The following is a 104,451-nucleotide window of genomic DNA, read 5'->3' as shown; positions in this document are numbered from 1 at the left end:
GCGCATGGTGTGTTTGTGGGGCGTGAGTGAGGCGTTTCCGAAACGTCAGTGGCTCCGGGAAAAGTGGTGTCCACACCGCGGGAGCGGCCGAAGAACACTCCCGCACGACACGCAGGGGGAACTCGAGCATGCGTACTTCCCGGATTCGTAGCGCCACTTTGGCCGCTGTCACTGCCGCGCTGGCGCTGGGCCTGACCGCCTGCGGCGGCGTGGACGGTGGCTCGAAGGCGGCGGGCGGCGACAGCGCCGCCGGTACCGCGCAGAGCCGGTCGGCCTCAGGCGGAGACGTCAAGGGTGGCGGGGAGCAGGCAACCGGCGGTGGCAGCACCACGGAAGACGTGCGCTTGACGGCCGCCTCGGGCGGGACGGACCAGGCCGCGAGCAAGAGTCAGACAGCCGGAGCCCAGCAGTGCCGCGGTGACGAGATGCTGGTCACCGCGGTGCACCGGTTCGCCGGGCAGCAGGGCGACCATCTGCTGGTCACCGCGTCGAATGAGGGCGCCAAGCCGTGCTGGGTCACCTCCTACCCGGCCGTGAAGCTCGGCGGCGATGTCGGCGTGGCCGCATTGCCGCACTCGAAGAAGGACAAGCCGGGCGGGACCAAGCACCTCACGCTCCAGCCCGGAGGCAAGGCATACAGCGCGGTGAACCTCTTCGACTACGGCTCGGGGCACCACACGGAGCAGTCCTTCGCCCTCGCGCTGCGCGGGGCGGACGGTCACGAGGGCCCCTTCTACTCTGTCGACGTCAAGGGCGAGAAGCCGCAGTTCAGTTGGAACGAGGCCGACGTGCTGAACTGGAGCACCGAGAAGCCGTACGACTTCTGAGGCCCCGCCGGTCACCGGCCTGACCGGCTGCAGGAGGCAGCTGAGTGAGTGCCGGGGTGGCTCGCTTGTTCCGGAGCCGACATCGAACGGGACTGGGTGCAGCGCACCGGATGCTGGCCGCGGGCGTATCGGGTAAAAAAACCTCTGACCAACGCCCCGCTTCTGACCACGCTGTGGGGCGTTGGCGTGGGCTGGCCTCAGCCCTCCCGGTGGTTCTTCGGCGCGCCGACGCAGAACAACTGATCTACGAAGGCCTCCCTGCCTTCCTTGCCGAAAACGAACTCCGTTGCCTGGCCGACGAGCTTGTTCACCGGGAGTGTGTAGGTCTCGTCCAGCTCGATGCACTTGGCTGGGCGCTGGTCGGCGGATGCCAGGCCGGCGCTTCCGAGAACCGCCGTCGCCGTGAAGGCTGTTACCGCCAGGACAGTGCGTACGCGCATGCGTTCCTCCAGTTCACAGGACTGATCATCCTTATGAACGTCGGCAGGGCAGCTCGGTTACGCCTGGGAGCTTTGCATCAGCTCAACAACGTCCTGCACGACTGGACTGATGAGGACTGCCTGCGCATCCTGACCACGATCCTGCCGCGTGGCCACCCGGGCACGTCTGCTGGTGATCGACGCGATCCTGCCCGACCACGGACCCCGCACCTCGCCCTGGACGCGGTCATGCTGATGACCCTCAAGGAACGGGAACGCACCACCGCCGAATTCGAGGACCTGCTCACCTCAGCCGGCTCCCGTCTGTTTCTTGCAGGGTGGCCGGGAGTGGTCTTGATCTTGGGTGTGGGGGAGTGGATGGATGGCGGGGCAGCCGGGGTGAGCTTCGCGACCGCGGGAGGGCCGATGAGTTGAGGAGTGGCCGTGGCGGTGCAGGGTGTGGACGTGCTCGTGGTCGGTGCTGGGGCGGTGGGCCGTTCGATCGCGTTCGCGCTGGCTTCGGCGGAGCCGGCCGTGCGGGTGGCGCTGGCCGGCGCGAGCGGCGGTGTCGCGGCATCGACTGCCGCGGGTGCGATGCTCGGCGCTCTCGGTGAGGTCACCGACCAGACTGCGCGGACCCGGCACGGGCGGCTGCGCACCGAGCTCGCGGTCACGGCAGCCCGAACGTGGCCGGCCTGGCGGGAGCGAGTACGCGCCCACGCGGGCACGGGCACCGGTGTCCCGCGGCCGGACGGGTACGGCACCGGGACATTCGTCGTCTTGAACGCGGTCTCTTCTCCTTTGGACGACGCCTCGTTCACCGCGATCGCCCAGGCGGCGGCCGAGCACGGGCGGGGGTGCCAGGAAACCAGCCCGTCAGACATTCCCGGCTACCATCCGCTGGACAACGACCGTGCCCTGCGCGCCTGGTACCTGCCCGAGGAAGGCTTCCTCGACGCCCGGGCCTGGCTGGCCACCCTGGACGCCGCCCTGGCCACCCTGCCGAACGTGATCCGCACACCAGCCGGCACCCTCACCACCCTGCCCGCCCACGGCTACCTCCTCGACACCCCCGCCGGCACCTTCCGGGCCCCGCGCGCGGTGGTGGCGGCCGGCGCCTGGACCACCCCGCTCCTCGAAGCCCTGGACCCGGACCTGCCGGTCGTGCCGGTCCTCTCCGCGGCCGGCACCGCACTCACCGCCGCCGGGCACCAGCCGCTCCCCACGGTGATCCGCACTCCTAACCGGGCCTACGCCTGCGGCCTGCACACCGTGCCGCAAGCAGACGGATCCCGCTACATCGGCGCCAGCGCCCGACCCTGCCTGACCCCCACGTCCCACCCCACGGCCGGCGCCCTGCGTTTCCTCCTCGACACCGCCCTCAGCCAGCTCGACCACCACCTGACCACCGCCGCCATCACACGGACTCACCACGGCAACCGGCCCATCGCCCTGGACGGGCACCCCGTCATCGGCCCCACCCCCAAAGACGGCCTGTGGGTGGCCTCGGGCACCCACCGCGACGGCCTCCACGCTTCCCCCCTCATCGCCACCACCGTGACTGAAGCCCTCCTGGCCCCCACCGGCACCGCCGCCCCGCTGCCCGGGCCACTCGCGGCGTTCGCTCCCAGCCGCCCGCTGATCGCGGACCTCACTACCAAAGAGGCGGCCGCCGAAGCCGCCGCGCACCATGCGGCCCTCGCTGCCGAAGCTCAGATGCGCCCTCCACTGACCGGGGCCTGGCCCCGGATGCTGACTGATTCCTACAGGGGCCTGATGGACCGCGCGTATGCGGGCATGCCCGACGGGTACGTCCCGCCGCCGGACCTTGCCCCACTGGCCTACGAGGAGAGCGGGCCAGCCCTCGCGGAACTGGCTGCCGTATATCTAGACCGTCACAGCGCCCACTTCGCTTAAGTGGGGTGTGGCGCTGTGTCCTGGGCTGCTGTGTGCTCAGCCGGGTACGCCGTGCGGTACGGCTGGTGGGGTGTCCGGTGTGGTGAGGGCGTAGGTGATGCCGGTGTCGGGCTCGGTGTGGTAGCCGGCGTGGAAGGCGGCCTGGTAGGCGTCGTCTCCGAGGAGGCGGCGGGCCTGGGTCTCGCATGCGGTGCGGGCGGCGAGGAGGTCGGGCGAGCCCAGCTGGGGGATGCCGAGGGTCTGCCAGATGTGTTCGGCGATGCCCAGGAGCCGGGCGGCCCGTTCGGCGTGCCCGGAGGCGATGGCCACGGAGGCGAGCACGTCGACGGCCATGGCGGTGCCGAGGCTGTCGTGTAGGCGGTGTTTGCCCTCGAGGGCGGTGCGGGCGTGGACTGCGGCCTCCTCGGTCCGCCCCAGTCCCAGCGCGGCGAGCGCGCACGTGTACTCGCCCCAGGCACGGGCCCAGGTCTCATCGCGCTGGACGCAGACCACGCGCATTTCCTCGGCGACGGCGGCGGCCTCGATGTACTGCCCGAGGCGGATGTGGACGAAGGCCTGAGCGGCCAGTGCCGCAAGCCACCCCCCGAGATATCGCGTGTCGACGGGCCGGAGATCCAGCACCGCATCGAGTACCTCGGCCGCCCGCGGTAGCTGACCCCTCAGCGCGAGACTGCCGCCCTCCAGATAGATGGCGGCGATCGGTGGGGTCTCGTCGGCTTCGTCGGCCATGGCCGCCCGAAAGACGCCGCCCAGGTGAAGGCTGGTCTCCGTGTCACCCTGGGCGATGGCGGCGAGACCGCAGGCCCACATCGCGCTGGCGCGAGCCGGCCCGGGGGTCGGGTCCAGGGCCAAGGCCCGGTCAAGGTAGTGCCGGCCCTCTCGGGCGAAGCCGCAGGCGAACCAGAAGAACCACAAGGCCCCGCCCATATCCAGCGCGGCGTGTCCGTCTCCCTCGGTGAGGCAGAAGTCGAGGGCGGCGCGGAGGTTGGCGTGCTCGGCGGTGATCCGTTCGTACCAGGCGATCTGCTCCGGCCCGATCCAGGCGGCGTCCGCCCGGTGGGCCAGGGTCCGGTAGTAGTCCCGATGCCGGTGGCGCAGCGCTTCTTCCTCGCCCAGGCGGCGCAGCCAGCCGGTGCCGTATTCGCGCAAGGTGTCCAGCATCCGGTAGCGCTCTCCGCCGCCGGTGGGCTGCCAGGTCAGGATCGACGTGTCGACCAGCGCGGCCAGCAGGTCGGTGATGCGCTCGGTGGCCAGGAACGCGTCCGCGCACACCAGTCGGGCCGACTCGGCGTCGAAGGAACCGGCGAATACCGAAAGGCGTGCCCACAGCAGGCGTTCGGCCGGGCTGCAGAGCTGATGGCTCCAGCCGATCGCGGTCCGCAGGGCCTGATGCCAGGGCGGCCTGACCTCGCCCACTGCCTCGTCGGTCTCCCCCAGAACGGCGAACCGGTCTTCCAGCCGCACCGTCAACTCCCGCACCGACAGCTCGCCCAGGCGTGCCGCGGCCAGCTCGATGGCCAGCGGCAGGCCGTCCAGGCGCCGACTCAGGGCGACCAGCTCCGCCCGGTCCGCGTCGGTGGCCTTGAAGCCGGGGGCGTGCTCGGCGGCGCGCTCGGCCAGCAGCACCACCGCATCCGCCTGCGCTGCCGCGGGATCGTCGGTCTCCGGGATCGGCAGCGGCTCGACCGTGAGCACCTCCTCGCCGGGGACGTTCAGGGTGCGGCGGCTGGTGGCCAGGATGCGCAGGCCCGGCGCGGCCCGCGCCAGCGCCTGGACGGTCAGGGCACAGGTGTCGGTCAGATGCTCGCAGGTGTCCAGCACCAGCAGCAGTTCCCGGTCCGCCAGATAGTCGGCCAGTACATCGATCATCGGACGGGCAGTCTGGTCGACCAGCGGCAGCGCCTCGGCGATGATGTGCGGCAGCAGCCCACCCTGGCGCAGCGGCGACAACTCCACCAGCCACGCCCCGTCCGCGAACCGCGGCTGCAGCCGGCCCGCCACCTGCCGGGCCAGCCGGGTCTTGCCCACGCCGCCCACCCCGGTCACCGTCACCAGCCGCGCCCGCCCGCACAGCCGAGCCACCTGCGCCAGCTCAGCCTGTCGCCCGACCAGGCGGCTCGTCTCCTGCGGCAGGTTCCCCAGCCGCCGCTCCTCTGCCACCTGGTCCGCCATGCTGGACGACCCCGATCCTGACTGTGCCTTGTCCATGCGCAGGGTCCCGTTAGTAGCAGAACGCCGTGCCCGCTCGCACGACTTCGGGCACCTTGGCCACGGCCTCTCGCTTACCGTGAGAGAGTGCAGCGCGCCTCTGCTCCACAAGGGCTAGAACCATCTGCAAGACGACGTCACACCGCTGCCCAGTCCAATCCGAGTTCGGCGAGTTGGGTGTCCAGCAGCATTTTTTCTGATCAGGGTTCGGTGTTGTGGCCTGGGCTGATCAGTTTGGCGAGCGGGTGCGAGCCCGGTTGTGGGGTCGGCTCAGTGGCGGACAGTCGTGGAGTGCCTGACCTTGGAGGGGGGCTGACCTGTGGGTTCGGCAGGTAGCGCGCGGGGTGATCAGGTCGTGTCGTCTTCGCCTGTCGAGGGCCATGTTCAGTGATCACTGGTATGGCGCTCAGCCCTTACCCCCGAATGGCCGTGTCTGCAGCGCCCGCTGCAGGGCAGCTGTTGTCTTGCACCTGTCGGTTGAACGGTAGAGACGGACTCGCTCGGGACTCACGCGCCGTGCACCACGGGCACGCCCCACCGGGGCAGCGGGTTGGGGCCTGCTGCCCGGCCCGAGCCGGTCTCACTGCCGCCTGCCCGGTTAACGTCCTGATCGACGCCCACCGCGAGGCCGAGGCAGGAATTGACACAAAGGTCGAAGAGCTGCCTAGTAATAGTTCATATATGGGGCTAGTAGCTCTGGGAAGTTACCTATTACGTGTCGTGACTGAGTGCCGGGCGTCGACGTTAAGCCGGGCCAGGGCATTTGGGCGATCACCTTTATGGCTGCCGCTCCGGACTGGCCAGGGCCGGTGCCCTCTTCTTGTGAGCTGATGAAAGAGGTGCTCGGTGCAGACACGCTCCGGTCCACAGTCTTCCGAGATCGATCGCCGCCTGGCCCGTGACCCCCTCGCGATCGTGGGACTGGCCGGCAAATTTCCCAAGGCGAGTGACGTCCGTGAGTTCTGGGACAACATTGTGGCTGCCCGGGACTGTTCGGACGTGGTGCCCGAGAGCTGGTGGAGTACCGAGCACTATTACGATCCCAATCCCTTCACCGAGGACAAGACCTACTGTCGGCGGGGTGGTTTTCTCACCCCGGAGATCTTCGACCCGCGGGAGTTCGGCATGCCGCCGAACACCGTGGACTCCACGGGGCTCGTACAACTGCTGAGCCTGGTGGTGGCCAAGGAAACGTTGCACGATGCCGGATGTGGCCGGGGGGACTGGTACGACCCGGCTCGTACCGGCGTGGTGCTGGGGGTGTGCGGGACCAACTCCACCCTGATCCCGCTGGCGGCCCGCCTTCTGGTGCCGCAGGTCGCGGAGACCATGGTCGCGCTCGGCGTGCCGGAGGAGAAGGCCCGGCAGGTTCTGCAGACGCGTCTGGCGGCTCTGCCCGGGTGGACGGAGGATTCCTTCCCCGGCATTCTCGGCAACGTGGTCTCCGGGCGGGTCGCCAACCGGTTGAACCTGGGCGCGGCGAACCACACCGTGGACGCGGCCTGCGCCAGTTCCCTGACCGCACTGCGCTCCGCGGCCGATGAGTTGCTCAGCCGTCGCGCGGATCTGATGCTGACCGGCGGGTGCGACGCGGACAACTCGATCGTGTCGTTCATGTGCTTCAGCAAGACCCCGGCGCTGTCCTTCACCAGCCAGGTCCGTCCTTTCGACGCGGAGGCCGACGGCACGCTGGTGGGTGAGGGCATCGGGATGCTGGCTCTGAAGCGCCTGGAGGACGCAACGCAGCACGGCGACCGCATCTATGCCGTGCTCCGGGGACTGGGCAGCTCCAGTGACGGACGCGCCCAGAGCATCTACGCGCCCTGCGGGAACGGCCAGCTGACAGCACTGCGGCGCGCGTACGAGGACGCCGACTGTGCGCCGCAGTCGGTCGAGCTGATCGAAGCACACGGCACCGGCACTCCGACGGGGGACCAGGTCGAGCTGTCCTCCCTCAACACGCTTCTCGCAACCCCGGACGAGCACCATTACGCGGCGGTCGGCAGCGTGAAATCGCAGATCGGCCATGCCAAGGCAGCCGCCGGGGTGGCCGGGCTGATCAAGACGACCCTCGCGCTGCACCACAAGGTGCTTCCGCCCACCATCAACGTCGACAGCCCCAGTCCCGAATCGCTGCGCGAGGACAGTGCCCTCTATGTGAACACCGCGGCTCGCCCGTGGGTGCGCGATGCCTCCCGTCCGGTGCGCAGGGCCGGGGTGTCCGCCTTCGGCTTCGGCGGCGTCAACTACCACGCGGTCCTGGAAGAGGCCCCGCCCGGTGCCGGGCAGCAGGAATACGCACTGCACCGCACCCCGCGAGCCTGTCTGTGGCATGCGGCGGACGCCCAAGAGCTGCAGCAGATGCTGGAACGGCGGGACCCACCCAGCACCGATCCGGCACCTGAGGCGTCCGCGCGTATCGGGTTCGTGGCCACCGACGAGCAGCAGTACGAGGAACTGCTCGCCTTGGCGGTCGAGAAGCTCCGCAGCGATTTGGGGAAGGAGAGCTGGAGCCACCCGCGCGGTGTCCACTACCGCAGGGCCGGACTGCCGGCCGATACCAGGGCGGGGGCGCTGTTCGCCGGGCAGGGCAGCCAGTACGTGGAGATGGGGCTGCACGCCGCCATGGGCCTGCCGCCCGTCCGTGCCGCCTTCGACACTGCCAACGCGCTCTTCCCTTCCGCGGACAGCCTGGCGCGGGCGGTGTTCCCCCCACTGGGTACCGGAGACCCACAGGCACACTCCGCCCGGCTCCGCCGCACCTCCTACGCCCAGTCGGCGATCGGCGCCCTGTCCATGGGCCAGTACCGCTACCTCCGGGAGCTGGGATTCGCACCGCACGGTCTGCTCGGCCACAGCTTCGGTGAGCTGACCGCGCTGTGGGCGGCCGGCGTGTTGGACGATGAATCCTTCACCGCTCTGGCCCGCGCCCGGGGCCAGGCCATGGAGCAGCCGCCCGGAGAAGGCACCGATCCCGGGGCGATGGCCGCGGTACGCGGGCCGGCCGACGCCCTGACCGAAGCGCTGCGCGAGCACCCGGACCTGGCGCTGTGCAACCGTAACGCCCCGGACGACCACACGGTCGGCGGGCCCACTGCGGCAGTGCGGCGGTTCGTGGAGTGGTGCGCGGACCGCGACCTGACCGTACGGGAACTGCCGGTCGCTGCCGCGTTCCACACCGCACACGTGGGGCACGCGGCCGAGGCATTCGGAGCGGCCTGCGCCGAAGTGGATTTCGGGCCCCCGGACCTTCCGGTGCACGCCAACACCACCGGGGCGGCCTACGGCCAGGACGCGGCGCACAACCGTCGCACGCTGGTGCAGCAGCTGCAGCAGCCCGTGGACTTCGCGGCCGGCGTGGAGGCGATGTACGCGGACGGAATCCGGGTCTTCGTCGAGTTCGGCCCCGGGCGCACCCTGACCGGCCTGGTGGAGCGGATCCTGGGGGACCGTGACGGGCAGTTGATCTCCTGCGATGCGGGACCGGGGAAGGACAGCTGCGCGGCGCTGAAGGACGCGGCGGTGCGCCTGGCCGTACTGGGCCTGCCCCTCTCCGGCATCGACCGCTATGACGCGCCGCCCCGCGCACAGCGCCCCGCGCCGTCCACCGTCGCACGGGCCTTGGAGGGGCCGCTCTTCGCGGTGGAGAAGCTCCGCCCGATCTACGAGAAGCGTCTCGCCGAAGCCGCTGCCGAAGCCCGGCAAGAGCAGCTGCTTTCGCCCCAGCCGGGCCTGCTGCCCGCGCCTGCCGCCGCGGTCCATGACCAGGAGGCGGACCCGCTCACCCGCGCCGCCGCCGAGCATCTGGCCGCACACACCCGGTATCTGGACGGCCAGCTCCGCACGGCCGAGCAGCTGACCGGCCTCCTGCGCGAGGGCACGTCAGGGGGCCGGGTGGAGGATTCACTGGCCGCGGCGGTCCATGCCGTCACCGAACACAGCTTGGCTCTGGGCGAGGCGCACACCAAGGCTGGCCAGGTCGTCACCGACCTGCTCCGGATGCCCGGCGACGCACAGCCGCTCCCGCCCTACGATGCCCTCGACGGCGACACGCCCGCTGACCAGGACGGCCGGCTGCCCGTCATCCCGCACCAGGCCGGCCACGCGCCGGCCGCGCCTCCCACCGAGAACAACGATCAGCCAGCCCCGCCTGTCGGCACATCGGCGCTGGCGGAACTATGGGCCACCGGCGGCGCGACAGAACCGCAGGCCACGATGGACGTGGGTGCCGTGGACCCCGACGAACTGGAACGGGTCTTCCGCGCCGTGGTCGCCGAGAAGACGGGCTACGACATCGACATGATCGAGCCCGACATGTACATCCAGGAGGACCTGGGCATCGACTCGCTGAAGCAGGTGGAGATCGGCGCGGAGATGTGGCGCCGCTACCCCGTGATCGGCCGCAGCGAGATGTACCGCTTCAGCGAAGCCAAGACAGTCCGCGAGCTGACCAAGCTGCTCGAGGACGTCATCACCGGCCCCGCCAAGCCCCAATTGCAGCCCGGCCGCCAGGACGCGCACGCCGGCCACGTCTATGTCGGGCTACGAGAACTGCCCGCCATCGATGCCTGCACCGCGGCCTACGGCGAAAAGCCCCACGCCCTGATCATCGACGACGGGGGCGAACTGGCGACCGTACTGTCCCAGTCCCTGGCCTCCCAGGGCTGGCAGACCTGCCGAGTCCTCCTGCCCGCCGGTGGCCCCAGCGATCAGGAGGACCAGGCCGCTGACAACGGCGAGCAGGAACCGGGCCTGTGGTGCCTTGAAGACTGGGAGGAGGAGACGCTCGACGCGTGCCTACGCGGCATCCAGGCCAACAGCCCACGCATCGACCTGTGTGTCCTGCCCGTCAGCCGTTCCGCACCGGGCGACGCGAACCGGGCCGTCGAGCGGCTGCGGCACGCCGTACTGATGGCCAAGCATGTTCGCCCCGCCCTGGAGGACGCGGCCCAAGCCGGTACGCGGGCAGGGCTGGTGGCGGTCACCCAGCTCGACGGGGCCTTGGGCTACGCGGGTGCGGGCGGTGACACCACCGCGGCGCTCGCCGGCGGACTGGGCGGGCTGGTCAAGAGCTTCGCCCTGGAAGCCACCACCGTGTTCTGCCGGGCCCTCGACTTCGCCCCAGAGATGCCCGACCAGGAGGTCGCCGACGCCTTCACCACGGAGATCGCCGACCTCGCCACCGATGTACGCGAAGTCGCACTGCACGGCACCGTCCGCCGCACTCCCCACCTCTCCGCGACTCCCTCGTCCCTGCTTCCCGCTCCCCGTCAGCCCGCGGAGCTCACCGAGCAGGACGTGGTTGTCGTCACCGGTGGCGCGGCGGGCATCACCGCGTGGTGCGTGGAGGAGCTGGCACGCACCTATCCGTGCCGCTACCTTCTCCTCGGGCGTACTCCGCTGGAGGACGAACCCGCCTGGGCCGCCCACCTGGACAGCGAGGAAGCCCTGCGCCGGGCCCTGGAGGACCAGGCCGGAGAAGCAGGTGAGGACCCCACTGCGGAGGCGGCACGGTCGCGCATCGAAAAGCGCACCCGGCAGCTGGTCCATCAGCGCGGCATCCGCTCCACTCTGGAGGCGTTGCGCGCCCACGGTGCTCAGGCCGAATACCTGTCGGCCGACGTACGGGACGCGGCGGCGGTGGCCACCGCCCTGGCTCCGTACGCCGACTGCATCACCGGCGTCCTGCACGGCGCGGGCATCCTCCGGGACCGGTCGCTGAACGAGGCGACACCGGAATCGATTGCCGCGGTGGTGGACACCAAACTGGCAGGGTTGTCCAACGTACTCAACGCGCTGCACCCTGACCGGCTCCGCCACCTGCTGCTCTTCTCCTCCGTGGCGGGCATCTGGGGCAATGTGCGGCAAACCGACTACGCACTGGCCAACGAGAGCCTGAACCGCTTCGGCTGCGCCTTCCAGGCAGCACACCCCGACTGCCGCGTCATGCCCATCGCCTGGGGCCCCTGGAGCGGCGGAATGGCCGCCGCTGTGCAGCAGGTGTTCACGGACGCCGGTGTACCGGTGCTCTCCCGCGAGGAAGGCTGCGCCCACCTCCTCACAGAGCTGGCTAACCGGGACGGGGGCGGGTCGGCCGTTGCCGTCATCGGCCCGACCGCACCGCTGTACCACCGCATCGAACGACTGCCGGACCAGGGACTCACCGCGCACCGCATGCTGACCGGGCTGGAAGATGAGCCGGTCCTCCGGGACCACTGCTTCTTCGAGCACGCCCCGACCCTGCCGATGACAGCCGCCATCGGCTGGGCCCTGCACACCATCGAACGTGCCCATGGAGGCGGCCGCCCCGTGGTCGAAGCCCGCGACTTCCGCATCACGCACGGCATCACATTCCCCGGCGGCCACGAGGAGCGCTTCCGCGTCCGGCTGGCCCCTGAGCCCACCACGGGCGGTACGCCCGGCACCGGGTCGGTGCGGTTGATCGTCCACGACACCGGGCAACGACAGAAGCAGCGCTTCGAAGGCTGCTTCCGGCAGGCGGAGCAAGCCCCCGAAGCGCCACGGACGGACGTACCGCCGCCCCCATACACACTCGACGAGGCGCTGCATCCCGGCTACACCGACGGCAGGCTGTTCCACGGACCCTCCCTGGCCGGCCTGCGAAACGTCCTGCAGGACCAGGACAACCGGCTGGTCATCGCCGCACGCATGCCCGACCCCGGGCTGGCCAACGGCGCCTACGCGGGACAGCTGTACAGCCCGGCCCTGGCAGACCTGCTCCTGCAGGTCGCCTTGCTGGCACTGTTGAAGCGCACCGAGACCCGCGACATCCCCCTTCCGGTGAGCATCGAGCGTCTGGAACTGTTTTCTCCGCTGCCCGACGACGGTGAGTTCGTCATCACTGTCGATGTGCAGGACGACGACGTCGCCACGCCGTTCTTCACCCGGTGCACGCTTACCGCCTCCTCACCCGAGGGACGCATTCACCAGCGCTGGACCGGCGTGCACATGCTCTGGATCAGCCCGACCTATCTCGCCAACGGCATCGCCGGCCAGGCCAACGTGGTCGATTCCATCCAGGGATGAGCGAGGAGACGATCGTGGAAGAACTCGCCTTCGAGGGCGTACCCCTCGCGGTGTCGCCGACCGTTCCCGGACCCGTTCCCAGGCCCGTGCCTACCGGTTCACCCGACGCCACGGCAGTGGGCCGGAGGTTGGCCGAGCGCGTCCAGCAGGCACACTCGGCAGTACTCGATGCACACCAGACGATCGCCGCGTGGCAGCTCGCTCGCACCTCAAGGCCCGATCCACCGCGACCGGCCGTACAGGGTGCTGCTCCCAGCACAGTTCCCCGCGCATGGATGCCCGAGGGACCGCCCACAGACAGCCCCCTTGTGGTCCTGCGCAGCGCAACCGCCGCAATGCGCGCAACGAACGTGCCCCCTGAAGATTCCACTGTGATCACCCTGACGTGGCACGGCGAAGCGCAGCCCGAGCCTGTCCCGCTACACACCGACACCTTCGGCGCTACATGGCGGGTGAGTGACGGCGAACACACGCTTGCCGAGCTGACTCTCCACCAGGCCGGGTATGCCGAGCAATGGCCGCAGCGTGCGGTACTCCGCTTCCCGCCCGATCCCCGCCCGCTGGCCCGCACGAGCGTGCACGCGCTCACCGCCACCGACCTGGAGGTTCTGGGAGGAGGCGGCTTCGCCGCGGTCTTCGGTTCCGGATTCCGACAGGACGATCTCCCGTCGTCGGCACTGCCTGCCCGCTGGCCTGCCAGACTGCTGGACGACGTTACCGTCATCGACCCACGCGGCGGCCAGTACACACGGGGACGGCTGTGCGGAACCGCGTACCTGTCCGCTTCACACTCCTCCGCCACGGAAGGCCGCGAGCAAGCGTGGCCGGAGCTCATTGCAGCGGTGCTGGAAGCCCTCCGGGTCTACGCCTTCCATCAAGGCTTCCACCTCTGCGTTCGCGGCGCCCGCGCCGTACCATTGCCCGGCCACCCGGCCCTCGTAGAAGTACTCCATGCGGCAACACTGCGCGAGGCCCCCCTGCATCTGGACGTGAGCGTGTGCGAAGCGGGACTGTTCCCGCAACCACATCTGATCGCCGACTGCCTGATCACCGCTGACGGTCGCCCCGTGGCGCGCCTCCGCGACTTGGGTGTCGCTCTGCAAGCGGACCCGGAGACCATCGCCCCCCGACAGCGCATCCGCATGTGTGCCCCGCGGGAACAAGCGCTGGTCGACGAACTGGACACTGCGATGATGGCCGAAGGGAACCCGTCGAAACTCGACCTGACTCCTGGCAAGCAGGCCACCGCACAGGTCCGCCCACGCCTGCCGCGAGGTGACCTGCGCATGATGGACCGTGCGGCACGAGGCGACCTCACCCCGAATGAGTACCGGATCGGGGCCAGTGGAGTCGGCGAATATGACGTACCCGAAGACCCCTGGTTCATCCGTGAGAACAACGGCTGCGTGCCACAACTGGCTTTGATGGAAGTGGCATTGCAGCCAGCTGGCCTTCTCAGCGGCCTGTCAGGCGTGAAGGGCGAATATCCCGATCAAAACCTTTACTGCCGCAACCTGGAGGGACGGTTCCGACTGCTACGTCAGACTGAACTGCCTGCCACCACCGTCGAACAGCACGTCACGCTGCGCTCGCACACCCCTTTGCCCGGTGGAATCCTGCACCGTTACGACATCGAACTGCACACCGGCGGCAGCCCCTTCTACACGGGCGAGGCCGTGCACGGCTTTTTCACGTCGGCACTGATGGCCCAGCAGCAGGGACTCGACGGCGGCAAGTACGTACCGCCCTGGCTGGACCGCCAGAACCCGACACCACCCGACGTGCGTCGCCTCGATCTGAGCGAGGACACTCGGCTGGGCAGCGGCCGTCTGGCCTTGCTGGAGGAGGTGACGATCGTCCCCGGCGGGGGCGAGCACGGTGCCGGGTACCTGCTGTGCAGCAAGCCGGTACGGAACGACGACTGGTTCTTCGAGCACCACTTCCTCCACGACCCCGTGATGCCGGGGTCGGCCGGTGTGCAGATGCTTTACCAGGCCGCGAGTGCCTACGCACTGCACACCGGACTGCTGGATCACGTGCCGGATCCCCGCTTCTCCATCGCCGTCGGCGAGGAGCTGCTCTGGTCCTACCGCGGGCAGATCCTCCGCGAACACCAGCGGGTGCGCGGAGAGGTGCACATCCGCGACGTCAGGCAGGACGGGCAGCGCGTGCTGATCCTCGCCGACGGCAGCGTCTGGCGCGATGACCTGCGCATCTACCAGGTGGACAACATCGCGATCGATGTCCGGCCCGCCCAGCCGCCTGCCGTACAGTCCGTCCGGCCCTCGTTCGTCCCGGAGGGGGGCCGATGACCGGGGCAGCGGTGCGGCACGACCCGGACGGCGTGTACGAGGTGCTGGCCGATCTGGACCGGCCCTGTTACATCGTCAACAGGGGCGGCCGGGTGGGCACAACCCACCACGCCCCCGCACCGGGAAGCGGCGTCACTCTCCTCGCATACGCCGCGCCGCAGCCCCCCGACGGCCTCGGTAGCGCGGCATTCCGCCGCCATCACGGCATTCGGTACGCCTACATGGCCGGGGCGATGGCCGGCGGCATCTCATCGACGGGACTGGTCACCGCGCTGGCCCGGGCCGGGTACCTGGCCTCCTTCGGCGCCGCGGGGCTTCCGCCGGCCCGCATCGACGAGGCGTTGGGCGAGCTGGAGCGCACGCTGGGTGCCGCCGGCGTGCCGTACGCATGCAACCTCATCCACAGTCCGATGGCGCCCGCGCAGGAACGGCAGTGCGTAGAGGCGTGCCTGCGCCACAAGGTGCGCTGTGTTGAGGCATCCGCCTTCGTTCAGCTCACCCCTGACCTGGTGCGCTACCGCGTGGCTGGCCTGCGCCCAGGCCCGCCAGGTGCCGGGCCGCGGATCGAGAACCGGGTCGTCGCCAAGGTCTCCCGCACGGAGACCGCCGAGCTCTTTCTGCGCCCGGCCCCCGAAGCCCTTGTGGCCGACCTCGTGGCCCGCGGCCTAGTCACCGCGGTACAAGGTGAACTGGCCCGTACGGTGCCGATGGCCGACGACATCACACTGGAGGCGGACTCCGGCGGGCACACCGACCGTCGGCCTCTGGCCGTGCTGCTGCCCGCCGTGATCAAACTGCGGGACCGCCTCGCCCGAAAGTCGCCACACCCCATGCCCGCACGCATCGGAGCCGCCGGCGGCATCGGCACCCCCGAGGCCGTCATCGCCGCCCTCACCCTCGGCGCCTCCTACGTCGTCACCGGTTCAATCAACCAGTCAGCTGTGGAGGCCGGGACTTCCTCTGGCGTCAAGGAGCTGCTGGCCGAGGCCGGGCTGGCCGACTGCACCATGGCCCCGGCGGCGGACCTGTTCGAGCAGGGCGTCACCGTCCAGGTACTGGGCCGCGGCTCCCTCTTTGCCGGACATGCTGCTCGCCTGTACCGCCTCTACCGTGACCACGACAGCCTGGAGGCCCTGCCTCCGGAGGAGCGCCGGATGCTGGAAACCCGGATCCTGCGCCGACCAATGGAGACGGTCTGGAAAGACACCGCCCAGCATCTTTCCCACCACCACCCGGACTGGCTCCAGCGCGCGAAGAGGGACCCCAAACACCGTATGGCGATGGTCTTCCGCTGGTACCTGGCCATGGCCTCCCGCTGGGCCACCACCGGCGAGCACGACCGGCGCAACGACTGGCAGATCTGGTGCGGACCGGCCATGGGCGCCTTCAACACCTGGACAGCAGGCAGTACCCTCGCCGACCCCACACAGCGACACGTCACCACCATCGCCGACCACCTCCAGCGCGGCGCGGCCTTCCACGCCCGCATCACCCAACTACGCCTAGCAGGGGTACGCCTGCCGGCATCCTGCACCCACTACCGACTGCCCCTGACCGACTCGGCTCCCCCGCGCCTCGCAGTTGATCTCCCGCAGATGGCGACCGCCCGCCTTCCGTGACAGCAGAACGACCGCCCCCGCCCCGAAAAGCCGATCGCTCTCTCCCTATGCGGTGGGCCTCAGATAGCCCCGCACCCTGAAGGTGGACCTTGAACCGGAAACGCATGATGCTCACCGTCGCCCTCACCGGAAGACTGTGCCAAGCAATTACAGGAGCGTTCCTGCACACCGTTCTGCTGTTCTACCGCGCAAAGCTGCATGCGTTGAGCCGACAGCGCCCACCGAGGAAGCCCGACAGCGATTCGGCGTGCGAGACAGCCGCTTCCGCGCCAGCGCCGACACACTCCAGGCCCGCGCCGCAAAAGAACTACTGAACCTCGTCGACGGCGCCGCCTACCTACCCGAACGCGAGCGGGAAGCCGAGATCGACACCGCACTCGATGACCTCCTGGCCGCCCACCACGGCTACAGCAACTTCCACACCGAGCCCGCCCCAGCACGAGCGCTAGTCGCCTTGATCGGCCAGTACGGGAACGTGCCGGAAGCGGTGGGAGGAAAATACGCCGACGCCCCCCAAGTCAGCGGCTTGGCCGGCCCCCGCCTGTCAGCGACGTCGGCCTCCTCCACCAGCTCTCCGCCGAACGCACCCAACTCCACCGACCCTGGTAACTGGCATTCGCAGTCCGCGGTACTGCCCGACCAGCGCTACGCCCACTTCATGCCCACTCAACGCCGAGCTGCCACAGCGCCGCCCGTTGGTCGGGGGCCAGCCGGTCCCTTCTCGATTTGGTGTTCGAAATCCATACGCCGAGCTTGTGCTCGATGACCTGTCCGTCCTCGGTGATCCGTTCAATGTGCCCGCGTGGTACCGGTCGGTCCGCACCTTCCCTCTCTACCCATTGGGCGAGGGCGGTGAGGCCGCGTTGGAATGCCTGCTGCGCCTTGCTTGGGCCCTTCGTCGCACGCGTTGCTGTCGGGGTGGGTGCCGGCGCCTGGGTGGGCTGTACGCCCAGTCTGGTCAGCCGCTCCTGCTGTTCGGTGGTCAGCTGTGCCCAGGTGCTCGGCTGTTTTTGCCGCTGGAGCCATTTGCCGAGGTCGTCGCCGTCGAAGGTGACGCCGGGCTGGATTTCGGCGAGGACGTCGGCTCCGTCGGCGTCGACGAGGTCGGCGAGCACGCGGTAGTGCCGTTGCCAGTCCAGCGGCCATGGGCAGTTCCAGTCGAGGTCGATCGCGGCCAACTGCTGCGCCCGCACGCGAGCCCGCTCCGGGTCCTTTCCGAGACCGCCCTTCCTGCGCAGGTTCGCCATGTGCTGGCCGACCGGGACTATCGCCTCGTCTACGCCCCACATCGCGTCCTGCCGCGGGGCGAGGTGTCCGGTGGCCCGGCGGTAGGAGCGGAGCGCGGCGAGCTTGTTCTCCCAGGCTTCCTCGCCGGGTTCCCACACCATGCCGGCTTCCGGTGCGTCGAGCAGGGTCTTGCGCCGTTCTTCCAGTTCTCCGGCGCGCAGGGCTTTGCGCTGCTGGTGGACCCACCTGCCGAGGGGGAAGTCTTTGGTGACGCCGACCGTTGTCTCGGTGTCGTAGGGGACGGCGTAGAGGCCGGTGATGTGGTTCTCTGCTCGCCAGCGGAGGAGGGCTTGGTAGCCCTCCAGCCATACCAGGGACTCGGGCCGGTAGCCGGGTGCGCAGGAACGCCGCGATGGTCGCCGCGTCCCTGGGAGAGGAGAAGTGCAGCAGCGCCGCTTCGGCAGCGGCCTGGGTGTCGTCCTGTTCTTGGTCTTCGCCGTCACCCTCGCCGCTGGCCCCGATGATCCGCCCGTCCTCGTCGCGCCGGATGTGGACCTTGCGCTGTCCGCTGGTGAGGGCGCGGGAGGCGAGCTGCTCGACGAGGCGTTCGTCGTGGCTGCGGAGGCCCTGGAGGACGGCTACGAGGGGGCGGAAGCTGGCGGAGGCGACCATGTCGGTCGGGTCCTCGCCGGGCTCGAGGAAGACCGGCACGATGATCCGCGCGACCTTCGTGCTGCCGTCCTTGTTGAGCCGGAGTGCGCGGCCGATGTTCTGCACGATCTCGACCTGGGAGCCGCGGGTGTCGGCGAAGCAGACGGCCTCCACTCCGCGGTCGCCGGTGATGTCCATTATCTAGAGGTGGGGAGAGCGTGAGGGATGTTTGTTCTGGTCGTGCGGAGAGTGCGCCTGACAGAGAGCGGCGAGCAGAGGCCACGCAGTCTGACGGGTCCTCGCGGGGCAGGTATGAATTTGTTCGCGCATATCTGAGCCGAGCGGAAATCAAGTACCCGCTATACGGGGTCGTGGATACAGGCGGACAGTATCTGGGTTAAATTCCTCCAGGCCGACGATGCTGTCCGCGTGGTGGAGAGATACTTGCAGTCCTTCGATCCGCTTAAGGGGAGTGATGTCGGTGATGTCAGGTAGCGATGCGCGACAGTTGACGGAAAGTCTCTTCAGGTTGGGAAATATGTCAGGGACCAGTTGCAATTGCGCATCTGCATCGAGGGGTGACAACTGTAGATATGTCACGTTGGGCATGGGGCTGGCTTGCGCGAGATCATACTCAGAGATATAGAGATCCGTCAGGTGTGATAGCGAGGAGATTTCTCGCCACTCTGCAGGGTTCGGTCCCGCGTTGATCACCAATGTTTTCAGGAATTGCCACTTGGAGATGCCCCGCAGGGGCGTGTCGATCCAGCGAGCCAGGCGCAATGCATTCAAGTCCAGCGGTGCGGGCAGATCTTCCAGGCTGCTCCACGGTAGGCGGGTATAGAGGGCAAGGTCCGTGAGTTCTGACAGTGAAGCCAGAGCGTCGAAGGAGGCTCCGCTTGGAAACTGCAGGAGGCCCAAGTCTGACAGTGGCACCCCTGCAAGGTCATCAATGTGCGTGAGCTGGCTGCACTCGGATAGAATGAGTGCTTTCAAGGCGGGGAGTCGGCGGATGAATTTCAAGTCTGCTAGTGCTTGGCCGGAATAGATATTCAGTGTTTGGGTGTGTTCGGGTGAGAGATGCTCGATTATTTCTTCTGCGGGGAAAGCCTCTCGGAAGGTGACGGTTGTGATAGGTGCGAGCAAGGGCAGGGCGTTGCGCTGATCCTCGTTTTGTACAACCAGATTTGGGTGGTTGCTGAAGGGGAGCAGGATGTCGCGTGCATATGGGACAGCATCGAAGTTCTTCCAGCCCTCGATGAGCTCGTAGGGTGTTGACTCAGACGTCAGTGACTGAGCAAAGCGGCTGAGGAAGGCGTAAGCATGGTCGCCGCCGATGGTGGCGGCAGTCTCAATGACGGGGCCTAATTCGTCGTGTTCCAGGCCCTGGGGGCCCGGCAGTAGATCCAGGATGCCTGGACCGAGTGCGGCAAGTGTCGTCGCCTCTTCCGAGGAGCGGGGAGGCATCAGGACACGCGCACGCTCTTCGACCAGGTGGCGAGTGGCGGGCTCGATTTCGGTGGCGTACTGCAGACTGGCGGCCGCCAGGAGGTGGAGTCTGCCCCTGTGTTCGCCCTCGGCATCACCGCGTTCGACGAGGCGGCGGAGTAGATCAGTGCTCTCGGCTGGGCGGGCGTGGGCGACGGCCATGCGTAGGACGTCCTCCCACTGGTCGTCGTGTGCGTTGTTGACCAGCAGCGGAAAGTCGTGCGCTTCGATGGCGGCTTTGGCTCCGAGGTAGTCCTGGAAAGTCCGGTGGACGAAGTCGATGGTGTCCATGGTGGGCTGGCGCAGGAGCCCGCTGCGGCCGACCAGGTGCGTCAGGACCTGGTCGGCTGTGCCCTGCTCGGCCACGGCCTGCATGGCCGGCAGCGCGTCGTCGACCAGGGCCATCGCCGTGGCCCGTTCCATCTCGGTCTGGCGGTTGCGGATGAGCCAGTAGGCCAGACGCTGCAGTAGCTGGACGCTCTGGTGTTCGGTGAGCTGAATGCCTTCCGGGACATCGATGCTGCGCTCCAGGTCGCGGCGCACCAGCAGCATCGACAGTGCTGCCTCATACAACTCCATGCGGCTGTGAGGCAGATGACCGCGGCGGTCCCGGTGCAGAGCGCAGATCAATGCACACATCAGGGGAGTGCTGGACAACTGCGCTAGGTCACGCTGAGCACGCACTGTGACCTGGAGCGTTGCTTCGAGATCATGCAGTTGTGAGCGTTCGGCGTCGGTTGCCGCATTGTGTCGGGCTGCGGTGTGCCACCGGTGAACGAAGACTCCAATGTCGGCGGCACTCATGGGCCGTACTGACAGTTCGGTGAAGTGCGACGAAGTCAGCCAGCCTTCTGGTACAGCGGACGGACGCGTGGTGACCACGAACCGTGCGTCCCTGTAGGCCGCCAAGAGCCGCTCGAGCCAGTCCCGCGTGGCGCTCCGGTGCTCCTGAGGAACCTCGTCGATGCCGTCAACCAGGACGAGTGCCTCCCCCCTGGCGAGTACGGCATCGGCCCAGCCTTCAGGTTGTGAGGCGGCCAGAGGGGTGCTGACCGCAGACAGGAAATCGTGTGGCTCCGGAAGGGGTCCACGCCTCACCAGCGTCCGCAGCGGCAGGATGAACGGAATCCGTCCCCGCCAGTCCGCAAGTTCCTCCGGCAGTTCATCGCGCGCCGTGGCGACAGCCAGCCACTGCAGCAGTGTTGTCTTTCCGCTGCCGGCGAGCCCTCGCAGAAGAACGCGTCGGCAGCTGGCCAACGCGTGCTCGGCACGCTTCACCACGACGGATGGCCGGTCCGATTCCTCGCTGCCTGCAGGCCAGTCTTCCGGCCGCTCCGCCAGTTCCAAGCTCAAGTACGCCGCATCCAGCGGCCAGCGCGCACGTTCCGGCCGGCTCAGGTCCAGCCCTACGACGGTCAGTTGGGAATGCCGTTCCGTCACGTAGCTGAGGTACCGCTCCTCGAACGAAGGCTGCACTCTGGGCCGCACCGACCTGCGGGTGACTCTCCTCGGATAGCCCTGGTGCACCTGCGGTACGCGGGCGCCGGCGTGGCGTAAGGCCAGCAATGGCTCCACATCCGTGCCCAGCGCCTTCGCCAGGGCCACCAGCGTGGCCTCGGAGGGCACCACTTGGCCGTTCAGCGCCTGGCTGACCGTTGTCCGCCCCAGCCCGGTCCGCTGCTGCAACCCACCCATCTGCAGGCCCCGCTGCGCCCTGAGGGTACGCAGCCGTAGCGCGAGTTCCGCCAGCGGATCCTCGTACACGTCCCCCATGTCCTGCTTCTCCGTCTCCCAGGCGACCGTCTTCGTTCATCTTTGTTCGTCCTGAACCCCGGTGAACACCAGAACCGCGAAATTCGCCGAAGTCCCCGTCGTCGGTTGTCCTGGGAAGAAGGCATGAACACCTCATCCATTCACCTGATCCTCCTGGCGCTGCTTCTGGCCATCGTCGGTCTCTTCTGCACGCTCGTAGGAGCAGCGGCCGGTCTGCTCGCTCGCATCGACGGAGCTACCTATGCCACCGCCCTGTTGCGCGGTGCCGTGGCCTTCGCGGGCAGTGCCTCCCTGTCCCTGGCGCTGCTGACCTTCGTCCTCGCGGTGCTGTGAACCGAGGATGCTTTGTCCCACTTCTGTCGACGAGAGCATGGCGCCGCCCGTGGCGGGCGCTGTCCTCGGCGCTGGAGCCCGGCCAGCGTCAGGGCGTCGACTACAGGACGGACGTTATCTAGAGGTGGGGTGGTTGGTGTGGTGTGTTTGGCGAGTTCCTCACCTGGTCGTGTGGCAGCTGCCCGGAACGGGCACCGGCCCTCGGCGGGGTTTGGTCTGTTTGGTGGGTGGAGCAAAGCTATGTAGCTGAGCGTTCGATCTCCCCGGTGACCGGTGTGGAGCGGTGGGTGGTGGCCGACGCGCGCACCTACGACCTGCATGTAGAGGCGTGTGCGTTCTTGGCGGGGTTGCGCAGCAAGGGCCGCTCACCGAACACGGAACGGGGCTACGCAGGCCGTCTCGCCCTCTATCTGAACTACTGCACCCAGCGCCGTATCGAGTGGTCGCGTCCGAGTTTCATGGCGCTGTCCGGGCTGCAGCAGTGGCTGGTCACCACGCCGCTGCCCACCCGCAGCCGCCGCTCCCCGACCACGGCTGCACCCCGCTACCGCTCGCAGGGCACGGCGAACGCGGTGATGACGGCGGTCACGGACTTCCTGCGCTTCGGCGCGCTCCACGGCTGGGTCCCGGCCCAGACGGCCGGCTTGCTGTCGGAGCCGAAGTTCCTGCGGTTCTTGCCGGCCGGTTACGACGCGGGCGAGCGCGGCCAGTGGCGCCAGGTCCAGGTATCGGCTTTTCGTTTCCAGGTCAGCGAGCCCGGCTACGAGGCCCTGTCCCCGGAGCAGATCCGCTGCATGATCGCGGATACGCCCCGGGCACGGGACCGTTTTCTCATCGCGCTGCTCGCCGCGACCGGCCTGCGGATCGGGGAGGCCCTGGGCTTGCGCCAGGAGGATCTGCACTTCCTGGCCTCGTCACGCTCGCTGGGCTGCCCGGTGGAGGGCCCGCACCTTCATGTGCGGCGGCGCACCGACAACCCGAACCGGGCCCTGGCCAAGTCCAGACACTCCCGCTGCCTCCCCGTCACCCCCGATATCGTCGCCTTCTACACCGACTACCAGCACGAACGGACCCCGGTGGCCCAGGCGGCCGAGACAGGCATGGTGTTCGTGAACCTCTTCCGACCCCCGCTGGGGCGAGCCATGACCTACCCGAATGCCAAGAGCGTCTTCGACCGTCTGGCCCGCCGCGCCGGGCACCCGACTCGCCCGCACATGCTGCGCCACTCCGCGGCCACCCACTGGCTGCGTGAGGGAGTGGACCGGGACGTAGTGCAAAAGCTGCTGGGGCACGCCTCGCCGCTGTCCATGGACCGCTACCGCCACGTCGATGAGTCCGAGACCCGGGCGGCTGTCGACCGGGCCCAGGCATGGCGGGAGGACCGGTGAGCACGGCTGGTGCGCCTGCCGCCACACTTTCCGCACCGACGAAGGCCACGAAGAAGTCGTGGGAGACGTGGCTGCGTGCCCACATCGATCCCGCGTGGCGGCCAGGGGAGTGGGACAGCGCCAGATGGCTGTTCACAGGAGACCTCGACAACCCGCGCACCTCGTCCTCCCGGTGCCGCACCCGCCGCTGCGACATGATCGTGCGCGCTCAAGAGACGTTCTGTACCTACTGCTCGGACCAACGCAGAAAGAGCGGCCTGCCGCGGGAAGAGTTCGCCGCCACGTTCACCCCCGCCCGTTCCAGATCCCTGCCTCTGGCGGTCGTCGGGCCGTGCACGCTCACCAGGGACGGCGTGCGGTGCGTACGCCCTCAGGTATCGCGAGGCATGTGCGCCGCCCACCACGGATCATGGAAGTACCACCAGTCCAGAGGCACGATCGAGCGGTGGCTTCGCAGCCGGGCAACACCGTTCACCGAAAACCCGGACTGCATGGTGACCCACTGCTCCGGCTGGGCGATGAACTCCAGTGGACTGTGCAACTTCCACTGGCGCGCCTGGAGAGCGGAATGCCGCTCCAGCACCAACCCCATGCCTGCCGCCCAGTGGGCACCGCACCAGCCCCTGTATCTGCTGGCGCACCAGTTCCACCTCGCCCCATTGCCCCAGCTGCTGCGCTGGGAAGCGCTGTACGCCGTGCAGCAGATGGACCAGTGGGTACGGGCCCTGGAACCTCACTGGATCCGCGGCGTGATCAGCCACCTCACCACCGCCGACACCCTTCTGGACGCCACCAATGCGGCCCGGCTCACCAAGCCGCACCAGGCTGCCGTCCGTACATTGGAGAACCTGCAGTCCGCCGCCCGCGCCGGATACAGCGAGTTCTCCGGGATCACCCTCATCGACCAGGACGTCATCGATCTGCGCGTCCTCGGGCTGCGCCACAGCGCATCTGGCAAGCGCCGGCATCTGCCCGGCCGCGTCGATCTCCGCACAGTCCGCCAGCCCTGGCTGCGCCAGGCGCTGCGTCATTGGGTGACCACCGCCCGACCAACCACGGAAGACTTCAAGCGCACTTTCCACGCAACGACCATCGCTTCCACGGCACTCGCCCAGCGCGCCGACGCTGGCGACGATCCCGCCGCCCTGACGTTCGCCGATGCCACCTTGGCCGTCGACGCTTTCCGCGGCGCACGCAAACGAGACGGCACCCCCTACTCTTCCTCCTTCCGACGCAGCCTGCTGGGGATGTTCTTCCAGCTCATCGCCTACGGCCGCCGCTGCGGCACCCTCGACGACCTGGCCGGCACCTTCACCCGCGTACCCGTCGAGCACGTCATCTCCGTGGAAGAACCCAACGAGGACTTCATCGGCAAGGCCATCCCCGAATCCGTCATCCGGCAACTGGACGCCCACCTCGACACCCTGGGCACCGGAAACACCTACGGCTGCCGCGACATCGTCCCAGACGCCCGGCACCTGCTGTACCGCACGATGTACATCGTCCTGCGCGACACCGGGCGCCGCCCGCTCGAGATCGTCTCCCTGGCCCGTGACTGCCTGGAGACCCACAACGGCCAGCCCACCCTGATCTGGGACAACCACAAGAGGAAACGCCACCGCAGACGTCTGCCGATCACAACCTCCACCGCCGACGCCATCCGAACCTGGCAAGCCTGCCGCGACCAGCTGCACCTTCCCGCCAAGGGAGACCGATACCTCTTTCCCTCTCTCACCGCCCTGAGCGACGCCCCCTACATCTCCAGCACCTACCTCAGCGACGCCCTCAGGCTCTGGGCAGACGCCCTGCCCCCGCTCCACGCCGAGGGCACCGACTCCAAAGGAGAACGCCTGCTCCTCGACCGGTCCCTGATCTACCCCTACGCTTTCCGCCACTCCTACGCCCAGCGCCACGCAGACGCCGGCAGCCCCGTCGACGTGCTGCGCGAGCTGATGGACCACAAATCCATCGCCATGACCCAGCGCTACTACACCGTCTCCCTCAAACGGAAGAGCGAAGCCGTGGCCAAACTCAGCGCACACGTCCTCGACCAGCACGGCCACCCCAGCCCCAGCTCGATCACGGCCTACGAGATGCGCTCCGTCGCCGTTCCCTACGGCGGTTGCACCGAGCCGTCAAACGTCAAAGCCGGCGGCCAGGCCTGCCCCATCCGCTTCCAATGCGCCGGCTGCGGCTTCTACCGCCCCGACCCCTCCTACCTGCCCGCCATCGAGCACCACATCAACGAACTACGAGCAGACCGCGAAACCGCACTCGCCATAGGCGCAACCGAGTTCGTCACCACCGCCCTCACCGCGCAAATCACTGCCTACCAGCGCGTCATCGACCGCATGAACACACACCTGGCATCCCTCCCCGCCTCCGAACGCGCCCAGATCGAAGAAGCCAGCACCGTGCTGCGCAAAGCACGAGCAGGTGACAACCACACGCTCCTACCCCTCACCACTGCCCGACCGAAAGAACCGCGATGAATCCCCGCGGCAACCCCGCCCCCCTCGCCGAAGCCAGACGTCGCCACAGCCTCGACAAACGAGCCCGTGTCCTCACCGTCCTCGCCACACTCGAGAAACAGGGAAAGCCGCTCACCTTCGCCGCAGTCGCCCGCGCCGCCCGAGTTTCCACCTGGCTCACCTATGCCTCCGGTGTACGCGAGCACATCGAGGCAGCCCAACTACGCCAAGCCCACAGCACTCCGCCATCTGCCACGGCAAGCCCGCCCTCCCAACTCAGCCTGCGCACCGAACTCGAAATCGCCCGGCAAGAAATCAAAGAACTCCGCGACGAACGCGACCGGCTCCAGGCAGCCCTGCGCCACCAACTCGGCCAGCAACTCGATGCCATCCACGCCCCCGACACAGCAACCAGAGCAGACCAGCTGAACGCCCTGAACCAGGACTTCACCCGCCGGCTGGAGGAAGCCGCCTCGGAGAACGCCACGTTCCGCGCCCGCATCACCGCCCTCGAAGAAGACCTGATTGCTGCCCGCACCAGCCTGCGCCGAATGATCCGCGCCGAGAACACGGCCCGCTGAACGACATACCATCCACGGCGGTCATGCCCACTCCACGCCGAGTTTCCGTAGCGCGTCGAGCTGCTCGGGGGCGAGCTTGTCCCGCCTGGACTTGGTGTTGGAGACCCATACGCCCAGCTTCACGACCACCGGATCGGCCTCGCCCTCAACCACGACCTTTTCGGCGTGGCCCCTTGGTACCGGCCGGTGCGCACCTTCCCGCTCGACCCACTGCGCGAGGGCTGCCAGGCCACGCTGGAAGGCCTGCTGGGCCTTGCTGGGCCCCTTCGTCGCACGCGCAGCGGACGGGGCGGGAGACGGCGCCTGGTCAGGTTGCACGCCCAGCGTGGTCAGCCGCTCCTGCTGTTCGGTAGACAGCTGCGCCCAGGTACCCGGCTCTCGCATCCGCACGAGCCAGCGCCCGAGGTCGTCACCGTCGAAGGTGACGCCGGGTGGGATGTCGGGCAGGTGGCCGTCGGGCTCGTCGGCGGCGAGGTTGGCGAGGACGCGGTAGTGGCGTTGCCAATCCAGGGGCCAGGGGCAGTTCCAGTCGGAGTCGACCTCCGCCAGCTGCCTCGCTCGCTCCGCGGCCCGCTCGGGGTCTTTCCCGAGGCCGCCCTTGCGACGGAGGTTGGCCAGGTGCTGCCCGATGGGCATCATCGCCTCATCCTCGTCCCAGAGGGTGTCCTGGCGTGGGGCGAGGTGTCCGGTGGCCCGCCGGTAGGACCGCAACGCCGCGAGCTTGTTCTCCCACGTCTCGTCACCCGGTTCCCACACCATTCCGGCTTCGTCGAGCAGCTCTTTGCGGTGGGGGTCGAGTTCGCCGGCGCGGAGCGCTTTGCGCTGCTGGTGCACCCAGCGGCCCAGGGGAAAGCTCACCGTCGCGCCCGCGGTGGTCTCGGTGTCGTAGGGCACCGCATACAGACCGGTGATGCCGCGCTCGGCGCGCCAGCGGATCAGGGCCTGGTAGCCCTCCAGCCACACCAGGGACTGGGGCCGGATGACGCGGCAGCGGGTCAGCGCCGCGACGTCGGCCGCGTCCCGAGGGCGGGCGAAGTTCACCACCAGCGAGGTGACACGGTCCACCTCCCGCTGCGCCTCATCGCCCACCTCCTCCTGGCCGCCACCCTCCGATCCCGCCGGAGCCTGCTGGGGACGGACGTGGAGGCGCCGGCGTTCCGCGCTGCGGGTCAGGGCGCGGGAGGCGAGCTGCTCGACCATGCGCTCGGAGTGCGAGCGCAGCGCTTGGAGGATGTCGACCAGGGGCTGGTAGCTGGCGGAGGCAACCATGTCCTTGGGGTCCTCACCGGGGGCGAGGAAGATGGGGATGATGATCCGCGCGGTCTTCACGGTGCCGTCCGGGTTGGGCCGCAGGGCGCGGCCGATGTTCTGGACGACGTCGACCTGGGAGCTGCGGGAGCCGACGATGCACACCGCCTCCACCCCGCGCAGCCCGGTGATGTCGACCCCGACACCCAGGGCCCGTACCGAGGCGAGGAACGCCCGGTGCACCCGCCGGTTGTGGGCGTTGACACCGTCTGCGAACTGGCGGATGACCTCACGCCGGTGGGCGATGGGATGGTCCCCACACAGCCAGTCGGCCCATACCCGGTCCGGGGGCACGTGGCGGCTCTCCTCCAGCTCATACAGCTCCGCGTCGAGGGAGGAGGCGGGGAGCTCCTCTGCGTGAGCAAGGGCGGCCGCGGAGGCCTCAGCCGCGTACAGTTCGGCGGCCGTCGCCGGCATCTGCTCAGCGAACGCGCGGGCCTCCTCCACCCGCTGGTGGAACACCATGGTGGTGTGCAGATTCAGCTGCGCCGCGTGCTCCAGCAGTGCGGCCTGGAGCAGTCCCAGGCGCCGGCCGCGCAGCGCATCCTCGGACAACCCCAGGATGGGTGTCGCGTCTCCGGCCTGATGCGGGAGGTCGAGCCGCTGGCCAGCGATCCCTCACTTCGAAGCTGCTTGCTCTGCCGCTGTGTTGACCTGCGATGACTACTTGTCGCTAAGCCATGACCGTAAATTGTCAGAGCTGTGAGCAGCCGTCCCTCAACTTCATTGAGAATTCCGCAAGTTCACTGAGAACGTCTATGAGCAGGGTATGGAGCGGGACCCGACCCGATGGGGCGTGTGTTGTGGTTGGGGTGAGTGGGGCGATGTTTCGTCATGGTGTCGAACTCGGCGGCATGATCTGCGCTGAGCGTCGCCCGGACGTCCGAACGAGATGGTCAGTGGAGTCGCGACGGTCACGTCCCTGATGGCTGACGTGAACCGGGCTGCTGAGAGCGTAGGCGCGCCGGCGGTCCAGACCGGCAAGCTCCGCCTGCTGCCTTTTGATCCGTTCGACGACGGCCTCTTCCTCCGGAGGGCCCAGGGGCCTCCTGGGGCGTCGTGTGGCCCCAACGTACCGGCCGCGCGGTGTCGCTGTTCGCGAGGCAGGTATGAGGAAAACACATCAGCTATGCGTTCACTGCATGAGTGGGGTAGGGTTTTCCGCATGGGGATGCCGTTGGCGGAGCAGGTACGGGTTACCGTGGCGGCCTTGATGCACGCCACGGGGGAGTCGCAGGCCCAGGTGGCCGGGGTGCTGGGGGTGACGCAAGGCCAGGTAAGCCGGCGTCAGTCCGGCGCGGCCGCGTGGAGCCTTGGCGACTGTGAGGCTCTTGCCCGGCACTGGCGCATCGGTGTGCTGGACTTCCTCGCCGGGCCCACCCGGGCCTGCGAGGCCCTGGCGGAAGAACGAAACGGCCCGGCCGTGGTGGCGGGCGAACGCCCGGGAGGGGCGCGGTGATGGTCCGCTACGACGCGATCGACGCGCTGGTGGCAGGCGCCCGCCAGGAAGCCGAACTGCCCCCGGCCGACCGGCGACGCCAGCTGCGGGAAGCGCTCGGCCTGTCCCGGGCGCAGGTGGCCCGCGCGCTGGGGGTGGGCCCCTCCACGGTGGGGGGCTGGGAAAACGGCCGCGACCCCAGCGGCGAGGTCCGTGACAAGTACGCCTACTTCCTGAACTCCGCCCGGGAGAAGCTGGCGACCCTGGAGGCCACCTCACCGGGCAGCCCCCAGGCCGAGGACGACCAGCCCGCTGCCTCCGCGTCGTCCGGGCCCGAACCCGGCCCGGACGACGCGGAGGTGGAGATCCTGCACGCCGCGCGGCCGTGCGTGCTGTGTGGACAGCCGGCCCGCCACCAGGTCGCCGGGTTCCCCCAGCACCTCGACCCCGCCGCGTGCACCGCCGCAGCAGCCGCCTCAGCGCGGGCCCCGGAACCCGCCCGCGCCCCCGAGGCCGAGCGCGGGCAGGTCCGGCTCCGCCCCGGCCGCCAGGTGCAGGCCGGACCGGAGCCCGACCTGATCGGCGACGCCGTCGCCACCGCCCTGTCCCAGCACGGCGGGGACACCGAGGCGGCCACCGCGGCACTGATCAAACGCGCCATCCCGGACGCGATGCACCTGCTGGACGTCGCCCGCAAGGGCGGCCGCTACGACGTCGTGGCCCACCCCTGGCTCCCCGACATTTTGCGCAAGCCCTCCGCACGCGGCTCCGACCAGATCTGGGAGGCCCGCCCCAAGTGGGCCCGCCCCGCCCTGCCCGCCGGACTCCACCAGGTCACCAACCTCGACATCAACGGCGCCTATCTCTCCGCCCTCAAGACCCATCTGCCGATCGGGCAGTTGGAGCACTCCACCGGCGACGTCCACGACCGTCGCCGCGCCGGCGTCCACCTGATCACCCCGCCGGTGTGGGAGCACGAGGACGTGCTGCCCAACCCGCTGGGCAGCCGCGAGGAGCCGGGCCCGCTGTGGGTGACCGAACCGACCCTGCGCCTGCTGCTGCGCCTGTCCGGCCCCAAGTACCAGCTGTGCGACCGGCCGCAGATCATCGAGTCCTTCACCTCCGGCGCGACCGAGAACCTGCTGGAGAAGTTCCGCCTCACCCTCAAGGAAGCCCGTGACCAGGCCCTCGCCGAGGAGGACGAGGTCACGCTGGAGTACGTGAAGGCCATGTACGCCAAGTTCGTCTCCACCATGGGGGAGTCCAACTACAACCGCGAGCTGTACCGCCCCGACTGGATGCACCTGATCCGCTCCCAGGCCTTCGCCAACCTCTGGCTGAAGGCCCACAAGGCGCACGAGGCCGGACTGGAGGTGGTCAGCGTCCAGGGCACCGACGAACTCCACGTCATCGGCGACTGGCGCCGTGTCTTCACCGAGGGCCGCGCGGTGACCGAGGTTAAGGTCAAGGACGTCTACTCCCTCGGCCAGGCTTCCGCCGACCCGGCCGCCGCCGGCGACGCCAGCGACTGAAAGGAGGCCCTGCGCGCATGCCCCAGCGCACCATCGAGTTCGGCAAGTACGGTGCCGCCGGCATCAAGGGCCACCTGGCCGTGGCACGGCAACTGGACGCCCTGGTCGATTACGTCACCACCCCCGTCACCGCCCCCCGCGGCCTGCACGCCCGGCTGCGCTACCTCACCCGCACCCCTCACGCCCGCGCCGCCGCGCGCGCGGCGGGCCTGACCGTCACCGACCGCACCCTGAAGGCCTGGCTCGGCGGCGCGCGCCGCCCCTCACGCCGCAATCTGGGCCGGATCGAGGACGCCTACCGCACGGTCCGCCGCCACAACGTCGCCCGCTATCTCCTGGCCCGCCTCAACCGCTCAGGCCGCGGGACCCGCGTGGAGATCCACCCGCTCAACCAGTCCGGCGTCGACCGCCCCTACCAGCGGGTCGTGGAGTTCCGCACCCTCAACGTCCGCCGCTGGGACCGGATCGTCGACGCCTGGGCGGCGGCCGACGACCGTGCCCTGGACGACGCCTGGATCCAGCAGATCGTCGACCTCGGCTCCCAGTGGGGACAGTACGAGTACGTCACCAACGTCGGCTTCGCCGCCTAGCCTCCTGTGGGATCTCAAGTCCGGCTTCACAATCTCAGCTGCGACTGCTTATCAGTCACCATATGAAGCGATAGTGAGACTCGATGTTCGGCGTAGGTGCCGTTTCGGATGACGGCATCCGGCACTTACCCACCGCCACTCCAACATCGAGAGCGATCCCAAAACCCGTGCCCGTCTTGTTGAGAGGAAAGGGTCGTGCAGTCGCCTCCAGTGGGACCCTAAGCCTAGGGAGGGCGGCGAATGACTGAGATCGGATTGTACTACCCACATCCGGAGATTCGGGACGAGTCCTGGCTGCGACTTGCTCTGCTGTATTGGTCAAAGATCGGCCGCATCGTGCCCCGGGGATTTCGTCCCCGTAATACCCGGGGCATCGCGGAGCTCGTTGATCAGGGCTTGCTTCTGGATCTAGAGCCTCCGGACGGCACGGATATCAAGGTCTTCTTCACTCAGCTACTCAGAGAGCGCTACGCAGAGTTCATGGACCGGTACAGGTTACCGGACGAGATTCTGGCTCATGGGCGAGTCGTAGTGGATCTCGAGATGGGCAACGGCGAGTATCCACCCCACATGTCCGTACCTGATGAACTCAGCCACCTGGGGTGGTTGCATTTCTCTCGCCTCGGGGGTGGGTTAACAGAGCAACTTCTTAGTGCCGGCCTCGCGGTTGCGACCAACGATGTCAATCATTACCCGTGGCTCGGAATTCACCCTAAAGTGGCTTCCGTGTACCAGTGCGCGCTAGCCGATGAGCTGGCCCGGCGTAACGGCATGCAGACGATCACTGATCGTTCAGAGGAGCATGCCGTACTGAATGGCTGGACGGTTCAGGTGCTGGCAAAGGTGCTCCTTGAGGAGGGCGGCGATGGGCTCCATGCGCCTGATGCGGGCAGTGTCACGGAGGCGTTTGCTCTGACCGTGCTGCAGACGATTGTTCCAGCCGGCATTGAACGACTGCCACTGAAACGCTTACTCAAGGTTCGAGAAGAGTTGCTGGGCGAACTCCTGACGTTCCGGGAGTTCGTCAATTCGCTGTCCGAGTATCTCGCAGATGCGGCGGCGACCGAGGATGATCGGGTACGTGCAGCCAAGCTTGAGGTTCTTGTCGAGGGACAGGTCGAGCCGAGACTGCGGGAGCTGGAGAGGGCCGTGCGTCGCGCAAAGCTGGAACCTGTCCGAGCCGTGCTGAGCTTGAAGGAATTGGCTCCGCCTGCCGCGCTTGTAGCGGGCGCGACGCTGCTCGATGCTCCGCCAGCAGTGGCCGCTACAGGGGCTCTGGCGTTCTGCCTGCTCGGCTCGGTGTGGGAAAGCCGCCTGCGGACAGCTGAGCTGCGGGGGGCATCCCCCGTGGGGTATCTGCTGGGCATCCGGCAAGGGCTGTCACCGGGCATCGTCTCCAGAACCGCCCAGGCACTCTTCCGTCGCCAGTGATCACAATTCCGGCATGCCCCAAACGACGCGGGCATGCCGAAAGGCGACAGACGACGTGCTCTTGACACGATGGATACAGCACGAGGATGAGACTCGTCCTAGCTGTCCCGTCTACACAGCGGTCCAGTCGCACACCCCAGTTTGCGGTCGAGCCGTCGTTGGGTTCGCAGCGGCTTGGAGTGGGGTGCGGGTGCGAACATTCGGACACGTTCGTGAGACTCGGCGGCCGGGCACGGTGTGAGACAACGCGTGAACCTGCAGGTCATGGAGCTGCTCCCGGATGTGAGTCACGAGGCCTTACACCTTCTGCAGGCATGCCGTTCGCCCGTCCCTGCCCCTTTCTCAACGGCCGTGGCTCTTGCCCGTGAGACAGAGAAGCCACGTGAGACGAACGACGACCTTGTGCACGAACCCTTCCGCTCGCCTACGCACCATCCCGCTGCCATGCCGGTTCCGCGGTCGCGAAGAGGAATCCGGAGTACGCGCGAGATACTCCTGAAGTTTCCAGTGCCGGAACTGGTAGGCGTCGCCGCACGCCGCAACAGTTTAGCTGGGGCGGGAGATCAGTCATGTTCAACACAAGCGGCCCGTTCCGCCCCTCGGAGCCCCGCCGGCGGGGAGGTCACGTGCGGGCGCATGACGCAGCGGAAAGGGGCCGGCCCGGGGGGGGCATGAGGGCCGGTGATCAAAAGGCTACAGTGACGTCGTTGGGCGGCCCCAGCGCAGAGATCATTTACGCTGCATGCCGCTTAGCGACTCATTCCCGCGTTTCCGAAATGCTCCTCGGCCTGTTCCGCAGCCTCTTGTACTGCGATGCTTACTTTCCGCGTCACGTTGGCAGCCGAGGTAGTGTGAGATGGATCCTGATCTTGGAGCATTATGGACCGCAGCCGGAGTGGTCTCCGGCTTCCAGGTCACCGGATTCGCTTTACGGATCAATAGAGAGATCGATGTTAGCGGCAAGGGTGACATCACATGGCTGCCTCCCGCAGACATCCTCAACTTGCTATCGATCGCCGTAACGATGCTCGGGGTTTTCATTGCCCCCGTTCTTAGCGTCGGCAGCGCAACCGTCCCAGTTAAGGCGTTTGGCCTTTCTGTCCTCTTGCTTGCGGGATATCCATTCGCACTCGCAGGCCACTACGACATGTTCAACCCACGAACGCATCGCTCATGGATGTATTGTCCGAGGCAGGAGCGGATCGCTCTGGCCGTCGTTGGCGTCTCGGCAGTCGCCTATACCGCTCTTGCGATGCTCCGCTAGGGAACCCGGACAGCGAATGAGAATCTGCCGCTCCACCCGGTAGCCATATGAAGCCGACAACTCACCTGAGGCTACGCAACTGCCTTCCAGAACTCACACCGTCAAGCCGTAGTCCGGATAATCATCGCTCATCGTCTTGAAGGCGGCGTCGGGCCGGTGCAGTAGCCGCGTTGCGGCTTCGGCGGCCACCTGCTCGTCGTCGGCTAGGCCACGGATCGCCTCGGTGCGTGCCTTGGGAGGGACCCCGTCTGTCACCGCTGGCCGCTGCTCGGCTGCTGGCACCAAGCTCGAAAGCTCCCGCAGCCCGCTTTAGCCCGGACAGCCGCCGTGGTGCCTCTGCGGCATCGTGCGGATAGCCGTGCGCGCCCGAACGGGGCAGCGCTCCTGGCGCAGACGGGCTCTAGGCGCTCCCGTCGGGGCCGAGGACGTCGGTCACGAACATCGAAGGACCGGTGTAGCGGGGGGTGCCCCAGGTATCGGTGAAGAAGCTTCCGCTGAGCAGCACCACTTCCTCGCGGGCTCGGGTGAGGGCGACATAGAAGTTGCGTCGGGCGATGCGTAGCTCCGCCTCGCTGATCCCGTACCGGCCCCAGTAGGGCACGTGCTTGTTGATCAAGCCGGGGAGGGTGACGACGTCGAATTCGCGGCCCTTCGCGCTGTGGTAGGTGGTGAGCGTAATACGCCCGGGCGCGCGTCCTCCGGCGAGTTCGGCCATGGTCAGTCCGCCGGTGCAGACGGTGCGGCATGTGTCGATGGCGGTGTGGTCCCGTTCGTCCGAGCTGGCTTGTGCAAGGTCTTCCAGGTCTAGGGCTGTGCACAGGTCGTCAAGGAAGGTGCCGACCGGTTCGTTGGGGGCGGGCCGGGGTGCGGTGTCCAACAGGGCGGCGAGCTGACGGGCCAGGCGGCGCGGGGTGTCCTCCTCGATGGCGAGTCCGGCGTCGATGCGCCGCCGGTGCCATGCGGCGGCCAGGGTCATGAGGGTCTTCGCCTCCGTGGCCCCGGCCAGGTTGGCCGAGGTGCCCGGCAGCGGTCCGGAAAGGCGGCGACCGGTGCAGTCGGAGATGAAGTCCGCCATGGGCGCGGTGGGGATCTTGCGGGCCTTCTCGGCGTCGTACGGCAGGCCCGCCTGTTCGAGTGCGGCTTTGAGGTGTTTAAGCAATGGCCCCTTGCCGGGGTAGAGCACGGCGATCTCTTCGGGGCGGGTGCCGTGGCTGATGCGATCTTGAGCGATCGCCACGGCACGGGCGGCGTGCGCGTCGAGGTCGAGACCGTCGGCGATCGTTTCGGTGGTGATGCGCCCCAGGTCTTCCTTCTCCGGGGCCGCTCGGTAGTCGCGAGGGGTGCCCAGTACGCGGAGGCCGGCTTCGATCAGACGGGTACCGCTGCGGAAGTTCACGCTCAGCATGCGCGTGGTGAAGTCGGTGCGGTCTTCGAGTTCCTCCAGCAGGCGGGTGTCGGCGCCGAGGAACCCGTACATCGTCTGGTCGGGATCACCGACTGCCGTCACCTGCACCCCGGCATCCAGCAAGGTCAGGACGATGGCGTGCAGAACCGGGCCCAGGTCCTGGTATTCGTCGACGACTAGGTGGGGAAAGCGGGCGGCCAGCATGCGCCGGACGTCGGCGCTGGCGCGCAGGACTGCCAGCGCCCGTTCGGTCATGGCGTCGTAGTCGAGGGCCTGGTGGGTGTCGAGGAGCGCCTGGAAACGGGCGATCGTCTCCCGGTAGCGCGGGTCGAAGGAGCTCGGGTCCTGTCCGGCGGCCAGCTGGCGGCGCTGCTTGTTCAGGGCGGTGACCTCGCTGTCGGTGAGCTGGCCCAGACGGGAGGCGAGGGCGGCCTGGCCCCACCAGTCGCGCAGCTGTTTGTCGTCGCTGACCGTCACCTGCTCGGGGAAGGCGACGTCGGTGAAGCGGGCATAGGGGCGCAGGATGTACCGCAGGCAGAAGCTGTGAATGGTGCTGCTGACCACGCGCCGGCCGCCGGGCATGCCCAGGCGCCGCAGCCGCGTGCTGATCTCGGCTGCGGCGGTGTCGGTGAAGGTGATGGCGGCCACCGACCGGTGACGGGAGGTGGTGGCCAGCAGGTAGCCGACGCGGGCGACCAGGGTGCGGGTCTTGCCCGCGCCCGGCCCGGCCCGCAGCACCAGGTTGCCCTGGTGCCAGGCCGCGTTGCGCTGTTCGGGAGCGAGGTCGGCGAATTCCGTGGCCAGCGCGGGGGGCAGTCGGACCTCAGCGGCAGGATGGAGCGGGTGCATCACAGTTCCCCAGGAGGTGGGCAGGCGGCAGCGGTTAGGCCCCGACGGGTGCGTCGGCCGACTGTGGGCCGTCAGGTTCCAGCTTGGCGACCAACGGACGGTCCAGACAGAGCTGGCACAGCTGGTTGATGAGGGCGAGCAGCGCTCCGCAGCGGCCCAGTTGCAGCAGATCGCTCTCTGACAGGGGCGCATCGGACGGGCTCCCCGCCAGGCGGCGGATCCGCGCGGGCAGATCCTCGACGGCTTCGACGTGGGCGGCCAGGCGTTGCGCATACCTGCCCTTGCTGACCTCCTCCTTCTCGATGCGGGAGAGCACGGCCAAGCGCTGATCGGCCGTAGTGGTCCCGAGCGCACCCTTCACCGCGTCGGCGAAGTTGCTCCGGGCCACCGCGCCGGGGACGAGCTCATCGAAGGCGCTCTGCATCTCGCCCCGGAGTAGCGGGGCGAGATCGACTTCGAGGGTGTGCTCCCCGACGAAGACGCGATGCTGGGCAGCAGTGCTCACCAACGACGGCCGCCCCGCTCGCGGACTGCCGTCCTCCGGCAGCGGCAGCCCGCGCATGCTCTCCAGCGTGCGACGGAACGCCGTGGCCGGGTGGGGCGCAAGCACGTCCAGCACGTCGGCGGCTCTGGTCAGGCCGCCCTCGCGCAGGTGAGGGAAGCGCTGCAGGTCCAGGTCGGTCTGGTCGCCATCGGTGAGGATCCAGAACAATCTGTTCAGCCCTTCCGGACCGAGCAGCCGTGCGTAGGGGCCGAACGCGGTGCCCTCGACACTGGCCACCACGATGCCGTGGGCGTCCAGCTCGAGCCCGGCAGCCTTGGCCAGCGCCGGCACCAGATACGCCTCGGCGATGCCCTCGACCAGGATGATCCCCCGGGCGAAAAGGATCTCTGCCCGGCTGACATTGAGGTAGCGCTCCAGGTCCTTGCGTTCCCGCTCCTCCAGCAGCGCCGGTGGAACGGCCCGGGCCTGCACGGCCCCGTCCTCCTCATACATCAGCACCAGGCTGGTCAACGGGGTGACCGCGGCGATGTGCGGGCTGTGCGTGGTGAGCATCAACCGGTCCAGATGGCGCAGCAGGTGGAAGAACAGGTGTCGCTGCAAGGTGGGGTGCAGGTGGGCCTCGGGCTCTTCCACCGCCAGCAGGGTGTCCTCGCCTTCCGGCGTCCGGCGCCGCAGCTCGAGGCGTTCCAGCAGCAGCGCGAGGTAGAGCACGTTCGCCATGCCGGTGGAGGAACGGTCGACGCTGCGGGTGCGGGCCGCGTCGATGTACAGCTGCACGCTGCGCAGCAGGTCCTCCTCACGGCCGGCGAAGTCCAGCGACGGGGTGATGCCCAGGCGGGGGCCGGCGAGTGCGGTGATGCGGCGGGCGAGCGCGTCGGTCAGGTGCTGGACATTGGTGTCGTGCGCGAGTCGGGCGCGGGCCTGCTTCATGGCCTTGAGCGTGGCGTCGAGGTTGTCCTGGGTCGGCGGCAGCTCCCGCAGAAGCCGGGTCAGCGGGCTGCGGTCGGACCGGGCGAGGTCCTTTTCGGTGTCCCGTAGTGCGGGCAGTACGGAGAAGGCGGCATAGCGCTTGACGTCCCGCATGCTGTTGCCGGGGTCGGTGCTTCCGAAGATGGTCCACTCGTAGTCCGCCGCGGTCAGGGCGCGTGCCCCAGCCTGCGTGCCCTCATCCGGCTGGTCGCCGGACGCGGGCACGGCGTCCGCATCGTCGGCGCCGGCCGCCTCCAGCGCGCGCTTGCGAGGCCGGAAGAGATAGGTCAGGCGGGCGGTGAGCGGATCGAGGCTGACGACGGCACCGTCCAGCACGCTGCGCGCGTCCAGGTCCTCGTCGAAGCCCGATAGATCGATCTCCACGCTGACCTCGACGCCCTCGGCCAGAGTGGGGCCGTGGTCATGGATGTCATCGGCGCCAAGGACGCGGTGCCGGTCCAGCAGATCCGGGTCGAGGATCAGGCGCAGCGCTTGCAGGAGGTTGCTCTTGCCGATTCCGTTCTCCCCGACGATGACGGCGGGAGAAGGAAACGGGTCGATCGTCAGGTCCTTGAAGTTGCGGTAGTTGCGCACCCGGACACGGCTGAGCTGCATGACACTCCTGGCGGTTCATCTCGCACTGCCCTCCCGCGACGACCGTCAGGCATCGGCACTGCCGGAACAACCGGGAGAAAGGGGAGTATCTTATATTCCTGTTACAGGAGTTACGGCAGAAAATCAGCCAATTGATGCTGTCATAGTGGCCGACACGCCGCGGTGAGCTGCCGGGTTTCCTGCCCCATTCCCGGGTCGCGGGGGCCATCGGTGCACGCCGCCCGGGGCGCAGCTGGCCGGCGTGCCTCACACGAAGATCCGTGTCCGGACCGAGCACCTAGCGGACCAGTGTCGTGTGTTCACTCGCCACTTCGATCCTCCGGCGAACGTTCTCCTCCGCCGGCCTGTGCGTCTTCGTCCTCCGGCGCGCCCCCGGCGCTGTCCGCAACCACCAGTGGCGTGGTGGTGTCGGGTTCGGGGCGGCCGATCCACATCCGGTCCAGCAGCTCCAGGGTGATGCGTTCCTCCCTCAGGTAGATGGCCTCCTGGGCGGCGCTGCAGACCAGGTAGGACAGGGCACCTAGGTAGCCCCGGGTGCGTTCCCACAGTTCCTCGGCCAGGCGGGTCAGATCGTCGGGCTGATGCTGGAAGAGGCGGAGGTTGCCGTCATAGGTTTTGACGATGGTGCGCCAGAGGTCCTTCGGGGAGCGCGCCGGGCGCGGGAAGGGACGGGTGCGGACCACGGGGGCGTAACTGGCGGGCGGGTGGCGCACACCGCCGGCGGTGGAGGGTTGGAGGCCGCGGACGGCGGCGTCCAGAAGCCGGGCGGAACCCTCGCCGCAGTAGACGATGAACACCCCGGTCTCGTTGCGGATGTAGCGCAGGAAGTCAAACGCCTGCTCGGCGTCGCCGCCGAGGGCAAGGCTCTCCACGCCGTCGATGAGGAGCACCTTGGTCTGGGCGCGGCGCAGTTGGGTGCACACGGTGCGGGTCAGGTGGGCGGGGTTGCCGGGCGGGTCGCCGATGAAGGAGGAGATGGCCTGGGCCCAGGGGCGGGTGCCGCCGGTGCCGATCGGGGGCACGTTGATGGCGACGACGGGGATGCGGTTGGTGTCCTTGGGCAGGACGGTGTTGATGCCGCGTTCCATGGCCTGCGCCGCGTAGAACATTGTGCGGCTCTTTCCCGTCCCCGACAGGCCGTCGATGGCCATGCCCAGGCGGCCTTCGGTGCGGGGCCCGCCGGTCCACATCAGTTGCCGCAGCCGGGCCTGGGTGAGCAGGATGGCCGGGGTCTCCACGGTGGCCATGGTCGCGTGGTAGCGCAGCCGGGGGTCGCTGGGGGACAGGCGCGTGCCCATCGGCGGGCAGGTGGCGAGGTCGGGGGGTGCGGGTGGGTGGGTCACCTCGTAGCGCCAGCCGTCCTTGGCGGTCAGCCAGGACGGCCGGGGCAGTTCGGGCCGCTCGGCCGCAGAGTCGGCAAGGTCAGGGTCGGGTGCCTGTTCCTTCATCGCGCACCCCCTTGACTGTGAGGCGGATGCTTTCTCCCGGTGCCCGGTGGGGTGGATGGGGAAATCCGGCAACGGCGGCGTGCGCGGCACCGCAGCCACTGCGGCGGGCTAGGCAGTGGTGCGGGAGGTGAGGGTGGGGAAGAACACCTCGGCGGCGTCCCCAGCGGTGGGCAGGGGCTGCACGGCCGCAGCCCACTCCGCCTCCTCGCCGCCGTCGCTGCCGGCCGCGGGGGGCGACGACGGCGGCGCGGTGAGCGGGCCGGCGAACAGGTCCTCCCCGGCCGCGGCGGTGACCGGCAGCGCCCGCACCTCGGCCGGGTCCACCGGCGGCTGCCCCTTATACGGATCGACCGGCTCCGGCCCCGGCAGGCGTGGCGCGGGGGCGAGCCCTGCGGGGTATTCGGGCTGGGCGGTCAGCGGCCCCTGCTCGGCGCGGTTGAGGATCTCATTGGTGCGGCGGGCGCTCTCCTCCTCCTGCGCGCTGCCCCCTGTCTCCTCGCGCAGCTCCGCCCGGGCTTGGTCCCACTGGTACTCCGTCCAGTCGCCGTGGATGCGGTCGCGGAAGATGAAGTCGGCCGGCACCCAGGCGCGGGGGTCGTCCTTCTCTAGATACGGGTCGCGCAGCCAGACGCGCTCGGGACGGTAGGGATTGTGGTGCACCGGCCACTTGCCGCGGTGCTGGCCGCGCAGCGGGGAGGGAACCCCGCGGTACTCCCTCAGCTCTTCGGCCTCGTAGTGCCGGTTGTTCAGCTCGATGCCCTGGTGGGTGACGGTGCGCCACTGGCAGGGAAGCAGGTTCAGCCGGTCGACGTCGCTCAGCTGGATCGGCAGGTAGCCCTCGCTGGGCACGAAGCCGGCGTACATCTGGTTGGGGGTCAGCGGCGGGTGGGCGGGGAAGAGGGGGTCGCGCAGCTCGTCGTGCGGGCGCTGCTGCCAGCCCACCGCGATCCACTGCTGCAGCAGGTCGTTGATCTCCGGCAGGGTCCACAGCGGCTGTCCGTCGCCGCCCCGCCGCAGGCGGCCGTCGGGCTCGCGGACGGTGTGGCCGTGCACGTGCTGGCAGAACAGCGTCTTCATCGACTTGATGCTGCGTTCGACCAGGCCCTTGTCCGTGGCCGTGCCCTTGCGGGCCGGGCGCGGGCTGATGCCCAGATAGGAGCAGGCGGCGGTGAAGGCATTGGCGCTGAAGACCAGGGCGTTGTCCGCCACGATCAGACTCGGCATGATCAGCGGGCGGGCGGCGGTGCCGGCCAGCTGCGGATCGGCCGCAAGGAGCGTGGCGTGGGGCAGGTCGGAGTGCTCCAGGCGGGCCCGGGCGGGCCAGTGCGCGCGCACCGGCTTGGGCTCCAGGGCCTGGGCCAGTAGCAAGGTGGCGTCCACCGCCTTGACCGCCCGGCCCTTCGACCGGGCGTTGCGCCTGCCGCGGCGGCCGGGCTTGCGGCCCTTGGTGCTGCGGCGGCGGCCGGGGGTCTTGGGCCGGATGAGGGCGGCCAGGATGGAGCGGGTGGCCACGTCCACCATCACCAAGAACTCCGCCGCGGTGGGCCGGCCGTCATCCCCCAGCACGGTGATGTCCAGGCCGCTGGCGTCGATCTGCACCACCGCGCCCGGGGCCAGGGCGACGGTGCGGGTGTAGGGCGGCCGGGGCCGCCCGGCCGCGTCCAGCGGGGAGCCCCGCGGCGCCCGCAGCGGCACAAGCCTGACGCCCATCTTGGCCAGCAGCCGGTAGAACGTCGGCCGGGAGGGATTCAGCTCCCGGGCCTCCCGCTTGTAGCGGCGGACCAGTTCCGCGGTGAGCCGGCGGCGCAGCACGGTGCCGTCCGCGGCGGGCGGCAGCCGCCGGGGCGCCAGCAGCTCGGACAGGACCTTCACCACCCGCACGTCCACCCGCCCGTAGCGGGCCCCGATCCGGATGCGGCGCTGATCGACCAGACCCCACACCCCGCGGCGCTTCCAGCGCAGCCGGTGGCGCTCCACGGTCTTGGCCGACACCGGCCGCCCCCACGCCGCGCTCAGCTCCGCCGCCTTGGCCTGGTAGCGCTCCACCAGGGTGTGGCGGGCGGGGTCGTAGGCCGCGCGCGGCGGGGCGTACTCGGGGGTCTCGGGCAGCCGGCCGGTGTGGACCTCGATGATGTGCCGCTCCCAGTCGTGTGCCTTCTTCGCGACCTCCGGGGCGACCGCCTCCAGCAGATCCAGCGGCGGCACCGTGGCGGCGGGCAGCGCGTCCCGGTCGGGCAGCGGGGTGAAGCCGTCCTTCACCAGCGCGTCCATCAGCACCAGAACCGGGCAGCCTCCTCCGCTCTCGGGGCTCAGCCGTAGGCTCGCCCCGCTCAGGGCGGTGACCGTCCAGCGCCTGTTCTGCCAGGTGATCAGGTCTCCCAGGGCGAGCACCCCGCGGTGGGGGCACGCCTCCTGCGGCCGGGCGGCGGCGGTGCTCATGGCTGCTCCGGGGCGGCGGTGACGGTCATGTCCGGGCCCACCTGCACACTCCAGTCGATGAGCAGCCGCTGACGCCACACCAGGTGGTAGGCGGGCTGCAGGGCGAGGGTGTCCAGCAGGCCGCCGGCGAGGATCGCCTCGCGCAGCGGGCGGGGGCGGCGGCAGGCGGCCCGCAGCGCGGCGTCGACGGCCGGATCGTAGAACCAGCGTGGCTTGCGCCACCGGGCGATCCAGCGCAGATTGAGCAGGGCCAAGCCCGTGGGAACCGTAGGGGAGTGCACCCGCCAGCCCGCGGCGGCAGCGGCCTCCTCCAGCACGGCGTGCTTGTGCTCCCACAGGGCGGCGCTGCAGCCGGCCGGCGGCAGCGCCACCACCAGGTACTCCCCGCCGTCGGCGCGGGCGAGGAAGTCCGGGACCAGCACGCGCCGCCGCCCAGATTGCCGCCAGGTCAGCTCCAGCGCACTGCCGGTGAACCACACGACGTGCGGGTCGAAGTCCAGCACCAGGGCCACATCCAGCCGCCCCAGCGAGACGCACTCGACCAACTCCCCGGTGGTGGCCGCCGCCCAGCGGGTGGGAATGGCGCGCCGCCGCGGGTGCCGCTCCGGCAGCGCCCGCGCCTTCACCTCCTCCAGCGGCACCTCCCGCATCTGCTCGACGGGCAGATGCTGCTCGACCTCATCGAGGTCACGGAAGCCCACGGTCACCGGCAACGCCATGCCCGGCCCCCTTCCGGGAGTTGCGCGGGCAGCAGGACGGCGGCACACGCCGCCGCAGACCACGTGAGGGGCTCCCGTACGCGTCCCTCGCGCCCGCGACACCTACCGCCAGCCTCACCCCGCCAGCCAAAAAGTCCACCCCTGCGCGCGCCCGTCGCCCCATCGGGCGACACCGGCCTTGTGACCGGGCCCTACCGGTGACACGCTTCCCCACCCGCGCCCTAACCGCAGCGCAGCGCGCGCACCGAACACCCCAGCCGCCAGGGCAGACACGACAGCTCCTGCAGCGGCTGCAAGGCCACCGCCCCGCGGTGCGGCTCCCGCAGCGCCTGCCGCCGCACCGCCGCGGCACCCGGCCCACCCCCCACCCCGCAAGACCCCGCCCCGACGGGCAGGGGGTAGTGCTCGCCCAGCCACCGCAACAGCGGAGCCCGCCATGCCGGACACCGCAGCCGCCAGGCCCCAGCCAGTTCCTCGGCCCCCTCCAGCCACCACTGGCCATCGACCGCCTCCGCACCCCCGCCCATCCGCCACCGCTCCCAGACCAGCATGTGATCGGCCAACGCCTGCGCCTCAGGCAGCAGCACCAGCGGCGCCACCCGCACATCATTGGCCCGCAACCCCACCAGCTGCGCACGCCACTCCCACGCGGGCACGCCCCCCGCCCGCTTCGTCCACCAGTACACGCCCACCTGCAGTGCATCGGCCAGCAGCACCCGCGCCAGCAATCCCCAGCGCCGCTCCCGCCGCCAGCGGCGCTTCTCGGCGGTGAGCACCTCCGGCAGCCCGGCCAGCGACAGGAAGGGCCGCTGGGGGAAGTGGGTGCTGTCCAGCCAGCGCCGATGGCGTACGCACACCTGCCAGGGATCCGGGGCGGCCAGCCACACCTCCTCCCCGATGTTGTGCCGGGCCAGGCACAGACCGCAGGCCCGCACCCGGAACCCCTGGGGCCGCCAGGGCCATGCCCAGCGCGGTACTCCGTCCGCCCGCAGCAACTCCGGCGCCCCCACGCGCGCCAGCGGCACATTGACACTCGGCAGCACCCGGCGCAGGACCTCCACCGGCCGGTCCGTCAGCACGGCCAGCCGGTCCACGGCCGCCTCATTGAGGTACAGCTCCGCCTCGCGCGGCGCCACAACCCCCGTCCCCGCGCCCAACTTGGCCAGCAGCTCGCCAACCTCCCACCCGTCGAACGCCGCCAGCCGGTGCACGAACGAGCCGGTGGACTCCCCGAGCACCGGGCGGGCCTGCAGCCCCAACCCCTCCACCTCAGCGGCCACCTGCCGGGCCGCGCCGGTCCGCCGCGCCATCGCCGCCTCCTCCACGCCCCTCTCCCACCCTCCTTCGCCTACGGCCCGCCGCCGTCAAGGGCCCGTCACCCGAAAGGGTGAAAGGCGTAGTGGCAGTGGCGCACGGCCCACGGCCGTCACCAGGCTGGGACACGGCGCACCCGACGCCGGCCCCGCGTACGAGCCACCGGGAGCGTGTCAGGTGAGCGTAATGGTCAAGCCCCCGGCCAAGAAGCCCTGGCCGCACCAGCGCCGGGCCATCGACGCCCTCACCCGCACCCTGCGCTACATGCCCCGCGCCACCGCGGTCTCCGCCTCCGCCTCCGGCAAGACCCTCATCGCCCAGCAGTGCGCCGACAACCTCGCCCCCCAAGGACGCGTCCTGGTGCTGGTGCCCTACCTGGAGCTGATCACCCAGACCGCCGACGCCTGGCGCGAGACCGGCCGCGCCGGCCAGTTCCTGGGCGTGTGCTGCCACCGCGACCGCAGCAGCCCGCTGCTGGGCCACATGCCGATGACCACCAAAGCACCCGTGCTCGCCGACCAGATCGCCCGCGCCCACGGCCCCGTCACGGTCTTCGCCACCTATCAGTCACTACAAGTGATCATCAAGGCCCACCGCGACCACCGACTGCCCGCCTGGGACCTGGCCATTGCCGACGAGGCCCACCACACCGCCGGCGCCCTCACCAAGGACTGGGCCGCCATCCACGACGACACCAAAGTCCCCGCCCACCGCCGCATCTACCTCACCGCCACCCCCCGCACCGGTGACGAACCAGAAGACCCGCCAAACCCCGAAGCCCCCACCGCCCCCCTGGCGTCGATGAACGACATCGACATTTTCGGCCCCACCGTCTTCACCCTGACCCTGACCGACGCGATCGCCGAGGGAATACTCGCCGACTTCCGCCTGGTGTTCCCCGAAATCGGCGACGAGGAACTGCGCACGGCCCTGACCACCCACCCCCACACCACCCCCGAGTACGACGGACCGCGCGTGGCCGCCGCACAGATCGCCCTGCTGCGCACCATGGCCCGCTACGACCTGCGCCAGGTGCTGTGCTTCTTCAACCACATCAACACCGCTCGCATGTTCGCCGAGACCCTTAACGCCACCGCCGCAGTGCTGCCCGACTTCGACCCCGACACCCTGTGGGCCCAGGCCGTCTACTCCGGCCAGGGCCGGCACCAACGCGCCGCCATCCTGGCCCACTTCGGGCGTCGCCCCGACGCCTCCGAGCCCATCGAGCGCCGCGTGCTGACCAACGTCCGCGTCATCAGCGAAGGCTTCGACCTACCCGGCATCGACGGCCTCGCGTTCATCGAACCCAAGTACAGCACCGTCGAAGTCGTCCAGGCCGTCGGCCGCGGCCTGCGCCAGCCCCCCGGAAGCGGCAAGATCGTCACCGTGATCATGCCCGTCTACCTCGCCCCCAGGAAGTCCGCCGAGGAGAGCGTGAAGGACTCCGACTTCTACCTGCTGTGGAAAATCCTCACCGGCCTGCGCACCTACGACCAGCACCCCCTCTCCCCCTGGTCCACCCGCCACGGCAGGGGCCTGGAAGGCCCCATGCCCCCGGCCCCCGGCCCCGAACGCGCCGACGAGATCGCCCCGCTGCTCCAGCTGCGCGCCCTGGAGCCCGACCTCGGCACCTGGATGTGCGGCATGTCCTCCGCCGTGCGCTACCTCGACACCCACGGCGACCTCGACATCCCCGCGGACTACATCGACCCCGAGGGCTTCCCCCTGGGCCGCTGGCTGGCCTACCAATGCGACCTGAAGACCGCCGGCAACCTGGCCCCCGCCCGCCTGACCGCCATGAACAAGCTCGGCGTCATCTGGCGGCACACGGGCGACAGCACCGAGCACCAGCTCGACGTCGCCCGCGCCTACTTCGCCCGCAACGGCCACCTCACCCCCGCCCGTGAGGAGACCCTGGAGGGCTCCCCCGTGGGCGAGTGGCTGTGCACCGAGCGCACCCGGAACAGGCACGGCCGCGAACCCACCGCACTCAGCCGCGCCTTAAGCGAGATCACCCCCCACTGGAACCCACCCTGGCCCACCGAGTGGCAGCGCATGTACGCCCTGGCCCACGCCGCTGCCCGTGCCGACCGGCTGGACATCCCCGTTGATTTCCCCGGCGACGACTGCGACCCGGCCATCCGGTGGATCGATCGCCAGGTCGACTGCTATCTCGCCCTGCTGCCGGGGCAGCAGCAACTGCTGGCCGACCTGCCGCTGTCACATCCCCTCGCCCTCCTGCTCCAAGAGCACCACCATCGGTGGGACACGGCCTTCTGCCGCGGCCTGCGCGCCGCCCGGCACTACCGCAAGCACCACGGCCACCTGCGTGTGCCTGCCCAGCACATAGAGAAATTCCGCGGCGAACGCGTCCACCTGGGCACATGGATCACCCGGTTGAGCGCCCGCATCTCCTCCCTGACACTGGAAGAAATAAACGCCCTGGAGCACCTGGGCATCGAGTGGGACCCGGCCCTGCGACGCATCACCTCCTCCGTGCCGCAATCGCACTCACCCCAGGGCTGGTCCCTGGCCAACAGCCGACTGAACTGGCCGCTCACCGGCGGATGAACGCCACCGCGGCAGGCCGGCGCGACCGCACCACCGCCCCTTTCGGCAACGAGCACCCCGCGCGCCCGGCCGCCGCCCGATCTCACTCCGCGGCCGGGGAACCAACGTTGCTGCGGGTGGCGGCGGACGCCCGGTCATCGTCACCGGCCAGCGAGTAGAACACCGATAGGCCCTCCTTGCCGCGCCGGACCTCCCCCCTCTCCACAAGCTTCTGCAACGCCATGCGCACCGTCTCCACCTTGGCCCGGCGCTCCGGGTGCGTCTGCGCGAGAGCTGCCGTGACCTCCCTGGCCGAACACGTTGCTTCCGCTGCTGAAGGTAACTGCGGGCCAGCTCGCCCAGCGTGGCGGCTGCCATGCCGCCCCCGGCCGTCCCTCGCCGTTCTGCCGCGGCTTTGCCCGCAGCCGCCCGGGGCACAGCCGGGGCCGGTCCCGGTGTCGTCTCCTGGTCTGCCGGTGCCGTCGCGGCTGCGGGCGTGCTGCCTTCGAGAGCTTGCCGCAGGCCCATCAGCAGTGTCTGGTCCTCCCGCAGCGCAGCCAGTTGCTCCTGCAGGGTGGCGATCTCAGCCTCGATGCGTTGCTGCTCCTTGGCGTTGTGGTCGAGGTCCTCCGACAGCCGGGTGGCGTACCGGCCCTTCAGACCAGTGGTCTCCTGCGAACTTTCGGACATAATGGCCTCTCCCCGGATCCCAGTGGTCTGGGACGGATGGCAGACACCACTCTCCCGGCATGGCCCCGACGCGTGTCCAGCCCCGAAGCCAACACCGCACTCGCGGCCGCGGCCCTCTCGCCGCCTCGCCGCGAATCGGGTGGCCAAGGCGCCCCAGCACGCTCTGCCAAAGCAGAGACCGGCGTGCCGAAAGGTTCCGGCGGTCCAAGACGGCGCACCACGGGTGGGCAGGCAAGCCGAGACACCTTAGGCCGCCACACGCACCGGCCCGGGAGACCGCCGCGGGACCCTGACGCACGCAGTCAGGGCCGAACGCACCTGCCTCCTGTGCAGGTACGCGGGACCGACGCACACAGTGCGCCAGGCGCTACACACGGGCGGGCACACCGGCCAGGCCGTCGTCACCGTCTTCGTCGCGTCGCTTGCGGTCCCGACGGTCATCAAGGCTGTCGAGCTGCTCGCGCAGCGCCTCGGCGAGGCTGCTGGCGGTCTCCGCTCCTGCGGAGGCCCCGGGCAGCCCTTCGATGCGCAAGCCGGTGGTCGTCTGGGCCACCGAGTAGCCCAGCTCTTGAAGGATGCCGGTGAGGGCGTGGTGCAGGTAGACCCGCGCGGCGCGGTGCAGGAGCCCTGCCCGCCCATCGGCCAGCCCCTCGACTTGTTCACGTGCTGCGGCGCTGCGGGCGGTGGTGGAGACGAACCATTCGAGGCAGGCTGCCTTGGTGCCCGTGGAGGAGACCAGGATGCCGGTGGCTTGGGTGCGGTCGTCGGTGTCGGCGACGGGCAGCCCCATGCCGTTAAACAGCGTCTCCAGTTCCGTGGCGATCTGATTGCCGTCGTGCCGGTGGTCATGGTGTGCGCCCATGAGATGAAGCTAGACGCGCGTGGAGGAAGAGTCGCCTGGTTGAGCGAAGCGCGCTGTGCTGGGATCGGAGCCGACCAGCCCGCGGCCTGGCCGTGCCTTGGACTGAACGGACGGCACCGATGAGCGATCGGGTCCACGTCCGGCAAGCCGTAAAGTCAACGACCCACGGGCCGGTGCTCGATGGCTGACCTGCTCTCTCCGCGACGCAGGCGGCGCCCAGAAGTTCACTCGCGTCCCGCTGCGTGCCGGATCGTTCGTCAGGTGATGGAGCGACGTGGACCTGGAGCCCGGACGGCGGGGAGGCCTCGGGGCCGCTGTCTTGGCCCAAGACATCGCCGGGCAGGCGACGGTAATGGTGGAGGTTGGCCAGGTGATCGGAGTCCGTGTCGGCGGCGGCGACCAGGGCGGCCAACAGCTCGGCGCGGTTGATGGGTTCGCCTGCTACGGCGGCGGCGCGGACCAGAAGGTTCAGCCGGCGGTCGATGCCGACGGGCCATTCCGTGCATGGCGACGCTGCTGCGAGACTCTCAGCCGGTCGCTTCTCCCGCGCCTGCTCCGCAGACGGTGCAGGTGGCAGGGCGGCTGGCTGTACCCCACGACAGTCTTCGCAGCCGGTACTTACAGAGGTTGTGGGGGATGGAGCGCGTATGCGATGCCGGTGTCGAGGTCGGTTTCGTAACCGGTGTGGAAGGCGGCCTTGTAGGCGCGGTCGCCGAGGGCGTTGTGGGCCTGGTGCTCGCAGGATCGGCGGGCGGTGACGAATTCCGGGATGCCGGCCTGGGGCAGGCCGATGGTGTGCCAGAGGTGCTGGGCCAGCCCGAGCAGCCAGGCGGCACGCTCGCTCTGCCGGTGGGCGCCGGTGGCCACCGCGAGTACGTCCAGGGCCAGGGCGCAGCCCAGGCTGTCGTGCAGCCGTCGCTTGACCTCCAGGGCCGCCCGTGCGTAGTGCAGCGCGGCCTCGGGCCGGTGGCAGGCCAGTTCGGCGTGTGCGCGCATGACGTCGCCGTAGGCACGCATCCATTGCTCGCCGTGCCGTCCGCACTCGGTGCGCATTTCCTCCAGCATGGCGATGGCCTCCTGGGGACGGCCATCGACGGTGAGCGCAATGCCTGCCAGTACCCGGGCCAGCAGCCTGGCGAGGGGGAGCGGCCCGAGGAGCTCACCGTCCTGTGGTGAGGTGAGGGCGAGCAGATGTCCCGACAGGGAGAACACCCGCGGCCGGTCGCCGAGCATGGTCGCCGCAACCAGCAAGCACGCCCGGGCGGTGGTGGCCGCGCCGTTGTCACCGAGCCGTTCGGCCTCGGCGACGCACTGGCCGGCCCAGGCCGCACCGGTCGCGGCGTCGCCCTGGCACAAGAGGACCATGCTGCAGACCCAGAGGGCCTTGTCGCGGGCGGGGCTGGGATCGGTGCCGAGGGCAAGGGCCCGTTCCAGGTAGTGCTGTCCTTCCTTGAGGTGTCCGCAGGGGTACCAGAAGAACCACAGCGCCCCGGCCAGGTCCAGCGCGGTGAGCCCGTCCTGCTGGGCCAGGGTGTATTCCAGCGCGGTACGGAAGTTGGCGTGCTCACTGTTCGCCCGGTCATACCAGGCGTACTGGTCCGGCCCGATCCAGAGGGCGTCGCCTCGGCGGGCCAGTGCCAGGTAGAAGTACTGGTGGCGCCGGCGCAGCCGGTCCTCCTCGCCCAGCCGGCGCAGCCAGGCCGCACCGTACTCGCGGATGGTGTCGAGCATGCGGTAGCGGTCTTTGCCCGCGGTCGGCACCCAGGTCAGGATCGATTTTTCCGCCAGAGCGCTCAGCAGGCCGGGGATGTCCTCGTACGGAAGGTGCACACCGGCGCAGACCCGGCCGGCCGCCCCGGAGTCGAAGCTGCCGGCGAAGACGGACAGCCGGGCCCACAACAGCCGCTCGGCCGGGGTGCACAGTTCGTGGCTCCAGCCGATGGCGGTACGCAGCGCCTGGTGCCATGGGGGTGTGGGTGCCTCGCTGCTCAGGGGGATCCCCACGCTCGGCCGCAGCCCAGCGGGAGAGAGCAACCGCGTAATGGGGGGAGGTTCGGCGTCGGCTGTGGCGTCCTCGGGGGCGCCGAGTACGGCGAACCGGTCGTCCAGCTTCTCGGTCAACTCCCTTACGGACAGCTCGTGCAGTCGGGCCGCGGCCAGCTCCAGCGCGAGCGGCAGTCCCTCGAGGCGTCGGCACAGCCTCAGTACGTCGGCCCTGTTGGCGCCGGTGATCTCAAAGCCCGGTACGGCCTGGGCGGCCCGCTCGGCCAGCAGCACCACTGCGTCCGCCCCGGCCGTCGCGCAGTCGTCGATGGCCGGCACCGGCAGCGGGTCGATCACCACCAGCTGTTCGTCCGCCATGCCCAGCGGACGGCGGCTGGTGACGAGTATCCGCAGCCCGGGGGCAGCCGCCAATAGGGTCTGGGCGGCCACCGCGCAGGCGTCGACGAGGTGCTCGCAGGTGTCCAGGACGAGCAGCAGCTCCCGGCCGGCCAGGTAATCGCCCACTACCTCGATCATCGGGCGGGTGATCTCGTTGGCCACGGACAGCGCCTGGCCGATCGCATGCGGCAGCAGCATGCCTTCCTGAAGGGGCGACAACTCCACCCACCAGGCCCCGTCGCGAAAGTATGGCCGCAGCCCGGCCGCGGCCGCCTGCGCCAGCCGGGTCTTGCCGACCCCGCCGACCCCGGTAAGGGTCACCAACCGTGCCCCCACGTCGCCCTCGTACAGACGTTGGATCTCCGCCAGTTCCGCCTGGCGCCCGACCAGACGCGTCCTGAATACGGGGAGGCTTCCGGGGAGATTTGCGGGCTGGTGCTCCGGCGGGTCGCCGGGTGTGTTCCTCGCCCGCCGTTCGTCACCGGTCACGATCGTCCGTCTTTCGTCGTCCTTTCGGTGCCCTGCAGGGCACACCGCAGGACCCGTCTTCGGCAGCCTCTCGGTTCCGCCCACTCGGCGTCACCGGCATGGGGGAAATGAGCGTTGGTGACGTTTGCGGACCGCGACGGATCGGTAGGTGGACGGGGAGGATTGCGTGGGTGAGCCGGAGTGAGTGGCTGAGGGCGTAGGCGATGTCGTAGCCGGCGTGGAAGGCGGCTTGGTAGGCATCGTCGTCGATAATGCCACCGCCAAAACGCCGTCACGGTGCCCGGGGTGAGGGACACATGAGGGGACAGTCGAGTGGTCAGGGGGCGCGCCGATGGCGCGGGAAGCCCGTCCCTTCTGACCTGAAGCGAAACATTGCTACAGCAGCTGGGTCGGACTCATTGACCTGCTCGATCCAAAAGCCATGCAGTTCCCGCAGTTCCACCGCCAGGTTTATGGGCAGGAGCGAGAGCCTCACGACGTCTGACAGAGCGAACCGCTTCCGCATGGGCAGCGGTCGCCGAGGGCATCACTCCATTTCCCGGCCCCGCGCTCAGTTCGGCATGGTTCCGGTGCGCTCGTCTGGATGCCGCTCTGGCCTCTACCCCGGCGAGCGGGCCGGGGGTCTGCACGATCGCGTTCGCACGTTGCCGTCGGCTATCAACGACCGTGGCGGCCCGGTAATCGCCTGACAGTGCCCGTCTCCCGGGATAGGGCTGATGTCTCTCATAGCGTGCATAGGTGTCCGTAGACTGCGGGTGAAGGCGACTTCTCCGAGGTGGCCGTTGCTGGGTCCTGCCCGGCCGCAGGGCCGTGCCAGGCTCTCTGATGCGGGGGCGGGTGGAGAGGTGAGGGGTTTGGCCGGGCTGCAGCGGGTCGATGAGCTGAAGGTGCGCATCACCTATCACGGGTGGTGCATTCAGGAGTCCGACGAGGCTTTGGTGCCGGTGCCGTTTCCCGATGAGGCCGCAGAGGGCGGGTTTTTGACGCCGTTTGCTGGGCGGCTCGACTTCTACAGCGCGGGCCATACCCACACCGCTGCCGTGAGCGTCGAGCACTGGGACGCCGAACCGGTGCCCGATGCCCGCACGGTCTGGGAGGAGCGGGGCGAGGCGGAGCTCGTTTCCGGCTCGGGAGCGGTAGCGGTGTGGTCCGACGGCCGGGACCATGAACTGTCCCTGCTCGCGCCGGGTACGTGGAAGGTCCGGGCCTACTGCGCCGGACGGGCGGAGGTGGCACGCGTCTGCGAGGAGGACGGCGTGGCGGACGGCGTGGAGACCTATCTCCTTCAGCTCTGGCCCGCCGCGGCCTAAAGCGCGCTCGACGGGCCGGCCGCCGCATCGGCCGGCCCGTCCGGTCACGAACTGATGGCGACGATGAAGCCATCCTCGGTGCCGTCGAGCATCCGGTTCTTGCCGTAGAAGCCCTTGAGCAGGTCACCGCCGGCCTTGTTGTCGGCCTTCGGGATGGCTTTCACCGAAAAGTTGAACTTCTTCGCCTCCGGGTCGTACTCGGATTGCGCGGCACCTTGGTAGGTCGAGGCAAAGGGATACTCATCGCATTCCTTCCCCGCTTTGGCGTAGTCGCCGTAGAACCGCTTGCATTGCGCGACAGCCCGCCTACGGTTGGTATCCGCGCGATTGGTGTCCTCATACAGACGGTTCAGCGGCTTGGCCGGGACTCGGCCGGGCACGTCCTTGGCCGACATGTAGGGCTCGGTCTTCTCGGGATGAGTGAACGCCGTCTGGATGTGCTGGGCCACCGCCCGCTCGGCCGCGCCCGCTTTAGCGCTGTAGTGCAGCGTCGCCACCACCGCGAACGCGGCGGCACCCCGTTTGTCAGGCTTGCCGCCACCGGTCGAGTTCCGCAGGTACTTGGCGGCATCCCACCGCGGGGGAAGCAGGAACAGGTCCCCGCTGGTGTCGCCTTTGACGCCGGTCGGGAACTTCAACGAGATGGACGGCTGGTACACCGATTCCACCAGGTCCGTGGAGCCCTTGGCGCCCTGGCCCGGCGCGACGGTCATGGTCTGCTGGAATGAGCTGTTCGCCTTGACCGCGTCCCAGCTGCGCATCCCCGGCACGCTGCCGCTGAAGGTGTGCTTCGCCTTCTTGGGGTACATCAGCGGGACGGTCACTTTCGGAGAGATCATCAGCGCACTGGTCTTGGTGCTGCCCGTCTTTGCCATGGAGGTGAAGTAGTGGGTGAAGCGCACCTCCCGGCTGTCCAGCGCGGTCGTGCCGACCACCAGCACGACGAATTGGCTCTCGCCCACCGGTCGCCCGTTCTTCGTCCAGATCTGGTGGAAGAGCGCTCCGGAGCACACGGCGAACCTGGACTTGATGTAGAACTTCTTGTCCGTGCCCAGCCCCTTTTGGCACTCCGCCGCCGTCATCGTCCGGGCCGGCTCCGGATACGTCACCGCCTTGGCCTGAAGATCACCTGGAACAGCGACTGCCGACCGCTCCGTGGCGACGGGTCCGTGCGCCCGTACCGGGCCCACCGTCTCTGCCGGCAATTGCCCCTCGACGCTGGGCGCAAGGCCGGGCTGCTGTGCGAACTCCTGCCGGACGGAACCTTTCTGCAGTTGCGCCAGGGAGGGCACCTTCGTCCCCACGGGGAGCACGCGCGATTCAACCTGGATGCCCGCCGGGGTGTTGCTGGTGGCGCCTGCCTGCGCCATGGCCGGGACGGCCGAGGACAGCAAAGCTGCCATGGCGCACAAGACGACGCTTCTTCTCGCCAGCCGGCTCAGTCCGGCGGCACTGTCTCTGCCCATGAAAATCCCCGTTTTGGTCACTGTCGTAGCGCTAGTCGCTCAGACACCATTCAGCTAAGACGTCACCATGCGTATCGTCGAGACAAGATCAACCGTGTGACCAGATGTCTGAGGAATGTTGGCCAATAGTCGGCCGATTTCCCATGATCTGCTGCGGAGTGACGGCTGTGAAAGCCCTTGCGCCAAGCAGCCGGGCGACGCCAGGGCACCGCCTTGCCCCCTGGAGTCGCAAGTGCCCTGTCGAACGCCCTTGGGGCAGTAGGGCTGCCGGGCTGCGCCCGGCGGCGAGAGAGGAGGCGGTATCGGGATGCGCGGGAATGGAAACGGAGACGCCGCCCTGTGCTGCCGCAGAGCTCCGTCCCGCTCGCGGGCATTGATGAGGAGGACCGCCAGGTCGTGCGGTATCCCGGCCGGAGATCGGGACCCGGCACCGCCCCAGAGGGGGCCGGTTACGCGAAATGCGTTGCTGCAGCAGGGAGCTGCCAGCACAGCTCGTCACTGTCGACGTCGTAGCCCCAGGTTTTCAGCAGACGGAGACGCAGGAGACGGTCGAGGAGATCGTCCAGGTGACTGCTGGAGAGGCCGCACATGCGCGTGAGGTGTGCCGGCTCGGCGCTGCCGGAGCCTGCTGTGGTGTGGGAGGCGAGTGCCAGCGCGGCCAGCCGCAGGGCGGGCGGTGCGTCGTGCGCGGGGGACAGGTGGGCGGAGTACAGGGCCCAGTGCGCGGCACGCGCCCGTGCCGCACGGCCGTGGACCTGGGCCAGGACGGCGGCGTCCAGCAGCTGCGCCGTAACGCCACCGAGGGCTGTGCGGGAGGCGGGGGAGGGGCAGGACAGCCAGTCGGCGTGGGTGAGCTCTTGCCAGGGAACCGCGTGGCCGGCCAGGCGCATGCCGCGCAGCAGGCCGCCGGGGAGGTGCACCTGGCCACGGTGGTTGGCACGCAGGGCGCACTGCACGGCCAGGAGCCGGGCGGTGGGAGAGCAGAAGCGGGGGAGGGCGGCACCAAGGTAGGTGAGCATCTCGCGCACCCGTACGTGTGCCTGCTCCTGCCGTCGAGAAGGGCCGGAGTGAACAGGACTCTTGGCGAGCGGTAGGGAAGAGGCGGCGGGCAGCGTGTCGGGGACGACGGCTGCCCGCTCGGTGGCGGCCGCGCAGGCAGCGCAGACGTCGGCCAGCCGCCACCGGCGGCCGCCGTGGTCACGGGTGAGCACGAGCAGGACGGCGCCGGCGCAGCCGCGGTGGCGGGCATGCCAGCGGCAGCCGCGAGCATGGCACTGGCAGGTCCGCAGGTATGCCGGCAGGACGCTTGCGCGGGCGTGCCGGGCCAGGTGGGCCAGCGCCACAGCGCGCGCTGCGCCAGCCGGCACGGGATGGGGGAGCGGAGTGCACTGAGGGCAGGCCAGTGCGGGACCGCCGGGTCGTGGTTGCAATTCCACGGTCCAGGCGCGGGGTGTCGCGGCGTGCGGGGTGGAGAGCCTCATCGGGCTCGGCGTCCTCCTGTCCGGGCGGTCACGGTCATGCGCCTCCACGGCAATAGGCGCGGGGTGGAGGTCGGCCGCACCGTAGTGCAGAACACTGCACCGCCGCTGAGTCGTCGATGCCGGCGACGGCCACGACGGGATAGTGCAGAGGTCTGCACTGACAGGACAGGGTTCTGCACCGTCGGATGGTTGGGTGACGATCTTCCCGCCCGATCCCAACCTCACCGCCCTGCGCGTCGCACTCGCACGGCTGAGGGACGAGCGGGGCTGGACCTTCGATGAACTTGCCGAGCGCAGCGGCCTGTCCCGCCGCACCCTCATCGACCTCGAACACGGCCGCACCACCGGATCCGTCACCACCTGGCACGCCCTCGCCCACACCTTCAACGTCCCCATCGACCAGCTCCTGGGCAGCCTGTGCGAAGGCCACACTCCACCCATCCCGCCCGAGGCGTAAAAGCGCGACGCAAGCCCGCCTGGCGCCATGCACGTACCACCCGAAATGGCGACCCAGCACCGAACATCCACACAGTCGCTCGCACATCCGTCCCGTCGGTTAGGCCACCCGCAGGACCCACGGCGCACCGCGCCATGCGGGCGGCGTGCCGCCTGGCACCGTCCCGGCCATGCACCCCCATCCCGCCAGCCGCCACTGGGACGGCAGCCCCCGCCACACCCAGCCCCGCCGCTCCCTCCGCGTCGCCCCGACCAGCCCCAGCCGCCTGCTGCGCGCCGGGCAGAGCGGCCGCTGTCGCGCGTGCGGCAATCGCCTGGAGTGGTATCCGCGTAGCGATGACCGTCACCGGCCCATCGCCCTGCACCCGGCCGAAGCCCCCACCGCCGCCGTGCCCGCCTCCTGCCACTGGCACCTAAGCTGCGGCACCGCCTACCGCCACGGCGACGGATCCGCCTGGTGCCGTCTCCCGCACGCCGTGCTCTGCCCCCACCGCACCACCACCCGCCTGACCCCGCACGTGGAAGATCTCCGCCGCCAACTGGCCCTGCGCACCCGCCGTCTCCTGGACACCGGCGCCTTCACCCCCCGCCCCGCCGCGGCGCCGACCGCACCCGCGGCGCCCTGCCGTCCCACCCGGCCCATCCTCCAGCTCCTGAGCATCCGTTACCTCGCCGCACACCCTGTCGATGCCATCCGTTGCGTGGCCCAGACCCGCCACCGCCACCGCTGTCCTCACCCTGTCCTTGCCCCCGCCTTCCCCGGTACCTGGCGTCTGCTGCCCACCGGCCCGGCCCACGGCCAGCTGATGCTGCCCGACCAGGCCATGGCCGTCTACGACCTGGGCCACCTGCCCTATGACGAACAGCTGCGCTGGCGTGCCCAGCGCTGCCCCACCCACGCCACCAGCCCCGGCGCCGCGGATCTGGCCCTGCCCGAGTGGGAAGTCTTCGACCCGCTCACCCACCACCAGCACCTCCACCAGCGCCTGCCCACCACCCGCCGCCGCGCCGGCCGCTCGTGACCTCCCGGTGCGTTGCTGAAATCGACTTTCCGCCCGCCCTGCTGGCCCACGCCGTGGCCAGCAGATTCCCACTCACCCGCTGGAACGCCACCGTGCTGAGCCCTACCGATGAACAGACCGCCGCGGCCGACGCCTTCCGCGCCGGGGACCACCTCGTCCTCCAGGCCGGTGCCGGCACCGGCAAAACCACCACCCTCGCTCTCCTCGCCAAGGCCACACCGCGCCGCGGCCGCTACCTCGCCTACAACCGTGCCATCGCCCGCGAAGCCGCCACCCGCTTTCCGAAGTCGGTGGTGTGCAAGACCGCGCACGCCATGGCCTACGCCGCCCTCGGCCACCGTTTTTCCCGCCGGCTGGGCGGCCCCCGCCAGTCCAGCTGGCGCACCGGCCAGGCCCTGGGCATCACCAAACCGCTCCGCTTGGGCGACCGGGAGATCAGCACTCGCACCCTGTCCAACACCACCCTGCGCACCGTCACCCGCTTCTGCCACTCCGCCGATGACCGCCTCCGTCCTCACCACGTGCCCCGCCTGCGCGGCCTGGAAGACGACGACCACTACACCGAGTTCGCCCAGGCGATCGTGCCGTTCGCCTGCCGGGCCTGGAGCGACCTGCAGCACTCCGAGGACGGTGTGGTCCGCTTTGACCACGACCATTACCTGAAGATGTGGGCTCTCACCCACCCGAAGACCACCGCCGACTACCTGCTGCTGGATGAGGCGCAGGACACCAACCCGGTGGTGGAGCAGATCTTTACCGCCCAGCGCGACCACGCCCAGCTGGTGATGGTCGGCGACTCCGCCCAGGCCATCTACCACTGGCGCGGCGCCCGCGATGTGATGACCGGGTTCGCCGGCACCGCCCTGGCCCTCTCCCGCTCCTTCCGCTTCGGCCCCCGCCTGGCGGCCGAGGCGAATCGGTGGCTGGCCGTTGCCGACGCCCCGATTCGCCTGACCGGCGACGAGGCGGTGCCCACCGAGGTGGGGCCAGTCGATCGGCCGGATGCGGTGCTGTGCCGCACCAACATCGGTGCCATGGCCACCGTCATGGATCTTCTGGCCGCCGGCCACCGCGTCGGTCTTGTCGGGGGAGGGGAGAGCCTGCGTGCCCTGGCCGTGGCCGCCCGCGACCTCAAAGAGGGCCGCCGCACCGGCCATCCGGAGCTGGTGCTGTTTACCTGCTGGGGCGAGGTGCAGGACTACGCCGCCCACGACCCCGCCGGCCGCGACCTCCAGCCCCTGGTCGACTTGGTCGACACGCACGGCACTGACGCCCTGCTGACCGCCATCGCCTGCATCCTGCCCGAGGAGCAGGCGGAGGTGACCGTCTCCACCGCCCACAAGGCCAAGGGCCGCGAATGGCCCTGTGTGCGCATCGCCGACGACTTCACCCCGCCCGAGGACATCGAGGAAACCGACGAGACCGGCCAGCCGGTGCCCGGCCCTATCGACGACGGCGAAGCCCGCCTGGCCTACGTCGCCGTCACCCGCGCCCGCCACCATCTGGACCTGGGCGGCCTGGCCTGGATCAACGATCACCCCGACGGCAGCCAGACCTGAGCCATGTGGCGCGCTCCCGCCGACGCGGACAGACGGCTCGCCCGTTCGTCTGTGTCCACCCCTACGGTGCCGGCGTGAACCGCACCGTCGCGTCCGCACAGCCCCCTGCGATCCGCTTCAGGGCCTTGGCCTCGGTGCGGTCGGCGGTGAGCTGCCAGCGGAGTTTGGTGGCGACCCAGCCGGTGGCGTAGCGGCATGTGGCGTCCGCGGCCGGGGGCACCCATCCGGCGGGGTCCTGATCGCCCTTGGTGCGATTGGGGCCGAGGCTGACGGCGACGAGACTGCGCGAAGCATCCAGGTCGTTGGCATAGGCCTCACGCCGCTGTGCAGTCCACCTTCGGGCGCCGGAGTCCCAGGCTTCGGCGAGGGGGGCGACATGATCGATGTCGAGCTTGCGGGCGTCGGTGACGGTCTTGTCGTCGTAGTAGGAGCGCCAGAAGCCGCCGGTCAGCTTGCAGTCCTCGCCCTGGCGGGGCTTCTTGACCGCCTCGGCAAGGAGGACTTCCTTACGGGTGTCGCAGCCGTCGTGATCGGCGACGATCCACAGCTTGAACTTCTCCCGCTCATACCCTGTACGGGACTCACCGGCGACCTCCAACCGACCGACCCCCTCCGCCAACGACAGCTTGCCGACGTTCTTGCCGTCCGGAGAGGGCGGGCTCGACGCAGCCGACTGCGGTGCGTCTTCGTGTGACGGGCTGGGCGTACAGGCCGCGGCGGACATCAGTACAGCGGTGCAGGCGAGGGCGGACGGTTGCGACGCGCGGCGCATGAGGACCTCGGATCAGGTGAGGTAAGACGGTCTGCATAGGGTTACCCATTTCGCTGAAGCCGCTGAACCCGCAAAGCAACTCCGCCTTCTCAGCAGTCCCCGCCGTTGTCCCTGCATCCGCACATGCCTGGCCCCGAAAAATCGGGCGGTGTGAGACCTCACCGATGGGATGCAGGTGCATGCGGTGCTCTCTCTGCTGCCGGTAAGGCCAGACGCGAGGTGAACGAAACGGTCGTTGGGCGATGCGGCAGGCCCATCGTCAACTGCAGCCTGCAAACGTGTGTGTGCTGACCGGCACTCCTACAACGGAGGTCTCGCGGAACCATGCAGGCGACGCCGCGCTCCCGCGCGAGACGCCCCGAAACGGGCTGTCGTGTGCCTGATCGCTTCCGGCTAAGGTCGTGGCGTCCCGTCTCCTGCTGCGCGAGGTAGTGCAATGTCAACGCCGTCCCCGGATCCGGCTGTGTCACATTTCGGCCGTGGCGGCATGCGCCGGTTCTCCTTCACCACCGCGACAGAGCTTCAGCTGCCGGAGCCGGCGCGTGTACTGCTGGAGCAGAGTGGGGCGCCGTTGCAGGTGGCTCCCTATTTCACAGCGGCCGACCCTTCCGACGCGCTGACGCTGGGGGTGTTCGCCGGCCACCAGGGGCTGCCGCGCCCCTCCGCCGGGCAGAGCGCCTGGCTGCGGCTGGGCACCGACAAACTGGCTCAGCTATGCGTAGACGCCAGCGGCTGCGTGCGGGCCGTGGCCTTGCACCCCGCGGGGGAGGACATGTTCGTCAATTCGGACGTAGCCGCGTTCAATGCCTGCCTGACGTCACTGGACCGCTGGCTGCCGGTGATCGCCGCCTCCTCCGGACTGCAAGACGCCGCGGAGGCATTTCGCCAGCTGAACGCGGACCTGCGCCACACGGACGAGGACGCATTTGCAGAGCGGGAGAGCTGGTGGAGCCGGGTCCTGGACGATGTCCGGCACACACTCAACTTCCCCTTCTCCGCCGCCGTGGAGTACGTCGATGACCACGGCGCCAAACAGATCATCACCGAGGCAACCGGCCCGGGGCGCGCCCACCCGGAGGAACTCCTCCGGCAGTGCCTCTCAGACGCCGACGTTGCACCGAGCCAGGTGCGGCGGGTGTACTGCGAGCTGGAGCCGTGCATGATGCCCGGCCACTACTGCGCGGTGTGGATGCAAAAGGTATTCCCTCAGGCGCAGTTCACGCACAGTTTCGACTACGGCGAAAGCGCCGATTCCCGCGAGGCGGGCCTGAAAGACCTGATCACTCATGCCGCCCAGCAGGCGCGCCGCCGATGAGCGCTCCAGCATGGGAACGGCCGGCCGCGGGGCGCGAACCGGCCGGGGCCGCATTACTGGCCTGGCTGGCGGATTCGTCCGCGCCCCGCCTGTGCCTGGTCACAGGCAGCCCGCGGTGCGGGAAGTCCTCGCTGCTGGCGTGGCTGGTGACCCACGGCACGCGCCCCGGCACCCCGCAGGCACGCCGCGTACACGCTTTCGTGCCGCTTGACGGCGCGAGTGTGCGAGGAGCCGTGTGGACACTGGCCGATCAGCTTCAGACCGTCGCCCGCGCCCCCGGGGAACTGCTACAGGTGCTGGCGGCCGATGCCCGACCCACCACGATCGTCCTCGCCGACCTGCACACCGCAGCCGATGCACCGAGGGTGGCCGAACTGGTGCTTGCCCTGCTGCGCCTGCCGCACGTTCGGCTGGTGGTTGAAGCGCGCAGTGGCGGCCCGACTGCCGATCTGCTCAAGGCCGCCGGAACAGCAGTCATGGATCTCGACCAGGCACAGTGGACCGACCCCGACCGGCACGCCGCCTGGCGTGCCGCACACCCGGCCGACTCTCCCGGCCCGCCACCACCGGCATCTGCCCCTGCCCTGCCGTTGGGTGATCCGACCGCAGTCTGCACCGCCGACCCGATGCAGGTGACCCGCGGGTTCGAGAACAGCGAAGAACCGCATGGCGGGCTGCGTGCAGCCTGGCTACGGGCCGGGCAGTCGCTGTGCCGTGATCAAGATCCCGCCATGCGAGCCCTGGTACTGCTGACGGCGCTGGGCCATGACGCCGATCCCCGCCTGGAGGCGGAGCTGACCGAGAAAGCCGAACCCACCCGGTGGGGGGTGCTCTGGCACCGGGCACGAGGGGATACGAAGCCGCCGTGGCCCGGCCCTGCCCTAGCCCTGGCCACAGGACGCGGCGCGTTACAGGACAATCTCGTTGTGGCCGACCATCAAGGCACCATGCGCACCGTGGCAACGGGCGACGCAGCACCTACCGGACGACTGTCTATGCCCGTGACCGGCGCCGTGGCGATCACGAACCTTCAAGACGGCACAGTGCTGGCACTGAATGGGCAGGGGCGCGTCCACGCCCAGCGAAGCAGCGCCGCCCGCCGTCCCCTGGGACTCAAGGCCCTGAACGAGGGACCGACCGCGGAGGAGCAACTCACCGCGGCCCTCAGGGCCCACACCGCAGACGTCCCAGCTTCGGCGCTTACGGCAGCCGGGACGATCGCGGCGACCGGGAATGCCGCAGGAAGAGTCCACGTCTTCGCCCAGGACGCTCCCGACGCGCCCCCGGGCACCGCCCGCCTGCACGAAGGACCGGTCACCGCCCTGACCGCGCTGGAGCTGCCAGCCTCCGGCAGCGGGCAGCCCATCGCTCTGCTGTACAGCGGTGGCATGGATGGCCTCGTACGGGTCTGGGGCCCAACCGCCGAACCGCTCGACCTCCCGCTCGTAGCCCGCCCTTGCCCGGTCACTGCTCTGGACTCGGCATACACCACAACCGGCCCCACCCTGGCAGTCGCCTGGGCAGATGGGCTCGTGGAATACCACAGCCCAGAAACCGGTGAACTCCGAACTCTCCGCCCCGGCCCGCCCGTCAACGCGCTCACGGTCTCTCCCACCGGTCACCTCGTGATCGGCACCGACGAGACGCTGACCTGCCTGCGCCCTCGGTGAGTTGGAGATCTCTGCCCTCGTGCCGAGACCGGTTGACGAAGATCAGTTTCGTGGCAAAAGTTGAGGAGGTTGCCGTCTGGGGGGGAATGACGCGTGGGTAAGAAGCTGCCCGACGAACTGGTCGAGGTGCTCGACCTCGTCGGCGTCAAATGGCCCAACATCGACGAGGACGAAGTACGGGACTGCGCCAAGGACTACCGCCACCTGGCCAAGGGCATCCGCGACGTCATCGAAGAGGGCAACCACGCCTGTTCCCACATCGTCGGTGGCCGCAGCAAGGGCAAGACGGTCCAGGCCATCGACCGCCGCTGGGGCAAGCTCACCACCAAGGATTTCACCACCTTCGCCAACGCCCTGGACGATCTCGGAGACGCGCTCGATGACTGCGCCGGCTTCATCGAAGGCTGCAAGATCGCGTGTATTACCGAACTCGGCACTACTGCCGCGACCGCGACTGCCGGTGCCGTCGGCATGTTCTTCACTGCCGGCCTCAGTGGCTTGCTCAGTGCCGCAGCCATCGGGGCATGCCGCCTCGCCCTGCACGAGGCCATCGACTACGCCATCGGCGAGATCACATCCATCGTCACGGAGAAGATCGAAACAAAGATCCTTGGGAAGATCGAGGACGTCTTCACCGACCGTCTCAGCGCCCACGACGACCAGGACCTCGCGAACTACGCCTCCGGCACCGGCGACATGGCGCAGGACCTGGTGATCGAGTTCGACGACTTCGACAAGGCCCAAGGCGGTTACGACGAAACCCGACGCAATTTCGACAAAAAGAAGGGAGCCCACAAGACTGGCGGTGCCAAGCGTCGAAGCTCCGTCAAGAAGGACAGCCGCTTCCACAAGCTCGCCACCGTCATGGACAAGGCCGAGGACGCCGTCGACAAGAAAGCCGACGAGACCGTCCACGTTCTGGAAAAACACGGTGGCAAGATTGGCGCCAGCAAGAAAGAACACAAGAAGACCGACGAAAAAACTAAACACGACCTCGACAGCTGCAAGAACGTCCGCACCTACCTGCTCAGCACCGACGGCACCGTCGAACGCCTCGACGCAGACGGTCAACTCCACCACCTCGACAAGACCGACAAGGCCCGCCTGGACGGCATCCTTGACGACGGCAAAGCTTGGCGCCCCCAGACCCGCCGCGACCAAGCCGACACGGCCGTCTCCAACGCCCACACCGGAAAGGTCCACTCCACCAAGGTCGACCCCTACACCGACGAACTAGGTCAAGCCACCCAGCTCGCCCGCTACGCCCGCAACGACTACAGCGGAAACAACTATGCCGCAGGCCGCTACATCGACCCTGACGGCAAAGGCGAAAGTGTCCTTGTCGGCTACAGCGAAAAAAGCATGCACTCCGAACGCTCCATCGGCTACCCGATCCTGCACAACAAGAAACAGTCAGGCCTCACAGAAGTCTTCACCGAACGCCAGCCATGCCAGCTCAAACCCAGCTGCGACCGATGGCTCGACCATCGCTTCCCTCAGGCCAAGACGGTTCACCACACCAACTCCTACGACCAGACCGTCCCACGCCACCGCCGTGACATAGAACACCAGAAATATATGGACGAGCTTCGCAGTGCACACGACCGCTAAGATCGGTCTCCCCCCTGCCGCGCAACACAGAGGTCGACGCATGAGCTTCGCTGTCACACCGGACGAACTACTGGGCACATTCGGCCTGTCGGGCGTCGTGTATTTCCCCCGCTACCAGTCGCCTGACAACCACCTTGACGCACGGACAGCGGAGTTCCTCAGCCGGGTCGGACTCCCGCACGACGAGCAGTTCAAGTCCAAGGCCAGCGTCGACCAGGCAGAGACGATCAACCTGGCCGAGTGGTTCAGGCCCGAAGACGGCACCCTTCCCGAGGAGTGCCACTCGTGGCTGGTTCTTGGCTACTTCGCCGCATCTCTCATCGCCCTCGACCCTGCAAACGGCAAGGTGTACGCCTTCGGCGAAGGTGATCCGCTGGACACCTACACCCAGCTCCATCGCGACGTCGAATCCCTGGTCTACACCCTGAACCTGTTCAAAAAATTTGACGAACGCGGACGAGGCGATGACGTGGACCTCGAGGAACAGGTCGAGCAACTGCGCGCGCGGATCGAAGCTTTCGACGCATTGCCGTTCGAGAACGACCAGTCGCAGTGGAACCTCATTTTCGATGAGGTCATCGAGGGCATCTGGTAGCCCTGCTGCCCCCGCCCGCCGGCGAGGAGCTCACTGCGCCGCCGCAGAACTCCGCACCGCCGAAGGTGTCCGTGCCATCGGAAAACTCCGCACTGCCGAAGGAGACCGTGCCGTCGGAGAACCTCGCATCCGAGAAGTCTCTGCCGTCGAAGACCACGCCTGTGACGTCGTCTAGGCGGCATTCCAACAGTCCTCGACTAGGCCCAGGCGCGGCAGTTGTGCCGGACACTTGGGGCGTTGTGGCGCTGACCGTGGCGAGTTCCCTGGGAAGAAACCTTAGGCGCAAGGGCAGATTCAGGGCCGCAGATCCTGCTTGTCGAGGATGAGGAGTTCCAATCCTTTGCCGTGACAGGCCCTTTGCGCGGCAGTGCGTGTCGTCTCAGCGATGGGGTTGACCGACGCCATGAGATGGACCTGCACTCCGAGTCGGGTGCTGATGTCGATGTCGTGCTCCAGCTGATTCGGTGTGAAGTCGGCAGGGCTCGCTTTGACTTCGCCAGCCATCAGCCTTCCCCCGTAGGTGCCGTAAATGTCGACCTCCCGATCTGTCGAGTCGGGGAAGCACAGGTTGGCGCCGGGAATGAAGTGGGACCGGGCTTCTTTACCCTTCAGGGCTGCGATGGCGAGGAGGTGGGGCAAGACGCCTTGGTCTGACGCGTGGTCGATGAAGGTGTCCAGGCGGTAGGCGATGGTCAGGCTCGCGCCGGAGCCGCGGTAGGCAGCCGGGGCTGAGCAGCCAGGGCACGGAGCGGAGCCGGCGGTCCCGGTCAGGGGCACGAACGTCTTGCGTCCGCAGCGCGGACATTCTGCTGCGAGACCGCGCTCAGCCCAGCCGAAGAAGCACAGCCGCTCCAGAGCTAGCAGCGGCACACCTTGGCCCTTGAGCTGTTCGGCGGAGCGGTAGCGTCGCTCGACTCGTCCACCCCAGACACTGGCGATGGCCACGAGTTCGACGTCGCCACTACCGTCCGCACGCGCTGCTTTCAATGCCTTGAGGAGCTCTTTGGAACGTGGAGTGGTCAAGCCGACGACTGCTTCATACACCCCCTGTTCCAGAAGTACGGCTGGGTCATGCTGCTCCAACATGCCCGTGCCCACCTTGCCGGCGGAGGACAACTCCCAGTGTTCGGTGGCATCCGCGAGAACGGCCTCAGCGGCGTCGCGGAGCGAGGGAATGGTGAGGGGGATGAGGTAGTTGGGCGAGGCGTCAGTGTGCAGCTGGATGCTGTCTCTGTGCCAGGCGGCGCCGCTTTTGATCATGTCGGCTACAACGGGCTGGCGCGGGAGGCCATCGAATGCGGCGCCTGAAAGCCTCACCAGCGTTCGACCCAGCCCGTGGAACTCGACAGGGGAAGCGAAGCGGATGCTGCTCTCTCCCGAGAACATGTGTGCATCGAACGACGTGACCGCACCCCAGGATCTCTCACAAACCAGCAAGCTAGCTGGGTCTTGATTCAAGAAGTACGTGAAGGGCTCCGTGTGCTGGGGCAGCTGGCTGCCCGCCCTAACACGAATCCTGTCCCCGGCATCGGGCTCCAGGCTTAGGCGCTCAGCGATCTCTTGAAGTTCCGGCTTCGGCACGCTGAGGCTGAACAGAATGGCATCGGGTGAGACCTCTACATTACGCAACCGCAACGCTTTGTCGGCGAGCTGCCGGCCGTAGTCCTCCCAACGCTGGGCAGCGTCCCGGGGTAGCAGCAGCACAGGCGCAGCCCAGAACGACCGGGGGTTCAGCGCCCGGTAGTTCCAAAACCACAAGCAGTCTTCAAAGCTGTCAGGTTCCGTAATCCAGACGAGGGAAGGCCCGCCCGGCAGCCCTCCGGACACAGCGTGCGCAGAGAACTGTGAAGCGCCGCTTTCCAGCAACGTCAACCCCAGCAACTGCGCCTGTCCGATTGCCACGTCGGACATCGGACGGTGGACGCCGATATTGGACGTGTTCATATCCTCCAAGTAGGCGGCGTCTAGGTCACCGGCGGCAGTCACCTGCCACAGCGGCCCATCATCCTGCGCAATAACGAGGGCCTTGCCAGTCTCCGTTCCTCCCGGCAGCACGGTACTAGGGTGGCAGGTGAACCTTCCCACACCTTCAACATCAATCCGGTCGAGGGACACCAGCGGCAGCTTCAGCTGACCCGCTGTCTGCTCTGCGAGATCGTCCGGAAGGTCAACATTGACAGCGGAGTCGACGTCCGCAGCTTCCACCACATCCGCGAACCTCGGTTTCACCTCTCCGCTGTCCGTAACGGCCACGATAGGCTCGGAAACCCCGCCCCACCGCGAGCTCGCTTCTCGGACCGCCATACGCAGACCCTCGGCGCTCTCGTTCCGGATCAGATACACCACACGGGCCGGCAGCACCACAGCCTGCATGACTGATTGCCCCAGATAATCCCTTTGGTCCATACCGTCACTTTGCCAGAGTGAGGGACGCTGCTCGGGGATGTGTTTGTCGAAGCGGCTTTCCTGCCGAGGGGGGCGCGGCCGTGACCGCCGCGTACATCAGCCATGCCGATGCCGCGTGCCGGTGGTGACCACCTTCGGCCTATGCCCGGCCACCAGCTACGCCCGTTCCACGCCCAGTCCTGCGGTGCGATGTGCTGGTTCGGTGTCAGTGACGGGAGGTCAGCAGAGGTGTTTTTGCAGGTGAGCTGTTGAAAGGACGGGGCGCGTCGTCCCCTCGGAGGCGTCTGAGACTGCCGCGGCCCCGGCGCGACCACGGATCCCCTGGGCGTGGCCCGGCGTGCCGTCGTAGGTGTCATACCGCCGAAGTGCGTCATGACCGCCTGCCCGGGGCCCTCTCCAGGCGGGCGGTGCTGTTCGAGGCCGGTAGCCCAAGCCCGTCACACTGGGGGGCGAAGCTCGGGCTGGCGAGGAAGGTCGCGCGCGCCCGCGACGTCTTCGCCCAGCGCTTCGGAACGGTGGGGGAGCCGCACCTCGGCCCACTCGCTGCGTCGGGCCTTGTGGGCCCTTGACGTTGTCGGCAGACAGGCGGGGCCGGCGCAGCCCTCCGGCCGTGAGCACTCGGGCTGCGTTGTCACGCATAGAGAAGTCCTCGTCCGCTTGGCGGAGGCCTAAGGGCGGAGGTGTTCAAGCAGACGAGCTTGGCGGCCACCGCTTCGGTCGCGACGCCACGCCATGGTGTCAGTGCCCACAAGAACCCAAGAGCCCAACGCCGCGAGGCCCACTCGGTCACCTCGTGTCTATTTGTTCACGCATGCTTGTGACGCGTCCCTCAACGCCCAACCGCTCTCAGGACGTGCACTGTTGCCGTTCCAGCACCCGCGATAATCTATCGATGGCCAGCTCAAGACCAGTGAAACGGGGGCAGGAGATCGTGCAGCAGCGTGGAGTACGGGGGCACTACGAGGAGCTGGCAGCCGAGTACGACGAGCACTGGGTTTATGGTCCGGATTACATCTCCTGGATGTCCGCCCGGATCGTCGATGCACTGCATCTCAGCCCCACCGCGCGGATCGCCGATATCGGCGCTGGGACGGGCCTGTTCGCTAAGGAAGTGGCCAGGCAGCTCGGGCCCCATCATCCGATCCTGTGCGTCGATCCCTCCGAGGCGATGCTCCGCCAGCTCGGTACGCCGCCACCGTCCGGCCTGACACCGATTGTCGCTTCCGCCGAAGACATTGCTGAAGGACGCGCCGGCCTGCCGTACGAACAGCTCGACGCGATCTGGCTCAAGGAGTCGGTGCACCACGTGGACGACCAGGCCCGCACGCTCCGTGGCCTGGCCGACCGGCTGGCGCCTGGGGGGCGGCTGCTGGTGGTGATGCTCCCGGCCTCAATCCAGTACCCCCTGTTCCAGGCGGCCCTCGACCGCTTCGAGGAACTGCAACCGGACCCGGCCAATATCCAGGCGCACTTGCGTGCGGCCGGGCTGGACACCGGTCTCACTCATGTCGAGTATGAGCTGCGCATCAACCGTGACAAGTACCTCGGCATGGTGCGCGCCCGCTACATGTCGCTGCTGTCCACCTTCAGCGACAGCGAGATCGAGAAGGGCATCGAAGAGATGCGGTCCGCCCACCCGGAGCCCGTTTTGGTGTTTCCGGACCGCTTCGCGTTCGTTGTCGGGCAGCGGAGCCGGGAGACCGCGTGAGCACAGTCGTCGACGAACGGCTGCGGCGTCTGAGAAGTGAACTCGACGATCACTCTCGGATCGCCGACCGATTAGGGCTCGATTTGGAACGGCCGCTGCGGTCCCTCAACGACGGCTACCCGGAGAACACGGTCGCTCTGGTCGGGAAACTGACCGAAAAACTGCTCAAGGAGCTGTGGCGCCACCACAGTGTCGAGGGCGACCCTTCGACGAAGGCGCTGAACGACCTCGTCAAGCGCTGCCGCCCGTACATACGCAGCAGTACAGTCTTAGATGCCCTCGACGACATCCGGCGACTGCGCAACCGGTCAACGCACGATGGATACGACATCAGCGAGGAGGACGGGCTGCTGGCAGTCCGCAGGCTCGTTGACGTACTGGTGTGGTTCACCGACACCGGGAGCGCGGCGTTGCTCGGGGAGGAGCCTCACGTCGCCCCCGAGGTGGCGCGCCGCTGTGAGTTCCTTGCCGGGTTGTACGTCACTCTCGGCTACCGGCAGGCCAAGCGCTTCGTCCTCAGTCCGGACACCGTGTACCAGCTGTTCTGCCGCGAGTCGGGAATGCGGCTTGAGTACGTCGAGTTAATGCTCTCCCGGGACGCTGACGATCTAGGAACCGTCCTGGCCTCCGACGGTGGCGAGCTGCTGCGCACCCGGCTGCCCAAGCTCACCCGGTTCGTCGTCCTGGACCACAACAGCGGCGGTGCTGGTGCGGCGTCCGACGCGCTCCATCGGCTGCTTGACCTTGACTTCCGGATCGTGCGCTTCGATGGTTTCGTCGACACCATTGTCAACCTCGACGATCATCTTGCCCCTCTCGCATCCGTCGCCGACTCGGGAGAGCCGCGGACAGCTGTCGCCGTGGCGACGCTGAGCACTGACTCGCGCACCGGCGAACCGCAGGTGGTGGAGTCCGGGGATGCGGAGGAGCTGCTCGCTCACCTCGCGCGCGGCAGTGCGAACGTATTGGTCACCGGGCGTCCTGGAAGCGGAAAGAGCACGCTCCTGCGCGCGCTCGCCGCCGATCCGGGGATCCGTCGCTTCCGCTTCTATTTCGACCTCGGCCTCAAACCGAAGGAAGAGCTGTTCTCCGAGTACGTGGCCCGTCTCTTGGCGCCGGCCATGACGCCTTCGGACCGATCCCGCGCCTACGAGCTCTTCCTCTACCTGATTCGCTCGGGAACCGCGCTCTGCGTACTTGATGCCGTCGACGAGGGGGTCGAGGAATCGAGTCCCGCTGGTTTCCTGCAGCTCTTCACCGATCTCGCTGCAGTCCTGTCTGCGGAATCCGCGGTGATCATGAGTTCACGAGTATCCTTCTTGGCCGACTCACCCCCGGTGCGTCAGCTGCTGGACAACGGCGCGGGCCGCTCCGAACAGCTGGTGGAACAAATGTACGCGAACGGCCTTGACCCTGCACGCGTCCCGCACTTTCACGTCGTACGCTTGACCGAGCCCGAAGCCACGCCGTTGGAGAAACGTCTCGCCGCGGCGCTGGAGCTTCCGCCGGGACAGACACTGGCGGACATCCTCGGTGCACATGTCACGCGGACACTGGCCGAGCGTGGCCGATCCGACCTGGAGAGACGGCTGCCCGGCGTGTTCGGGCAGGCGTTCGTCGCCGGCCGTACCGTCTTCTCCCTCCTCGACTTGCTTCGAGAGCTAGGCTCCGACGCGTTCGTTGATGGACATTTGAACCTCGAAACGTGCGTATTGGCACCCATGCTGCGCCACGCCAAAGCCGACCGGGTCGCTTTCGTGCACACGGCGTACCAGGAACTGCTGGCTGCCCGCTATCTCGCCGACCCCGCGAACCGCAACGCGTCAGCGGACATTGCCGGCGGCGCCTTCCTCACCGAGCAGGTACGCGCCTTTCTCGCCGAAATCGCAGGCACTGCGCAGACCGACGACTGCGTGCTGCCCGCCGGGGCATACCTTGTCGGCCCGGCCGAACGGCTACTGATCCGGCGTGTCGAAAACCCCGTACGCTTCGATCGACACGCCGTGACGGTGGCACGCTACCGTCGCTTCCTCGACGCTCTCGACGCGGACGGCACCTCTCGGTGGGATCATCCGGACCAGCCCGACTATGTCACGCACCGCCCGCCAGACGACCGGCTGCGGTGGCCGGACTACTACGAAAATCCGCGCTACGACTCCCACCCCGCTGTCTGCGTCAGCTGGTGGAGCGCATACGCCTTCGCCGGGTTCGAAGGCAAGCGCCTACCGACCGCCCTCGAGTGGGAGGCTGCTGCGCGCGGAGCCGATGGGCGACTCTTCCCGTGGGGCGACAGCCCCGACAGCGCTCGTGTCAACTGCGCCGACTCTTGGACCGGGCAGCCCATCGTCACGTACCAGGCGTGGTACCGGGAATTCGCGGGCGACGCCGTCAGCCGGGCCGGGGTCACCCCAGTCACGGAGCGCCTTGACAACCGCTCACCGTTCGGCGTCCTGGACATGGTCGGCAACTGCTGGGAATGGACGTCCACCACCCTGGCCAAGCCCGACGAGGCCGTCATCTGCGGTGGCAGCTACGACAACCCGATGCGCGCGGTGCAGACCAGCAGCAAGGGCGTTTACCGGAAGAACGGCGCAAGCAACGCCGTCGGCTTCCGATGCGTGCAGGACATCGACGAAAACACAGGCGCAGCAGAGGAGACGACAACATGAGCAGCGGCGGGCCGCGCCACGGAACCATCGTCGACAGACGACCGAGCGGCGGAGGACCGCGTGGTGTGTTGAGCTCTTATGTCGTCCGGGACGACGAGGATGAGCGGTACTACGGCTTCGACTACCGGCAGATCGTGACCGAAGGATTCCGTACCATCCGTAGCGGCGGCCGTGTCCGCTTCCATATCAGCTCCGAAAGCCCCGACCGGGCGGAGTTCGTCATCCGCCTGGACCAGCCTGACCCGGCCGAGTACTACCGGTGACAGCCGAGGTGCTACTGGATGAGGTCACAGGGGCGCGCCAGGAGCTGACCGTCGTCTTCTCCGCGCGGCTGCTGGGTGTCCCCGCCTGGCCTGAAGGCCCCTTCCCATTCGATCTGGGCAGCCGCCGCACTGACGCAGCTACGCGGTCGACGTACTTCGACCCCGCTTCCGCGCGCGTTCTATACGGGGCACCTGGACGGCCTCGCCGCTGGCACCTGCCACTTGACGTCGAACACAATGGTCTGCACCTGCTTGGCATCGAAATCCTGCGCGCTGCTACTGCCCGCGATCACGAGCACGCCCTTGCTGTCCTGCACTTCAACGTGGACAGACCGCTGATGCCCGTGCTGCGGGCGCTAGCCGGACGACGGGAGTCCTCGGACGAACCGCTCGGCGGGCCGTTAGACCCGGTTGGTCTTTTCGCCGGGATCGCGGAGGTGCCTGCCTCCGGCGCGCCGCTCGCTATGTCCCGGCCTTACACCGTGGCCTTCATGACCCCGATGGAACAGCACTCTCTCGTTCTGCGCGCTGGCCCGGAAGGTCAACTGCCCTGCACCGCGGATCGCTGGCTGTGGCAACTGGCTTCATGCTCCACGCCGGAGGACTATCCCTTCGCGCCCGAGACCGCTGATGAGCAACTCAAAGACGTCGTTCGGATCTCGGCCGACTGGAGCGCTCTGGTGCTTCGACAAGGGACTGCCTTCGTCGGTCACCGGCCGGACACCGGTGTGGATGATTTCTTTGCGTTCGGCGCGCTGCACACGCGGACTGTTTATCTCGATGCTCTGCTCCTGGGCTACCTTCAGCGCGATCACATCGACGAACTCACCGACGATCTCTCCGAGATATTCGGCTCCTCTCAGTTGGCGCGCCGCGTCGCCGCCTTGGAGAGAAACATCGCCGTCTTCCGCAGTACGTACTGGCGGCAGCACCTCACTGCCTATGGCCCGGCGAACGAGCTGCTGCTCGCCTTCCAGAATCAGCACAGGCTTCCTGCCCGATTCAACGCGATTCTCGCCGAAGCTGCCGATTACAGCAGACTGGTGCAGACACGGGAGAGCCAGCAGATCAGCGGGGCCCTAGGGGTCCTCACCATTCTCGGCCTTCCCCTCGGCACCGCTCTGAGTATCCTGCAGGTCCTTGACGACCACTCAATAACGCACCTGCTCACGGCACTCGGGCTGTCGATTGCCACCACAGCCGGAGCCCTGACGACACGGTACGGGCGTCTGGTCCTGTCATCGCTACAGGGCACCAAGGACGAGGCATAAACCCGGTATCGCACAGGAAACATGCTTCCGCGCCTGCAAACACGACGGCGGCACGCTCCACCGGGCCGGCCCTTGCCATGCTCAACACGCCCCGGTAGCGGCTCGCGACCCGATCGACGTCAGTAACGGAGGCCGCACTGCGGGGCGATCGTCATGAACCGAGGTTTGGGCGTGCTTGGCCCCAGGAACGGCCTACCTGTGAAGGCCAGGGCTGGGAATGATTTGGGGCTAGGAGGCTTCCAGGTCGAATTCGCACCACACAGCCTTCCCGCTGCCGTCAGTGCGACGTGACCCCCACGATGAAGCGATCCTCGCGATAAGGGAGATGCCGCTGGGGGCGTCGCTGGCCGACTTTGCCTTCCGTCGACGTGGCAGATGATCGTTGGCATCGAAGACCTCGATGACCAGCCGTTGATCTGTACGGCGTAGCCCCAGCCGCATCGGGGGACTCCCGTGGCGGAGCGCGTTGTCGACGAGCTCGTTGGTCGCCAGCACGCCCAGATCCTGCAGTTCTTCGGAGAGTGCCCAGCCGCGGAGGACGCCGGATGCGAACGCGCGGGCACGAGGCGCATCCGACGGCTCTCCGGGGAGTTCCAGCGCGGTCTTCGAGAACAGGGCCGCCTCGCGCCCCGTGCGGCTGGGATGCTGAAGAATGAGAACGGCGACGTCATCGGCGTTGTCGTGATGCGTTACCTCGAGCGCGCGCTGAAGGCGCTCACACACCTCCCCGGGGGACCCCATCGCGCCGGCCAGGGCGCTTTCCAGCGCGGCGAGCCCGTCGTCGATGTCCCGGTCGCGTCGCTGGATCAATCCGTCTGTGTAGAGAACAGCAGTGGCCCCGGCAGCCAGCGCAACGGTGCCGGAGGTGTGCACCCACCCGCCCGTGCCCAGCGGCGGGCCGGTGGACACCTCGGGGCGCCCCACGGCGCCGTCGGCGTCACGGACGATGAGCGGAAGGTGACCTGCCGAGGAGAAGCCCAGGTGGTTCGTCTCCGGGTCGTACACGGCGTAGAGGCAGGTGGCGATCTGGTCTGGATCGATCTCCGCAACGAGGCTGTCCAGCAACTGCAGCACTTCGTGTGGGGGGAGGTCGAGGCGGGCATAGGCCCGTACCGCGGCACGCAGCTGTCCCATGACTGCGGCTGCGCGGACACCTCGGCCGGCGACGTCACCGATGACCACGGCCGTGCGGCTGGCGCCGAGTTTGATGACGTCGTACCAGTCACCGCCGATGGGACTGTGGTTAGCGCTGGGCGTGTAGAAGGCCGCGGTGAGCAGGTCATCGGGCTGTTCCAACTGCTGTGGAAGCAGACTGCGCTGCAGAGTGATGGCGGTCTGGCGCTGACGATCCTCGATGGCGCGTAGCTGCTCCCGATCGACGGCGAGGTTCGCGTTCGCAGGGATCGCTTCGAACCCGCCATCGAGTCCGTCCACAGAGTTGTCCGGGTTGTCCGCGACAGGGGAATGGACAACCCCGTCTTGCGCAGCACGCCGCTCGACGGAAGCCGGAGTCTCCACAAGGGCACCGGGCACGATGCGATAGTCATCGATCGTTTCCTCGGGGAGGCTCACCCGTGCTCGCAGGCCCGCCAAATCCTTGTGCTGCTCATCCAACGCGCTGCTGACGCCGTCGAGGACAGAGGCATAGTCCTGCAAAGAGACGTTCTCGGCAACGTCGGCCGCCGGCGTGGGCAGGCAATTGTCTTCCGGGGCGGGCAGGCCACGGTGGGCTTGTTCGAGCGCCCTGCGGTAGACCTCGGCTGCCTGCTGGGCGGCGATCTTGATCCGTTCGGCATCACGGCGTTCTCGCCGGGCCCGTTCCAGTTCCTGCTCCGAGCGCACCAACTGGCGTTGATAGGACTCCAACTGCTGAGGCGTCTGGGGCAGGCCCCCGGCGCTGGTCTGTCGCTGGGCACGGTCGCGCTCCGCGGTCAGCAGCGTGCACTGGCCCTGCAACCAGGCGATCATCGTCAGCAGCGTCTGCACGATCTGCTGGGAGCGGTGCAGCTGCCGCTCCGCCTCCAGTTGGCCCTCCAGCGCATCGTTCAGGCGACGCTGGAGGACATCCACCGCCCCGGCCCCCGCGGTGGGACGAGGTAGGCCAGCCGGCGCCTTCCCCCGCTCGGCCTGCTCCGCCTGCCGCAAGAGAGACGTTCCCCGCGCCTGCACCTCCGCCCGCATCCGCGGTTCGGGCACCAGCGCAGTCACCAAAGAAGTCAGAAGTCGATGGGGGAGGAGTTTGGCTCCCGACAGGTAGGCACTCCACGTGGTCCTTCCGCCTCCGAAGCGCTGCGCCAACTCCCGCTGAGTCATCGTGCGTGTGAGTCCACGGAGCCACTGGGCGAGAGCCTTCGCCTGCGCAGTCTCTCCCTTCAAAGGCCCCATGGGACGGCCCGGTTCCGGCATGCCCCCCCCTGTCCGCGGACAACCCGCAGGTTGTCCGCACCCCACCTGCATGCATACGCTTGTGCGTAGATGGACAATTTCATCATGTTGCAGGCTGCGACCCCTGGCATTCCTCAGCATCTGAAAGGTCAGCAGCCCCATGTTTCTTGTGCCGCCCCCCGCTTTGGCGCCGCTGCAGCGTGTCCTCATCGTCGCTCTCATCGCTCCCACACTGCTGCTCATCACCGTGGCCGCACTGCCCGCCCTGGCGGTGATGCCGTTCTTTCCCGGGGGGACGGAACGGTCCATCGCGCTGCTGCGCGCTCACATGGCGTATGTCCGCACCCTCCTGACGGGCAGCCAGAGCAACAGCCCCACGGGCTGTCCCGCACAGAGTCGTGAAGGCCCCGATGCGGCCGGCCGTTCATGACCGTCTGGCACTTCGTGTGGCGTCGCCTGTGGTGATACAAAGATGATCGGTGCGCTGGACACCCCGGGAACGCCGCGCCAAGGACCGTGACGGCTCGACTGCCTCGAGCCGTCTGCTGGGTCCTCCATTTCCGGTCACGTGTTTCACCGGTCCGTGCAAGGAAACGGCCGTTGTTCACAGGCGGTCTGTGAGATCAGGTCCCCGTCCGTCGATGGCATCGGGCATTTCGATGCCGTGGCCTTCAGCGCGCGTCCGGAGTAGGCTGCATCGCCCGCCGCTGCCGTCGTCCCGAGAAGCGCATCGAGTTCCCAAGAGCCGATGCGAGCCTGGGTGCGTTGCGCTTGCAGATTTCCGGGTGCGGAAAATCTCGGAATTCGAAGTAGCCCCAGATGTCATGGAAGACCGCCAGGCCGTACCGTTTCAGGCCCAGAGTCGATGAAGCCGACGAGCTGGATCGTGTGGTTCCCGCATACCCTCTTCTTCCCGGCGACTGCCATCGGCTCGCCGACCCTGAAACCGTCCTGGTACGAGGGCGTCGACGGGGAACGACGCTGGCGTGACAAGTACCGCGCCGATCCCATCCGGCTGTGGGCGCTTTGCAAGGCCCCAGGTCATAAGCCCGAGAAGCTCGGTTTCGGAGTGCCGCAAGACGGCAGTTGGGCTGGGCGGTACCTGATCCCGGGCCGTACTGATCGCCTCTGCCTCTCGGCCCCACCGCACACCCGAGCTCCCTGGTTCTCCCGATGTGGCGCACGACGTGTTCAGGGAGATGTCACGGTTTCGGGGGCTCGATGCACTCTCTGATACCGCGGCGCACACGGTGTCGTGCGGAGATGCTGAGGGGGATGCGGTGCAAGAGACAGTCATCGGGCTGGTGGGCTTCGGCGGCGTGTTGGCCGCGCGGTTGCTGTACCGGTGGATCAGCGACCGCACGCGCGTGCGGCTGGTCAGCCTGCGCCAGCAAGGCACCAGCGAGCGAGTCCGCGCCCTGCCGTCGGGAAGCGTGCTCACCGAGCGACGGGCCGACGAGGAGCTGCACATCCAGGTCGGCGCCGCCGGCGAGGACGCCCATGCCTGACGTCGAGCCCCGCCTGATGGCGGCCGGGCGCGAAACGCCGCCCAAGGCCGGAGACCAGGCCGACCGCCGGGCCGCCAGAGCGATGCCTTCGCCCCGCCTGCCGTCGGCCCCGGCCGGGCATGGCACCGTCGCCCTTGTGGACTTCGCCTCCTACTACGAGCAGCACCTGGCCAAGCTGATCCGGCATCTGATGCGGCAGGGCGCCCGGCCGCACGAGGCGGCGGAGGCCGCCCAGGCCGCCTTCACCGAGGCGTACGCGCAGTGGGACACCATCCGCCACCCGGCCGCCTGGCTGCGGCAGGTCGCCCTGCGCCTGTTCCTGCGCCAACCCGCCCACCGCGAGGAACTCACCGGCGCGCCACCCGACCGGCCCGGTGGGATATGTCCGCTGGGCGCGGTGGAGCTCAAAGAGGAGGAGAACCGCGTGTACGCAGCACTGGCCGCCCTGCCGCCCCTGCAGCGCCAGGTCCTGGCCTGGCACCTGGACGGCTTCGGCCTTGCTGAGATCGCTGCGGCCCTGGGCAAGACGCCCGAGGCCGTCCGCCAGAACCTCAGCCGCGGCCGGGCCCGGCTCAAGGAGATGCTGCTGCGTGAGATCGCCGGAGGTGGCAAGTGACGAACTTCGACAGCGACGCTGCCCTCGACGCACTGCTGGGCGCGGCGGACGACGCGGTGCTAGGTGCCCTTACCGACGGCCTGGACCTCGTGAATGGCCTCTCGGCCACCGGCGTCACCCCGGCCCCGGCGCCGCGGGGCAGCCGTGCAGGAACACCGGGCCCCGAGGTCGCCGAGGCGGCCCCTCAGGACGAGAGGCCGAGGGCCCCGGAGGCGCCCGATCCGCTCCCGGCGCCCCTGCCGGCCTCCTCGGACAGCCCGTCCAGCGCGCACGGGTCCGCGCCGGCCGACGACAACGTCTTGGTCAGCGAGCTGCTGGAGCTGCTCCAGACCGCCCTGGAGCAGCTCGACACGCTGCAACGTTCGCTGGACCGGCTGCCCTACTCCGTCTCGGTGGAGGCGGTCAGCGCTCCCCTCGCCTGGCTGCGGGAGGGGGTGGCCCTGCGCACGGCGGACGCGGCCTTCGCCCTCGGCGCGCTCGGGCAGGCCGAGCGGCTGCTGAAGCGGAGCTATCGCCAGCTGCTCGTCGGTAAGTTGGTGGTGGCCGAAGAGTCGGACGTGCTGGTGCGGAGCAAGCAGCGCGCCCACAGCCTTCTGAGGCTGGTCCAGGCCGCGCGGCCCCTGGTGGTCCGGCTGTTCGCCGACGAGACGGACTGCTCCGCCCTGCCGCTGCCGACCAGTTGAGTCGTCCCTTGCCCGCCGGACCGGCTACCGGGTGCCGTTGGCCGGGGTGAGGGGCGCCGGCCAGGTCCGGGCCAGGCCGTAGCCGGGGAGTCCTCCAGCAGGGACTTGCGGCGGTTGTAGCGCTGGGTAATACCGGAGTCCTTACCCACCAGGATCACTCAGGCCGCCCCGCGGTTGCAGAGCACTTCTCGGCGCCCGGTTCTGGACTCCGGATAGCCTCCCATATCCGGAGTCCACACAGCACAAAAACTGGTACGGAAAAAGCCGCCTGACGGGCATTCAAGGAGAGAGGGGGGCAACTGCGGACCTGTCGACCAGATTGAACACCACACCCCGTCAGATCCGCCCCGGCTCCCGGCCGCCCGGTTCGACGCCGCCACCGAGGCCCGGCTCGCCCAGCTCGACCGCGAGGCCACCGCCCACGTCGAGGACGCCCGCCCCGAGAAGACGACGAAGAGCTACGGCGCCGACTGGAAGGCATGGCTGCGGTTCTGCGGCGAGGCCGACCTGCCGCTGGCCGCCATCCGCTCCGGCACCCTCGTCGCCTTCGTGGAATGGTGCTGGACTCAGCCCGCCCGGCCGCCCAAGCCCGGCCGAGAGCCCGGCAAGCTCACCGCCCCGCCACCATCGACCGTCGGCTGTCCGGCGTCGTGGTCACCGCCCGCCGCGCCGAGGACGTCGCCGAGGAGGCCCGAGCCCTGCTCAAGGCCAAGGTCAAGGAGATGGAGAAGACCGGCCAGACCCGCGGCCGCAGCCCCGCCCCCGCCCTGCTGGTGCGCCACATGGAGAAGATCGCCCCCACCCTGCCGCGCAACCGGGCCGGCATCCGCGACCTCAGCTTGATGACCCTGCACTTCGCCCTCGCCGGCCGCGAGCACGAACTGGCCTGGCTGCGGCTGCGGGACGTCCTCGAGGACCCTGAGGGCCGCGGCCTGATCGGGGATGTACGGGTCTCCAAGATCGCCCCGCGGGTGGTCGAGGTCCCGTTCGGCTCGCGCGCCCATCTCCGCCCGGTCCGGGCCTGGCGCCGCTGGCGGCAGGAGCTTGGGCCCGACGCTGACCCGGACTCCTTCGCTTCCCGCCGGCTGCGCAACCGCTGGTACACCGTGCTGGCCGCCGGGCTCGACCCGGAGTCGGTCGGCGACGTCCTCCCCCGGATCGCCGCCCGCGCCGGTCTGGAGATCCGGCCCACCGGGCACAGCCCGCGACGCGGGCCTGGTCACCGAGTCCTCCCGGGCCGGCTACCCGGACGCCGTGGCGGAGAAGCAGGGCGGCTGGGCCCCCGGCTCCAAGGTGATGCGCGGCTACCGCGAGGCCGACGACGGTTCCGCGAGAACGCCCTGCACGGCGTGCTGCAGGGCCTCACCGGAAGGACAGGCTCCTGCCCCCGCGCCCCGCCGACGCCCCACCGCGGGCTGACGAGGTCCACTCTTTCGTGTTCAGATCGAGGTGGCCAAGTGGGCAGGTCAGGGCATGAATGGCACTCCGACCAGCGACTTCGTGTCACCCGAACGGGTGTAAAGAATGCCCGCCGACGAGCTATGGTTGGGGCACCGCAACCGTTGCCGAGCTTGATTTAGCGCAGCATTGTGGTTGACATTCGGGCCGGCTGTCCGCCGCGTCCGAACGCACGGAGGCCCGGCCCCGGGATGCCGCCCAGAGCCAGGCCCCATGCAGTTACCGAGCCCGGTCGTGTACCTCTCGACCGGGCTCGCTGCCTATGCAGCGTCCGGTCCGCCGGGATCGGGGTGAGCACTCGGTGAGCCGAGCGAACTACCTCACCAGGGCGATGATCGCCACCAACAGACTCGCCGCCGCGAGGAAGACCTGCCATTGATCCGGCTCAGGCCACCTACCGCCGCGCTTGTCGAAGTCAGCGCTCATCTGCATCACCCCACTCTCCCCTCCGGCATCCGGTGCCCGTGTACGGGGCGCCGGGGAGGTATGCGAACTGGCGGACCAGGCCGCGCAGTCGTCACCGAAGAGACCAGCGAAGCGAAGCAGGCACAAGCCTAGCGGCTCCGACACCGCGGCATCCCCCGCCGCAGGCCGCACCCCAAAACCCCGCAGGTCAGCCCCCTTTGACTTTGTGGACAACACTCGGATGTCAGTCCGCGGGCGCCGTCGTGGGCCGTACTGACGCGGCGTGCGGGCGGTTTCCGCAGCGATCCCGGTTTCACCGGACGGCGCGCACCACCTCGTCGAGGCGAAAGCCCGCCGGCCGGCCGGGCAGCCGGTCAAGGTGCAAGGTGGACAGGCCGAGCCCGCGGCCGCCAGCTCCGTGACGAGGACGAACTGTCCTTCCGCCAGATCGCCGAAGCCCTAGACGCCGAGGGCCTCCGCACCAAGAACAGGGGCCGCTGGCACCTGAAGACCGTCCGGCGGATGCTCGCCAATTCCACCGACCGGCCGCCGACCTTGCGCCAGCCCGAGCGCACCGCGTAGCGGCCTCACTAGGGACGCGTCTGGTCCGTCGTGCTACTCCCAGAAAACAAAGCGGAACGGGCCCACTTGGCCGGGGCCAAAGAGGTACTCCCGATCACCATTGCCGGTGACTACCGCCATCGACTCATCCCTATATCTAACCAGAAACAAGCTCACCAGACGCTTGAGCGCTGAAAGCGCGGACTCCTCGGCCGGACTGAAGCGAAGCGTGTGCTCGTCTTCCTGGAAGCCGCCGGGCGTCAGGCTGTACAGCTCCAGCCACATGTTCTCTACCCGGAGCTGAGCAACGTACTGCGGTGACTGCGGCATGTCGTCATCGTGGCACCGGCTTGCTGAGCAGGCCCCGGCCGCGTACTGGTGGGCCCGGCAGGAGATGAAGTGATGTTCGCCGCCCTTCTCGCTCCGGGGTGCCGTCGGGGCGATGGCATCGGCCTCGATCTGCAGCGCGGCCAGGATTCGCTGCCGGGTGTCTCTGCCGACCATCTGCGATGCCGCTGGGAGACGGTCTGCCAGATATTTGTACTTGTTGATTGTCCATTTGATCGTGTTGCGTTTTCGGTATCGCTTCTCGTCGAAGTCCGGAAGCCATTCGCCCATCTGGCACGTTGACGTCCCTCCCGCTCGACAGGAACCTGGAAAGGAAGCACGCCTTGGCCCCGCACCTGGCCGGCCCGCGGGAGAGGAGTCGGCTAGCAGCCGCATTGGTGTGCTTGCCATGCCAAGAAGGCATGGAAGCCCGCGCTTGGCCTGCGGTGGGGCGGTGAGATGTGGGCAGTGCGCAAGCATTTGAGGGTGGGGAAGCATGGCTGTTGCAGATGGGCCCGCGGTGGACATGCGGTACGTGAATCGCCTGCCGGGAGCGTTGCGGCGGGCGTTGACCGCCGGACGGTGGCTGCCGATCATCGGAGCGGGTATTAGCGCCACCGCCACCACCGAGGACCTGCGCCGCCCGCCGGGGTGGGCGAAGCTGGGCGAGGATCTCACGGAGGATCTGCTTGCGCCGGTGGGTGCGGGGCCGATCGATGCGGTGAGCGCCTACGCCGACACCTACGGCCGCCCGCAGCTGGTCGAGCGGCTGACCGAACTCCTGCTCGTCAATGACTTGGCCCCCGGACCGGTGCATCGCGCCTTCGCCCAGCTGCCGTTCGACATGGTGATCACCACCAACATTGACTTCCTGCTGGAACGCGCCTACGAAGCGCAGCGCCGGCCGTGTGCCCCGCTGCTGGGGGAGTCCCAGCTGTCGCTGCGACGCGACTCCGAGGTCACTCACCTACTGAAATTCCATGGCGACTTACGGCACCCGGATCAGTTGGTGGTCACCGAGGACGACTACGACGGGTTCTTACGCCGCCATCCCTTGCTGGCCACCTGCCTGTCGTGGTGGCTGCTCACCCGGGAGCCGGTCTTCTTCGGGTACAGCCTCGACGACGCCGATATGCGTGAAATCTTCACCCTGTTGCGCGAACGTCTGGGTCGCATGACCCGCCCGGCCTGGGCCATCCTGCCCACCGACCCCCATGCCGAGGCCACCAGGTTCCAACGCCGCGGCCTCAAACCCATCGTCCTCGACCCCGACCCGAACGCCGACCGAGCCACCGTACTGACCCGCTTCTTCACCGAACTGCGCAGCATGTGGGAAGCAGAAATCGCCCCCCAGCTGCAAGTGCGCACCGACGCGGCCACCGCCGAACTACGCCGTCCCGCCATCGCCCCGCAGCTGGCCCTGTTCGTCGCCGCACGTCCCCTGCTTGCGCTCTACCGCGACTTCATCTTCCCCACCATCCCCCGCAACACCGGGCTGCTGGCTCTCGGCATCGACGACATCCGCGCCAAGGACCCGGCGATGACCCCGATGGCGATCGACATGGCCCTGTCCAAGGCGGCCGTAGTGGTCTACGACGCGGGCCATGGCAACCCCCTGCCCCGTGACTACGTCGCCAGCCGCCGCCCACCGATTCCCGCCTTGGTGGACGTCACGGACCTACCGCCGCACGATCCCACGCCGGACCCGCTCCCGGGCACCGTGGTCCGCCCGGCGGAAATGAGCACCTGGCCGCACACGTTCGTCCCCCACCTGCACCAACAGGTCACCGCAACCCGCCCCGCGGTATCGCCCCCCGACCTGTCCGCAGCGCTGGAGCACCTGCGCGCCACCAAGCAATATCAAGCCCTGCTGCTCACCGACCTGGCCCTCCTCGAAGACCAGCTCCGCCGATTCCTGGCCGACGATCAGCCGTCGACGAGCGCTGCGCCGGACCGTCTGCCCACCAGCATCCCCACCAGCGGCGGACGCATGGAGCAACTGAGCACGTACTTCGGAGCCGACTTCGAACTGGTGATTCATGCCGTCCGTATGCGGCACAGTCTGATCCAGGACTTGCATGTCAAGGCGGAGGAGATCCAGGCGGCTGCCGAGGCGCTACAAGAGGTGGTGCAGCATCGGCTTGGCCTGCCACTCCCATAGCTTTGCTCGTCCTAGGCGGATGCACACGCTTCAGTTGCTGGTCGGCGCTGTATACGGCCCGCGGAAGCGCTGTCTCCCTCGTAGACCTCTCGCGGCCCGGCTTCATCGGCCAGCAGCTCCAGGGCGACCGCGGGGAACAGCCCGATGACGGGTTCGAAGGCGAAGTGGTCCTTGAAGCAGTCACGGCGGCCGTGGGTGGCCTTGTGGATGCGCCTCGCCTTGGGGTCCACGGTGGAGAGAACGCGGTCCGCGGCGGTGCGGCGGGCGATGCAAGCACGGCGCCGGACAGGGCCGCGGAAGCGTCTCCACCGCCTCGGCCGACGCGCTCAATTCTGGTCGTGTGGCTCAGCGCCCACGCCCGCCTGGGCCGCCGCCCAGCGACCTCGCATAGAAGCATTCGAGGCTGGCTTGCCGGTCCCGGAGCCAACCGTGCGCGGGGCGTGGCTTGCCGTAGCCACAGACTTCCGACTGGACGCCCTGCTGGAACCGGGGATGACGCCGACCGCAGCGACTGGATCGCCGACATCGCACACGAACTCGTCGCCAAGCACAGCGGCAAGAGTGTGCTGCTGCTCCAGGGCATTCGCGACAATGACGCGCGCATCGCCGCCGCAGGCATCCCCTTCGCGTTACCTGAAGCGGTCCCGTTCGACAAGGTACCTACGCGACCGAGCCGTACACCAACCACGACTTTCTCACCACGGCCGTCTCCGCCGTCCGGGGCGGCACCAGCGGGTTGTCCGAGGGTGACCCGGCCGCCGTCTCGCGGGCGTTGGCGCTGTCCGGTGCGGCAGTCCCGGTCGTGTCCATGCTCGAGTACCCCGACGAGGGCCCTAGCTCGCCGACATCAACGACGGCCACGGCTTCAGGGGTCGGTGAGGTCGAGCACGCTCAAACGACTGCGCGCCGCGGGCGCCGGAGGCCGGCCCGCGGCGACCAGTTCGGCGTCGAGCTGCCGGCGCTCGACCTCATTCAGCCAGGGCGCTCGATAGGTCGGCTCGGCGGCGGCAGCGCGGATCTCCGCATACACGACACCGTTGTGATCGAACTCCGACGGACTGAAGGAGGACGTCGGCCACGTTGCTCTGATGCCGTAGTCGAGACATGGAACGGTCTCGTCCGGCAGGCCCCATGGAACCCGATAATGAAGGCGGAATCGATGGGTCCATTCGACGTGTTCCCAGCCATAACCGCGGAAACGGCAGTCCAGATAGCCCACCTCCGAGAGGGCTCGGCGGGTGGTGACAGTGCAATGCCCACCGAACGCCACACACTGATACGGATCGTCGATCGTTCCGTGCCCACCCGGCAACCGGCTCGGGTCGAAGCCGTAACAATAGTTGACGTGCTGCCAGCGTTCTGCCGCTAGAACCCAGGTGCCCGCCCAGTCGGCGGCAAAAGGCCAGGTGTCGTCCTCGAGCAGCAGAATCGGATCGCACTCGGTGCGGCGGTGAAGCCACCTCAGGGCGCGGTTCTTGTTCCAGGCACACCCCCGGCGCGGGCCTGTGATCACCGTGATGCCTGCCCGCCGCAGCACCTCCACGGTCGTATCGGCGCTGCCGTCGTCGGCGACGACCAGCGTGTGCGGCACAGGAGTGTGGCGCGCGATCTCGTCGAGGCAGTGCTGGACGAGGGACTGACGATTTCTAGTGATCACTCCGATGCCTAGCATCGGCCTCACCTGCCTCCGTCTCGTCCGTGCCAGGGCGGGTGAAGCGGCGCAGTCGTCGCCGAGTGCGCGGGGCGGCTGGACGGCCGGCGGCGGTACGCCCCCGAAGGTAGTCCTGTTGCCAGCCGGCCTGCTGGGCGGCGGAACCGGGCCGGGAGAGGTCCCTGAGGAAGTCGGCCCGGTTGCGTGTCCACCGCTCATAGTCCGCGGCGAGGCGCGGGTCGGCCGCGATCGGCAGGACCGAGGGCCGGAATCGTTCAAGCTCGCCGTCACGGTGCGGCACCAGCATGCAGAGCGGCTCGCCGTGCTCGAAGACGGTCCAGACGTCCTTCCGGGTCAGCTTCCAGTTCATCGTGAAGGTGGACGTGGTCCGGTCGGTCTCGACGATGCCTTCCAGCGCCACCGCGCCGTCCTTGACGTGATTGGCGGGTCCGCGCACAAGCAGGTGGTATCCGGGCGGTGTGCGGAATAGGAACGGCAGATTCCAGGTGACGATGCCGCTACCGAAGTGGCTGACCGCCTGGTGCAGCGGAGCCGGTGTCGGGTGGTCGACCGTCACCCCGTCGAAAGCGTCGGTGTCCCAGCGGCAGCGCACGGTCCAACCGTTGAGAATCAGCCATCCAGCCTGATTGGCGACCACCAGCGGCAGGCACCGGTGGGCGAAACTGGCCGGGGTCTCGCGCATCCACGAGCGGGCCGGCGGCGCCGGTACGAGTGTGTAGCCGGTGTTCTGGTGCAGTTCGTATGCGATGAAGTCGAGGCCGTCGGGATCGGTCATGTCGGCCGCTCCGGTTCGTCGTCGCGGGGAAAGGCGTGCACCGCCACGCCGAGCCAGCGGCCCGCGTCGTGCACCATGAGGCGTTCGCGGACGCAACAGTCGAGGAAGTCGCGCAGCGATGCGCCGCCGACGGCCGCGTCCCGTACCTCGGGAAGCTCGGCCAGGGCGGCGAAACGGCGGCTGCGGTCGCAGGCCAGGTATACGGCCGCCGCCCACCCGTCGAGGACCGTCCAGCGTGGTGCCGCGACGCCCCGCCGTGAGTCAGCGATCCGCACCATACCGTCCGGTCCGGTGCTCAGCGTGAGTGTGCCGCGGTCCGGGTCGGCCATCCAGGTGGCGGTGAGCGCGATGACGTCGCCGGCATGGGTGTCGGCCCGCCGCCCGTCGGCGTAGTCGAAGTCGAAGTAGTAGGCGATCTCGTCGACGGCCTTGCGGTCGAAGGGGTAGAGATGGCGGAACGGCGCCATCGGCCGGATGTTCGTCATGCCGTGCGCGGCCGACTCTTGGTGGTACGGGCTGAACCGGTCCAACCGCAGCGGGCCGCAGGCCAGCGGCGGATCGAGGTGCCAGATCGCGTGGATGAGCGGGATGACGGCGGCGTAGTCCTCGGCGGTCTCCCCGGGGAAGCCGTACAGCTGGTTCCACAGCGGGACGACCGCGTACTCCCGGCACCATTTCAGCAGCTCAATGTTGCGCAGGGCGGTCGTACCCTTCCGCATGACGGTCAGTACGTGGTCGCTCAGGCTCTCGATACCCGGCTGGATGAACCGAGCCCCGGCGTCCCGCAGCTGGCGCACCTGGAAGCGGTTCAGGTTGGCCTTGACCTCCCAGAACAGCGAGACATCCAGGTGCTGGCCGGCGAGCATCGGCAGCACCGAACGGAAGTAGCGCGAGTCGAGGATGTTGTCTACCACACCGAACGGCACCCGGCCGTACCGTTCCCGCAGCTCGGCGAATTCGGTGAGGACCCGGTCGGGCGTTTTGCTCCGGAACGCCATGGTGGAGCCGTTCAGCCCGCAGAAAGTGCAGTGCGAACGCGCGCCCCACCAGCAGCCGCGGGATGTCTCCACGGGCAGGGTGACGGCGAGCGACGTGGCACCCTTGGTCGCGCGGAGCTGGCGGAAGTAGGGACGGAAATCCGGCACCGGGACGCCGTCGAGGTCGGCAACTGTGGCAGAGCGAGGCGGCGGGGCACCGTGCCAGGTCACGCCCGGGATCGGCGTCCGGGGGCGATTCGCGCGGCGGGCTTCCAGCACGGCGGGGAACGACTGGTCGGCCTCGCCGGAGAAGGCCAGGTCGACGAAGGGGAACTGGCGCAGCAGGGCCGAACCCATCGGCTCCTCCCAGTTGCCGCCGCCGAAGGCGACCGTGACATCCGGCCGGTGCTGCTTGACTCGCTGGGCGAGGGCGAGGGAGGCGATGTTCTGATGGAACACCGATGTGAAACCGACTAGGGTGTGCTCCGGCGCGGGCAGCGTACGCAGGCACTCGGCGAGGAATGGCTCGACGTGTGTCCGGAGGCGGCACAGCCGGTCGATGTCATCGGCAGGAAGCTGCCACGTGTCCCGCAGCACGCCGGTCAGGTAGCGCTCGTCCGCCTCCGGCCGGTGGCCGTACAGGGCCTCGGCGAAAAGCCATTCCCCGGCGAAGGCGGTGTACGGCAGGTCTGCGCACACCCACTGGTAGTCGGCGAGACCCACGGTTTCGGCGAAGCGGAACGTCAGGTATTCGGTGTCGCAGAGAATCCCTGCACGGGTGCAGTGCGCCTGCAGCAGGCCGAGGGCGAGCGACGGGCGGTCCAGGGCGCCGAACGGCAGGCTCATCAATAGGACGTGCTCGTCCCGGCCGGGGGTCATGACGGCCCGGCCGCCGCGACGAACTGGTCCCAGCGCAGCCGCAGCGCTGGCGGCGTCAGCAGCGGCTCGGTCCGTCGCTGCGTCCACAGCACGGGGGTGCCATCGGTGCGCCGGGCGAGCACGGCGCGGCGCACCAGGCGCAGGCCGGTGCTGGGCACGGCGGCGGGCTCGATCTCGTGCGGCTTCCCGGCCGCCCGGCCGTACAGCAGGTCGCTGACAGGCTCGGGCGACGGCACGGGCTCGGGCGCCGACAGGTCGGTGGTACGGGCCTGGACGAACCGCCGCCGGCCGGCGGATCCGGAGATCAGGTACGGGTGCCAGCCAGCTGGGATGTCCGTGCTGACCTGGTACGTGAAGGCGGGCGGGTCCTGCGCCGACGCGGCCTCCGGCGGAATCGGGGTGGGGTGCGCCGCGGTCTCGACCTCACGGCCCGCCACCCGCCGCTCCACCGCCCAAAGCACGTTTGCGTCCTCATCCGCCCCGACGTCGACCTCGTCGATCACGGGCCCCTGCAGGGGCGTTGCCACCGTCGACCACACCAGCAACGACCGGCCGCCCAGGCCGGACACCGCGAACAATGTCCATCCGTCGCCGGGCGGTTTGAGAGGCCACGCGTCACCGAACGAGTCGTGCGCGACGACCTCGTGCAGGGTCACTACATGACCGGCGCGGGCGCCGACCGGAAAGCCGAACCACCCGTCGGCGTGCGACGCGATGAGGTCGATGAGCAGCGTTGTCGCGACGTGCGCCCGGTCCGGCGGATAGCCGCCGACGTCCACCGCGGCGTCCTCGATCTGCCACCATCGCGGGGCTGGCGCGCCTGGGTAGGTGGCGCGGCCGGCGAGCACTGACACCGGCTCCGGCCCGGGCACCGGGGTGGACAGTGGCCCGTCGGCGTCGACGGAATACCAGTCGACGGTGCCGCCGTCGTGCCGGCGCAGCCGCAGCTTGGTCCCGCCGACCCGGAAGTCGGCCGAGTAGGCGAATTCCGCCGGATCCCACTGGTCTGAGGGCTCCGGGTCGGGCGGGGTCTCGCCGAACCAGGCCGGGGCCAATTCCAGTTCGACGCGGCGCTCCCACAGCGCGCGCCCGTCGGGCCCGGTACCGTCCAGTACGTCGTAGGGGGCCGGCAGGCCGGTGAGCAGCAGGCTCGGATCGTTCGGCAGGGGCGGCGCGGCGGCCTGGACGCGCCGTCCCGCCGCGATGCGCCGTCCCGGCGTCCAGTAGTCCCCCGGCTCAGACTCGACGATGGCCTCTGCGGGGGTGAGCCGGGGGTCCTGCCGTGGATCACCGTCGAGCGGCTCAACCGGGACCGACGAGGCGCGATATTCCACCCGCACGGGAGAGGAGGCGTTCAGCCCCTGGTGCTCGTTCATCTGCCATTGCCGGCCGAGCATCCACGCGGGGTCGGCGGTCTCCGCGGCGAAGCCGCGCGGGAGGTCCTCCAGCAGCGGCTCGGACTCCAGCCAACGTACACGGTCATAGGGCATGGTCAGGACTCCTGAAAGGGGGTGGGGACCAGCGGCACCGCGAGGGTCCCCTCGGCGGGCAGCAGCGCAGTGGGCAGCAGCGCCCGGGCCGCCTCCAGGTCGGCGGGCCGGGCGATCCGGGCGTGCGCGAGGAGCCGGGCCTCGGCCACCGCGGCCACCAGATCGGCGGTGGTCAGCGGCCTGGCGGGGTCGGGCGGCACGGCGAGCAGCACGGCCTGCGGCGCGCGGGCGGTGGGGGCGGCGAAGCCAAAGACGACGGAGGGCGCGTGCTGGGTGCCGGGGATGGTCTCGCCGAATCGGTCCAGCAGGGCGACGGCCACCTCGTCGTCGGCGCCCAGGGCGGCGATGTCGAGGCCGGCCGCCGCGTACCCGGCGACGAGCCGGCTGGGCGGGTCGGCGGTCTGCCACGGGTCGGCCGGGCGGCTCGACCACGACGTGAAGGCCGGCCCGGCGCTGGCCGGCCCGCCCGCGGCGAGCTGATGGGCCTCCAGCCGGGCCAGTGGCTCTCGGACGGCCGCGACCACGGTCAACCAGTCCCGGTCGAGCTCGGGTACAGGGGAGAGGCCCGGCACCTCGGCGCCGCGGAGGCGGCCCAGGACGGCGAGCCGCCCGGTCGGGGACACCAGCGAGACGAGGGCGGGCACGAGGTCGGCCGTCACGGGCTCCGGAAGGTCGCCGCCTGGCGCGGCGGCCAGCCGGGCCGCGAGCAGCTCGGCGGCCCGCGCCGCGGGCGTTTCGCCAGTAACCTCCGTCGGCGCGATGCCCCAGCGCCGTGCCGCCGCGAGCGCCGCCTGCCGATCCGCCGGCGAGTCGCTGCGCAGCCGGGCGAGCAGGGCCTGCGCGACGGTGCGGACCCGGCGGTAGCGCAGTCGGACCGCGGTGTCGTCCGCGGGCGCCACCTCCGGCGCCGAGTCGTCGGCCAGCGCCTGTGCCGTCGCCGGGCTCTGCCCGAGCAGCAGGGCCAGCCGGACCGCCCGGTCGTGCCGCGCCGACCCCACCCGGGTGGCGAGCGGTGCGCCCGCTGCGTCGGCGGCGAGCCGCTCGAGGTGGGCGCCGGTGAAGGCCAGCGCGTCGATCGGCTCCAGACCGAGATCGGCGAGCGTCACCGTCGTACCCGTGCCGGTCGTCCAGGTCCAGGTGTCGCCGCCGCCCAGCTGGACGCCGAGGAAGGCCGCGAAGGACGGGTCCGCCAGCGTGCCGGGGGACAGCTCGCTCAGCGGCCCCGGTTCAGTGGGAAGCGCTGGCGGCGCGGCGGCGGGCAGCAGCGCGACGCAGACGGTCAGCACCGCCCGCCCCGGGCGCCGCGTGCCGATCACGGACAGATCGGGCGGGCGGCCGAGGCCGGCGACGGCGTCCAGGACGGCGCCGGCCGTCTCAGCCCGGCCCTCGACGACGTGCTGAACCGCCTCGGCCATCAGCAGGTCCCCGTACGCGTCCACCGCGGCGGCCAGCTGGGCCAGGCCGGTCAGCGTGTCGGCCGGAAGGTCGAGCGTGGCCGGATCGGCCGCCAGCACTGCCTGGCCGTCGCAGACCCGTCGGCCGGAGTGCCCGGCCCGCACAGGATAGTCCCGGCGCAGCCGCTCCACCGCGATCGGCTCGGCCACGACGCGTTCCACCTCGTGGCCGAGGACCTCCGACAGATGGGTGCCAGCGCGGACCGCGGCCGCCAGCCGGTCCGCAGTGCGGACCGTCGTCGAGCTGAGGTCCATGTGCCAGCGTCCGGCTTCCGCGTCGTTCACCGCCCGGTCGCGCAGGATCATCGCCACCGTGGCCTGGCTCTGCGAGGGCGCCGGCAGCATCCCGGCCGCGGAGGGCCCGGGGGTGCCCGTCCGCGGGCGGTCCACCCATCCGTACGCACCGAGCCGCCAGCCGCGGGCATTCGCCGGCGCGTCGTGCAGTTCCCGTAGTCGCCGGGTTGCCGGGCCGGTGACCCACGCGTCGACGCGGTAGGTGGCACAGTCCACTGTGGCGCTCAGCGCCCGGTCCAGCCGGCGCTCGTCGCCAGCGAGGTCGGCGATCGCGGCGAGGCCGCCGGCGGTTCGTGCGAAGGCCCGCGCCGCCGGCGTACCGGCGATCAGGTCGCCGGGGGCCACGGCGCCGATCCACTGTTCCAGCGGCACCCGGTCAGTGTGCCGCCGCACGATCGGGTCCAGCCAGCGGAAGTCGGCCACCTTCGCCCGGCCGACATCGCCGACGGCGACCTGGAGCGCGCGAATCGCCAGCCGCAGCAGGAGACTGTCCGGCTGCGCGCCGAGGACATCCGCGTGCAGCCGTTCGGGATCGGCCAGCACACCGGGTGTCGCGCGGGCGGCCTGCACGAGCCGGCGCAGCATCGTCGCGATCGCCTCGGTGGTCATGCCAGCCGGCACCACCAGCGGGAGCCTAAGGGGGGCGCTGCCGCCGACCGCCGCGTACCGCCGCCGCGGGGTCAAATCCAGCGCGACAGCGAGCGGGGTCCGCGCCCGCCAGGCATCGACGACGTGCCGCCAGCCGATCCGGTAGTCCAGGAAGAGCAGGGACATCAGCCAGACCTCCAGCGGCCGCGCGTCGCGGTGCCGGTAACCCGGCGAGGTGGGCACCTGCGCCAGGTGGTCGAGCAGGCCGTTGGTGTCGGCGCTCTCGATGGTGCCGCGGCTCTCGGCTGCGGCGGCCCACTCGTCGCGCAGCAGTTGCAGCGCTGGCACCATCGCGGACTCCACCGGCGGGTCGGCCGGCCCGGCCTGCCAGGCTGCCAGCGCGGTGACCGGCAGCAGCCCGTACGGCTGGGTTCCGATGCGCAGGGTGGGGTATGGCCCTTCCGGGTAAAGGGCCTCGGCCGCCCAGGCCGGTGCCTGCTCGGCGTGCGGGATGCCCCAGACGTTGCACTGCGCGAAGCCCCAGAGGGCGGGCCACAGCCCCGCCACGAGCGCCGTGGTGTGGTCCCGGTGCCGGTGGTCGTTGTTCAGTGGGATGTGCAGCCCGTCGGCGCCGGTCAGGGCCGCGCTCACCTGCGCCGAGCTGGGTGGCACCGGTGCCAGCAGGCCGGTCAGCCAGGTGTCCGGATCGTCGCCCAGGTCGGCGGCGGGGGCGGCGTCCACCGTGTTGGTCGGTGTGCCCGGGGCGATGAGGCCGAGCCGGCCGGCGGCCTCATGCGCCGCGAACAGCCGTGCCGGTTCCTGCTCGTCGCCGCCCAAGCCCACGACGTAGAGCGCCTCGATGTCGTCCGGCGAGCCACCCAGGTCGATCTCCCCGGCCACGCCGGTCAGTACGGCCTCGTCCCAGGACTCCCACCAGCGACGGTCCGTGGCGTCGTCCGGGTCGGGAAAGTCGGCCCGCAACCTGGACACGTCGACGTGCAGGGTGAGCGCGAGCGCCGGGGGAGCACCGTCGCGAGCCAGCCACACCTGCAACTCCGGCGGGAAGAAGGGAAGTTCCGGCAGGCGCGCGGTATCCCGCTGCGCCGCTGGCCGCTCGACCCGGATCGTCCTGTCCGAGGCGATCCGGCGAAATGTCCGGACCAGCCAGGTGGCCCGCCCGCCGCCCACCTGGCTGGCGAACGTGCGCCACGCCTGCCGGGCCGACGGTGCGCCCGGGTTGTCGCCGGCCACCGCGACGTAGCGCTCCAGCAGGTCGAGCTCGGCCGGGCCGGGCAGCGGGTCGTGCCGGTCGAACCAGGGCTCGTCGGGCACGATCAGCACCCGCAGCCGGGAGTCGTCGAACCGGGTCTCGATCCGCACCGGCAGCAGGACACCGACCGTGGTGGGGGGATCGATGCTGGTCACGGTGTACCTCCCGGCGTGACGAGGTCGCCGCCCGCGAGCAACACGCGGACGGGACGGGCGAAGGCGAGCCGGGCGAAGTCGGCACCGTTGTCCGTCGCGGCCGCCGCGACGGTGTTGGCGAACCGGTAGCCCGCTGGGGGCTCCTCCACCACGACCCAGTAGCGGGCGATGTCGGCCGGGGCGAGGCCGGGGAAGCCGAAGAAGGTGACATCGGTGCCCATCCGGCCCTGGAAACTCGGCAGCCACCGGGCGGCGTCTGCAGCCGGGTCGCGATCGAAGTCCGGTGCGCCGCCGTGCTCGGCGGACAGCAGGTAGAACAGGGTCTGCGGGTAGCGCAGGAAGAGCTGTCCGCGCAGCACGAGCACGGCGTCAACGCCGGCCACGCCGTCCGGCCGGTGCTGGGCGTCACCGAGGCCGCCGACGGCGGACCAGTCGCGGATGCCGCGGATGTCGTCCTGGTGCCCGCCGGTGGCGCTGTCCGTGCGATCCCAGAACACCCGCAGCGGAGTGCAGTTCGTGCTGAGTGGCAGATTCCGCCAGCGCAGTTCGTCCAGCAATTGACCGTTGAGCCCGACGAGGAACGCGTCGACGAAGGCCGGATTGGTCTGCACTGCCACCACCCTGTCCGCAGCCAGGCCCTGGACACCGGGGAGCAGCCAGTCGGGCGCCAAGTCGGCCAGGGCCCGCCAGGTGGGCGTGGTCAGGACGGGACAGAACTCCGGTGGCGCCGTGGGCGCTGCCGGGTCCAGGCCGGTGAACTGTCCGAGCATACGGGTGCGGGCCGATGCGTCCGGCCGGGTCGGGTCCAGGGCCTCGAAGGTGCCGGCGGCGAGGGCATCGAGGTCGACCGGTCGGCACTCGGCCGGCGGTTCGATTGGCTGGCGCAGGTTGTGCAGCAGGCCGAGGATGTCCGCCCGGGTGTCGGCGGGGGACGTGCCGCCGACGATGCCCTGATGCAGCAGGTCGATCTCCTCCTGGTTGCGGTCGGGCTCGAGGACGGCAGCGAGGAACGCCATGATGCTCGCCCACGGCAGCGGCTCCCGGGCAGCCGCGAGCTCCTTGATCTCGGCTACGACCGCCTCGATGAGGAGCCGGTCCGCTGGCCCGGCAGCCGCGCTTGCGTCGGCGCAGGCGGCCAGGAGCGCATCCGGAGGAGGTGGAGGAGGTGGAGGGGGAGGCGGCGGAGGTGGAGGTGGTGGTGGAGGAGGGGGAGGCGGCGGAGGAGGAGGCAACGGTGGCATCGGGGGACCGGGCGGCCCCGGCGGCCCCACGCCCACCACTCCGTTCAGCTCGGGCCGGAGCGCGTCGCCGCCAGGTGAACTTCCGCCCGGGGGATGCGCGATGAGCAGGTGCCCGATCCGGTCGAAGAAGTCGCCGGCGCCGAGGTCCGCCAGCGGGATCCCGATCTCCACACTGGTCTCCGGTACGGGGCACCGGTTGGCGCCGGCGAGCAGCGCCGCGGGGTCGACGACCGCGGCCGGCAGGCCGCTCGTGCGCGAGGACCCGGGCCGCAGGATGCGCCGGGCCGCCGACGAGAAGATGCCGCGCGCCAGGCCCCGCCCCTCGGCGGTGGCCAGGTTGGCGAGCGTCCCCTCATCGGTGACCACCCGTCGCAGTGCCGGGCCGGCCACCCAGAGCCGGCGCCGCACGTCCACCGGGAACCGTCGGCGCCAGAGCGCTCCACTGGCCGCGATCCCGAGCGTGAGCTCCCGGATCCGCTGGCCGGCGATCGGCAGGGCACCTTCCTGGCGGGCCGCCTCGGCCACCAGGTCCTCCTGCCGCTCGACGGCCACGGCCAGGCCGATGCCGGCGACACCGCGGTGCCGCGGATCGCGGTTGAGCCGGTCCCGCCACTCGACCGGGGTCGAGCCGGGCCGCCACGGCGAACCGTACCGGGGGATGCTGATCACCGCCCGGCCGCGCGGGTCGGTGAGGGGCACAGCGAGGCGGGCGACGTCCTGGGCGACCTCGTCCGGCAGATCCGGGTCCATCGCGCCGATCGGGGCCAGCGCGCCCCGGACCAGTAGCGGCGACGCGTCCGGCAGCCGCGGATAGCGCACCGTAGCCTCCCCGATCCCCGTGGTGACCTGGCCTGCGCGCAGCCGCCGGGCCAGGGTGGCGAAGTCGCCCTCCGGGCCGGTCCGGAACGCCCACGAGTCGTAGACCGGAAGGGAGACGTCCTCGGCGTCGGCCCAGGCGTCGGCGACCGTGCCGGCCGCTGAGACCACGAATGCGGGAACCACCACCGCGACGTAGTCGGTGTCCTCGATCAACGGGCGCAGCGAGAGCACCCGGGCCACCTGCCGGTCCTCGCCGCGCTGCACGTGCGCCCACCGGGCCGACTCGGCCAGCGGGTACGCAACCCGCACCGGGCCGCTCAGCGAGACGCGGTCGTCCGCGACGGCCAGTTCTTCGGCGGTGCCGGTGAGCAGCGCGAGCCACGGCCTCAGTGCCAGTGTGCCCGGGGCCGGATTGGCGGCCGGCGTGTAGCGCCACGGCAATCCGGGGTCGGCCAGTTCGACGTACGGGCATTTGGTGGTCTCCGCGTCGAGCGTGCCCGGCGCGGGAAACCGCCGGCGCACCGCGCCGGGCCGCAGTCCGATGACGTCGCCGGGACCGGCCAGCTGGAACGCCAACGTCGCGGTGTCGGTGCCAGTGATGGTCCCGGCCGGGTCGCGGGCCGTCAGCGTCACTTCTGCAGAGGCCTGCGCCCGCCCCTGCCGCACGTCGTCGACTAGCCCGCCCGCCGCCGGGCGGATCCAGCCGTGAAAGTCGATGGTCTCGGCCATGCCACCTCCTAGAAGGTGATCACGCGTACGCGGTCGCCCGCCGCCGTGGCCACCGCGCCCGTCGCCTTGGCAAGCTGATGCGCCTGGGCTTGGGAGAGGCCGGCCGCGGTCGGCGCTCCGGTCGTCTCGGACACCACCCAGGTCTCGTCCTCGACCGTGACGGCCGGCGCCACCACCGGTGGGTCGGCCACTCCCTCGCGCCGATCGAGGGCGGCATGCAGCCACTCCGGCCGCTCCTCGCCCGGGACGGCGGTCGGGCGGGCGGCGCGGTACTGCTCGACGGTGACGGACACGGTCACCGCCGCCGAGACGACGTCGTTGGCGGCGGCCAGCTCTACACCGCAGTGCAGGCGTTCGAGTGCCGGCCGGTTCAGTGCGTCGCTGTCGGAAAGGTCGGCGAAGCTGCCCGGAGCGAACCAGTCCTTCGCGGGGCCGGTGATGCGCGGACCGGTGGCGGTGATGGTGTCCCGGTGTTCGAGCGGGGCGCCCTCGAAGCGTTCGAGCAGCAGTTCCAGCGGGGCGCGCCGCTGTGCCCACACCAGCCGGCCCAGCGGCGGTAGTACCGGCGCTGGCACCGTCGCGGACGGCGGTGTCAGCAGTACGAACGGGTCCTCGGCCGCCGACGTGGCGAGGTTGCCGGGCTCGCGCAGTTCCACCCCGAAGACCGGCAACGCGCTCGGGATCGGGTGCACCGCCGGCGGCGTCGCACTGCCGAGGGTGAAGGTGGCGCTCCAGCAGATCTCGAAGAACAAGACCTCGAAGCACAGTTCGCCGGCGAAGGTGACCGGGCCGGGCCCGGAGAGCACTCCGGTGACCCGGACGCCGGCGAGCGTCACACCCTTGAACGTGACCCGCACGCTCGCCCGGAAGCCGAATTCAAAGGCGAACGGCTGGAATCGGATCAACGTGTCGAAGCCGAGGAAGCCCTCGGCTCGGATGGGACCGGCATTTACGATCACCTGGACGGACGCCCCGAACTGGAGGGTGTTGGTGGTGATCGCGAAGTAGCCCTCGAACCTCAGGTACAGCACGTCGGTCGGTCGGCCACGGGCCATCGCCAGCCGGGTCAGGCTGGCCGGTAGCGCGAGCGGGGCCGGGTCGTAGGCCGGGTGGAAGCCGCCGATGGACATCACCACGTACGGCTGGTCGCCCCACCCCAGGCGGAATGCTGCGCCGCCGGTGAGCTCGAAGACCTCCAGCAGCTGGCTGTCGACGAGCACGCCGTCGAACTCCAACACCCGCTTGGCGAAGTCGAGGACGCCGAGGACGTCCAGGCGGAGCTGGAGGTACGGCTTTCCGCCCGTCGGGTTGTCGATGGCCGCCCGGACCGAACCCAGCAGGACGACCTTGCTCGGCCCGGGTAGCTCCACGAAGATGCCGAGGTCGAGCCGGACCAGCTCTAACCAGGACAATTGAACGGTCGGACCGACCAGCGTGACGCCCTCGGTCACGGGGAAGATCTCGTCGAGTTCGGCGAGCAGCAGCGGCGCGTCGCGGACCGGATCCTCCGGCGCGAGGATGCGCCCGGCCGCGCCGCCCGCGAAACGCCGACGGAGGGCGTCCACCTCGACCCTGCGGTTGAGCCCGAGCAGGCCGCCGATGGCGGAGAGCGCGATGCCGAAACCGACCTGGATCGGCGGGAACTCGGCGCGGAGCAGGATCAGCAGCGCGAACCCTGGTCGGCCGCCGGGAAGCCGGGTCTGCACGAGACCGACCGCGGTGATGCCCACCGTGACGATCCGGAGCCGCAGCACCCCGGTGTACCGGCCGGCGGGCTCGTTGAACTGGACGAAACCGCCTCCGGTCACCGGCCCGGTGTTGATGCTCATGCCGGCACCGGTGGGCGGGCGTAGCGCCAGGGACGGTGACAGGCCAACCGCGGCTCCACCGGCGGTGGGGGTGAGCCGGAGCGTCGCGCCGACGTCCTCGACCACCAGCGTCAGCGGGCCGAGGCTGCCCTGCACGGTGACCACGGCGGAGAGTGCCAGGCCGCCCGCCTCCGGGCCGGCGACGATGAACAGCCGGCTCAGCCGCACCGGCCCGACGGTGAACTCCATCGGCAGCTCGAAACGCAAACCCGCCTGCCCGTCCACCCGCAACCCGCCGCGCTGCGACCAGCCGACACCGAGGTCGGCCGCGAACGTCAGCTCGCCCGAGCCGACCAGGCGGCCGACGAAGGCGTCGACATCGGCGAAGCTCACCACGAGGCTGAGGCCGGACAGCGCCACGTGGACGCCGACGTCGAAGCCAAGGGTCCCGGCCTCGGCGGCCAGGCCCAGGCCAGCGCCGCCGACCCGGACGCGGGTGCCCTCTCGCCCGCCGAACAGCAGCACCGGCTCGGGCGGCGCGTAGGCCAGCTCAAGCCCGGCGCGCGCCTGCACCGCAGCCGAGTCGGCCCATCGCGCGTCGCCCGGCCGCAACTCGACGCCGATCAGGCGGTCGGCGTCAACCGCTCCGAAGATTCGGCCGCTGACGCTCTCGCCGAACGTGATGACCAGGGCGATGTCGCCCGCCGCGAACAGCGACACCAAGATGCCAGCCGGCGGCCCAGCGACGCCGGTCTGCGCCGGGACAGGCAGCACCGCGAGGCCCACCTCGGCGTGCAGACCGTCGTCGGTCGTGCCGGTGGCGAGCAGCAGGTGCAGCTCCCGGGTCGGTGCGTCGGCCGCCGATGGGTCACCCCAGTACGCTGCGATCGTCCCCTCGTCCGGTTCCACCTGATCGGCGGCGAGCCCGAGCGCGCGCAGCGCCTCCTCCAGCCGGTCGAGCAGTTCCGCGGATCGCAGGGTGCCGCCCCAGCCGTAGACCTCGGCAACCAGGTCAGTAGGGTCGCCGACCAGCATGCCCAGCCGGTCCCAGCGCAGCACGACGCGCCGGGCCGCACGGCGGTGCTCGGTCGGCGCTGTCTCCTCAAGGTCGATGATGCCGAACAGGTGCAGCAGCGCGTAGACGAGCGGGGCGGTCGCGCGGACGTGCCGGGCGACGAGAAACCCCGCGAGGTCGACGGCGAGAGAATCCCACAATTCCGGCTGCGAGAGGGGCGGCGGCAGCGACGGGGGAGGATCGTCCCCGGCCGCGGTGCCCAGCGCGCTGATCAGCGCGGTAGTGTCCCGGACGAGCGTTTGATAGAGACCAGGTGTCGCCGCACCCGTGCGGATCGTTTCGAGGACGTCCCGGACCGAATCCAAAATGTTTTTGATCGGTAATTGGGCGCTCAGCTCCTGGGGGTCGATATCTCCCGCCTCGACCACCCAGCCCAATTCCTCCAACAGCGCTCGGAAAAGCACCGGATCGGCAAGGGCATCCTCGAGAGGCGTGACCGCCTCGATCACTGCGCCCAGTACGGCATCCAGGAACGCACGCGGCTCACTCAACGGAGCCCCCTCGGCGAAATCGGTGTGCCGCCGTGATCGAAAAGGCAGCCCATCCGACGTATCGCTACGATGCCAGCCTCGGCGTAGCATCACAACCCATGGCGGCTACGGACTTCTTTCTTCCCGAGCTGGCGGACGGCGACGATCGCTTTATCGGCCCAATGGCGACCGGCATCAAGGTTGACTGTTTTGTCGACGGGCACGACACATTCCGGGCCATGGGTCTGTCGGCGGCGGGAGCGACCTCGTCGGTCTTCTTCGCCACCTGGATGTTCGGGCACAGCCGTGATCCCCGAGTAGCGCTCGTCGATCCGGCCGCCGTCGCCAAGGTGCTGCGGGACCGGGGGATCAAGCGCCGCCCGACGACCTGGGTGAGACTGTTCGGCGCGCTGGCCGAGCATGGCGTCGACGTCCGGGTGATTCTCTGCGACTTCGACGCCGTGCAGGCGCCCGACAACCATCTGGGCGCGTGGCGCACGCACGCGATGCTGTTCGCCGAGGCCCGGCGGGTCGAGCGGGTCACCGGCATGCGGCGCCTGCATGTCATCGCGAGCCTGCATCCGGCCACGATCGAGACTCTGAGCCTCACGCACACGATCGACGACGAAATGCGGCCCAAGCTCACGCGCATCGTGGGACGCATCGCCGCCATGCCCAGGGCCGCCCGGCAGGCGGCCCTGCAACTGCGCCCGGGGATCTGGGAGTTCATCGACGTCAGCCCGGCCTTCGTGCCCACCGTTCAGGCCTCGCCGGACTGGCGGATGTTCCCGGTCAGCCACCACCAGAAGATGATGATCATTGATGGTGGACTCGCCTACTGCGGCGGGCTCGACCTCGCCTCCACCCGCGCCGACACGCAGCGGCACGACAGCGTCCTGCGTCGGTGGCACGACGTCCACTGCCGGGTGGACGGGGCGGTGGCGCGGGACCTGGCTCGCGGATTCGTGGGACGCTGGACGGCTGAGCGCGCCGCGTTCGAAACCCGCGTCGCCGAGTTCACCACCGCGCATCCGCGCATCGGGCTCGACACGCAGGTCCCGACAGCCACGCTGACGCTCCCGTCGCCGCCTCCCGCGGGCGCTGGCGCTGCCTCGGCACAGATGCTGCGCACTACCTCGGTGCCGAGCAACGTGTTCAGCGTACCGAACACGGTTCGCGACGACGTCCTGCGGTCCTACCGGAACGCGATCGAGCGGGCCCAGAAATACGTCTACATCGAGAACCAGTATGTCCGCGACACGCGCATCGGCGACTGGGTGGAGACGGCCGCGGACGCGCATCAGAACCTGGTGATCATCGTGGTGGTCCCGGTGGCACCCGAAGAGGTGACCCCGGCCGGCACCGCCGCCGACCCGATCACTGAGGACGGCATGGCTCTGCAGAGCGGGCTGCTCCGGCGGCTGGCGAGCGAGCACGCCGGGCGTTTCGGCGTGTACTCGGTCGTCGCCAAGGCGCGCGGCGGCCGGCCCGTACGGCCGACCGACTCGCCGCCCCCGCCGACGGGATTCCGCAGCCGACAGATATATCTGCACAGCAAAGTCCTGATCACCGACGACGAGTTCGCCATCGTCGGATCGGCGAACGCGAACCCGCGTTCCTTCCGCATCGATACCGAGGCTTGCGTCGCCTTCCACCACCCCGCCACGGTCACCGGCCTCCGTCACACTCTGTGGCGGGAACTGCTCGGCAACCCGCCCGGCCTGGCCACGTGGACACCGCCGGACTTCATCGCCCGATGGAATGCGGTGGCCACCGCCAACGAGGCCGCGGCCACGCCGGCAGCCCGCCGCGGTTTCGTGGTACCGCACAATCCGGCCCGCTTCCCGGGATCTTCACGCGCTTTTGTTCCGGACGCCTTCACCGGTCTGACGGAGCAGGACGAGGAAGCGGCTCCGGCGTAGTCGCGCCCGGAAGGGAACACTCCATCATGGATGGAATTCTCATCGCCTGGCTGATCGTGTTCGCGGGTCTCCTGCTGTTGGCAGTGAGCGTTTTTCGACCTCACGCTGCCGCGTGGTGAAGGGTGAGGGCGGCCTTCACAGCTTCCGCAGAGGACGCCGACCTTTGAGGGAGGAGCGGCGCCTGCTCCGAAGTCCCGCCTCCGCCATAGATCACAGCGTTTCGAGCGTATATGCAGGTGAGAACGTGGGGGAGCTTCGGTGCCACTGGACTGGGTGCTCGCCCGCACTGCGGCTTCTTTACCGTCTACGGTGAGTCGGGCACGGATTGTTCGGCTCGAACTCAGGCAGACCTGGCGTGCTTGTGGTCCCACGGTCACCCGACTTTCGAAACTGCGCGCGATACATGGTCGGATCCTTCGCGCGAGTGGTTTCCTACCAGCGCACCAGCTTCCGCCACTGGATCGATGAGGACCGCGACGGCTGCTCGACCCGCAACGAAGTGCTCATCGCCGAGTCACGCAAGCCCGTGGAGAAGGGCGACCGCTGCAAGATCTTGTCGGGCGAGTGGCACAGCTACTACGACCAGCAGACCGTCACCGACCCTCGCGGCCTGGACATCGACCACATCGTCCCGCTGGCCGAAGCCTGGGACTCCGGCGCCTCCCAGTGGACCAAGGAGCGCCGCCAGGCATACGCCAACGACCTTGGTGCCGAGCGCTCCCTGGTCGCCGTGACCGCCAGGACCAATCGATCCAAGGCCGACCAGGATCCGGCCCAGTGGATGCCGCCCTCGGGCGATGCCCGCTGTACCTACCTGGGCGACTGGGTGTCCACCAAGCTGCGCTGGGAGCTGACCGCCGACCGCGACGAAGCGGAAACACTGCGCGCCCTGGCGGCCGGCTGCGGTGGGCAGGCAATCGAGTACGAGCTCGCCGGCGGCTGATCTTGACGCGCAGGCCCGGGCGCCGAGCGATGCCGTCGCGGGCATGCAGCACCTCGGTGACGTGGCTGTCGGCTCCACCTGACTGCCTCCTTGGCGTTGTCGGCAGCCAGGCGGGGTCGGCGCAGCCCTCCGGCCGTGAGCACTTGCGCTGATTTGTCCACATCGAGTGGCCTGATCGCCACGCACCGAGCCCACACCTTCGACGAGGTCTTCGGTATCTCGCCTGCCCGCGCAGCCTGAAGCCAATCAACCGCTTCCTCACGACCGGCCTGACGATGACGCGGAGGCGATAGCCACTTCACCGGTACAGCGGGCTCCGCTTCCCGGCGGCCGTTCCACCACCGGGCCATGCCGACTGTCTGTGGTCGCTAGCGCATGGAGCGGTGGTTATTCCGGGGGGGAAGCGTCCGGTGAGAGCCTGCCAGCGCTCTCGTGCTTCTTCCAGCGCGGCTCGCGCTTCCTTGTGCCGTGGATCGTCGCGGTGCCGGGCCCCGACCTGGGACAAACGCTCGCTTGCCTTGTCCTGGGCGGCCGTGTCTTTCCGGGCGTGCTTGAAGTTCTTCTGTGTCTGGGCCAGCTGCTGCGGGATACGGGCACGGAAAGATGTTCTCCTCAGCGACCGCGTTCTGGATCCGGACGGCGAAGTCGCGCACCTGATCCTCATCAAAGCGCTGCTCCTGCCCATCCGTTGCTGGTGGATGGTGCGGGTATTTCGCCCGGTGCACCCGTCCGTCGGGGCGTTGACCGTGCCCGCGTAGCCTCAGAAGAATGGCTGGCATGCGTCTGATGCAGCGGGTATGGGAGGACATTCATCGGGGCGAGCACTTGGAGATCTACCTCACGGTGTTGCTGTCCCTCACCCTCGCGGTACTCGGCGCGTTCGATCTGGCCAGCGGCAAGGTGCTGGCTGCTGCGACCCTGGCAACGCTGGCGCTAGTCGCGGGCAGTTTATTGGGGAGCCGACATCGGATGTCCGCGCTGACGGCACAAGTACAGGATCTGCGCGGAGGCAGGGGTTCGGCGAAGGAGTTCCTCGCGCGGGACAAGCCGGGGCTCATCGAGCAAGTGCGCCATGCCCGGGACATCAGCATCGTGGGCGTGACGCTGTCGCGGACGCTGCGCGACTTGATCGACGAGTTGCAGCGGCGCGCTACGACAGGAGCGATGGTGCGAGTCGCGCTCATTGATCCTTCCTCTTCCGCGCCGGAGGAGGCAGCCCGGCGCAGTACGTTGCCTGACCGCCCCGAGGTGTTCGTCAACCGGCTGCGTCCGTCAGTCGACCTCCTGCGTGAGCTGGTCGGTACACCCGGCTGCGCGGGTCAGGTGGAGGTGCGCTTCCTGCCGTTCGTTCCCGCGTTCGGTCTGGTCCTGCTGGATCCCGAACAGCCCGATGGCATCATTCACGTCGATATCTACTCGCACAGCTCGGCCAGCGGGGACGCAGTCTTCTCGCTCCGCCCAGAACGGGACGGCCAGTGGTACACGCACTATCGGGCCGAGTTCGACCGCATGTGGGAGTTCGGCCGCTCGGCCGATGTCTCCGACGGCTTCCCGTGATGCCAGTCCGTTCAGCGCGGCCCTGACTGCCCGGGACGGCCGCTGGACTCGTCGAAGGGCAGCGCCCCAGTGGCGGCAGGCTGGCTGCGGCGCGGCTGCGGTCCGCAACCACACCGCTCATGAACTGGTCCGGCTCACGGATTCGCAGCCGGTCGTCGCGGCTGCGACGGACGTCTTTCGTCGCCAACGGCATCTACGGGACCGGCTCGGTGCCGGCTTGGGCCTGGAAACGGAAGAGCACCAGCAGCTTCTCCGGGAGAAACGGGAGACACTTCGGGGACTGCGAGACGCCATGCGCCACGATCTCGGTTGGATGCGGATCCTTCCAAGGGGTGGTCCACATCCGAATCAGATGGAATCCACACCGAGGTCCACCCTCATGCCAGCACGCAGGTCTCGGAAAGCGTCGTGATAGGCATCACGCGCCGTGAGGTACGGCCCGTCACTGAACAGCGCACCGTCCTCGATTCGCGTGCGGAGACTCCTCAACGACTTATAGGCAGCTTCGGCAAGATCGACCAGTTCGGCGGGTGCAGAGAGCTGGACCTGAAAGCGCAGCTCATATGCTCCTGACGAGAGGAAGATCTCCCGCATCCTGCCGACCCGCTCATCGTGAGAAAGAATCGGCGCATGGGCCACTTCGCGCAGGCCGTTTCGCAACTTGGACAACGCGGCCAGATACTGTGTGTAGATCTCGCGGCGGAGGGTTGTTTGGCGATCCGCCTCCTCCCGAGCCAGATCCCTTTGACGCTCTTCGCGTTCACGACGCCATCGCAGTCGATCTGCCAGCAAGGTGGATCCTGAGCCGATCACACCACCCAAAGCAGCACTCGCAAGGGGAAGCCAATCCATGATGTCAGCGTAGGAGGAGCGGTATTACTTCCGACACCGAAGCAGTAAAGAGTCGTTGGTGAGGATGGCGTTGGCGCCAGCGTTACCCCAGCCCTGGCTTCCCTTCAAAGGATCCTTTCCAGGGACAGCTGAGCTGGGAAGACGCTGATTGACGTGTGGGCGGTGCCGTCGTACTTCTACCGTGGCGGGGTGGAGGTGGGGCGCCATGGTGTCGTTGCCGGAGGAGCTTCAGGCACGGGAGGCCGCCGCTCGGCAGCGAGTGGAGGAACTGGAGGCCGGACCTGGTCCGTGAACCTGCGGACATGGTCACGGCTCTGCAGCACCTCTACTACAGGGCCGGGGCGATGCCCGCCGATGAGATGGAGCGTCGAGCCGGCGGCCATGGAGAACTGCCGCACACCACGCTACTGCGGATGGTGCACGGTCAGACCATGCTCTCCAGGCTGCAACTGGCCGCCTTCCTCAAAGTCTGCGAGGTACCGTCCACGGAGTACGCACAGTGGACACGGGCCTGGTTGCGTGCATGGCGACATCGTGAGCTCGATCGCGGACCACGCATCTCCGATTGGCCAGGTCATCCTGAGATCACAGACGTACGAGTTGTCGTCGGGAAGCAATCTTGGACGTACAAGACGTCGTCGGCTCGTGAGGGACGCTTGGAGGCTAGCTAGCCGATGTCGTGCTGGTTCGGGTCACCCCGGCGACGGCGAAGCTCAGCGCCCTCCAGGCCGGCCTGGTGCCCC

At 69.1% G+C, this 104,451-nt stretch carries 66 protein-coding genes and 2 pseudogenes; 38 read left to right on the top strand and 30 right to left on the bottom strand.

The genetic code is table 11. The features are described from left to right. Positions 1–128: 128 nt before the first annotated feature. The 3 genes from IG84_RS0130265 to IG84_RS0130245 all read left to right on the top strand — a co-directional run bounded on the left by IG84_RS0130265 (position 129) and on the right by IG84_RS0130245 (position 3,163). Positions 129–827, top strand: coding sequence for a DUF4232 domain-containing protein (locus IG84_RS0130265; protein ID WP_031063994.1), 699 nt, complete (start codon positions 129–131; stop codon positions 825–827). 209 nt (positions 828–1,036) lie between these two features. After that, positions 1,037–1,681: a methyltransferase gene (locus IG84_RS42690; RefSeq protein WP_157848984.1), complete on the top strand. Its 645-nt coding sequence runs from the start codon at positions 1,037–1,039 to the stop codon at positions 1,679–1,681. A gap of 9 nt (positions 1,682–1,690) precedes the next feature. After that, positions 1,691–3,163: an NAD(P)/FAD-dependent oxidoreductase gene (locus IG84_RS0130245; protein WP_157848983.1), complete on the top strand. Its 1,473-nt coding sequence runs from the start codon at positions 1,691–1,693 to the stop codon at positions 3,161–3,163. Between the two features lie 36 nt (positions 3,164–3,199). On the opposite strand, the gene IG84_RS0130240 is transcribed toward IG84_RS0130245, so the two are convergent. Continuing rightward, positions 3,200–5,335, bottom strand: a complete 2,136-nt coding sequence (locus tag IG84_RS0130240; RefSeq protein ID WP_051862636.1) for an ATP-binding protein — start codon at positions 5,333–5,335, stop codon at positions 3,200–3,202. Positions 5,336–6,217: 882 nt separating this feature from the next. Here IG84_RS0130240 and IG84_RS0130235 point away from each other — a divergent pair. From IG84_RS0130235 to IG84_RS0130225, 3 genes are all read left to right on the top strand, one after another. Further along, a complete protein-coding gene (locus IG84_RS0130235) occupies positions 6,218–12,418 on the top strand; it encodes a type I polyketide synthase (RefSeq protein ID WP_063761873.1) in 6,201 nt (2,066 codons plus the stop codon). A 371-nt stretch (positions 12,419–12,789) separates the two neighbouring features. Next, positions 12,790–14,730, top strand: a complete 1,941-nt coding sequence (locus tag IG84_RS40225) for a hotdog family protein (protein ID WP_157848982.1) — start codon at positions 12,790–12,792, stop codon at positions 14,728–14,730. Beyond that, entirely contained in the window at positions 14,727–16,349 is a 1,623-nt protein-coding gene (locus IG84_RS0130225) for a PfaD family polyunsaturated fatty acid/polyketide biosynthesis protein (protein ID WP_031063968.1), read from the top strand. Before IG84_RS40225 ends, IG84_RS0130225 begins: the two co-directional genes overlap by 4 nt. Positions 16,350–17,005: 656 nt before the next feature. On the opposite strand, the pseudogene IG84_RS38355 reads toward IG84_RS0130225, so the two are convergent. Together IG84_RS38355 and IG84_RS0130215 are read right to left on the bottom strand one after the other, a co-directional pair. Then, positions 17,006–18,425 (bottom strand): annotated as a pseudogene (locus tag IG84_RS38355) (helicase associated domain-containing protein); the annotation flags it as partial. A 150-nt stretch (positions 18,426–18,575) separates the two neighbouring features. Continuing rightward, a complete protein-coding gene (locus IG84_RS0130215; RefSeq protein ID WP_031063965.1) occupies positions 18,576–21,488 on the bottom strand; it encodes an NACHT domain-containing protein in 2,913 nt (970 codons plus the stop codon). Between the two features lie 123 nt (positions 21,489–21,611). Here IG84_RS0130215 and IG84_RS41345 point away from each other — a divergent pair, with 123 nt between their 5' ends. From IG84_RS41345 to IG84_RS0130195, 4 genes are all read left to right on the top strand, one after another. Next, complete coding sequence (locus tag IG84_RS41345) at positions 21,612–21,821, top strand: hypothetical protein (RefSeq protein WP_031063962.1); 210 nt, start codon at positions 21,612–21,614, stop codon at positions 21,819–21,821. 266 nt (positions 21,822–22,087) lie between these two features. Beyond that, positions 22,088–23,209 (top strand): tyrosine-type recombinase/integrase, encoded by a 1,122-nt coding sequence (locus IG84_RS0130205; RefSeq protein ID WP_245659652.1) that lies wholly within the window; start codon positions 22,088–22,090, stop codon positions 23,207–23,209. After that, positions 23,206–25,701: a tyrosine-type recombinase/integrase gene (locus IG84_RS0130200; RefSeq protein ID WP_245659651.1), complete on the top strand. Its 2,496-nt coding sequence runs from the start codon at positions 23,206–23,208 to the stop codon at positions 25,699–25,701. The genes IG84_RS0130205 and IG84_RS0130200 overlap by 4 nt, the downstream gene beginning before the upstream one ends. Next, a complete protein-coding gene (locus IG84_RS0130195; protein WP_031063952.1) occupies positions 25,698–26,261 on the top strand; it encodes a hypothetical protein in 564 nt (187 codons plus the stop codon). The genes IG84_RS0130200 and IG84_RS0130195 overlap by 4 nt, the downstream gene beginning before the upstream one ends. A 21-nt stretch (positions 26,262–26,282) precedes the next feature. On the opposite strand, the pseudogene IG84_RS38350 reads toward IG84_RS0130195, so the two are convergent. Next, positions 26,283–28,139, bottom strand: a pseudogene (locus IG84_RS38350) (helicase associated domain-containing protein); the annotation flags it as partial. Between the two features lie 595 nt (positions 28,140–28,734). On the opposite strand from IG84_RS38350, the gene IG84_RS0130185 reads away from it, so the two are divergent. The 5 genes from IG84_RS0130185 (at position 28,735) to IG84_RS41340 (ending at position 33,824) form a co-directional block, all read left to right on the top strand. Then, entirely contained in the window at positions 28,735–29,028 is a 294-nt protein-coding gene (locus tag IG84_RS0130185; RefSeq protein WP_031063950.1) for an acyltransferase, read from the top strand. Continuing rightward, complete coding sequence (locus tag IG84_RS0130180; RefSeq protein ID WP_031063948.1) at positions 29,028–30,539, top strand: helix-turn-helix domain-containing protein; 1,512 nt, start codon at positions 29,028–29,030, stop codon at positions 30,537–30,539. Before IG84_RS0130185 ends, IG84_RS0130180 begins: the two co-directional genes overlap by 1 nt. A gap of 17 nt (positions 30,540–30,556) precedes the next feature. After that, the gene (locus IG84_RS0130175; RefSeq protein ID WP_031063945.1) at positions 30,557–31,129 is read left to right on the top strand and encodes a hypothetical protein; all 573 of its coding nucleotides are present in this window, start codon (positions 30,557–30,559) and stop codon (positions 31,127–31,129) included. A gap of 240 nt (positions 31,130–31,369) precedes the next feature. Next, entirely contained in the window at positions 31,370–32,560 is a 1,191-nt protein-coding gene (locus IG84_RS0130170) for a DUF6236 family protein (RefSeq protein ID WP_031063942.1), read from the top strand. 856 nt (positions 32,561–33,416) lie between these two features. Further along, complete coding sequence (locus IG84_RS41340) at positions 33,417–33,824, top strand: hypothetical protein (protein ID WP_157848981.1); 408 nt, start codon at positions 33,417–33,419, stop codon at positions 33,822–33,824. A gap of 93 nt (positions 33,825–33,917) precedes the next feature. On the opposite strand, the gene IG84_RS41335 is transcribed toward IG84_RS41340, so the two are convergent. The 7 genes from IG84_RS41335 to IG84_RS38345 all read right to left on the bottom strand — a co-directional run bounded on the left by IG84_RS41335 (position 33,918) and on the right by IG84_RS38345 (position 44,083). Beyond that, the gene (locus IG84_RS41335) at positions 33,918–34,106 is read right to left on the bottom strand and encodes a DUF6192 family protein (RefSeq protein ID WP_157848980.1); all 189 of its coding nucleotides are present in this window, start codon (positions 34,104–34,106) and stop codon (positions 33,918–33,920) included. A 118-nt stretch (positions 34,107–34,224) separates the two neighbouring features. After that, positions 34,225–36,078, bottom strand: a complete 1,854-nt coding sequence (locus tag IG84_RS0130160; RefSeq protein WP_031063939.1) for a UvrD-helicase domain-containing protein — start codon at positions 36,076–36,078, stop codon at positions 34,225–34,227. Between the two features lie 34 nt (positions 36,079–36,112). Then, positions 36,113–38,167, bottom strand: coding sequence for an ATP-dependent nuclease (locus IG84_RS0130155; RefSeq protein WP_031063937.1), 2,055 nt, complete (start codon positions 38,165–38,167; stop codon positions 36,113–36,115). Between the two features lie 299 nt (positions 38,168–38,466). After that, complete coding sequence (locus IG84_RS0130150) at positions 38,467–39,615, bottom strand: ATP-binding protein (protein ID WP_031063936.1); 1,149 nt, start codon at positions 39,613–39,615, stop codon at positions 38,467–38,469. Positions 39,616–39,723: 108 nt separating this feature from the next. After that, positions 39,724–42,054, bottom strand: coding sequence for a Mu transposase C-terminal domain-containing protein (locus tag IG84_RS0130145; protein WP_051862624.1), 2,331 nt, complete (start codon positions 42,052–42,054; stop codon positions 39,724–39,726). After that, positions 42,051–42,773: a TnsA-like heteromeric transposase endonuclease subunit gene (locus IG84_RS0130140; RefSeq protein WP_031063932.1), complete on the bottom strand. Its 723-nt coding sequence runs from the start codon at positions 42,771–42,773 to the stop codon at positions 42,051–42,053. Before IG84_RS0130140 ends, IG84_RS0130145 begins: the two co-directional genes overlap by 4 nt. Positions 42,774–42,994: 221 nt before the next feature. Next, the gene (locus tag IG84_RS38345) at positions 42,995–44,083 is read right to left on the bottom strand and encodes a TniQ family protein (protein WP_157848979.1); all 1,089 of its coding nucleotides are present in this window, start codon (positions 44,081–44,083) and stop codon (positions 42,995–42,997) included. Between the two features lie 190 nt (positions 44,084–44,273). On the opposite strand from IG84_RS38345, the gene IG84_RS0130130 reads away from it, so the two are divergent. Then, complete coding sequence (locus IG84_RS0130130; protein WP_051862620.1) at positions 44,274–46,658, top strand: DEAD/DEAH box helicase; 2,385 nt, start codon at positions 44,274–44,276, stop codon at positions 46,656–46,658. 82 nt (positions 46,659–46,740) lie between these two features. Here IG84_RS0130130 and IG84_RS41330 read toward each other — a convergent pair whose 3' ends face one another. The 3 genes from IG84_RS41330 to IG84_RS0130115 all read right to left on the bottom strand — a co-directional run bounded on the left by IG84_RS41330 (position 46,741) and on the right by IG84_RS0130115 (position 51,060). Beyond that, positions 46,741–46,881, bottom strand: coding sequence for a hypothetical protein (locus IG84_RS41330; RefSeq protein ID WP_157848977.1), 141 nt, complete (start codon positions 46,879–46,881; stop codon positions 46,741–46,743). Positions 46,882–47,694: 813 nt separating this feature from the next. Beyond that, a complete protein-coding gene (locus IG84_RS0130120) occupies positions 47,695–48,189 on the bottom strand; it encodes a hypothetical protein (protein WP_031063924.1) in 495 nt (164 codons plus the stop codon). A gap of 618 nt (positions 48,190–48,807) precedes the next feature. Then, complete coding sequence (locus IG84_RS0130115) at positions 48,808–51,060, bottom strand: ATP-binding protein (protein ID WP_063761872.1); 2,253 nt, start codon at positions 51,058–51,060, stop codon at positions 48,808–48,810. Positions 51,061–51,905: 845 nt separating this feature from the next. Here IG84_RS0130115 and IG84_RS0130110 point away from each other — a divergent pair. After that, positions 51,906–52,370 (top strand): hypothetical protein, encoded by a 465-nt coding sequence (locus IG84_RS0130110; protein ID WP_107053996.1) that lies wholly within the window; start codon positions 51,906–51,908, stop codon positions 52,368–52,370. Between the two features lie 44 nt (positions 52,371–52,414). Here the strand turns inward: IG84_RS0130110 and IG84_RS42420 are convergent, their stop codons facing one another. Then, positions 52,415–53,836, bottom strand: coding sequence for a NucA/NucB deoxyribonuclease domain-containing protein (locus IG84_RS42420; RefSeq protein WP_245659650.1), 1,422 nt, complete (start codon positions 53,834–53,836; stop codon positions 52,415–52,417). A 449-nt stretch (positions 53,837–54,285) separates the two neighbouring features. After that, positions 54,286–55,203, bottom strand: a complete 918-nt coding sequence (locus IG84_RS0130095) for a hypothetical protein (protein WP_245659649.1) — start codon at positions 55,201–55,203, stop codon at positions 54,286–54,288. Positions 55,204–55,510: 307 nt separating this feature from the next. Between IG84_RS0130095 and IG84_RS0130090 the strand changes: the two genes are divergently transcribed. The 3 genes from IG84_RS0130090 (at position 55,511) to IG84_RS0130080 (ending at position 58,354) form a co-directional block, all read left to right on the top strand. Continuing rightward, positions 55,511–55,774 carry a helix-turn-helix transcriptional regulator gene (locus IG84_RS0130090; protein WP_031063907.1) on the top strand — a complete coding sequence of 88 codons (264 nt, stop codon included), beginning with the start codon at positions 55,511–55,513 and terminating at the stop codon, positions 55,772–55,774. Positions 55,775–55,943: 169 nt separating this feature from the next. Continuing rightward, a complete protein-coding gene (locus IG84_RS0130085; RefSeq protein ID WP_031063905.1) occupies positions 55,944–56,795 on the top strand; it encodes a DUF6083 domain-containing protein in 852 nt (283 codons plus the stop codon). Between the two features lie 95 nt (positions 56,796–56,890). Further along, complete coding sequence (locus tag IG84_RS0130080) at positions 56,891–58,354, top strand: UvrD-helicase domain-containing protein (protein ID WP_031063900.1); 1,464 nt, start codon at positions 56,891–56,893, stop codon at positions 58,352–58,354. Positions 58,355–58,415: 61 nt separating this feature from the next. On the opposite strand, the gene IG84_RS0130075 is transcribed toward IG84_RS0130080, so the two are convergent. After that, a complete protein-coding gene (locus IG84_RS0130075) occupies positions 58,416–59,078 on the bottom strand; it encodes an HNH endonuclease family protein (protein WP_245659648.1) in 663 nt (220 codons plus the stop codon). Between the two features lie 484 nt (positions 59,079–59,562). Here IG84_RS0130075 and IG84_RS0130070 point away from each other — a divergent pair, with 484 nt between their 5' ends. The 4 genes from IG84_RS0130070 to IG84_RS0130055 all read left to right on the top strand — a co-directional run bounded on the left by IG84_RS0130070 (position 59,563) and on the right by IG84_RS0130055 (position 64,317). Beyond that, positions 59,563–60,441 carry a nucleic acid/nucleotide deaminase domain-containing protein gene (locus tag IG84_RS0130070; protein ID WP_078649553.1) on the top strand — a complete coding sequence of 293 codons (879 nt, stop codon included), beginning with the start codon at positions 59,563–59,565 and terminating at the stop codon, positions 60,439–60,441. 233 nt (positions 60,442–60,674) lie between these two features. Continuing rightward, complete coding sequence (locus IG84_RS39355) at positions 60,675–62,111, top strand: WD40 repeat domain-containing protein (RefSeq protein ID WP_245659647.1); 1,437 nt, start codon at positions 60,675–60,677, stop codon at positions 62,109–62,111. Positions 62,112–62,204: 93 nt separating this feature from the next. Beyond that, the gene (locus tag IG84_RS0130060) at positions 62,205–63,722 is read left to right on the top strand and encodes a nucleic acid/nucleotide deaminase domain-containing protein (protein WP_031063889.1); all 1,518 of its coding nucleotides are present in this window, start codon (positions 62,205–62,207) and stop codon (positions 63,720–63,722) included. Positions 63,723–63,762: 40 nt separating this feature from the next. After that, complete coding sequence (locus IG84_RS0130055; protein WP_031063886.1) at positions 63,763–64,317, top strand: SUKH-4 family immunity protein; 555 nt, start codon at positions 63,763–63,765, stop codon at positions 64,315–64,317. A 294-nt stretch (positions 64,318–64,611) separates the two neighbouring features. Here the strand turns inward: IG84_RS0130055 and IG84_RS0130050 are convergent, their stop codons facing one another. Next, positions 64,612–66,723 (bottom strand): hypothetical protein, encoded by a 2,112-nt coding sequence (locus IG84_RS0130050; RefSeq protein ID WP_157848975.1) that lies wholly within the window; start codon positions 66,721–66,723, stop codon positions 64,612–64,614. Between the two features lie 892 nt (positions 66,724–67,615). Between IG84_RS0130050 and IG84_RS0130045 the strand changes: the two genes are divergently transcribed. Genes IG84_RS0130045 through IG84_RS0130030 form a run of 4 tightly spaced genes read left to right on the top strand, consistent with a single transcriptional unit; the run spans position 67,616 to position 72,634 of the window. Next, a complete protein-coding gene (locus tag IG84_RS0130045; RefSeq protein WP_245659646.1) occupies positions 67,616–68,431 on the top strand; it encodes a class I SAM-dependent methyltransferase in 816 nt (271 codons plus the stop codon). Next, on the top strand, positions 68,428–71,100 hold the full coding sequence (locus tag IG84_RS0130040) for an SUMF1/EgtB/PvdO family nonheme iron enzyme (protein ID WP_031063877.1): 2,673 nt from the start codon (positions 68,428–68,430) through the stop codon (positions 71,098–71,100). Before IG84_RS0130045 ends, IG84_RS0130040 begins: the two co-directional genes overlap by 4 nt. Beyond that, the gene (locus IG84_RS0130035; RefSeq protein WP_031063874.1) at positions 71,097–71,363 is read left to right on the top strand and encodes a hypothetical protein; all 267 of its coding nucleotides are present in this window, start codon (positions 71,097–71,099) and stop codon (positions 71,361–71,363) included. The genes IG84_RS0130040 and IG84_RS0130035 overlap by 4 nt, the downstream gene beginning before the upstream one ends. Next, positions 71,360–72,634, top strand: a complete 1,275-nt coding sequence (locus IG84_RS0130030) for a hypothetical protein (protein ID WP_031063871.1) — start codon at positions 71,360–71,362, stop codon at positions 72,632–72,634. The genes IG84_RS0130035 and IG84_RS0130030 overlap by 4 nt, the downstream gene beginning before the upstream one ends. A gap of 228 nt (positions 72,635–72,862) precedes the next feature. Here IG84_RS0130030 and IG84_RS0130025 read toward each other — a convergent pair whose 3' ends face one another. Then, a complete protein-coding gene (locus IG84_RS0130025) occupies positions 72,863–74,842 on the bottom strand; it encodes an ATP-binding SpoIIE family protein phosphatase (protein WP_245659645.1) in 1,980 nt (659 codons plus the stop codon). 337 nt (positions 74,843–75,179) lie between these two features. Here IG84_RS0130025 and IG84_RS0130020 point away from each other — a divergent pair, with 337 nt between their 5' ends. The 6 genes from IG84_RS0130020 (at position 75,180) to IG84_RS43020 (ending at position 80,271) form a co-directional block, all read left to right on the top strand. Continuing rightward, a complete protein-coding gene (locus IG84_RS0130020; RefSeq protein WP_031063864.1) occupies positions 75,180–75,449 on the top strand; it encodes a hypothetical protein in 270 nt (89 codons plus the stop codon). Positions 75,450–76,299: 850 nt separating this feature from the next. Then, positions 76,300–76,527, top strand: coding sequence for a hypothetical protein (locus IG84_RS0130015; protein ID WP_157848974.1), 228 nt, complete (start codon positions 76,300–76,302; stop codon positions 76,525–76,527). Next, positions 76,520–77,143, top strand: a complete 624-nt coding sequence (locus tag IG84_RS38340; RefSeq protein WP_245659644.1) for an RNA polymerase sigma factor — start codon at positions 76,520–76,522, stop codon at positions 77,141–77,143. The genes IG84_RS0130015 and IG84_RS38340 overlap by 8 nt, the downstream gene beginning before the upstream one ends. Further along, positions 77,140–77,826: a hypothetical protein gene (locus IG84_RS0130005; RefSeq protein WP_031063854.1), complete on the top strand. Its 687-nt coding sequence runs from the start codon at positions 77,140–77,142 to the stop codon at positions 77,824–77,826. Before IG84_RS38340 ends, IG84_RS0130005 begins: the two co-directional genes overlap by 4 nt. A gap of 554 nt (positions 77,827–78,380) precedes the next feature. Then, positions 78,381–79,406, top strand: coding sequence for a site-specific integrase (locus IG84_RS40210; RefSeq protein WP_245659643.1), 1,026 nt, complete (start codon positions 78,381–78,383; stop codon positions 79,404–79,406). 556 nt (positions 79,407–79,962) lie between these two features. Further along, positions 79,963–80,271 carry a recombinase family protein gene (locus IG84_RS43020; RefSeq protein WP_078649564.1) on the top strand — a complete coding sequence of 103 codons (309 nt, stop codon included), beginning with the start codon at positions 79,963–79,965 and terminating at the stop codon, positions 80,269–80,271. A 33-nt stretch (positions 80,272–80,304) separates the two neighbouring features. Here IG84_RS43020 and IG84_RS0129990 read toward each other — a convergent pair whose 3' ends face one another. Further along, entirely contained in the window at positions 80,305–80,868 is a 564-nt protein-coding gene (locus tag IG84_RS0129990) for a hypothetical protein (RefSeq protein ID WP_031063848.1), read from the bottom strand. Between the two features lie 205 nt (positions 80,869–81,073). Between IG84_RS0129990 and IG84_RS39105 the strand changes: the two genes are divergently transcribed. Continuing rightward, positions 81,074–82,738, top strand: coding sequence for an SIR2 family NAD-dependent protein deacylase (locus IG84_RS39105; RefSeq protein ID WP_078649551.1), 1,665 nt, complete (start codon positions 81,074–81,076; stop codon positions 82,736–82,738). An 11-nt stretch (positions 82,739–82,749) separates the two neighbouring features. Here the strand turns inward: IG84_RS39105 and IG84_RS41325 are convergent, their stop codons facing one another. The 9 genes from IG84_RS41325 to IG84_RS38325 form a co-directional block, all read right to left on the bottom strand. Beyond that, a complete protein-coding gene (locus IG84_RS41325; protein ID WP_157848973.1) occupies positions 82,750–82,968 on the bottom strand; it encodes a hypothetical protein in 219 nt (72 codons plus the stop codon). A 430-nt stretch (positions 82,969–83,398) separates the two neighbouring features. Further along, on the bottom strand, positions 83,399–83,548 hold the full coding sequence (locus IG84_RS0129980) for a hypothetical protein (protein ID WP_157848972.1): 150 nt from the start codon (positions 83,546–83,548) through the stop codon (positions 83,399–83,401). A 55-nt stretch (positions 83,549–83,603) separates the two neighbouring features. Further along, complete coding sequence (locus tag IG84_RS39100) at positions 83,604–84,410, bottom strand: glycosyltransferase family 2 protein (protein WP_157848971.1); 807 nt, start codon at positions 84,408–84,410, stop codon at positions 83,604–83,606. Next, the gene (locus IG84_RS41320; RefSeq protein WP_051862607.1) at positions 84,385–85,185 is read right to left on the bottom strand and encodes a DUF6065 family protein; all 801 of its coding nucleotides are present in this window, start codon (positions 85,183–85,185) and stop codon (positions 84,385–84,387) included. The genes IG84_RS39100 and IG84_RS41320 overlap by 26 nt, the downstream gene beginning before the upstream one ends. Next, complete coding sequence (locus IG84_RS0129965) at positions 85,182–87,008, bottom strand: RiPP maturation radical SAM C-methyltransferase (RefSeq protein ID WP_051862606.1); 1,827 nt, start codon at positions 87,006–87,008, stop codon at positions 85,182–85,184. Before IG84_RS0129965 ends, IG84_RS41320 begins: the two co-directional genes overlap by 4 nt. Positions 87,009–87,037: 29 nt before the next feature. Then, the gene (locus IG84_RS41315) at positions 87,038–88,531 is read right to left on the bottom strand and encodes a hypothetical protein (RefSeq protein ID WP_031063834.1); all 1,494 of its coding nucleotides are present in this window, start codon (positions 88,529–88,531) and stop codon (positions 87,038–87,040) included. A gap of 2 nt (positions 88,532–88,533) precedes the next feature. After that, entirely contained in the window at positions 88,534–92,292 is a 3,759-nt protein-coding gene (locus IG84_RS0129955; protein WP_031063832.1) for a hypothetical protein, read from the bottom strand. Beyond that, positions 92,289–95,081, bottom strand: a complete 2,793-nt coding sequence (locus IG84_RS41900) for a hypothetical protein (protein WP_031063829.1) — start codon at positions 95,079–95,081, stop codon at positions 92,289–92,291. The genes IG84_RS0129955 and IG84_RS41900 overlap by 4 nt, the downstream gene beginning before the upstream one ends. Positions 95,082–95,089: 8 nt before the next feature. Next, positions 95,090–98,455 (bottom strand): DUF6603 domain-containing protein, encoded by a 3,366-nt coding sequence (locus tag IG84_RS38325; RefSeq protein WP_157848970.1) that lies wholly within the window; start codon positions 98,453–98,455, stop codon positions 95,090–95,092. A gap of 32 nt (positions 98,456–98,487) precedes the next feature. Here IG84_RS38325 and IG84_RS0129935 point away from each other — a divergent pair, with 32 nt between their 5' ends. The 3 genes from IG84_RS0129935 (at position 98,488) to IG84_RS0129925 (ending at position 102,856) form a co-directional block, all read left to right on the top strand. Then, entirely contained in the window at positions 98,488–100,356 is a 1,869-nt protein-coding gene (locus tag IG84_RS0129935) for a phospholipase D-like domain-containing protein (protein ID WP_157848969.1), read from the top strand. A gap of 424 nt (positions 100,357–100,780) precedes the next feature. Beyond that, positions 100,781–101,299 carry an HNH endonuclease family protein gene (locus IG84_RS0129930; RefSeq protein ID WP_342668475.1) on the top strand — a complete coding sequence of 173 codons (519 nt, stop codon included), beginning with the start codon at positions 100,781–100,783 and terminating at the stop codon, positions 101,297–101,299. A gap of 777 nt (positions 101,300–102,076) precedes the next feature. Next, the gene (locus tag IG84_RS0129925; protein WP_245659642.1) at positions 102,077–102,856 is read left to right on the top strand and encodes a hypothetical protein; all 780 of its coding nucleotides are present in this window, start codon (positions 102,077–102,079) and stop codon (positions 102,854–102,856) included. A gap of 348 nt (positions 102,857–103,204) precedes the next feature. Here IG84_RS0129925 and IG84_RS41305 read toward each other — a convergent pair whose 3' ends face one another. Continuing rightward, a complete protein-coding gene (locus tag IG84_RS41305; protein ID WP_031063812.1) occupies positions 103,205–103,708 on the bottom strand; it encodes a hypothetical protein in 504 nt (167 codons plus the stop codon). Positions 103,709–104,451 lie beyond the last annotated feature (743 nt).

The sequence above is a fragment of the Streptomyces ochraceiscleroticus genome, assembly GCF_000720485.1.
Lineage (GTDB): Bacteria > Actinomycetota > Actinomycetes > Streptomycetales > Streptomycetaceae > Streptomyces > Streptomyces ochraceiscleroticus.
Note: the sequence above shows the minus strand (reverse complement) of the source record. Positions and strands in the feature narration are given on the sequence as shown.

Excerpts from the sequence above, each read along its gene's own strand:
- IG84_RS0130175 (WP_031063945.1), top strand. The coding sequence starts at position 30,557 with ATGCCCCAGCGCACCATCGAGTTCGGCAAGTACGGTGCCGCCGGCATC.
- IG84_RS0129925 (WP_245659642.1), top strand. The coding sequence starts at position 102,077 with ATGCGTCTGATGCAGCGGGTATGGGAGGACATTCATCGGGGCGAGCAC.
- IG84_RS39105 (WP_078649551.1), top strand. The coding sequence starts at position 81,074 with ATGGCTGTTGCAGATGGGCCCGCGGTGGACATGCGGTACGTGAATCGC.
- IG84_RS0129980 (WP_157848972.1), bottom strand. The coding sequence starts at position 83,548 with ATGGACACGACCGGGACTGCCGCACCGGACAGCGCCAACGCCCGCGAG.
- IG84_RS0129965 (WP_051862606.1), bottom strand. The coding sequence starts at position 87,008 with ATGAGCCTGCCGTTCGGCGCCCTGGACCGCCCGTCGCTCGCCCTCGGC.
- IG84_RS0130055 (WP_031063886.1), top strand. The coding sequence starts at position 63,763 with ATGAGCTTCGCTGTCACACCGGACGAACTACTGGGCACATTCGGCCTG.
- IG84_RS0130145 (WP_051862624.1), bottom strand. The coding sequence starts at position 42,054 with ATGAGCACCGCCGCCGCCCGGCCGCAGGAGGCGTGCCCCCACCGCGGG.
- IG84_RS0130195 (WP_031063952.1), top strand. The coding sequence starts at position 25,698 with ATGAATCCCCGCGGCAACCCCGCCCCCCTCGCCGAAGCCAGACGTCGC.
- IG84_RS0130045 (WP_245659646.1), top strand. The coding sequence starts at position 67,616 with ATGGCCAGCTCAAGACCAGTGAAACGGGGGCAGGAGATCGTGCAGCAG.
- IG84_RS39100 (WP_157848971.1), bottom strand. The coding sequence starts at position 84,410 with ATGCTAGGCATCGGAGTGATCACTAGAAATCGTCAGTCCCTCGTCCAG.
- IG84_RS0130160 (WP_031063939.1), bottom strand. The coding sequence starts at position 36,078 with ATGCACCCGCTCCATCCTGCCGCTGAGGTCCGACTGCCCCCCGCGCTG.
- IG84_RS0130085 (WP_031063905.1), top strand. The coding sequence starts at position 55,944 with ATGCACCCCCATCCCGCCAGCCGCCACTGGGACGGCAGCCCCCGCCAC.
- IG84_RS0130215 (WP_031063965.1), bottom strand. The coding sequence starts at position 21,488 with ATGGGGGACGTGTACGAGGATCCGCTGGCGGAACTCGCGCTACGGCTG.
- IG84_RS0130140 (WP_031063932.1), bottom strand. The coding sequence starts at position 42,773 with ATGGCGTTGCCGGTGACCGTGGGCTTCCGTGACCTCGATGAGGTCGAG.
- IG84_RS42420 (WP_245659650.1), bottom strand. The coding sequence starts at position 53,836 with ATGGGCAGAGACAGTGCCGCCGGACTGAGCCGGCTGGCGAGAAGAAGC.
- IG84_RS0130020 (WP_031063864.1), top strand. The coding sequence starts at position 75,180 with ATGTTTCTTGTGCCGCCCCCCGCTTTGGCGCCGCTGCAGCGTGTCCTC.
- IG84_RS41345 (WP_031063962.1), top strand. The coding sequence starts at position 21,612 with ATGAACACCTCATCCATTCACCTGATCCTCCTGGCGCTGCTTCTGGCC.
- IG84_RS0130225 (WP_031063968.1), top strand. The coding sequence starts at position 14,727 with ATGACCGGGGCAGCGGTGCGGCACGACCCGGACGGCGTGTACGAGGTG.
- IG84_RS41340 (WP_157848981.1), top strand. The coding sequence starts at position 33,417 with ATGGATCCTGATCTTGGAGCATTATGGACCGCAGCCGGAGTGGTCTCC.
- IG84_RS38340 (WP_245659644.1), top strand. The coding sequence starts at position 76,520 with ATGCCTGACGTCGAGCCCCGCCTGATGGCGGCCGGGCGCGAAACGCCG.
- IG84_RS0130050 (WP_157848975.1), bottom strand. The coding sequence starts at position 66,723 with ATGGACCAAAGGGATTATCTGGGGCAATCAGTCATGCAGGCTGTGGTG.
- IG84_RS41315 (WP_031063834.1), bottom strand. The coding sequence starts at position 88,531 with ATGCCCTATGACCGTGTACGTTGGCTGGAGTCCGAGCCGCTGCTGGAG.
- IG84_RS41900 (WP_031063829.1), bottom strand. The coding sequence starts at position 95,081 with ATGGCCGAGACCATCGACTTTCACGGCTGGATCCGCCCGGCGGCGGGC.
- IG84_RS41320 (WP_051862607.1), bottom strand. The coding sequence starts at position 85,185 with ATGACCGATCCCGACGGCCTCGACTTCATCGCATACGAACTGCACCAG.
- IG84_RS41305 (WP_031063812.1), bottom strand. The coding sequence starts at position 103,708 with ATGGATTGGCTTCCCCTTGCGAGTGCTGCTTTGGGTGGTGTGATCGGC.
- IG84_RS0130155 (WP_031063937.1), bottom strand. The coding sequence starts at position 38,167 with ATGCAGCTCAGCCGTGTCCGGGTGCGCAACTACCGCAACTTCAAGGAC.
- IG84_RS0130185 (WP_031063950.1), top strand. The coding sequence starts at position 28,735 with ATGGGGATGCCGTTGGCGGAGCAGGTACGGGTTACCGTGGCGGCCTTG.
- IG84_RS38345 (WP_157848979.1), bottom strand. The coding sequence starts at position 44,083 with ATGGCGCGGCGGACCGGCGCGGCCCGGCAGGTGGCCGCTGAGGTGGAG.
- IG84_RS0130240 (WP_051862636.1), bottom strand. The coding sequence starts at position 5,335 with ATGGCGGACCAGGTGGCAGAGGAGCGGCGGCTGGGGAACCTGCCGCAG.
- IG84_RS0130265 (WP_031063994.1), top strand. The coding sequence starts at position 129 with ATGCGTACTTCCCGGATTCGTAGCGCCACTTTGGCCGCTGTCACTGCC.
- IG84_RS40210 (WP_245659643.1), top strand. The coding sequence starts at position 78,381 with ATGGTGCTGGACTCAGCCCGCCCGGCCGCCCAAGCCCGGCCGAGAGCC.
- IG84_RS0130130 (WP_051862620.1), top strand. The coding sequence starts at position 44,274 with ATGGTCAAGCCCCCGGCCAAGAAGCCCTGGCCGCACCAGCGCCGGGCC.
- IG84_RS0130075 (WP_245659648.1), bottom strand. The coding sequence starts at position 59,078 with ATGTCCGCCGCGGCCTGTACGCCCAGCCCGTCACACGAAGACGCACCG.
- IG84_RS0130170 (WP_031063942.1), top strand. The coding sequence starts at position 31,370 with ATGACTGAGATCGGATTGTACTACCCACATCCGGAGATTCGGGACGAG.
- IG84_RS0130035 (WP_031063874.1), top strand. The coding sequence starts at position 71,097 with ATGAGCAGCGGCGGGCCGCGCCACGGAACCATCGTCGACAGACGACCG.
- IG84_RS41330 (WP_157848977.1), bottom strand. The coding sequence starts at position 46,881 with ATGGCGTTGCAGAAGCTTGTGGAGAGGGGGGAGGTCCGGCGCGGCAAG.
- IG84_RS0130150 (WP_031063936.1), bottom strand. The coding sequence starts at position 39,615 with ATGAAGGAACAGGCACCCGACCCTGACCTTGCCGACTCTGCGGCCGAG.
- IG84_RS0130120 (WP_031063924.1), bottom strand. The coding sequence starts at position 48,189 with ATGGGCGCACACCATGACCACCGGCACGACGGCAATCAGATCGCCACG.
- IG84_RS0130180 (WP_031063948.1), top strand. The coding sequence starts at position 29,028 with ATGGTCCGCTACGACGCGATCGACGCGCTGGTGGCAGGCGCCCGCCAG.
- IG84_RS0130070 (WP_078649553.1), top strand. The coding sequence starts at position 59,563 with ATGTCAACGCCGTCCCCGGATCCGGCTGTGTCACATTTCGGCCGTGGC.
- IG84_RS0129990 (WP_031063848.1), bottom strand. The coding sequence starts at position 80,868 with ATGGGCGAATGGCTTCCGGACTTCGACGAGAAGCGATACCGAAAACGC.